The organism is Nocardioides sp. WJ219 (assembly GCF_058559815.1).
In genome coordinates, this window is the sequence record NZ_JBZUJV010000002.1 from 280602 (window position 1) to 394484 (window position 113883).

Genomic DNA, 113883 nt, shown 5'->3' on the forward strand with positions numbered 1-113883 from the left:
CGCTCCTCGACGGGACGTCGGGTCGCGACCTCGCGCGGGGTCCTGAGGAACCCCTTGGGGTCAGCCATGCAACGCCTCCATCATCTTGTTCGCGATCTCGTGCTCGGCGAGCCCGTCGGCCTCGGCCTTCGCCTTCGCCTCCAGCACGATCCGGTAGTCACGGGGCATCACCTCGGTGAAGCGGGTCAGCGAGGTCTCCCAGTCGGCGAGCAGCGCCTCGGCGACCGGCGAGCCGGTCTCCTCGAGGTGGCCGCGCACCATCGACTCCAGCTCCCGGGCGGCGTCCCCCACGACCGGACCGAGCTCGACGAGCTCGTGGTTGACCCGGAAGTCCTTGAGGTCGAGCACCCAGGCGATGCCGCCCGACATGCCGGCCGCGAAGTTGCGCCCGGTCTTGCCGAGGACGGCGACCCGGCCGCCGGTCATGTACTCGCAGCCGTGGTCGCCCACGCCCTCGGTGACCAGCCACGCGCCGGAGTTGCGGACCGCGAACCGCTCCCCCACGCCGCCGCGCAGGAAGACCTGGCCCGACGTGGCGCCGTAGGCGATCGTGTTGCCGGCGATGATCTGCTCGGCGCTGTCGAACGTCGCCGCGCGGTCGGGGCGGACCACGATCCGCCCGCCCGAGAGCCCCTTGCCGACGTAGTCGTTGGCGTCGCCCTCGAGCCGCAGCGTGATGCCCCGGGGCAGGAACGCGCCGAACGACTGACCGGCGGAGCCGATCAGGGTGAGGTCGATCGTGCCGTCGGGCAGGCCCTCGCCGCCGTGGCGCTTGGTCACCTCGTGGCCGAGGATCGTGCCGACGGTGCGGTTGACGTTGCGGATCGAGACCTGGGCCCGCACCGGCTCGCCCCGCTCGAGGGCCGGCTCGGCCAGCGGGACCAGCTCGGTGCGGTCGAGCGACTTGGCCAGCCCGTGGTCCTGGCTCTTGGTACGACGCCGGTCCTGGTCGGGGAAGTGGCTGGCGTCGATCTCGTGCAGGATCGGGGAGAGGTCGAGACCCCCCGCCTTCCAGTGGTTGACGGCCTCGACCGTGTCGAGAGCGGAGACCTGGCCCACGGCCTCCTCGAGGCTGCGGAACCCGAGCTCGGCGAGGATCTCGCGGACCTCCTGGGCGACGTACTCGAAGAAGGTCACCACGTAGTCGGCCTTGCCGCTGTAGCGCTCGCGCAGGACGGGGTTCTGGGTGGCGACGCCGACCGGGCAGGTGTCGAGGTGGCAGACCCGCATCAGGATGCAGCCCGAGACGACGAGCGGCGCGGTGGCGAAGCCGTACTCCTCGGCGCCGAGCAGCGCGGCGACCACGACGTCGCGGCCGGTCTTGAGCTGCCCGTCGGCCTGGACGACGATCCGGTCGCGCAGGCCGTTGAGCAGCAGGGTCTGCTGGGTCTCGGCCAGGCCGAGCTCCCACGGACCACCGGCGTGCTTGAGCGAGGTCAGCGGCGAGGCGCCGGTGCCGCCGTCGTGCCCGGAGATCAGGACGACGTCGGCGTGCGCCTTGGAGACGCCCGCCGCGACCGTGCCGACGCCCATCTCGCTGACCAGCTTGACGTGCACCCGCGCCTGCGGGTTGGCGTTCTTGAGGTCGTGGATGAGCTGGGCGAGGTCCTCGATCGAGTAGATGTCGTGGTGCGGCGGCGGGCTGATCAGCCCGACGCCCGGCGTGGAGTGCCGGGTCTTGCCGATCCACGGGTAGACCTTGTTGCCGGGCAGCTGCCCGCCCTCGCCGGGCTTGGCGCCCTGGGCCATCTTGATCTGGATGTCGTCGGCGTTGGTGAGGTACTCCGACGTCACGCCGAACCGGCCCGAGGCGACCTGCTTGATCGAGCTGCGCCGCTCGGGGTCGTGGAGCCGCTCGGCGTCCTCGCCGCCCTCACCGGTGTTGGACTTCGCGCCCAGCCGGTTCATCGCGATCGCGAGGGTCTCGTGCGCCTCCTGGGAGATCGAGCCGTAGGACATCGCGCCGGTGGAGAACCGCTTGACGATCTCGCTGACCGGCTCGACCTCCTCGATCGGGACCGGGTCGCGCCCGGTCACGTGCGCGCCCTTGAAGCGGAACAGCCCGCGCAGCGTCATCAGCTGCGACGCCTGCTCGTCGACGGCCTGCGTGTACTGCTTGAAGACGTCGTAGCGCTGGGTCCGCGTGGAGTGCTGGAGGCGGAAGACCGTCTCGGGGTTGAACAGGTGCGGCTCGCCGCCGCGGCGCCACTGGTACTCGCCGCCGATCTCGAGGTCGCGGTGGGTGGGCAGCACGCCGCCGCGGGGGTACGCCGTGGCGTGCCGGCGGGCGACCTCCTCGGCGATCACGTCGAGCCCGATGCCGCCGAGCTTGGACGTCGTACCGGTGAAGTAGGCGTCGACGACCTCCTGGTTGATGCCGACGGCCTCGAAGATCTGGGCGCCGGTGTAGGAGGCGACGGTGGAGACGCCCATCTTGGACATCACCTTGAGCACGCCCTTGCCGAGCCCCTTGACCAGGTTGGCGACGGCCTTCTCGGGCTCGACGTTGACGTAGAAGCCCTCGCGGGCGAGGTCCTCGACCGACTCCATCGCCAGGTAGGGGTTGACCGCGGCGGCGCCGTAGCCGACGAGCAGCGCGACGTGGTGCACCTCGCGGACGTCGCCGGCCTCGACGAGCAGGCCGACCTGGGTGCGGGCCTTCTCGCGGACCAGGTGGTGGTGGACCGCGCCGGTGAGGAGCAGCGACGGGATCGGCGCCTGGTCGGCGTCGGCGTGGCGGTCGGAGAGCACGATGATCCGCGCGCCACCGGCGATCGCCTCGCTCACCTCGGCGCAGATCGCGTCGATGCGCTCGGCCATCGCCCGGCCGCCGCCGGCGACGTCGTACAGGCCGCGGGCGACGTGGGTGATGAAGCCGGGCATGTCGCCGTCGCGGTTGATGTGCCGGATCTTGGCCAGGTCGTCGTTGGAGATGACCGGGAACGGCAGCACGACCTGGCGGCACGACGCCGGCTGCGGCTCGAGCAGGTTGGACTCGGGGCCGATGGTGCCGTTGAGCGAGGTGACGAGCTCCTCGCGGATGGCGTCGAGCGGCGGGTTGGTGACCTGTGCGAACAGCTGGGTGAAGTAGTCGAACAGCAGCCGCGGCTTGTCGCTCAGCGCCGCGATCGGGGTGTCGGTGCCCATCGAGCCGAGCGCCTCGCCGCCGGTGTTGGCCATCGGCGTGAGCAGGACGCGCAGCTCCTCCTCGGTGTAGCCGAAGATCTGCTGGCGGCGGGTGACCGAGGCGTGGGTGTGCACGATGTGCTCGCGCGCCGGGACGTCGTCGAGGTGGATCAGCCCGGCGTGCAGCCACTCGCCGTAGGGGAGCTCGGCGGCGAGCTCGGCCTTGATCTCGTCGTCCTCGACGATGCGGTGCTCGTCGGTGTCGACCAGGAACATCTTGCCGGGCTGCAGCCGGCCCTTGCGCACGATCGTGGCCGGGTCGAGGTCGAGGACGCCGACCTCGGAGGCCAGCACGACCAGGCCGTCGTCGGTGACCCAGTAGCGCGAGGGGCGCAGCCCGTTGCGGTCGAGGACCGCCCCGATCTGCGAGCCGTCGGTGAACACGACGCACGCGGGGCCGTCCCACGGCTCCATCATCGAGGAGTGGAAGGAGTAGAACTCCCGCCGCTTCTGGTCGAGCTCGGTGTGGTTCTCCCACGCCTCCGGGATCATCATCAGCACGGCGTGGGGCAGCGACCGGCCGCCCATGTGCAGCAGCTCGAGCACCTCGTCGAACGACGCCGAGTCGGACGCGCCGGGCGTGCAGATCGGGAACAGCCGGTCGAGGTCGCCGGGGATCACGTCGGAGGCCAGCAGCGCCTCGCGGGCGCGCATCCAGTTGCGGTTGCCCATCACGGTGTTGATCTCGCCGTTGTGGGCGATGAACCGGAACGGGTGGGCCAGCGGCCAGCTCGGGAACGTGTTGGTCGAGAACCGCGAGTGCACGACCGCCAGCGCCGAGGCGATCCGCTCGTCGCGCAGGTCGGGGAAGACGTGGTCGAGCTGGTCGGTGGTCAGCATCCCCTTGTAGGCCAGGGTGCGTGAGGACAGCGACGGGAAGTAGACGTCGGTCTCGCGCTCGGCGCGCTTGCGCAGGCAGTAGGCGAGCCGCTCGAGCGCCATGCCGGTGAGGCGGCGTCCGGACGCGGCCACGAAGAGCTGGGTGAACCTTGGCATCACCGAGAGCGCCATGCTGCCCAGGCTCGACGGGTCGACGGGGACCTCGCGCCAGCCCAGGACCGTGAGGCCCTCCTCCTCGGCGATCTCCTCGATCCGGCTGCGGGTCTTGGCGACGTCGTCGTCGCCGCCCGGCAGGAACGCCGTGCCGACGGCGTACGACGCGGGGCCGGGGAGCTCGAAGCCGGCCTCGGCGGTGACCTCGCGCAGGAAGGCGTCGGGCACCTGGATCAGGATCCCGGCGCCGTCGCCGGAGTTGACCTCGGCGCCGGCGGCGCCTCGGTGGTCGAGGTTGCGCAGCGCCGTGAGCGCCTTGACGACGATGTCGTGGCTGGCCTCACCGGTCAGGGTGGCCACGAAGGCGACGCCGCAGGCGTCGTGCTCGTGGACCGGGTCGTAGAGCCCCTGAGCGGGCCGGTGCGGCGGGAACGCGTGGTGGTAGGGCACGAAGTGTCCTCCCGTCGGCGGGACAGCGACCACCGCGGCGAGCGCGATGGAGGGTGCTGTCGTGGTGGAGTCGCAGGGACGACGTCGGCCCACGCGGCGGAGCCCTCAGATTACTACAGCGTTACGGCGGCGTGCCCGGAACCGCTCACGGCGAGACGACCGCCGCGCGGACAGTTCTTCCCGGCCCTGCGCGAGGGTCCCGAGACGGGCCTGGCGGCCCTCCTCGACCGGCGCCGGTGCGGGGTCTCGACTCGGGCTCGTTCCTCGCCCGGCTCGACCACCGTCAGGACCCACCGCCGTCACGGCGACGGGTCTCGAGACGACCGGCGCCACCCCACGGTGGTCGAGCCGCCCGAGCGCCAGCGAGGGCGAGTCGAGACCCCCGCAGCGGACGCACCCGGCGGCACCGGTCAGCGGGCGTCGGGCTTCTCGAGGTCGACGTGGGAGTCGGCTTCGGAGTCCGCGTCCGCGTCGCCGTCGTCGTCGTCGAGGACCTTGTCGTCGGCGGGCTCGAGGTGACCGTCGCGGTAGACCGACTCCTCGCGGCCCGGCCAGCGCTTGAGGCTCCACACGAAGTAGGCGAGTGCGGCCAGGAACAGCACGATCGAGGTCCACACGTTGAACCGCAGCCCCAGCACGTCGTCGAGCTGCACCGAGTCGATGCGGAGGTACTCGATCCAGCCGCGGCCCAGGGTGTAGCCCATCACGTAGAGCGCGAAGACCCGGCCGTGGCCCAGGCGGTAGCGGCGCTCGGCCCAGATGAGCACCGCGAAGACGGCGAGGTTCCACAAGAACTCGTAGAGGAACGTCGGGTGGAAGGTGGTGCCGGCGGCGAAGCTCAGCCCGTCGGGGTAGTGCAGCGGGTCGATCTCGAGGCCCCACGGCAGGTCGGTGGGCTCGCCGTACAGCTCCTGGTTGAACCAGTTGCCCCACCGGCCGATGGCCTGGGCCACGATCACGGCGGGCGCGAGGGTGTCGAGCACGGGCGCGATCCGGACGTTCGCGCGGCGGGCCCACAGGCCCGCCCCCACGGCGCCGAGCGCGACGGCGCCCCAGATCCCCAGGCCGCCCTTCCAGATGTAGAGGGCGGTGACGGGGTTCTCGCCGTCGCCGAAGTAGCGCTCCCAGTCGGTCGCCACGTGGTACAGCCGGGCCCCGACCACCCCGAACGGCACGGCCCACACCGCGAGGTCCTGGACCTCGCCGGGCCGCCCGCCCCGCGCCCGCCAGCGGCGCTCGCCGAGCCAGATCGCGGCGACGATGCCGGCGATGATGCTCAGCGCGTAGCCGCGCAGCGGGATCGGACCGAGGTCCCACACGCCGTCGGCCGGGCTCGGGATCGACCACGTGATGAGGTCTGGGATCACGTCAGGACTCCTCGAGCAGCGTGTGGATGTCGTCGGCGAACTCGGCCGGGCTGGTCTCGGCACCCCAGTAGACGGGAGACTCGTCGCTGCTGTCGATCCCCATCACCTGGGTCGTGTGGCCCCCCGGGTCGGCGCGGTCGATGCCGACGGCGAGGTCGCGGCCGACCGCGGCGACGGTGTCGAAGTCGCCGTCGAGACCGACGAACGACGGGTCGAACCGGTCGAGGTAGGTGCGCAGCGACTCGGGGGTGTCGTTGACGGGGTCGCTGGTGACCAGGACGACCTCGACCTTCTCCCGGTCGGAGTCGTCGAGCCGGGTGAGCGCGGAGGCGAGGTGGTTGAGCACCGCGGGGCAGACGTCGACGCAGTTGACGTAGCCGAAGAACACCAGCGTCAGCGGCTTGTCGGTGTCGGCGGCGAGCGAGAACGGCTCACCGTCGGTGTCGGTGAGGGGGGTGTCCGGCACGGTGTAGGGGTTGCCGAGCACCTCGCCGGCGAACGGTCGTGGCTCGTCGTCGCCGCCGCAGCCGGTGAGGAGCAGCGCCCCCGCCAGCGCCGCCGCGGCCCACGCCCTAGCGCCCACGACGTACTCCCTCGGCGAGGTCGGCGGTCAGCGCCGTCAGCGCCCGCAGCCCGGCCGCGCGGTCGTGCGCGTGGTCGAGCAGCACCCGCACGAACGCCGAGCCGACGATCACGCCGTCGGCGTACGACGCCACCTCGGCGGCCTGGTCGCCGGTGCTGACGCCCAGCCCGACGCCGACCGGCAGGTCGGTGGCCGCGCGGGTGCGGCTCACGAGCGGCCCGGCGAGGTCGCTGGTGGTGGTCCGGGCGCCGGTGACGCCCATCACCGCGGTGGCGTAGACGAAGCCGCGGCACGCGGCCGTGGTCATCGCGATGCGCTCGTCGGTGGAGGAGGGGGCGACCAGGAAGACCTTGTCGAGGTCGCGGGCGTCGGCGGCGGCGATCCACTCGGGCGCGAAGTCGGGGGTGAGGTCGGGGGTGATCAACCCCGCTCCCCCGGCGCTGGCCAGGTCGGCGGCGAACTTCTCGACGCCGTAGCGCTCGACGGGGTTCCAGTAGGTCATCACCACGGTCGGGGTGCCCGTGGCCGCGACGGCCTCGACGGTGCGCAGCACGTCGGTGGTGCGCACGCCGAGCTCGAGCGCCTGCTGCGCCGCGGCCTGGATCGTGGGCCCGTCCATCACCGGGTCGCTGTAGGGCAGGCCGACCTCGATCACGTCGCAGCCGGCGTCGACCATGGCGCGCAGGCCGTCGATGCCGCCCTCGACGTCGGGGAACCCGGCCGGGAGGTAGCCCACGAGGGCGGCCCGGCCGTCGGCGCGGGCCTGCTCGAAGGCGGTGGAGACGCTCATCTGTTCCTTACTGCTGCTCGGGGGTGGCGTCCTGCGGGTCCTCGACGGGCGCCGCCTGGCCGAGTCCGAAGTACTCCAGGGCCGTGGCCATGTCCTTGTCGCCGCGGCCGGACAGGTTGACCAGCAGCGTCTGGCCCGGGCGTTCCTGGGCCAGGGCGACGGTACCGGCGATCGCGTGTGCGGACTCGATGGCCGGGATGATGCCCTCGGTGCGCGAGAGCAGCGCCATCGCCTCCATCGCCTCCCGGTCGGTCACCGGCCGGTAGGTGGCCCGGCCCTCGGCGGACAGGAAGGCGTGCTGCGGGCCGACGCCCGGGTAGTCGAGGCCGGCGGAGATCGAGTGGGACTCGACGGTCTGGCCGTCGTCGTCCTGCAGCACGAACGTGCGTGCCCCGTGCAGGACGCCGACCGCGCCGGCGCTGATGGTGGCAGCGTGGCGCCCGGTGTCGACGCCGTCGCCGCCGGGCTCGAAGCCGAAGATCGCGACGCCGGGGTCGTCGAGGAACCCGGCGAACAGGCCGATCGCGTTGGACCCGCCGCCGACGCACGCCGTGACGGCGTCGGGCAGCGCGCCGGTGAGGTCGAGGCACTGGCGGCGCGCCTCGTCGCCGATGCCGCGCACGAAGCTGAGCACCAGGCTCGGGAACGGGTGGGGCCCGGCGGCGGTGCCGAAGAGGTAGGCGGTGTGGTCGACGCTGGCGACCCAGTCGCGCAGCGCCTCGTTGATCGCGTCCTTGAGGGTGCGCGACCCGCTCGTGACCGGGATGACCTCGGCGCCGAGGAGCTGCATCCGGGCGACGTTGAGCGCCTGCCGCTCGGTGTCGACCTCGCCCATGTAGACCGTGCAGTCCAGACCGAGGTACGCCGCGGCGGTGGCGGAGGCGACGCCGTGCTGGCCGGCACCGGTCTCGGCGATGACCCGCTTCTTGCCCATCCGCTTGGTCAGCAGCGCCTGCCCGAGCACGTTGCGGATCTTGTGGGCGCCGGTGTGGTTGAGGTCCTCGCGCTTGAGCAGGATCCGCGCACCGGCGCGGTCGCTGAGGCGGTGGGCCTCGTAGAGCGGGCTCGGCACGTTGGCGTAGTTCTGCAGCAGGTGGTCGAACTCGTGGCTGAAGGCCGGGTCGACCATCGCCTTCTGCCAGGCGGCGTCGAGCTCGTCGAGCGCCGCGATCAGGGCCTCCGGCATGAACCGGCCGCCCCAGCCACCGGCGGGTCCGCCGAACCAACCCTGGGCGTCGGCGGCGTAGGCCGTCATCTCGGGGTCCCCGCGGCGTCGTTCGACGGAGGAGCGAAGCGGGGGAAGCGAAGGACGTCGTGGGGTGAGCTCATGACTCGATTCCTGTCAGCTTGGTGACGGCGCCGCGCGGGTCGCCGTCCTTGACCAGGGCCTCGCCCACCAGCACGGCGCGCGCCCCCTCGGCGACGTAGCGTGCGACGTCGCGCTCGTCGGTGATGCCGGACTCGGCGACCAGCACCCGGTCGGCGGGCACCAGGGGCGCCAGCCGGCCGAAGACATCGGGGTCGACCTCGAGGGTCTTGAGGTTGCGGGCGTTGACGCCGACCAGCTCGGCGCCCAGCGCGACGGCGCGCTCGGTCTCGGCCTCGTCGTGCACCTCGACCAGCACGCTCAGCCCCAGCCCCCGCGCCTCGTCGTGCAGGCGCCGCAGCGTGTCGTCGTCGAGCGCCGCCACGATCAGCAGCGCCAGGTCGGCGCCGGCCGCGCGGGCCTCGACCAGCTGGTAGGTCTCGACGATGAAGTCCTTGCGCAGCAGCGGGACGTCGACCGCCGCGCGGACGGCCCGCAGGTCGTCGAGGCTGCCACCGAAGCGGCGCTCCTCGGTCAGCACGCTGATCGCGGCCGCGCCGCCCGCCGCGTAGTCGACGGCCAGCGAGGCGGGGTCGGGGATCTCGGCCAGGTGCCCCTTGCTGGGGCTGCGCCGCTTCACCTCGGCGATCACGCTCGAGCCGGGTGCCCGGAGGTGGGGCATCGGGTCGCGCGGAGCAGGGGCGTCGGCCGCCGCGGCCCGCACCTCTGCGAGCGGCAGCCGCGCCTCGCGCCGGGCCAGGTCGAGGCGGGCGCCCGCGACCAGGTCGTCGAGCACGGACATCGCCAGTTCCTCCGGTGCTGAATACATGGGGTGTTCTCGTCGAAGTCTGGCACGGCAACCCTTAGGGTCAGCCGCGACCCCTTGGACCCTCCAAGGCCCACTGGAAGGACAACCCCATGAGCTACGGCGCACCCCCGCCCTCCAATCCCTACGGCGGCGGCAGCCCCTACGGCGGCCAGCCGGCCGGCCCGCCCCCCAACAACAACCTGGTGTGGGCGATCCTGAGCACCGTGCTGTGCTGCCTGCCGCTCGGCGTCGTCTCGATCGTCTTCGCCGCCCAGGTCAACGGCAAGTGGGCCTCCGGTGACGCCCACGGCGCCCAGGAGTCGGCCCGCAAGGCCAAGCAGTTCGCGATCTGGAGCGCGGTCGCCGGTCTCGTCGTCGGCATCCTCTACATCATCCTGTTCGTCGCCATCGGCGTCAGCGGCAACGACTGAGCCGACCGGTGAGCACCTCGGGAGCCACGGCCCCCGACACGGAGCCCGCGCCGCCGCCGACCCACCGGGGTCGGCGCGCGGTCGCGGGCTTCGCCGTGACGACGGCGGGTGCCCTCGGGGGCGCCGCCGTGCTGTTCGCGCTCGACCCGAACGAACCCGGTCACTACCCGACCTGCCCCTTCCTCGCGGTCACCGGCGCCTACTGCCCGGGCTGCGGCTCGTTGCGCGCCGGGCACGCGCTCCTGCACGGCGACCCGGTCGGGGCGCTGCAGCGCAACCCGCTGGTCCTGGCGGCCGTGGTGGCCCTCGGCGTCACCTGGGTCTGCTGGGGGCTGCGGCTGCTGGGCCGCGACGCACCCCACCCCACCCGCATCCCGGCCGGCTGGATCTGGGCGCTGCTGGCGGCCGTGCTCACCTACTGGGCGCTGCGCAACGTGCCCGGGTGGACCTGGCTCTCGCCGGCCTGAGGCCCCGCCGGCCCGCCCCGCCCCGACCGGGTTGACCGGTCAGGCCGCGAGGTAGCCGAACGGCGGCAGGTTGCGCAGCACGGTGAACGTCACCAGCACCACGGCGGCCATCACGAGCAGCGGCGTCGTGAGGGCCGAGGCGGGCCGCTCGGTGCCGCGCCACGCGTCGTGGGCCCACCGGGCGAGGAGCGCGACGAGGACCGGGATCGCGGCGACGAGGAACAGGTTGCTCGACGCGGCGTCGAGCACCCGTGCGTGGGCGAGGTCGTTGACGGCGCGCAGGCCGCCGCAGCCGGGACAGTCGAAGCCCAGCGCCGCGCTGGGGCACAGGCCCCACGACCCCTTCTGGTGCGGGTCACGCAGGGCCAGCGCCACGGTCGCCGCTCCGAGGCCCACGATCGTCGCACCCGGCGCGAGCACCCGGCGGGCACGGCCGTGCCGCGCCCGGAGCGCCGGGGCGGTCACGGGGTCAGTGGCTCGACTCGTGCAGACCCATCTTGCCCATCACCACGTAGAGCACCCCGGCGAGGACGTTGAGCCCGACCCCCACCCAGAAGACGGGGAAGCTGATCGGGTCGAGCATCAGCCCCACGGCGCCGACGACGAAGCCGACCAGCGCGACCGCGACAGCGGTCCAGGCGGCCGGGGTGTTGCCGTGGTTGTCGGACATGCGGGGCTCCTCGGGGCTGCGGACGACGGTGTGGCAGGTACGCCGCCAGTCTACGGGCGGGGCCCCTCCGTCGGGTCGCGACCCTCGTCGAGCGCCTTCCACAGGTCGAGGCTGCTCTGCTCCTCGGGCGACGCGTCGGGCGCGGGCGCCGCGCCGCCGTCGGGGGCGTCGTAGCGGCGCCCCATCTCGGGCCACCGGCCGACGCCGCGGACCGCCAGGAGCGCGGTCGCCACGGCGACCACGCCGGCCAGCACCCCGAGGTGGGCCCAGACCGAGCGACCGACCTCGACGTCGAGGTTGGCGAGGTCGTCGGCGACGTCGCCGGGGAGCCGCAGCCAGGCGGCGACCGCGAACCCGAGGACGGCGACCGCCGCCACCAAACCGAGCCAGGCGACCCCGCGTCGTACCCGCCCCCGCGTGACGAGCAGCACGCCCCACGAGGCGAGCAGCACCAGTGCCGTCGCCGTGACCGGCGGGGCCGTCAGGTCGCCGCCGATCGACACCGTCGAGGCGAACGCGCCGTCGCCGTTGCCGCCGTCGTCGATGCGCACCCAGTCGCGGTTGCCGATCACGGCAGCGGCGACGCCCGCCGCGAGCCCGCCGACGACGGTGGGCCCGAAGGTGGAACGCCGCGAGGCCTCAGCCATCCAGGAGGCCCTCGTCGAAGCAGGTGCGGGCGCCGGTGTGGCAGGCCGCGCCGGTCTGGTCGACCGCGAGCAGGACGGTGTCGCCGTCGCAGTCGAGGCGGACCTGCCGGACCTGCTGCACGTGGCCCGACGTGTCGCCCTTGACCCAGTACTCCTGCCGCGACCGGCTCCAGTACGTCGCCCGGCCCGTGGTGAGCGTGCGGTGCAGCGCCTCGTCGTCCATCCAGCCGAGCATCAGCACCTCACCGGTGTCGTGCTGCTGGGCGATCGCCGCGACCAGGCCCCGGCCGTCACCCCCGGGCGTGGGGTCCGGGGTGCGCTTGAGGCGGTCGGCGATGGCGGGGTCGAGACTCACGTCGTCCATTCAACAGGGCGCCCGACGTCCGGGTGACTGCCCCACACCAGCCCCGGGGATCTCGAGACGCGTCGCACACCCGGTCGCTGCGCTCCCCGGTGTGCCGAGCGCTCCTCAATCTGCGGCGCTGGTCGGGACCTCGGCTCGCGAGCTCGCCGGGCTCCCGGAGCCCTGTTGCGAGACCCAGCTGCGGTGCAGCCCGGCGTAGACCGAGCCCTCCTGGGCGACCAGCTCGGCGTGCGGGCCGCGCTGCACCACCCGCCCGTCGTCGACGACCACGACCTCGTCGGAGTTCTCGGCGGTGGAGAGGCGGTGGGCGATGGTGACGCTGGTGCGGCCCGACATCAGGCGCTCCAGCGCCCGGCCGATGCGCATCTCCAGGCGCGGGTCGACCGCGCTGGTGGCCTCGTCGAGGACCAGCAGGTCGGGGTCGGCCAGGTGGGCCCGCAGCAGCGCCACCAGCTGCCGCTCCCCCGCCGACAGCGACTCGCCGCGCTGGCCGACGCGGGTCTCGAGACCGTCGGGCAGGCCGGCCAGCCAGTCGCCGAGACCGAGCTCGTCGGCGCTGGCGCGGATCTCGGCCTCGGTGGCGTGGAGCCGGCCGTAGCGGACGTTGGCGGTGATCGTGTCGTCGAAGAGGAAGCCCTCCTGCGGCACCAGCACGACCCCGGACCGCAGCGAGCCGGCGGCGATGTCGCGCACGTCGATGCCGTCGAGGAGCACGGCGCCGCTGCTGGGGTCCATCAGGCGGGTGAGCAGCTTGGCGAACGTCGACTTGCCCGACCCGGTCTCGCCGACGATCGCGACGCGGCGTCCGGCGTCGATGGCCAGGTCGACGTCACGCAGCACGGGTGGGCCGCCGGGGTAGGCGAAGTCGACGTGCTCGAAGCGGACGTCGATCGGCCCACGCGGCAGCTCGTGGCCGTCGGCGCCGGGGTCGACGAGGTCGGCGGGGGTGTCGAGGATGCCGATCACGCGGCGCCAGCCGGCGATCGCACTCTGCGCGTCGGTGAGGATCTGGGTGCCCATCTGCACGGGCCCGACGAACAGGGTCACCAGGAACGCGAACGCCAGCACCGTGCCGGCGCTGATGTCGCCGTCGAAGCCGAGCCAGATGCCGACGATGATGACGCCGGCGTTGGCCAGGCCCGCCGAGAGGCCGCCGAGGGAGAACGAGACCGCGGTGAAGCCCTGGGCGCGGGTGCTGGCGCGCTGGTGGATCGCGACGGCCTCGTCGATGCGCGCCTGGGTGCGGGCCTCGACCGCGTAGGCCTTGACGACCGACGCCCCGACGACGGGCTCGGAGATCGCCGAGAGCATCGAGCCGACCTGGCGACGCACGACGCCGTAGGCCTCGGACAGCTTGCGCTGGAAGAACCGCAAGGAGAGGAACAGCGGCGCGAAGCAGAGCCAGACCACCACGGTCAGCTGCCAGGAGTAGACGAGCATCACGACGGTCGCGATCAGCACCTGACCGACGCTGACCACGAAGATCAGCCCGCCGAAGACCAGGAACTGGCTGACCTGGTCGACGTCGCTGGTGACCCGGGAGACCAGGGACCCGCGCTGCTCGGTGTTCTGGGTGAGCAGCGGGAGGTCGTGGACGTGGCGGAACGCCTTGGTGCGCAGCGTCGCCAGCCCGCGCTCGGCGGTGCGGAACAGTCGACTGGTCATGCCGTAGCTGGCCACGCTGGTCAGCAGCACCGCCACCCCCGCCACGGAGGCCATCAGCACGGTGAAGGAGGTGTCGGGCCCGTCCGGCCCGGCGAGGCCGCGGTCGAGGGTCTGCTGGACGGCGACCGGCACCACGACCTGGCCGGCCGAGGCGAGGACGGCGAGCAGCAGGGTGACGCCGAACCCCTCCTTGAGCTCGGGCGAGTGGTGGATGCCGCGGCGGATGGTCTCGATCGCGCCGAGCTCCTCCCCCGTGGTCATCGCGGTGCCGGAGTGGGAGGCGGCACGCTCGGGCTGCACGGCCGTCACGACGGGACCTCCTCGGGCTCGTGCTCCTGCTCGTAGGCGTTGACCAGCCGCGCGTACGCCGTCGAGCGCGCCAGCAGCTCGGCGTGGGTGCCGCGGTCGGCGACGCGGCCGTCGGCGAGGTGGAGCACCTCGTCGGCCAGGCCGATGGTCGCCTTGCGGTAGGCCACCACGACCAGGGTGCTGTCGTGGCCGCCCTCGCGGAGCGCGGCCAGGATCCGGGCCTCGACCTCGGGGTCGACGGCCGAGGTGGCGTCGTCGAGCACCAGCAGTCGCGGCCGGCGCACGAGGGCGCGGGCCAGCGAGATGCGCTGGCGCTGCCCGCCGGACAACGAGGTGCCGCGCTCGCCGAGGCGGGTGGACAGGCCCTCGGGGAGCGCGGCGACGAAGCCGTCTGCCTGCGCGGTGCGCAGCGCCGCCCACACCTCCTCGTCGGGGACGTCGAGGCCGAGGGTGACGTTGCCGCGGACGGTGTCGTCGAAGAGGAACGGCGTCTGCGGCACGATCGAGACGACGCGGGCGAGCTCGCCGCGGGCGAGGTCGCGGACGTCGACCCCGTCGACCCGCACCGTGCCGGCATCGGGGTCGACGAGGCGGGTCAGCAGGGTGGTCAGGGTGCTCTTGCCCGACGCCGTCGCCCCCACCAGGGCGACCGTGCGCCCGGGCTCGACGACGAAGGACAGGTCGTGCAGCAGCGGCTGGCCGGGCACGTAGCCGAAGTGGAGGGCGTCGACCTCGAGCCGGGCACCCCCGGTGGCCGACGGCGCCTCGGCGACGCCGTAGGGCATCTCGCCGGTGCTGCGCAGCACCCGGTCGACGCGCTCGTAGCCGACGACGCTGCGCGGGAACTCACCCAGCACCCAACCGATCGAGCGGATCGGGAAGCTGACGATGGTCAGCAGGTAGGCGACGGTCACGACGTCGCCGGGCGCCGCCGCGCCGCTGGTCACCCGGGAGACCCCCACCCCCAGGACGACGAGCACCCCGAGGCTGGGCAGCGCGGCCAGGGTGGGGTCGAACGCCGCACGGATGCGGCCGACCCGCACGTTGACGTCGCGCAGCTCATGGGCCTTGCGGGCGAAGCGCTCGGCCTCCTCGCCCTCGCGACCCAGGGTCTTGACGACCATGGCGCCGTCGAAGGACTCGTGGGCGATCTCGCTGACCTCGGCGCGCAGCTGCTGCGCGCGGGTCACCCAGCCCTGGGAGTAGCGCTGGTAGACGACGTTGGCGGCGATCACCGCCGGGAAGACCATCAGCCCGACCAGCGCCAGCACCAGGTCGGCGGCGAACATCTGCGCGACCGCGATGACCATCATGGCCACGGTGCCGACGGCCATCGGCAGCGGCATGATCGGCGCCCACGCGGCCTCGACGTCGGCGTTGGCGTTGGAGAGCAGCTGGCCGGTGGGGTGCCGCTGGTGCCACTCGAGCGGTAGCGCGAGGTAGCGGCGGGTGACGGCGCGGCGGTGGTGGGCCTGCAGCCGGAAGTACATGATCCCGCCGCCGACCCGGCGGGCGACGATGCCGACGGCGCGCAGGATCGCCACCCCGACGAACAGCCCGAGCACCGCCCACAGCAGGCTCGCCTCGACCTCGCCGGTCTCGAACGCCGGCAGCACGACCTCGTCGGTGGCCCAGCCGAGCACCCAGGCGTCGGCCACGGTGAGGGCGCCGAACAGCAGGCTGCCGAGCGTGGCCAGGGTGAAGACCACGGGCTCGCGCCGGATGCCGACCCACAGCACCTTGAACCCCGCGCCGGTCGACCCGCGCCCCAGGTCGCTGACGCCGTCGCCGTCGCCGTCGTGGTCGACGTCGGCGCCGGGGTCGTCGACGACGTCGTCGGTGTCGACGTGCTGGACGGTGTCGGTCACGGTGCTCCTGGCTCGGGGGTCCCGGGCGGCAACCCGCCGCCCCGGGCAGGCTATTCCCGGGGACCGACGGTCGCGGTCACCCGGGCGGGGCCCGCAGCGCCAGTCAACGACCTCAGGTGCACTCGAGGTCAAGTCGGCGCGGGTCAGCGCACCGGGTGCCCCGCCGTGACCAGCGCGTCCTTGACGTCGCGGATGCGCAGGGTGCCGAAGTGGAAGACGGTGGCGGCCAGGACCGCGTCGGCACCGGCGTCGACGGCCGGCGCGAAGTGGTCGGCGCGGCCGGCGCCGCCGGAGGCGATGACCGGGATCGAGACCGCCTCGCGCACCAGGCGCAGGAGGTCGAGGTCGAAGCCGTCCTGGGTGCCGTCGGCGTCCATGGCGTTGAGCAGGATCTCCCCCGCCCCCAGCTCGGCGGCGCGCGCGGCCCACTCGACCGCGTCGAGGCCGGCGGACCTGCGGCCGCCGTGGGTGGTGACCTCGAAGCCGGACGCCGTCCGCGCGGGTCCGGCGACCCGGCGCGCGTCGACCGAGAGCACCAGCACCTGGTTGCCGTAGCGGTCGGCGATCTCGGCGACCAGCTCGGGCCGGTGGATGGCGGCGGTGTTGACCGCGACCTTGTCGGCGCCGGCGCGCAGCAGGCGGTCGACGTCGTCGACGCTGCTCACGCCGCCACCGACGGTGAGCGGGATGAACACCTCCTCGGCGCAGCGGGACACGATCTCCATCGTGGTCGCGCGACCCTCGTGCGAGGCCGAGATGTCGAGGAAGGTGAGCTCGTCGGCACCCTCGGCGTCGTAGCTGCGGGCGAGCTCGACCGGGTCGCCGGCGTCGCGCAGGTCGAGGAAGTTGATGCCCTTGACCACCCGCCCGGCGTCGACGTCGAGGCAGGGGATGACGCGGACGGCGAGGCTCACGACGTGCCCCGGGTGAGGGCGAGCGCGTCCTCGAGGGTGAACCGGCCCTCGTAGAGCGCGGTGCCGGCGATCGCGCCCTCGACGCCGTCGTCGACCAGGCCCATCAGGGCCTCGATGTCGGCGAGCGTCGTGACGCCGCCCGAGGCGATCACCGGGCGGTCGGTGGCGGCGCAGACGTCCCGCAGGAGCTGCAGGTTGGGGCCCTGCAGCATGCCGTCCTTGTTGACGTCGGTGACGACGTAGCGCTCGCAGCCCTCGGCGTCGAGGCGCGCCAGCACCTCGTAGAGGTCGCCGCCCTCGCGGGTCCAGCCGCGGGCGGCCAGCGTGCGGCCACGGACGTCGAGGCCGATCGCGACCCGGTCGCCGTGCTCGGCGATCACCCGGGCGCACCACTCCGGCGACTCCAGCGCGGCGGTGCCGATGTTGACCCGCCGGCAGCCGGTGGCGAGCGCCGCCTCGAGCGACTCGTCGTCGCGGATGCCGCCGCTCATCTCGACGTCGATGTCGAGGGCGCCCACGATCTCGGCCTGCAGCTCGCGGTTGGTGCCGCGCCCGAAGGCCGCGTCGAGGTCGACGAGGTGGAGCCACTCGGCGCCGGCGTCCTGCCACCGGCGCGCGGCGGCGACCGGGTCGCCGTAGGCCCTCTCGGAGCCGGCGACGCCCTGGGTGAGCTGGACGGCCCGGCCCTCGGTGATGTCGACGGCGGGCAGCAGCTGGAGGTGGCTCACGCGGGGCTCATTTCCGGGTCAGGAGGTGGATGACGATGGGGGTGAGGAGGAGCGACAGGAGCAGGAAGAACACCCGGGCCGGCCAGTCGGTGGTGCCGAGCCACACCAGCACGTTGACGGCGGCGACCATCGCGAGCGCCAGGCCGGTCTGCTGGCGGCGGCGGGCGGCGAGGGTGCCGGCCTGGCCCGACGACCGCGGCAGCCACCCCGTCAGGCGCGAACGCCGGGCGGCCCGGCGGGCCTCCCGCTCGGCGTCGGCGAGGCGCGCGGTCTCGGCCTGCGCGACCTCGCGCTCGCGCTCGGCCCGACGGCGGGCGCGTTCCCCGGCGGCCACGGCTCAGAGTCCGCCGACCCAGTTGCGCAGGAGCGCGGCCCCGGCGTCGCCCGACTTCTCGGGGTGGAACTGGGTGGCGCAGAGCGGGCCGTTCTCGACGGCGGCCACGAACCGGTCGCCACCGTGCTCGGCCCAGGTGACCAGCGGCTCCTGGGTGCGGCCGGTGGTGACGAGGTCCCAGGAGCGTGCGGCATAGGAGTGGACGAAGTAGAAGCGCTCGTCGGCGATGCCGGCGAACAGGCCGGTCCCTCCCGGCGCCTGGACGGTGTTCCAACCCATGTGCGGGACGACGTCGGCCTGCAGCCGGGAGACGGTGCCCGGCCACTCCGCGCAGCCCTCGCTGGTGACGCCGTGCTCGACGCCGTGCTCGAAGAGCACCTGCATGCCCACGCAGATGCCGAGCACCGGACGGCCGCCGGCGAGGCGGCGTCCGATCAGCCGGTCGCCCTTGACCTCGCGGAGCCCGGCCATGCACGCGGCGTAGGCGCCGACGCCGGGGACGACGAGACCGTCGGCGTCGAGCCCGGCCTGGAAGTCCGAGGTCAGGGTCACGTCGGCTCCCGCGCGCTCGACGGCGCGGACGACCGAGCGGAGGTTGCCCGAGCCGTAGTCGAGGACGACGACGGATGGATTCACAGTGCGCCCTTGGTGGAGGGGATGCCCGTCTCGCGGGGGTCGAGCGCGATCGCGTCGCGGAACGCCCGGGCCACGGCCTTGAACTGCGTCTCGACCAGGTGGTGCGGCTCGCGCCCGGCGAGCACCCGCACGTGCAGGGCGAGGTGGCCGTGGAAGGCCAGCGTCTCGAAGACGTGCCGGGTCAGGGAGCCGAGGTAGGACACGCCGGAGCCGCCGAGGGCGACGTACTGCTGGCCCTCGGGCTCGCCGGTGTGCACGCAGTAGGGGCGGCCGGAGACGTCGACGACGGCCTGGACCAGCGCCTCGTCGAGGGGCACCGTGGCGTCGCCGAAGCGGCGGATGCCGGCCTTGTCGCCGAGTGCCTGGCGCAGCGCCTGACCGAGCGCGATGGCGGTGTCCTCGACCGTGTGGTGGGCGTCGATGTGGACGTCGCCCGCGGTCTGCACGGTCAGGTCGACCAGCGAGTGCCGCGAGAACGCGGTGAGCATGTGGTCGTAGAAGCCGACGCCGGTGGAGATGTCGTGGCGCCCCGAGCCGTCGAGGTCGACCTCGACCAGCACCTTGGACTCGGACGTCTGGCGCTCGACACGGGCGGTGCGGGTCATCGTTGCTCCTTCATCGTGCGGGCATCGTGCGGGCCATGGTGGACGTCAGGGCGTCGCGGAACACGGTCATCTCCTCGGCGGTGCCGATCGAGACGCGCAGCCAGCCGTCGGGGCCAGTCTCGCGGATCAGGACGCCCTGATCGAGCAGGTTCTGCCACACGTGGTGGCGGTCGGCAAAGGTGCCGAAGAGCACGAAGTTGGCGTCGGAGTCGGCGACCTCGAGCCCCTGGGCGCGCAGCCAGGTCACCGTCGCGTCGCGCTCGGCCCGCAGGTCGTCGACCCGCGAGAGCAGCTCGGGGGCGTGCCGGAGGGCGGCCAGGGCGGCGGCCTGGGTGACGGCGGAGAGGTGGTAGGGCAGCCGGACGACGCGGATCGCGTCGCAGATGGCCGGGTCGGCGGCGAGGTAGCCCAGGCGCAGGCCGGCGGCGGCGAACGCCTTGCTCATGGTGCGGGTGACCACGAGGTTGCGCCGCCCCGGCAGCAGCTCGAGCGCCGACGGCGTCCCGGTACGGCGGAACTCGCCGTAGGCCTCGTCGACCACGACGATCCCGGTGTCGCCGACGGCCTCGCACAGCGTGGTGACCGCCTCGGGCGGCAGCGCGGTGCCGGTGGGGTTGTTGGGCGAGGGCAGCAGCACCACCGAGGGTCGCTCGGCCTCGACCAGGGCGCGCGCGGCGTCGAGGTCGAGGCTGAAGTCGTCCTCGCGCCGGCCGGTGACCCAGCGGGTGCTGGTGTCGCGGGCGTACTCGGGATACATCGAGTACGTCGGCGCGAAGCTGACCGCCGTGCGGCCCGGGCCGCCGAAGGCCTGGAGCAGCTGCAGCATCACCTCGTTGGAGCCGTTGGCGGCCCACACCTGCTCGGGCCGGACGTCGTGCCCGAGGTAGGCCGCCAGGGCCGTGCGCAGCTCGGTGAGCTCGCGGTCGGGGTAGCGGTTGAGGGTCGTCGCCGCGTGCGCGACCGACGTCGCGATGTCGGCGACGACGGCCACCGACGGCGCGTAGGGGTTCTCGTTGACGTTGAGCTGGACGGGCACGTCCAGCTGGGGGGCGCCGTACGGCTCGATGCCGCGCAGCTCCTCCCGCAGGGGCGGGAAGGTCATCTCAGGCCTCGAACCGGACCCGGACCGCGGCCCCGTGACCCGGCAGGTCCTCGGCCTCGGCCAGCGTGACCACGTGGTCGGCGACCTCGGCGAGCGCCTCGCGGGTGTAGTCGACGACGTGGATGGAGCGCAGGAACGCCCGCACCGACAGGCCCGAGGAGTGGCAGGCGCAGCCACCGGTGGGCAGCACGTGGTTGGAGCCGGCGCAGTAGTCACCGAGGCTGACCGGGGCGTGCGGGCCGACGAAGATCGCGCCGGCGTTGCGGACCCGGGCGGCCCACGCCGCGGCGTCGGCGGTCTGGATCTCGAGGTGCTCGGCGGCGTAGGCGTTGACGACCGCGAGGCCCTGCTCGAGGTCGTCGACCAGGACGACGCCCGACTGCGCCCCGGTGAGCGAGGTGCGGATGCGCTCGGTGTGCTTGGTGGCGGGGACCTGCTTGTCGAGCTCGACCTCCACCTCGTCGGCGAGCCGCTCGGACGGCGTCACGAGGACGGCGGCCGCGAGCGGGTCGTGCTCGGCCTGGCTGACCAGGTCGGCGGCGACGTGGGCCGCCTCGGCGGTGTCGTCGGCCAGGACGGCGATCTCGGTGGGGCCGGCCTCGGAGTCGATGCCGACCAGACCCTTGAGCAGCCGCTTGGCGGTGACGACGTAGATGTTGCCGGGGCCGGTGACGAGGTCGACCTTGCGGCACGGGCCGGTGCCGTAGGCGAACATCGCGATCGCCTGCGCCCCGCCGACGGCGTACACCTCCTCGACGCCGAGCAGCGCGCACGCGGCGAGGATGGTGGGGTGCGGCAGGCCGCCGAAGTCGCGCTGCGGCGGGCTGGCCAGCGCGATGGAGCCGACGCCCGCGGTCTGGGCCGGGACGACGTTCATCAGGACGCTGGAGACCAGCGGGGCCAGGCCGCCGGGCACGTAGAGGCCGACGCGGTCGACCGGGACCTTGCGGTGGGTGACGACGGCGCCCGGGCCGAGCTCGGTGACCGCGTCGGTCTCGAGCTCCTCGGCGCAGGTCAGCCGCAGCCGGCGGATCGACTCGTCGAGGCCCGCCCGGATGGCCGGGTCGAGCTCCTCGAGCGCTGCGGCGAGGGCGGCCGGGGGCACCCGGACGTCGTCGCCGGCGGTGCCGCCGTCGAAGCGGGCGTTGTACTCCAGGATCGCGTCGAGGCCGCGCACCCGGACCGCCTCGCAGATCTCGTGGACCGCCGGGACCGCCGCCTCGACGTCGAAGTCGGCGCGGGGGACGACGGACCGGTAGTCGTCGGGCGACGACAGGGTCCGACCGCGCAGGTCGATTCGGCGGATCATGGCTCGATTCTAGGGAAGGTCGCCTCACCCCTCCGACCCGGCAGCGCCGGGTGGGACGGGGCTCACTACCGTGACGCGGTGATCAGCCCCCCGAGTGCCGCCGTCCGCGCCGAGGCCGAGGAGCGACTGGCGTCGCTGGCCACCCCCGCGGGGGCGCTCGGGCGGCTCGGCGACCTCGCCACCTGGTGGGCCGCGACGCAGGGCGCGTGCCCTCCTCCGGCGCTGGAACGGGTGCGGGCCGTCGTGGTCGCGGGCGACCACGGCGTCGCCGCCCACGGCGTCTCCGCCTACCCCGCCGAGGTCACGCCGGCGATGGTCGGGCTGATGGCGGAGCGCCGCGCGGTGGCCTCCGCTCTCGGCGCTGCGCACGACGTCACCGTGCGGGTGCTCGACATGTCGGTGGGCCGACCGAGCGGCGCCATCCACCACGAGGACGCGGTGACCCCCGAGGAGGCGCGGGCCGCGCTCGCGCTCGGTGAGCGGGTCGCGGCCGAGGAGGTCGACGCCGGCGCCCAGCTGCTGGTCGTCGGCGAGGTCGGCATCGGCAACACCACCGCGGCCGCCGCCCTGGTCGCCGCCCTGCTGGGCCTCCCGGCCGCGGAGGTGACCGGGCGCGGCACCGGGGTCGACGACGCCGGGCTCGCCCGCAAGGTCGCCGTGGTCGGCGCGGCCGTCGAGCGCGCGGGTGGCCGGGTCGCCGACCCCGTCGAGGCGCTGGCCGCCCTCGGCGGGGCCGACCTCGCCGCGATGACCGGGTACGTCGTCGGCGCGGCGCGCCGCGGCGTACCGGTGCTGCTCGACGGGGTCGTCACGCTCGCTGCGGCGCTGGTCGCCGAGCGGCTCGAACCCGGCGTCTCGGCCTGGTGCGCCGCCGGGCACCGTTCGACCGAGCCCGCCCAGGTCGCCGCGCTCGACGCGCTGGGTCTCGAGCCGCTGCTCGACCTGGGGATGCGCCTGGGCGAGGGCAGCGGCGCGCTCGTCGCCGTCCCCCTCGTGCGGTCGGCCGCGGTGCTGCTGCGCGACGTCGCCCTGCTCGCCGAGGTGCTGTCGTGAGGGCGCTGGAGGTGCTGCGGTTCTCGGTCGGCACGCTGACCGCGATCCCGGTCACTCCCCCACGCTCGTTCGGCCGCGACGTCACGGTGCCCGGCATCGTGCTCGCGCCGGTCTTCGTCGCGCCGCTCGGCGCGCTGGTCGCCGTGCTCCTGTGGGGCGGGCGCGAGCTCGGCCTCGCCCCGGTCGCGGTGGCGGCGCTCGCGGTCGCGGCGCTGGCCCTGGGCAGCCGGGCCTTCCACCTCGACGGCCTGGCCGACACCGTCGACGGGCTCACCAGCGGCTACGACGCCGAGCGCTCGCTGGCGGTGATGAAGCAGGGCGACGCCGGGCCGGCCGGGGCGGCCGCCCTGGTGCTGGTGCTCGGCATCCAGGTCGGCGCCTGCGCCGCGCTGCTGTCGCTGCCGTGGGGACCGCTCGTCGCCGGCGTCCTGGTCTGCGTGGCACGCGGTGCGGCGACGGTGATGTCGGCGCGCGGCATCCCCGCGACCCGCTCGACCGGCCTCGCCGCGACGTACGTCGGCGCGGTGCCGCCGTGGGTCGTCGTGCTGGCCTGGACCGTGCTGACCGGGGTGGTGACGGCCGTGCTCGTCGTCGCCGACCTGCCGTGGTGGCGCGGCCCGCTCTGCGTGCTGCCGGCCCTGGCGGCGACCGCCTGGCTGGTCCGGCGCGCCGTACGTCGGCTCGGCGGCGTGGCCGGCGACGTGTTCGGCGCCTCGATCGAGGTGTCGCTGGCGCTGATGCTGCTGGCGGCGACCTGACGCGTGCCGAGCATCACGGCGCGGGCCGTCGTGCGTCGCCCTTCGGGGTGACGGGGCGCGTATAGGTTGACGGCGTGACCCTCGAGCTGCCGATGTTCCCCCTGAACTCGGTGCTGTTCCCCGGCCTCACGGTGCCGCTGCGGATCTTCGAGGACCGCTACCGGGCGATGGTCCACCACCTGCTGCGCATCGACGACCCCACCGAGCGGGTCTTCGGGTCGGTCGGCATCCGCGAGGGCTACGAGATCGGTGACCACGGGGCGCAGTCGCTGTTCCGGGTCGGCTGCAAGGCGCTGCTCACCGAGGTCGAGTCCCACCCCGACGGCACCTTCGACGTGGTCGCGGTCGGCCTGGGCCGGATCCAGCTCGACCGGCTCGACACGACCGGGCTGTTCCCCGTCGGTCACGTGGTCGACAAGCCCGAGCCCGAGGCCACCGTCGACCCCGACGTGCTCGACCGGGCGCGCGCGACGTTCACCGCCTACCGCCAGGCCCTCTCGGAGATCCGGTCCGACCCCTACGAGGGCGCCCTCCCCCGCGACCCCGGGTACCTGTCCTGGACCCTCGCCGCCTGCGCCCCCCTGCCCCTCCCCGAGCGCCAGGCGCTCCTCGAGGCCGACGACGCCGAGGAGCGGCTCGTGCTGGTCACCGACCTGCTGCGCACCGAGCTGCGCGCGATGAACGTGATCGCCTCGCTGCCGGCCACCGAGGTCGCCCGCACCCGCTGGAACCCGAACTGAGCGAGCAGACACCCTGCGAAGCCGTGCGGGCGCGTCGAGACCCGGTGCGGGTCCGGGCAACGCCGACCCAGACCCGGTAGACAAAGACCCGTGGCCAAGAAGACCAAGCCCCACGGCGGCACCCCCGCCACCGTCGCCCTCAGCCAGGCCGGCATCGGGTTCACCCCCCGCGAGTACACCCACGACCCGCGCGCCACGTCGTACGGGCTGGAGGCGGCGGAGGCCCTCGGGGTCGATCCGGCCCGGGTGCTCAAGACCCTGCTGGCCGACGTCGACGGCCGACTGGTCGTGGGCGTCGTCCCGGTCACCGGCCAGCTCGACCTCAAGGCCCTGGCCCGGGCGGTCGGGGGCCGCAAGGCGCAGATGGCCGACCCGGCGGCCGCCGAGCGCGCCACCGGGTACGTCGTGGGCGGGATCTCGCCGGTCGGCCAGAAGCGCGCGCACCCCACGGTCGTCGACGTCAGCGCCCTCGACCACCCGACCGTCCTGGTGTCGGGTGGGCGCCGCGGCCTCGACCTCGAGCTCGCCCCCGCCGACCTGGTCTCGGTCACCGGCGCCACCACCGCCCCGATCGCCCGCCCCTGACGCGGCGGCCGGGGTCGGCCACCCGTCAGTCGGTCGTCAGCCGCATCACGCTGTGCGAGACGTCGTCGCTGTCGGTCCAGGCCGAGATGCCGAAGGCGCGGAGCGGAGCGATGTTCTCGAGCACCTCCTCGCCGGCGTCCTCGGCCTCGACGGCGCGCTGGAGCCAGTCGCCGGTCTCGAAGTTGACGTAGACCACCGCGGCGGCCTCGTCGGACCTGCGCACGACGTCGCGGTAGGCGCTGGTCTCGCCGAGGTCACCGCCCTCGAGGAGCTGGTCGCTCCACTCCTCGGAGAAGCCGGCGACCACGTGCTCGTCGTCGGACTGGTAGGCGAAGGTGTCCTTGACCTCGTCGCCGACCTCGGGGTTCTCCAGGAGCCGGTCGATGACGTCGGTGATCGCGCCGGGGTCGCCCTTGACCTTGAGGCCGAGCGGCTGGCCGGTCGGGTCGTCCTCGAGCGCCTCGGGGTCGAAGTCGCCGCTGATGGCGAGCGCGGCCGACTCGCCGGTCAGGGTCTCGGCGTCCTCGGGCAGCTCGAGCCCGGTCTCCGCCTCGAGCGTCGCGATGGCCTCCTCGACGTCGAGCATGTCGCCGCCCAGGGTCTCGACGTAGTCGGTCACGGCGGTGAACCAACCCTCCTCGAAGCCCATGCCCACCGCGATCGCGGTGTCGTCGGGCAGCGAGGCGACGACGTCGTCGCCCCCGTCGGTGTCGTAGATCTTGTCGAGGCCGAGGAAGTCGACGCTGGACGCCGACTCGACCTCGACGCCGCCGTCGTCGAAGCGGACGGTGAGCGCGGCGCCCTCGAAGTCGGCGAACATCTCCTTGAGCGCCTGGTCCGACTCGTCCTCACCCGACTCGTCGCTGGACGCGCCGTCGCCGCAGGAGGCCTCGAAGTCGTACTCCTCGTCACCGTAGGTCGGCTCGTCGGCCGGGCCGTCGCTGGGGAGGGTGGGCGACGCCGCGCAGACCTCGTCGTCGCCGAAGAAGGGGCTCTCGACGGCCCGGGCGATCAGCTCGCCGGCCTCCGGCGCGACGTAGGCGGTGAGGATGCCGGCGTCGCCGGCGGCCTCGGTCCACTTCTCGAAGTCGCCGTCGTCGGCGAGCGGTGCCTCGTCGGCGGCGTCGGTCACCGCGGTGGCGATGTCGTCGTCCTCGGCGATGATCACCCAGTCGCCCTGCACCGACCAGCCGAACGGGTCGGAGGGCTCGTCCTCCTCCTCGCTGGCGCCGTCGGTGGACGTGTCGTCCTCGTCCACGACGCACGACCTGGCCTTCTCCAGGCCCTCCTCGGCCGCGTCACCGTCCTCGACCTGGAGCACGAAGACGGGCGCGATCCCGTCGTCGTTGCCGGCGACCTCCTTGCCGACGTCGACCGCCGCGAACCCGAACCGGTTGCCGAGCCAGGGCTCGACCTCGTCGTCCCAGGACAGGTCGCCGCAGGCGCCGGACTCGTCCTGGACGTACTCGAAGAGCACCTGGCGCAGGTCGTCGTCGCTGCTGACGTCGACGTTCTCCGCGAACGCAGGGAACTTCTCCAGGGTGTCGAGCGCCTCCAGCTTCTGCTTGCCGCTGGGGTCGAGGTCGACGCTGACGTAGGCGATCGTCGAGTCCGGCAGCGCCTCGGCGGGCTGCGGACCGGTGGCGAAGACCACCTGGTAGACCGCGAACGCCCCGCCGGCGACGGCCAGCGCCCCCACCACACCGCCGCCGACGAGCAGGCCCTTGCGCCTGCCGCCGCCCGAGGACGCACCCCCGGGCTGGTGGGGCGGCACGTGGCCGCCCGCGCCGCTGTCGAGGAACTCGGGCGGGCCGGACGGCGGCAGGCCGGACGGCGGGGGGCCGGACGGCGGGGGGCCGGACGGCGGGGGGCCCGACGGCGGGGGGCCCGACGGCGGGGGGCCCGACGGCGGTGGGCTGCTCGGAGGTCCTGTGGGTGGGAGGTTGCTGGACATCGCAGTAACCCGCTTTCGGCTGGGAGCGGCCAGGACGCGCGACCGCGGTGGAGGGGAACAGGGGTACGACGCCCGTCTACCCGTCCCGGTTCCGGGGCAACCACGTCGTGGCAGCAGTCTGCTCGACCTGACCGGCCTTCGTGGTGAGTTCGGGTGCTCAGTCGTCGGGGGTCGTGCGGCGCGGGTCGTCGAAGGGGCGAGCCGCGTCGATGCCGGCGCCGGCCGAGCCGGTGACCAGGTAGGTGGTGGCGAGGCCGACGAGGCCCCCGACCGACCAGGCCACGAACGGGGACCGGCCGTCGACCCCGATGGTGCCCGGCAGCTCGGTGCCGTCGGCCAGGCCGGGGGCGAGCCCGCGCAGGTCGAGCGGGCTCCTGGCGAGGCCGACCCGGTAGGCCAGGTAGGCGGCGAGGGCGCTGCCGGCGGCCACGGCCAGCAGGGTCACCAGCTCGGACGCCCGGCAGGTGAAGGCGGCGACGACCCCCAGCAGCAGACCGGCGAGGGCGCCGATGACGACGTACAGACCGGTCGCGGAGAACTCCCCCTCGATCTCGGCCAGGCTGGAGTAGAGCCAGGTGCCGTCCTGGACGGCCCCGCGCGGCGGGTCCCACAGCTCGAACCAGCACCAGCCGGCCGAGGCACCGACCACGGCGAAGACCACGACCACCGCGACCGCCTCGATCGCGGGACGTCGCCAGGCCCGCGGGGCGGACCACCGGCGGCGGGTCGCGGACGGCACCGCGCTCGTGGGCAGGTCGGTGGTCACCCCGTCAGACAACCCGGTCCGAGCAGCTGCTTCAAGTCGGCGAAGAGCGCGGGGGTCGGGGTCACCCGCAGCCGGTCGTCGAGGCGCATCACCTTCGTCGACTGCCGCGAGAGCAGCCGCAGCCGCACCTCGGTCAGCCCGGGGTGGGTGCCCAGGACGTCCTTGAGCTGCTCGATGACCGGTGCGGTGCAGCGGGTCGAGGGCAGGCTGATCGTCACGGGGCCCGTCGAGCCCTCGGAGATGTCGGGCATCGACACCTCCTGCCCGCGCAGCTCGGGCTGGTCCTTGTCGCGGGAGAGCTGACCCTTGACCCGCAGGATCGCGTCCTCCTGCAGGAACGGCGCCGCGAGCTGGTAGGAGCTGGGGAACAGCAGCACCTCGATGGCGCCGTCGAGGTCCTCCAGGGTGATCGTGGCCCAGGCGTCGCCCCGCTTGGTGATCCGCCGGTTGACCGAGGTGACCAGGCCGCTGATGGTCAGGGTGCTGCCGTGGGGGCGGTCCTCGTCGAGCATCAGCTGGCCGATGGTGCAGTCGGTGCCCACCGAGAGCACGTGCTCGAGGCCCAGCAGCGGGTGGTCGGAGACGTAGAGGCCGAGCATGTCGCGCTCGTGGCCGAGCAGCGTCATCTTGTCCCACTCGTCGATGTCGGGGATCGCGACGCTGACGCCGAACCCGCCGTCGTCGGCGTCGTCGAGCGCGGCGAACAGGGAGTCCTGGCCGATCGCCTCGTTGCGCTTGATGTCGACGTACTGGTCGACGGCGGTCTCGTGGATCGCGACCAGGGCACGGCGCCGCAGCTTCATGTCGTCGAACGCGCCGGCCTTGATCAGCGACTCGATGACCCGCTTGTTGCAGACCAGGACGGGGACCTTGGACATGAAGTCGCCGAAGTCGGCGAAGCGCCCCTTCTCGGTGCGGGCGGCGACGACCTGGTCGACGACGTTGGAGCCGACGTTGCGGATGGCGGTGAGGCCGAAGCGGATGTCGCGCCCGACCGGGGTGAAGTCGGCTGCGGACTCGTTGACGTCGGGCGGGAGCACCTGGATCTTCATCCGGCGGCACTCGTTGAGGTAGATCGCCGACTTGTCCTTGTCGTCGCGCATCGAGGTGAGCAACGCCGCCATGTACTCGGCCGGGTAGTTGGCCTTGAGGTAGGCGGTCCAGTAGGACACGACGCCGTAGGCCGCGGAGTGGGCCTTGTTGAAGGCGTAGTCGGAGAAGGGGAGGAGGACCTCCCACAGCGTGGAGATCGCCTCCTGGGAGAAGCCGCGCTCGAGCATCCCGCCCTGGAAGCCGGCGTACTGCTTGTCGAGCTCCTCCTTCTTCTTCTTGCCCATCGCGCGCCGCAGGTTGTCGGCCTGGCCCAGGCTGAAGCCGGCCAGCGCCTGGGCGATCGCCATCACCTGCTCCTGGTAGACGATCAGGCCGTAGGTCTCCCCCAGCACCGGCTCGAGGGCTTCCTCCAGCTCGGGGTGGATCGGGTCGATCGGCTCGCGGCCGTTCTTGCGGCGGGCGTACTTGTTGTGGGAGTCGGCGCCCATCGGGCCGGGGCGGTAGAGCGCGCCGACGGCGGAGATGTCCTCGAACTTGTCGGGACGCATCGAGCGCAGCAGCGAGCGCATCGGCCCGCCGTCGAGCTGGAAGACACCGAGGGTGTCGCCGCGCGCGAGCAGCTCGTAGGTGGGCTGGTCGTCGAACGTCAGCTCCTCGAGCACGACGTCGATGTCGCGGTTGGCCTTGATGTTGCGCACCGCGTCGTCGAGGACGGTGAGGTTGCGCAGCCCCAGGAAGTCCATCTTGACCAGCCCGAGCGCCTCGCACATCGGGTAGTCGAACTGGGTGATGATCGCGCCGTCCTGCTCGCGCTTCATGATCGGCACGATGTCGACGAGCGGCTCGCTGGACATGATCACGCCGGCCGCGTGCACGCCCCACTGGCGGATCTGGCCCTCGAGCCCCAGCCCGGTCTTGTAGATGGTGCGGACGTCGTGGTCGGAGTCGTGGAGCTGGCGGAACTCGCCGCCCTCGCCGTAGCGCTTGTGCTTGTCGTTGAACAGCTCCTTGAGCGGCACGCCCTTGCCCATCACGTCGGCCGGCAGGGCCTTGGTGATGCGGTCGCTGATCGCGAAGCCGTGGTCGAGCACGCGGGCGGCGTCCTTGATCGCCTGCTTGGCCTTGATCCGGCCGAAGGTGGCGATGTAGGCGACCCGGTCGCTGCCGTACTTCTGGGTGACGTACTGGATCACCTCGACGCGCCGGCGCTCGTCGAAGTCGATGTCGAAGTCGGGCATCGAGGGGCGCTCGGGGTTGAGGAACCGCTCGAAGATGAGGCCGTGCTCGAGGGGGCACAGGTCGGTGATGCTCAACGCGTAGGCCGCGATGGACCCCGCGCCGGAGCCGCGACCGGGACCGACCCGGATGCCGTTGCGCTTGGCCCACTGGATGAAGTCGGCGACCACGAGGTAGTAGCCGCAGTAGCCCTTGGCGGCCACGACGCTGAGCTCCATGTCGACGCGGTCCTTGACGTCGGCGGTGAGCTTGTCGCCGGGGTAGCGGTGCTCGATCCCCCGCCACACCTCCTTGACGAACCAGGACTCCTCGGTCTCGCCGGCCGGGATGTCGGCGCGCGCCATGTAGCCACCGGTGGACTCGGTGAACTCGACGTCGCAGCGCTCGGCGATCGCCAGGGTGTTGTCGCAGGCCTCGGGCATGCCGAACCGGTCGGCCCACAGCTCGCGCATCTCGGCGGCCGACTTGATGTAGTAGCCGCCGCCGTCGAACTTGAGCCGGTTGGTGTCGGAGAGCCGCCGGCCCGAGGCGACGCAGATGAGGGCGTCCTGCGCCTCGGCGTCCTCGGGGTTGTTGTAGTGGGAGTCGTTGGTGGCGACCGGCGGGATGCCGAGCTGCTTGCCCAGGCGCAGCAGGTCGTCGCGGACCCGCTTCTCGATGTCGATGTCGTGGTCCATCAGCTCGAGGAAGAAGCTGTCCTTGCCGAAGATGTCCTGGAACTCGGCGGCGGACTTGACGGCCTCGTCGTACTGGCCGAGGCGCAGACGGGTCTGGATCTCCCCCGACGGGCACCCGGTGGTGGCGATCAGGCCGTCGGAGAGCTCGTGGAGCAGCTCACGGTCGGCGCGCGGCTTGTAGTAGTAGCCCTCGAGGCTCGAGCGCGACGAGAGCCGGAACAGGTTGTGCATCCCCTTGGTGTTCTCGGCCCACATCGTCATGTGGGTGTAGGCGCCGCCACCCGCGACGTCGTTGCCGCCCTCCTCGGCGGGCCCGCCGGTGCCCCACCGGACCCGGCGGCGCTCGCTGCGGTGGGTCTGCGGGGTGAGGTAGGCCTCGATCCCGATGATCGGCCGGACGCCGTGCTTGCGGGCCTTGGACCAGAAGTCGTAGGCGCCGTGCAGGTTGCCGTGGTCGGTCATCGCGATCGACGACATGCCGAGCTGGTTGACCCGCTCGAAGAGCCCGTCGAGCAGGGACGCGCCGTCGAGCATCGAGTACTCGGTGTGGACGTGCAGGTGGGCGAAGTCCGCGCTGGCACCGGGGCCGGTCGACATCGGGTGGGGCGCTCCTCGGGTCGTGGTCGGGCGGGCTGCGGGCAGGCTCACGCCGTACTGCGGCGGGGGGCCGGAGCGCTGGGTGAGTCCGGGACGGCGGGGGAAGCGCGTCGGTCCCGAGGGAAGGACATCAGCCTACGCGAGCCGTCGCGACGATCCTGACAGGAACCACCGACAAGCCCGCAGTCGACCGCGAGGAACGAGCGGCCGGCGTGGGCGGGCGCAGGTCGAGCAAGCCCGCAGCCGCGTGCGAGGCACGAGCACGCGGCGTCGCGGGCGCAGGTTGAGCAAGCGCGCGACCGAGGAACGAGGTCGCGACCGCGCGTCGAAACCCCCGCAGCGGGCCTTCGGCCCGCACCACCGACCCGGCAGGAAATCGACCGGCGCAGGTCTCGAGACGGCCGTGGCCGGCCTCCTCGACCAGCGTCGGTGACGGCAGGTGCCCACGCTGCGGGGGTCTCGACTCGCGGAGACTTCGTCCCCGCGGCTCGACCACCGTCGGTGATCGGCCGTCGTACGACGCTCCGTCGGTGGCCGGACGTCGTACGACGACGCTGGTCGAGCCGGGCGAGCGCCAGCGAGCCCGAGTCGAGACCCGGCGAGGTGCCCGCCTGCGGTGGTCTCGAGACGGCCGTGGCCGGCCTCCTCGACCAGCGTCGGTGCTGGTGGGTGCCCACGCTGCGGGGGTCTCGACTCGCGGAGACTTCGTCCCCGCGGCTCGACCACCGTCGGGGGCCCACGCTGGTCGAGCCGGGCGAGCGCCAGCGAGCCCGAGTCGAGACCCGGCGAGGTGCCCGCCGGCGGTGGTCTCGAGACGGCCGTGGCCGGCCTCCTCGACCAGCGTCGGTGCTGGCGGGTGCCCACGCTGCGGGGGTCTCGACTCGCAGAGACTTCGTCCCCGCGGCTCGACCACCGTCGGTGACCCACGCTGGTCGAGCCGGGCGAGCGCCAGCGAGCCCGAGTCGAGACCCGGCGAGGTGCCCGCCTGCGGTGGTCTCGAGACGGCCGTGGCCGGCCTCCTCGACCAGCGTCGGGAACGGCGGGTGCCCACGCTGCGGGGGTCTCGACTCGCGGAGACTTCGTCCCCGCGGCTCGACCACCGTCGGTGATCGGCCGTCGTACGACGACGCTGGTCTCGGGGTCAGCGGCCGTCCCAGCTCATCCGGAGGTCGGGGGCCCGCTCCTCGTTGGCGCTGCCGTCGGTGTGCTCGCGCTCGACGAGGCCGTGGCGGGTGTAGAAGGCCCGGGCGGGGGTGTTGGACGTGAAGACCCACAGGGAGAAGCCCCGGGGGCGGCGGGCCTTGGCCAGGTCCAGCAGCGCCGAGCCGATGCCCTGTCCGGCGTGGGACGGCAGCACGTAGAGGTCGTCGAGCCAGGTGGCGGTCATCCGCAGGTAGGCGACGACCTGGCCGTCGGCCTCGGCGACCCAGGTCTCGTCCTCGGCCAGCCGAGCGGCCAGCCAGGCGTGGACCTCGAGGTCGGTGTGCACGCCCGGGGGCATGGGGGCGGCCCGGCGGGCCGCCAGGTGGACCGCGGCCACGGCCGTCACGTCGTCGGGCCCGGCCGGGCGGAGGACGACCTCGGCAGCGTCAGTCGGCGGCACGGACGACGTCGAGGGCGCGGGCGAGGTCGTCGGGGTACGGCGACTCGTACTCGACGTACGCGCCGGTGTCGGGGTGCACGAAGCCGAGCTTGACGGCGTGCAGCCACTGCCGCGTCACGCCGAACCGGCTGGCGAGGGTGGGGTCGGCGCCGTAGGTGAGGTCACCGACGCAGGGGTGCTTCAGGGCCGACATGTGCACCCGGATCTGGTGGGTGCGCCCGGTCTCGAGGTGCACCTCGAGCAGGCTGGCGAAGCGGTGGGCCTCGAGGGTGGAGTAGTGGGTGACGCTCGGCCGGCCGCCGTCGAGCACCGCGAAGCGGTGGTCGGCGCCGGGGTGCCGGGCGATCGGGGCGTCGATGGTGCCCTCGTGCGGGTCGGGGTGGCCCTGCACCAGCGCGTGGTAGGTCTTGTCGACGGTCCGGTGCCGGAAGGCGTTCTTGAGCACCGAGTAGGCGTGCTCGGACTTGCAGATCACCATCACGCCCGACGTGCCGACGTCGAGGCGCTGCACGATGCCCTGCCGCTCGGAGGCGCCCGACGTCGCGATCCGGAAGCCGGCCCCGGCGAGGTGTCCGACCACGGTGGGACCCGACCAGCCGGGCGAGGGGTGCACGGCGACCCCGACGGGCTTGTCGATCACCACGATGGACTCGTCGTCGTGGATGATGCCGATCCCGTCGACGACCTCGGGCACGATCTCGAGCGGGTCGGCCTCGACCGGGATCTCCACGTCGAGCTGGACGCCGGGCAGCACCCGGTCGCTCTTGCTCACCGCCGCGCCGTCGACCAGGACCAGCCCGCGGGCGATGAGCTCGGCGGACCGGGTGCGGGAGAGCCCGAACAGCTGCGCCATCGCCGAGTCGACGCGCTCCCCGGCGAGGGAGTCGGGGACCCGGAGGCTGCGGAGGTCGGAGGAGGTCATTCGGCGCGCTCCTGGACGGCGTCGCCGGCGCGGTCGTCATCGGTGGTGTCGGGCTCGTCGTCGCCGCGGGTGCCGTCGACGTGGACGCCCCGGAAGGCCTGCAGCACGATCAGCCCGGCGGCGACGTTGATGCAGATGTCGGCGACGTTGAAGACCGGCCAGCTCGGCAGCTCGAGGAAGTCGACCACGTGTCCCCGCAGCGGCCCGGGGTCGCGCAGGAGCCGGTCGGTGAGGTTGCCGGTGATGCCGGCCAGCAGCAGCCCGAGCGCCACGGCCCAGAGCGGGCTGCGGACCTTACGGGCGTACCACAGCACCGCCAGCGTGGCGAGGATGGCGACCACGCTGATCAGCGGGGTCAGGCCGGTGCCGGTGCTGAACGCCGCACCGGGGTTGTAGGTCAGCGTCAGCTGCAGCACGTCACCCAGGACGCGGACGTCGGCGCGGTCCTCGAGGTGCCGGACGGCCAGGATCTTGGAGACCTGGTCGACGGCGTACGCCGTGAGGGCGACTGCTCCGAAGGCCAGGCGGAGCCGGGTCGGGGCAGGGCCTACCGGCGTTCCTCGCGCTGCTTGCATGTCATGCACAGTGTGGCACGCGGGAATGCCATCAACCGATTCTTCCCGATGGGGTTCCCGCAGGACTCGCAGACCCCGTAGGTGCCGTCGTCGATGCGCGCCAGGGCCCGCTCGATCTGGGCGAGCTTGTCGCGCTCGTTGCTCAGCACGGTCAGCTCGTGGTCGCGCTCGAAGCTGGAGGCGCCGAGGTCGGCCTGGTCCTGGCCGGCGCCGTCCCCGGAGTCGCGCAGCAGCCCGGCGAGCTCGGTCTCCATCGCCGTCACGATCTCCTCGCTGTGGGTGGTCTGCTCGTGCAGCTCGTCGAGAACCTCCTTCAGCTCGGCCCGGGTCCAGGCCGACTCCCCCGCCTGGACGACGAGGGCACCCGGCGCCGACTTCTTCGCGGGCGCGGTCTTCTTCGCCGGCGCCGCCTTCGTCTCGGGTGCCGCCTTCTTCGTTGCAGCCGCCTTCGTCGCGGGCGCCGCCTTCGTCGCGGGTGCGGTCTTCGTCGCGGGCGCCGCCTTCTTCGTCGCGGCCGCAGTCTTCTTCGCCGGCGCGGTCTTCGGCGCGGGCGCCGCCTTCTTCGCCGCGGGCGCCGCCTTCTTCGCCACGGGGGTCTTCGTCGCGACCGACTTCGTGGCCGGCGCCGCCTTCGTGGTGGTCGCCTTCGTGGCGGGCGCCTTCTTGGCAGGCGCCTTCTTGGTGGGCGCGGCCTTCTTCGCCGTGGGCGCCTTGTCGACCCGGGCGGCCTTCTTCGCAGCCGGCGCCTTCTTCGCAGCCGGCGTCGCCTTCTTCACCGGCGCCGCCTTCTTCACCGGCGTCGCCTTCTTGGCCGGCGCCGCCTTCTTCGCCGAGGACGTCTTCTTGGCGGGTGCCGCCTTCCGGGAGGCGGGGACGGCGGCCCCGGCCGCGGCGGCCGCCGACTTGGTGGTCCGGGTCAGCGCCTTGCGGGCGACCTGCGTGAGCTTGCGTGCGCTGCGAACCATCGGGACCTCGGTCCTTCCCTGGCCGTGGCCGCTGCGGGGTGCCACGGGCGGCACGAACGGTAGCGGCTGGTGACGAGGGTCTCAACGACCGGCTCCGCGGTTCGTCCACCGGAAGTGACGGACTCCCCCTCCACACACCGAGAGAGCCACCCCGCGGACGGGGTGGCTCTCTCGGTGGTGCTGGTGTCGTCGCTCGGACGATCAGGTGGGCCTCAGCCCTCCTCCTCGCCGAGGATCGAGCGGAGCCGCTTGGGGGCGGGCGCCTCCTCGGGCGGCTCGGTGCTGCCGCCGGCGACGAGCGCCTCGAGCTGCTGGGTGAAGTAGCTCTTGAGCCGCGACCGGTACTCGCGCTCGAACGAGCGCAGGTTCTCGACCTCGATGCTGAGCTTGTCGCGCTCCTTCTCGAGGTCGCCGAAGAGCTGCGTGCGCCGCTCGGCGGTCTCGGCGTCGAGCATCTGCGCGCGGGTGCGGGCGTCGGACTCCAGGCGGTCGGCGCGACCCTTGGACTCCACGTCGAGCCGCTCGGCCTTGGTGCGGGCCTCGCCGATGATCTTGTCGGCCTCGTTCTTGGCGTCGTCGACGAGCTCGTCGGCGTTGCGGGTGGCGATCTCGAGCAGCCGGGCCGCGGCGTTGGACGCCTCGGGGACCGTCTCGACGCGGATCGTCTTGATCTCGGTCGTCGCGGGCGCAGCGGCCGGCGGCGGCGTCGGGGCGGCGACGGGGGCCGGCGGCTCGGGCGCCTTCTCGAAGGTCATCGGCGGCGGCTCCGGCGCTGCCTGCTGCTGCGGGGCGGGGGCCCCGGACTGGGCGGCGGAGAGCTTGGCGCGCAGGTCGTCGTTCTCGCGGGTGAGCCGGGCGAGCTCGGCCTCGACCTCGTCGAGGAACTGGTCGACCTCGCCCATGTCGTAGCCCTCACGGAGCCGGACGGGCGTGAATCGCTTGTTGCTCACGTCCTCAGGCGTCAGCGGCATGACTTCGCTCGATTCTTGTCGGTGGTGCAGGTCGTGGTGCGGGAACCGGGCGCAGGCGTCCCGGGTGCATCCCGAGAACCCTAGCGCCTGGTTGGTGCAGGTGTGACCCGGTGTGCCGGACGGGACGAGGTGGTGGCCCCGGCGCCGATCCCTACAGCAGGAAGCTGCGGACCAGCTGGTGGGCGACGTAGGCCCCGATGAAGACGATCAGGAAGCTCAGGTCGAGGGCGAAGTTGCCCAGCCGCAACGGCGGGATCACCCGGCGCAGCGCCTTGATCGGCGGGTCGGTGACGGAGTAGGTGAACTCCAGGACCACGAGCAGGATCCCGTGCGGGCTCCACGAGCGGGCGAAGACCTGCACCCAGTCGACGATGAAGCGGACCCACATGCAGCCGATGAACACCCAGATCAGTCCGTAGAGGACCTGCGCGGCGATCACGGGTGGAGTGTCCTAGCTGTCGGAGGGCGGGGCGTCGGCGAGCCTAGCGGCCGGACCCCAAGGTCTCGGCGGCCGGGCGCCGCGCGGTGCGGAGCGCGTGGAACGACGACGGGCGGGGGGGCACCGCCCGCCTGTCGCCCGCTGGGTCAGGACTGGTTGAAGAACCCGCTGCTGCCGTCGGCGATCCGCTGCTTGTCCTCGGCCGCCACCGACACGTTGGCCGGGGACAGCAGGAAGACCTTGTTGGTGATCCGCTCGATCGTGCCGCGGGTGGCGAAGACCAGCCCGGCGGCGAAGTCGACGAGGCGCTTGGCGTCGTTGTCGTCCATCTCGGTGAGGTTCATGATCACCGGCGTGCCGTCGCGGAAGTTCTCACCGATCACCCGGGCCTCGTTGTAGGTGCGCGGGTGCAGCGTGATGATGCGCGAGAGCTCGGCGACCGACGGGGCCGGCGCCACCACGGGCGCGACGACCGGCGACGTACGGCGGCGCTCGGCGAGGTCGGCGACCGGAGCGGGGTGGGACCCGGTGCGCTCGACACGCTCGACGCGCTCGGGCCGCTCCTGGCGGCGCTCGGCCCGGGTGGGACGCGCGGCCTGGACCGGCTCGGTCTCCTGGGTCTGGTCGTCGTACTGGTCGTAGTCGTCGTAGCGACCGGTGTCCTCGAGCAGGCCGAGGTACTCACCGATCCTGCGCATCGCGCCGCTCATACCACTTCACTCGTTTCGCTCGACTGACTGCTGGAAGCCTCTTCGGACACTACTTCACCGGGGGCCTCGAACCGAGGACCGCGGACCCGACGCGCACGTGTGTCGCACCGACCCGGACGGCCTCCTCGAGGTCACCGCTCATCCCGGCCGACAGGAGCGTCGCGCCGGGGTGGTCGGCCACGAGCCCGCGGTGCACCTCGGCCAGCCGTGCGAACGCCGCGGCGGGTTCCTCGTCGCGGGGGGCGACGGCCATCAGCCCCCGCAGCCGGAGGTTCGGCGCCTGCGTCACGGCCGTCGCGAGCGCGGCGAGGTCGGCCGGGTCGGCACCGCTGCGCCCCTCGGCGCCGGGCGCGTCGAGGCTGGCCTGCAGGAGGACGTCGACGTCGTGCGAGCGCTCCTCGGCCCCCCGCTGGAGACCCGCGACGAGCTTGGCGCGGTCGACCGACTCGATGACGTCGGCGTAGGCGGCCACGGCGGCGGCCTTGTTGCTCTGCAGCCCGCCGATGAAGTGCCAGGTGAGGCCGAGGTCGGCGCACTCGGCGGACTTGGCCTGCGCCTCCTGGTGGCGGTTCTCGCCCACGTGGGCCACCCCGAGGTCGGCGAGCAGCCGTACGTCGGAGGCGGGGAAGAACTTGGTGACGACCACGACCGTGACCTCCGCGGGGTCGCGGCCGCTGTCGGCGCACGCGGCCTCGATCCGGCGGCGTACGCCGGCCAGCCCGGCGGCGACCTCGTCGCTGCGGGCGGTCATCGGGCGGTCGTCCGGATCAGGCCGGCGAGGCGCCCGGAGCCGGCGCCGTCACGCCGGTGGGAGAACAGGTCGGGCGACTCGAGGGTGCAGGCGGACACGTCGACCACGGTGACATCCTCGGCCTCGAGCTGGGCGCGCACCCCGGCGCCGAGGTCGAGCGACGGCGTGCCCCACGAGGTGGTGGCCCGCGTCGCGGGGACGAGCGCCGCGACCTCGGCCTGGAGGTCGGGCGGGACCTCGTAGCAGGCGCCGCACACGTGGGGGCCGATCCACGCGGTCAGGTCGCGGGCCCCGAGGTCGCGCAGCGCCGCGACCGTGTGCGGGACCACCCCGGCCGCGACCCCGGCGCGCCCGGCGTGGGCGGCCCCGACGACGCCGGCGACCGGGTCGGCCAGCAGCACCGGCACGCAGTCGGCGGCGCGGACCAGCAGGACGACGTCGGCCTCGTTGGTGACGACCCCGTCGGCGCTGGGCCGCGGCCCGCCCGGGACGGCCGGCACGACGTCGGCCCCGTGGACCTGGCTCAGGTCGGCCAGCCGCGCGGTGCCGCAGCCCGGGGCGAAGTCGTCGAGCACCAGGTCGAGGTTGCGTGCGGTCGCCGTGCGGTCGCCGTCCTCGTGGAAGGCCAGGTTGAGCGAGTCGAACGGCACGCCACTGACCCCGCCGTGCCGGTCGGTGAAGGCCAGCTCGACGGGGCCGAGGGTGGTGCGGAAGAAGTACAGCGCGACCTACTTCAGGAAGTCGGGGATGTCGAGGTCGTCGTCGGTGTAGACCGGCTGGGACGGCGGACGCGGGGCCGCCGGCGCCTGCTGCTGCGGGGCTTCGGCGCGCTGCTCGACCGGCTCGGGCCGGGGCTCGGGGCGCGCGGCGACGGCCGCGACCTCGGGCTGGGCCACGGGGGCTGCCGGCTGGGACTGGCGCAGGGTGCTGCCCTCGGCGCGGCGCTTGGGCGTGCCCCCGTCGAACCCGGCGGCGATCACGGTGACCCGGACCTCGTCGCCGAGGGCGTCGTCGATGGTGGCGCCGAAGATGATGTTGGCCTCGGGGTGCACCGCGTCGGCGACCAGGGCCGCGGCGGTGTTGATCTCGAACAGGCCGAGGTCGGAACCGCCGGCGATCGAGAGCAGGACGCCGTGGGCGCCGTCGATGCTGGCCTCGAGCAGCGGGCTGGAGACCGCCATCTCGGCGGCGGCGACCGCACGGTCCTCGCCCCGGGCCGAGCCGATGCCCATCAGGGCGGAGCCGGCGTTGGCCATCACCGACTTCACGTCGGCGAAGTCGAGGTTGATCAGGCCCGGCGTGGTGATCAGGTCGGTGATGCCCGAGACGCCCTGGAGCAGCACCTGGTCGGCCTGCTTGAACGCGTCGAGCACCGAGACGTTGCGGTCGCTGATCGACAGGAGCCGGTCGTTGGGGATGACGATGAGGGTGTCGACCTCCTCGCGCAGCTGGGCGATGCCCTCGTCGGCCGAGCCCATCCGGCGGCGTCCCTCGAAGGCGAACGGCCGGGTGACGACGCCGATGGTGAGCGCCCCGAGCGAGCGGGCGATGCGGGCCACGACGGGCGCGCCGCCGGTGCCGGTGCCGCCGCCCTCGCCTGCGGTGACGAAGACCATGTCGGCACCCTTCATCACCTCCTCGATCTCGTCGGCGTGGTCCTCGGCCGCCTGGCCGCCGACCAGGGGGTTGGCGCCGGCACCGAGGCCGCGGGTGAGCTCGCGGCCGATGTCGAGCTTGACGTCGGCGTCGCTCATCAGCAGCGCCTGGGCGTCGGTGTTGATCGCGATGAACTCGACGCCCTTGAGGCCGACCTCGATCATCCGGTTGACGGCGTTGACGCCACCACCGCCGATGCCCACGACCTTGATGATCGCCAGGTAGTTCTGTGCAGCAGCCACGACGGCTTCACCTCTCGAGAAGAGCTCTGTGTCGGAAACGGGCGGTGGGGAAGATGTGCCGGCGAACCGTGAACTGTGACCCTCAACCTGAGGGTTATAGTTATGTCAACCTCGCCGTGGTCAGAACAGTAGGCACGGCGCCGCCCGGTTCGGCGCAGACACGCCGACGGGTCCGGCGGCGCGTGGGCCGACGGCCGGCGGCGTCCGGCGTCAGCTGGTGGTGGGCGCCCCGGGCACCGAGACGTCGTAGACCCGGGCGTCGCGCTGGAGCAGGGCGAGCAGGACGTCGGCCTTCTGCTCCGAGGACTCCGCGCTCCCCCAGTGCACGAGCCGGTCGCCGCGCAGCGCCAGGTCGATCTGGTCGATGCTGCCGACCTCGAGGTGGTCCACGAGCGCCGCGACCTCGCGCGGCAGGGCGGCCGCCACGGTCACCGCCTCCCGCAGCACGTCGGGGTCGGTGATGACCGAGCTGTCGGGCGCCTCGATCCGGGGGAGGCCCGTGGGGGCGCGCTGGTAGGACCCGAAGACCGCGCCCTCGGCGTCGACGGCGCTGAACTGGCCGCCGCGCTCGATGACCGCCACCGGGTCGCGCTCCTGGATGGTGACCAGCACGCTGTCGGGCCACTGGCGGGTGACCTCGACGGAGCGGACCACCGCGAGCTTGGCGGCCACCCGCCGCTCGATCGCGACCAGGTCGAGGCGGGCCAGCGGCCCGCCGGTGGGGACGTCGGCGGCGTCCTCGACCTCGGCGGCCGAGATCGTGCGGGCCCCGACCACCTCGACCTCGTGCACCGACAGGGCGTCGGAGAAGTAGACGGCGTAGATGCCGCCGACCAGGAGCACCACCGCGACCACGGCGCCGACGACGTAGCGCAGGGTCAGCCAGCGCCGCGCCCACTGCCGTCGGGCGAACCGGCGGCGGCTGCGCTCCTCGACCGCGCGCCTAGCCACCGGCGCCGCGCAGCAGGTCGAGGACGCGCGGCCCCACCTGGGTCACGGTGCCCGCGCCGAGCGTCAGCACGAGGTCGCCGGGCCGCGCCCGCCCGACCAGGGCCGCGGCGGCGTCGTCGAGGGAGGCGCGGGCCACGCGCCCGGCGGGCAGCGGTACGGCGTCGGCGACCAGCGCCGAGGTGACGGCGGGATCGGCGGCCTCGCGGGCGAGGTAGAGGTCGAGGACGACGACCTCGTCGGCGGCGCCCAGCGCCCGGCCCATCGCGGCGCCGAAGATCCGGGTGCGCGAGACCAGGTGGGGCTGGAACGCGACGACCAGCCGCCCCTCCCCCGCGAGCTCGCGCGCCGACTGCAGGTCGCCGTCGATCTCGGTGGGGTGGTGGGCGTAGCTGTCGTAGACCCGGACGCCGGCGGCCTCGCCCTTGCGCTCCATCCGCCGGCGGGTGCCGGTGTAGGAGGCGATCCCCCGCACCAGGTCGGCGCGGCCGTGGCCGAGCGCCTCGCCGGCCGCGAGCGCCGCCAGCGCGTCGGCGCGGTAGTGGTCGCCCGGCGCCCAGAGCGTGACGCCGTCGAGAGCCGTGGCGTCGGCGGCCGAGACGGTGAGGACCCGCCGGCCCGCCGCACGCTGCCGCTCGGCCAGCGCGGCCGCCCCGGCGTCGTCGACGCAGCACACCAGGAACCCCTCGGGGTCGATCCGGTCGGCGAACTCGTCGAACGCGGCGGCGTAGGCCTCGGGCGTGCCCCACTGGTCGAGGTGGTCGGCGTCGACGTTGGTGACGATCGCCGCGTGGACGTCGTAGACCAGGAACGCGCCGTCGCTCTCGTCGGCCTCGGCCACGAACACCTCGCCGGCGCCCACGGCGGCGTTGACGCCGGTGGCGGCGAGGTCGCCGCCGATGGCGTACGACGGGTCGGCGCCGGCGGCCTGGAGCGCGACGGTGAGCAGCGAGGTGGTGGTGGTCTTGCCGTGGGTGCCGGCGACCGCGACCACGCGCCGGTCGGCCATCACGGCGGCGAGCGCGGCCGAGCGCGGCAGCACGGTCAGCCCGCGGCGCACGGACTCGACGTACTCGGGGTTGTCGTCGCCGATCGCGGTGGAGACCACGACGGTGTCGGCGTCGCGGACGTGGGCGGCGTCGTGGCCGAGGTGGACGGTGGCGCCGAGCCCGCGGAGCGTCTCGAGGGTCGGTGAGTCGGTGCCGTCGCTGCCGCTGACGGCGACCCCGCGGGCGAGCATGATCCGGGCGATGCCGGACAGCGCGGCGCCCCCGATGCCGACGAAGTGCACCCGTCCAAGCTGGTCGACGGGCTGGATCGTCTCGGGGACCGGCACCCTCACCGGCGCGACTCCTCGGCGATGATCGCGGCCAGCCGGTCGTCGGCGTCACGCGGGACCAGCCCGGCCGCCGCGGCGCCCATCGCGGCCAGGCGGTCGGCGTCGGTGGCCAGGGCCGGCACGGTGGCAGCGACCCACGCGCTGGTGAGGTCGGCGTCGTCGACCAGCAGCGCCCCGCCCGCCTCGACGACCGACGCGGCGTTGCGCCGCTGCTCGCCGTTGCCGATCGGCAGCGGCACGAAGATCGCGGGGATGCCCGACGACGCGGCCTCGACGACGCTGCTGGCCCCCGCGCGGCAGACCATCAGGTCGGCGGCGGCGAGCGCGTAGTCCATCCGGTCGACGTAGGGGACGACGACGTAGGGCGTGCCGGTGGGCTCCGGGGAGGCCTCCCCCTTGGGCCCGACGACGTGCAGCACCTGGACGCCGGCGTCGCCGAGCGCCCGGGCGGCGCCGGACACCGCCTGGTTGAGCCGTCGCGCGCCCTGGGAGCCGCCGGTGACCACGAGCGTGGGCCGGTCGGCGTCGAGGCCGAAGAAGTCGAGCGCCTCGGCGCGCAGCGCGGCCCGGTCGAGCTGGGAGATCATCCGGCGGATCGGCAGGCCGACGTACTCGGCCCGGGGCAGCCTGGTGTCGGGGAAGCTCACCGCCACGCGGGACGCGACCCGGGCGCCGGCCTTGTTGGCGAGCCCGGGCACGGTGTTCTGCTCGTGGACGACGAGCGGGATCCGGCGGCGGCGGGCGGCGACGTACGCCGGCATCGAGACGTAGCCGCCGTAGCCGACGACGACGTCGGGACGCACCCGGTCGAGGACCGCGAGGGTCTCGTTGACCGCCCCGCGCAACCGCCCGGGCACCCGGAAGAAGTCGGCGTTGGGCTTGCGGGGCAGGGGCACCGGCGCGATCAGCTCGAGCGGGTAGCCGGCCTCGGGCACGACGCGCGTCTCGACGCCGCGCGGCGTGCCGAGGCAGGTGATCGCGACGTCGGGGTCGAGCCGGCGCAGGGCGTCGGCGGTGGCGAGCAGGGGCGAGGTGTGGCCGGCGGTGCCGCCGCCGGCGAGAAGGACGCGCATGAGGGAGCCGACGTTACCGGCGGGCGGACAGGCCCGCGGACCGGAGTCGCTTGCGCTGCGCCAGCGCCCGGGCCGCCGCGGGCTCGCGTCGGGCGAACCCGACGAGCAGGCCGAGCGCGGCGAGGGTGGGCAGCAGGCTCGAGCCGCCGTAGGAGATCAGCGGCAGCGGGATGCCGATGACGGGCAGCAGGGCCAGCACCATGCCGACGTTGATCATCATCTGGCCGATCAGCCACACGACGATGCCGAAGGAGGCGTAGCGGACGAACGGGTCGTCGGTGTGCCGGGCGATCCGCAGCGCCGAGAAGGCGATGGTGAGGAACAGCGAGATCACCAGCAGGGTGCCGACCAGGCCGAGCTCCTCGCCGAGCACGGCGAAGATGAAGTCGGTGTGGGCCTCGGGCAGCGCACCCCACTTCTGCTGGCTGGCGCCGATGCCCTGGCCGAACACGCCGCCCGACGACATCGCGTAGAGGCCGTGGGCCGGCTGCCAGCCGGTGCCGTGGAAGTCCTGGAAGGGGTCGACGAACGTGGTGATGCGGGCCAGCCGCTCGGTGTCGGTGGCGGCCAGGGCGAGGGCGATGACGCCGAGGACCATCGAGGCGATCACGAACAGCCGGGCCGGTGCCCCGACCACCCACAGCATCCCGACGAGGATGGCGGCGAGCACGAGCGCCGTCCCGAGGTCGCGCCCGACGACCACCAGGGTCACGGCCAGGAACAGGCCCGGCACCACCGGCACCACGATGTGGTGCAGCCGGTGGAGCCGCCGCTCCTTGTTGGCGTAGATGTTGGCCGCCCACACGATCATCGACAGCTTGGCGATCTCGGAGGGCTGGATCTGGACGGGGCCGAGCGCGAGCCAGTTCTGGTTGCCGTTGACCTCGACGCCGAGGACGGCCGTCGCGGCGAGCAGCACGAGCGAGAGGGCGAACGCCGGGTAGGCCAGGCCGCGGACCCATCGGGTGCTCACCCGGCTGGCGGCGAACGCGCCGGCGAGACCGACCACGACCCACAGCAGCTGGCGCCGCACGATCGTGTAGGAGTCGCCGGTGGCGCGGAACGAGAAGACGCTCGACGAGCTGAGCACCATCACCAGCCCGATGGTGAGCAGCAGTCCCGCCGAGCTGAGCAGCAGGTAGTACGTCGTGAGCGGGCGGTCGAGCGCCTCGCGCACCGAGGCGACCCAGGAGCCCGGCCGGGCGACGGTCGTGGACGGGCGGAGCCGCGTGAGCCGGGGCGGCCGTGGGAGCCGGAGGGAGCGTTCGGGGGTAGCAGTCGTCACCCGGGTACTCCTCGGCGGCTCGGTGCTAGGGGGAAGAGGTGCCGCGCACCGCTGCGGCGAACAGGTCTCCCCGTGCGGCGTAGTCGGTGAACTGGTCCTGCGAGGCGCACCCGGGGGCCAGGAGCACCGTGTCGCCGGCGACGGCCAGCGCTGCGGCCGCCTCGACGACCCGGCGCATCAGGTCGGGTCCGCCCTCGATCGTTGAAGCAGACCCAGTGTCGGGCGCGTCGATCACGATCACCGGCACATCGGGCGCGTGTCGCGAAAGCGCCTCGGCGAGGACCGCCCGGTCGCGTCCCAGGAGGACGACGCCGCGCAGCCGCGAGGCGACCGACCGCACCAGCTCGTCGAACGCCGCGCCCTTGGCCAGGCCGCCGGCGACCCAGACGACCGGGTCGTAGGCCTGCAGCGACGACTGGGCGGCGTGCGGGTTGGTGGCCTTGGAGTCGTCGACCCAGGTGACGCCGTCGCGGGACGCCACGACCGCGATCCGGTGACCGTCGAGCCGGAACCCGAGCAGGCCGTCGCGCACCGCCGCCTGGCTCACGCCGTGCGCCCGGGCGAGGGCGGCCGCGGCGAGGGCGTTGGCGACCACGTGGGGAGCCGGCTCCCCGCCGTCGGGGGCGAGGTCGGCGAGCGTGCAGAGCTCGGCCGCGCTGGTGGCGCGCTCCTCGATGAACGCGCGGTCGACGAGGAGGTCCTCGACCACGCCGAGCATCCCGACCCCCGGCATGCCGAGGGTGAAGCCGACCGCGCGGGCGCCCTCGACCACGTCCGCCTCGCGCACGAGCGCCTCGGTGGCCGGGTCGGCGGCGTTGTAGACGCAGGCGCGCTGGACCTGCTGGTAGACCCGGCCCTTGTCGGCGGCGTACGCCGCCATGCCGGAGTCGTGCCCGGCGCGCTCGACCCACTCCCCGGCGTACCAGTCGAGGTGGTCCTCGGCGAGGTTGAGCACCACGGCGGCCTGCGGGCTCGTGCTGCGCGTGTAGTGCAGCTGGAAGCTGGACAGCTCGACCGCGAAGACGTCGTACGGCGCCGGGTCCATCACGGCCTCGACGATCGGCAGGCCGACGTTGCCGGCCGCCACGCTGCGCAGGCCCGCGGCACGCAGGATGGCGTCGAGCATCTGGGTGGTCGTGGTCTTGCCGTTGGTGCCCGTGATGCACAGCCACGGCGCGGGCCGGCCGTCGGGACCCGGCGCGCGGAGCCGCCAGGCCAGCTCGACCTCACCCCACACCGGGACGCCGCGCGCCTCGGCCTGGGCCAGCAGCGGGCTGTCGGGCCGGAAGCCCGGGGAGGTGATCACGAGGTCGACGTCGTCGGGCAGCACCTGCGTGGCGCCCTCGTGGATGTCGACCCGCGCGCCCAGCACCTCGAGCAGCTCGGCCTTCTCCAGCTGCGCCGCGGTGGCCCGGTCGGCCAGCGCGGTCACGCTGGCGCCGAGGTGGGTGAGGTTGTCGGCCGCCGCGAACCCGCTGACCCCGAACCCGAGCACCGTCGCCCGGACGCCGTCCCAGGGCGTCTCGCGGCCGAGGGTGCTGATGTCGGGGGTGCTCATGTGCGGGTTGCCGTTGTCGCGCGATCGCGCGGGAACGACAGATCTGCGGTCCCAGGAACTGCCATTGCCGTTCGATCGCGCGGGAACGACACATCCGCCGACCCCCGACCTGCCATTGCCGTTCGATCGCGCGGGAACGACACATCCGCCGGCCCAGGAACTGCCATTGCCGTTCGATCGCGCGGGAACGACAACCCCGACAGCACCACCGCGCCGCTCACAGGCGGGCCACCCACTCGGCGTAGAAGACGCCCAGGCCGGTGGCGACGAAGAGGCCGGTGATGATCCAGAAGCGGATGACCACGGTGACCTGCTCCCAGCCGAGCATCTCGAAGTGGTGGTGGAGGGGCGCCATCCGGAAGACGCGGTGCCGCGGTTGGACCCGGAAGACGGTGCGGAACAGCGCGCTGCTGCGGCTGGCCTTGAAGACGGTCGTCTGGATCATCGACGACAGCGTGATGACGACGAACAGCCCGCCCAGGATGATCAGCAGCAGCTCGGTGCGGGTGAGCACCGCGAAGCCGGCCAGGGCGCCGCCGAGACCGAGCGAGCCGGTGTCGCCCATGAAGATCGCGGCCGGGGAGGCGTTCCACCACAGGAAGCCGAAGCAGGCGCCGGTCAGCGCCGCGGCGATGATGGCCAGGTCGAGGGGGTCGCGGACGTCGTAGCACTGCGGGCCGGGGCTGTTCTGGCACGACTGCGAGCTCTGCCAGATGTTCACCAGCATGTAGGCGCCGAAGACCATCACGCAGGCGCCGGTGGCCAGCCCGTCGAGGCCGTCGGAGAGGTTGACCGCGTTGCTGGTGCCGGTGACGATCAGCCAGATCAGCACCACCGCCACGACGGCCGGCAGGGCGAGCCAGTCGATCTCACGCAGGAACGAGATCTTCTGGCTGCCCGGGGTGCGGCCGCTCTCGTCCTCGAGCCACGGCAGCAGCGCCAGGACGCCGAACGTGACCGCGACCAGCGTCTGGCCGACGATCTTGGCCTTGCTGCGCAGGCCCAGGCTGCGCTGCTTGTAGATCTTGATGAAGTCGTCGAGGAAGCCGACCAGGCCGCAGCCGACCAGCAGGAAGATCAGCAGCAGGCCCGAGGCCGACGGGGCGGTGAAGGTGATCAGCTTGGCGGCGAAGTAGCCGGCGACCGTCGCGCCGATGATCGCGACCCCGCCCATGGTCGGGGTGCCCCGCTTGGTGTGGTGGGACGTCGGCCCGTCGTCGCGGATCTCCTGGCCGTAGCCGAGCTTGGTGAACTGCCGGATCGCGACGCGGGTGCCGAGCAACGAGAGGAGGAGGGCGAGGCCGCCACCGAGCAGGATCGCTCTCATCGCAGCTCGTCTCCTTCCGCGGGTGGTTCGAGCAGGGCGGTGGCCAGCACCTCGAGCCCGGCGGCGCGGGAGGCCTTGACGAGGACGACGTCCCCGGCGAGCGCATTCTTCCGCACGTGGTCCAGCGCCTCGTCGCGCCCCGCCGTGACGACCACGTCGGCGATGCCTGCGGCCCGCGCGCCGTCGGCGATGCCGCGGGCGGCCTCACCGACGACCACGACGACGTCGACCCCGCCGTCGGTAGCGGTCGCCTCGCCGACCTCGCGGTGGCCGGCGTCGTGCTCGGGGCCGAGCTCGCGCATCTCGCCGAGCACCGCGATGGTGCGGCCGGGCCGGTCGCGGCCGAGGGCGCGGACGGCGTCGAGCGCGGCGTGCATCGAGGCGGGGTTGGCGTTGTAGGCGTCGTTGAGGACGAGCAGCCCGTCGTCGCGCTCGTGCAGCTCCATCCGCCACGGCGAGGCGGCCTCGGCGGTCGCGAGGCGCCCGGCGGCCCCCTCGAGGGGGACGCCGACCGCGAGGGCCATGGCCGTCGCGGCCGCGGCGTTGGCGACCTGGTGCGCCCCGGTCTGCCGCAGCGTGACCCCGACCCACGACCCGGCGTGGCCCAGCGCGAACGACGGCCGGCCGAGGGCGTCGAGGGACAGGTCGCGCCAGCGCACGTCGCCCTCGACCCCGAAGGTGAGCACCCGGCCGCGGGTGCGGGTCGACATCGCCGCGACCCGGGGGTCGTCGGCGTTGAGCACGGCGGTGCCGTGGTCGTCGAGGGCCTCGACGAGCTCGCCCTTGGCCGCCGCGATGGCCTCGACACCGCCGAACTCGCCGACGTGCGCCGTGCCGACGTTGAGCACGGCCGACACGGTGGGCGGCGCGATCTCGCACAGGTAGGCCAGGTGGCCGACGCCGCGGGCACCCATCTCGAGCACCAGGTGGGTCGTCGAGGCGTCGGCGCGCAGCACGGTGAGGGGGACGCCGAGCTCGTTGTTGTTGTTGGCGCGGGTGGCCACGGCGGTCGGGCCGAGCAGGTGCGCCAGCAGGTCCTTGGTACCGGTCTTGCCCTGCGAGCCGGTCACCGCGAGGACCGGGATCCCGAGCCGGTCGACGACGGTGCGCGCCAGGCGCCCCAGCGCGACGGTCGCGTCGTCGACGACCACGGTCGGGGCGTCGGTGGGGCGGGTGCCGAGGACGGCGTGCGCGCCGGCGGCGTACCGGTGCCCGTCGACGTGCTCGCCCGCGATCGCGACGAACAGCCCGCCGGGCACGGGGGTCCGGCTGTCGACGTAGGCCGACCCGTCGACGGACACGTCGTCACCGTGCAGCTCCCCGCCGAGCAGGGCGGCGATCTCGCTCAGACGCAGGTCGATCACCGACGGGCCTCCAGGACCTCTCGGACGACGACCCGGTCGTCGAAGTCGTGCACGACGCCGTGCACCTCCTGGCCGGTCTCGTGGCCCTTGCCGGCGACCAGCACGACGTCACCGCTTCGCGCGAGGCCGAGGGCGTGCTCGAGGGCGGCGCGCCGGCCGCCCACCTCGACCGCCTCGCCGTCGACGACGCCCGCGAGCACGGCGGCGCGGATGGCGGCGGGGTCCTCTGAGCGGGGGTTGTCGTCGGTGACGACGAGCAGGTCGGCGAGCCGGGCGGCGATCTCGCCCATGATCGGGCGCTTGCCGGGGTCGCGCTCGCCGCCGGCACCCAGGACGACGACCAGCCGGCCGCCGGCCGCGTCCGCGAGCGGGCGCAGGGTCGTGAGCGCGGCCTCGACCGCGTCGGGCTTGTGGGCGTAGTCGACGACGACGAGGAAGTCCTGGCCGGCCTCGACCCGCTCGAGCCGCCCGGGCACCCCGGACGACGCAGCGAGCGCCGCCGCCACGGCGCCGGGGTCGAACCCCGCCTCGGCGGCCGACGCGACGGCGGCCAGCGCGTTGGCGACGTTGAAGTCACCCGGGAGCGGTACGCCGGCCGCCACCCGCACCCCGCCGGGCCCGGTGACGGTGAAGCGCGACCCCTCGCGCTCGAGCCGCACGTCGACCGCCCGCCAGTCGGCGTCGGGGTCGTGCAGCGCAAAGGTCCGCACCGGCAGGGTCGTCTCCCCCGCGAGCCGGCGACCGTGCTCGTCGTCGAGGTTGACCAGGGCGAGGCGGGCCCGCGCCGGCGTGAACAGCGAGGCCTTGGCGCGGTAGTAGTCCTCGACGTCGTCGTGGAAGTCGAGGTGGTCGCGCCCGAGGTTGAGGAACACCGCGACGTCGAACACCACGCCGTCGACCCGGCCCATCACCAGCGCGTGGCTGGAGACCTCCATCGCGCAGGCCTCGATCCGCTGCTCGCGCATGACGGCGAACAGCGCGTGCAGGTCGGGGGCCTCCGGCGTGGTCAGCGAGGTCGCGACGTCGACCCCCGCGATCCGGGTGCCGACGGTGCCGACCACGGCCGCGCGGGTGCCCGAGCCCTGCAGCCCGGCCTCGGCCAGCCGGGTCGTGGTGGTCTTGCCCTGGGTGCCGGTGACGCCGATCATCCGCATGGAGGTCGCGGGGTCGCCGTGCACGCGTGCCGCCAGGTCACCGAGGACCCACCGCGGCTCGGCGACCACCACCACCGGCACGCCGAGCCCGGCGGGGTCGCCGATCCGCTCGAGGCCCGCCTCGTCGGTGAGCACCGCGACGGCGCCCGCTGCGACGGCCGCGTCGGCGTAGGCGGCACCGTGGGCGCGGGCGCCGGGGAGCGCGGCGTACAGGTCGCCGGGCTCGACCCGCTGCGACGACAGGCTGACGCCGGTGACCACGACCCCCGTGGCGTCCCCCACCGTGCGGGCACGCGGCAACAGCCCCGCCAGGTCGGGCAGGGGCGTGGCGGCCGGGGCGGTCGGGCGGGCGGTGGGAGGGGTGCTCATCGGCGCCCCATCCTGGTCCATCACCACGTGATGGGCAGCCGCGAGGGTGGGGTGCCGGTCGGCGGGACGGCGTAGCGACGCAGGGCGTAGCCCATCACCTTGGAGAACGCCGGGCCGGCCACCGAGCCGCCGCCGCCGCCGTTGCGCGGGTTGTGCACCACGACGTACGCCGTGAAGCGCGGGTCGTCGGCCGGGGCGAACCCGGCGAAGGAGACCGAGAACGACCCGTCGTAGACCCCGTCGACGGCCCGCTGGGCGGTGCCGGTCTTGCCGGCGACCCGGTAGCCGGGCACCGCGGCGCCCGGCGCGACGCCGGCGTCGGGGTCGATCACCCGCTCCATCATCTCCGCGGTCTGGCGGGCGGCGTCCTCGCTGACGACGCGACGTCGGGTGGCGACGTCGGTACCGACCTCGGTGCCGTCGTCGAGGGTGGCGGTCCCGCGCACCAGGCTGGGGTCGACGCGCTCGCCGCCGTTGGCGATCGTGTTGATCGCCGCGGCCATCTGGAGGGCGTTGACCGAGACGGCCTGGCCGAAGGCGATGCGGTCGGCCGTCTGGCTGGTCCACATGCTGCCGTCGGGCAGGATGCCGGCACTCTCGCCGCCGAGGCCGACGTCGGTGCGCGACCCCAGCCCGAACTCGGTGAGGTAGGAGCGCAGCTCGCCGGGCTCGAACTGGTCGGCGGCCATCACGGTGCCGATGTTGGACGACTTGGACAGGATCCCGGCCAGGGTCAGTCGCAGCGTGGGGTGCTCGAAGTAGTCGTGGATCGGCCGGTCCTGGCGCAGCAGCACCGGGGGCACCTCGAACTTGGTGCGGGTCGTCACCTCGCCGGCGTCGATCAGCGCGGCCATCGTGAGGGCCTTCTGGACCGACCCCGGCTCGTAGGGGTCGGTCAGGGCGCGGGAGGCGTAGAGGCTCTCGGGCGACAGGTCGGGGCGGGCGGCGTCGTACGTCGGGTAGTCGGCCATGCACAGCACCTCGCCGGTGCGGCTGTCCATCACGGTCGCGACCCCCGAGTCGCCGCGCGCCTTGCGCACGGTGTCCTCCAGGACCTGCTGGCAGTACCACTGCAGGTCGCGGTCGAGCGTGGTGGTCAAGGTGGCGCCGTCGCGGGCCTCGTCGACGGTGTTGTCGCCGAGCGGGATCTGGCTGCCGCCCATGCCCACCTGGTAGCGGGCCTCGCCGTCGTGCCCGGAGAGGTAGGAGTCGAACGCCGTCTCGAGGCCGGCGAGCGGGCGGGCCTTGCCACTCTTGCGCGGGGTGCCGAGGAACCCGACGACGTTGGCGCCGAGCTCGCGCGAGGGGTAGACCCGCACCGGGTCGTCACGGGTGAAGAGACCGACGTAGCCGCGCTCCTTGGCCCCGTCGACGACCTCGCGGGCCCGGGCGGCCGGCACCTGGCGGTCGATGAACTGGAAGCGGCTGTCGGGCATCCGCAGCCGGCGCAGGGTGGTGAAGTAGTCGAGGTCGAGCTGCCGGGACAGGTAGCCCGCCAGGTCGGGGGCGTCCTCGGCGGTCAGCTGCGGGTCGGCGACGACCATCAGCCCGTCGATCGAGTCGGCGAGCGGCTCGCCGTTGCGGTCGAGGATGTCGCCGCGCTCGGCGGGTAGCACCACGCTGACCTCGCCCTCGGCGGCCGCCATCGCGGCGTACCGGTTGGGGTCGACGCCCTGCAGCTGCACCAGCCGGGCCGCGAACAGCGAGATCACCATCGCGATGACGACGAACCCGATGTTGAGCCGGACCGCCGCCGCGCCGCGGCGCGCCGTCGGCCGCCGGGTGGGGCGGGCAGGGCGGGCAGGGCGGGTGCTGCGGGTGGTGCGCGTCGTACGGCGGGTCTGCCGCTGCGCCGGGCGCCGGGTGGGGCGGCGGGCGGGGTGCCGGGTGGCCACTACCGGGTGGCCTTCGACTGCCCCGGCGCGGGCGCGGTGCACGTGCCCGGCGTACCCGGCTCGGCGGCGCTGGGCTTGCCGGAGAGGGCGCCGGTGGCGAGGTCGACGAACGCCGCGGGCGGGCCGACGACCATGCCCAGGTCGCAGGCCTCCTTCGCGATCCGGGTCGGGTTGCGAAGCTCCTCGATCTCGGTGCGCAGCGCCTGCTCGCGGGCGGTGAGGGTGGCGGCCTCGTCCTCGAGGCGGGCGGCGGTGAACGACGCCTGCTGCATCGAGGTGTTGAACAGCAGCAGCCCGACGACGCCGGCGAGCAGCAGCAGGCTGATCAGCATCACGAACGGCACGCGGGGTGCCCGGCTGCGCAGGCGCGGGACCACGGCGAGCCGGGCCCGGCCCACGGCGGCGCTGGTGAGGTGGGGCGCGAGCCGCGTGCGGCGCTGGGGGGCGGTGCTGCTCATCAGGCGGCTCCTCGTCCGGGTCGGTGGTGGGTGGGTCGGTCACGGGGACGGGTGCGCTCGAGGGCCCGCAGGCGGACCGAGGCGGCGCGGGGGTTGAGGGCGGCCTCGGCAGCGTCGGCCTTCTCGGCGCCGCGGGTGACCAGGCGGAGGGCGGGCTCGCTGCCCTCGGGCACGAACGGCAGGTCGGGCGGCACGTCGCTGGTCGTCGCGGCCACGAAGGCCTGCTTGACCAACCGGTCCTCGAGGGAGTGGTAGGACTCCACGACCACGCGACCGCCCACCGAGATCGCGTCGATCGCGGCCGGCAGCGCCCGGCGCAGCACGGCGAGCTCGTCGTTGACCTCCATCCGCAGGGCCTGGAAGGTGCGCTTGGCCGGGTGGCCGCCGGTGCGGCGCGCCGGCGCCGGGATCTCGGCGTACAGCAGCTCGACGAGGGGCCCGCTGGTCGTGAACGGCGTGGTCTCGCGGCGGCGGACGACCGCGCCGGCGATCTTGCGGGCGAACTTCTCCTCGCCGTAGTCGCGCAGCACGCGGGTCAGCTCGGCGGCGCTGTAGGTGTTGAGGACGTCGGCGGCGGTCGGCCCGTCGCCGGCGCCGCCGTCCATGCGCATGTCGAGCGGCGCGTCGACGGAGTAGGCGAACCCCCGGTCGGGCACGTCGAGCTGCATCGAGGACACCCCGAGGTCGAACAGCACCCCGTCGACCTCGGCCAGGCCGAGGTCGACCAGCACGTCGGGCAGCTCGTCGTAGACGGCCTGCACGCCGGTGAACCGGTCGCCGTACGGCGCCAGCCGCTCGCGCGCCAGGTCGAGCGCCTGCGGGTCGCGGTCGATCCCGACGACGCGCGCCAGCCCGCACCGGGCGAGCAGGGCCTCGGCGTGGCCGCCGAGGCCGAGGGTGGCGTCGACCAGGACGGCGCCGTCCCGGTCGAGCGCGGGCCGCAGGAGGGCCACGACCCGGTCGAGGAGCACCGGGTCGTGCTGGGGGCGGCTCACCTCAGCGTCCCAGCCCGGCCAGCAGCAGGAAGGCCGCCGCGAGCAGCAGGGACGTCCCGAGCGAGAACGACATCAGCACCGCGGCGTCGCGGGCCTGGTGACGGACCCGGCGCGGGCCGGGCGTCACCACGCTGTCGCGGGCGGTGGGTGCGGTGCTCATCGGTTCGACCCCAGATGTGTGATGACGGTGGTGGGACGTGGAGGTGCTGCTGGTGGTGCCGGTGGTGCTGGTGGATCCGCAGGGCCAGGTCTCCCCCGCTCCCGCCACCTCCGAGGAGGGCTTGGGGAAGCGCGGCCTTCTGGAACCGGGGAAGGTGCCCCAGACGGCTGCGTGCAGGAGCGGGTGGAGACCTCGTCCTACGGATCCGGTGTGCAGTTGTGGTGGAGCGGGGTGGGGCGGCTGGTGGGGCGGGGTGGAGCGGGCGGTCAGTCGCCCTCGTCGAGGGCGGCGTACTTCTGGATCTCGGCGGCCTGGTAGGCCTCCCAGGCGGTGGGGTTCCAGATCTCGAGGCGGTTGCGGACGCCGATGACCACGACGTCCTTCTCGAGCCCGGCGTAGTCGCGCAGCGCCGCCGCGATGGAGACCCGGCCCTGCTTGTCGGGCACCACCTCGTCACCGCCTGCGAAGAACATCCGCTGGTAGCCGCGGGCGGCCTTGTCGGTCATCGACCGCTCGGCGGCCTTGTCGGCCTCCACGTCGAAGACCTCGGGCGGCCAGACGTAGAGGCAGTTCTCCTGCCCCTGGGTCACCACGACCCCCTCGGCGAGGCGCTCGCGGAACTTGGCCGGCAGGAAGAGGCGGCCCTTCTCGTCGAGCTTGGGTCGGAAGGTGCCCATGAAACGCATCGGGCACCTCCTGTCTCCGCCGACCCGGCCACTTCAGCCATTCCGCCCCACCGCACCGCTCGCTTGCTCCACTTTCCTCCACAGTACGCCACTTTCCCCCACCGTCAACCACATTCGCTCCCGATCCCCCACCTGGGCTCCCCGGCCGGCGTCGTTGCGGCGCGATCGAACGGGAACGGCAGATCGGCGTCCGGCAGAGGTGTCGTTGCCGTTCGATCGCGCGGCAACGGCAGGCCGAGCGACTCGGAGCCGGCCGCGCGGCGGCGAATGTTGCGGCCACGCTTTACGGTTAGGAGCGCAGCAGGTGCACGCCGGTGCACATCGGGTCAGGAAGGACCTCGAAGACGTGGAGACAGCGAGCGCCGGAGCGGCCGACCTCGAGACCGTGGCGCGGGTGGTGGGAGCGGTCCGCCACAACATCGAGAAGGTGATCGAGGGCAAGCCCGACGTCGTCCAGGCCGCGCTCGTGGTGCTGCTGGCCGAGGGACACCTGCTCATCGAGGACGTCCCGGGCGTCGGCAAGACCATGCTGAGCAAGGCGCTGGCGCGCAGCATCGACTGCTCGGTGCGCCGCATCCAGTTCACGCCCGACCTGCTGCCGTCCGACGTGACCGGGGTCTCGGTGTTCAACCAGAACACCCGCGAGTTCGAGTTCCGCCCCGGCGGTGTGTTCGCCAACATCGTCGTCGGCGACGAGATCAACCGCGCCTCGCCCAAGACGCAGTCGGCGCTGCTGGAGTGCATGGAGGAGCGGCAGGTCACCGTCGACAACACGACGTACCAGCTCGAGACGCCGTTCATGGTGATCGCCACCCAGAACCCGATCGAGATGGAGGGCACCTACGCCCTGCCCGAGGCCCAGCGCGACCGCTTCATGGCGCGGGTCTCGGTCGGCTACCCCGTCGAGGCGGCCGAGATCGCGATGCTCAACAGCCACACCTACGCCCGACCGCTCGACGACCTCGAGGCCGTCACCGACGCCGGCGAGATCCGCAAGCTCAGCAGCATCGTCAACCAGGTCTACGTCTCCCCCGCCATCCAGCAGTACGTCGTCGCGCTCACCGGCGCGACCCGGCGCAGCGACGACCTCGTCCTCGGCGCCTCCCCGCGCGCCACCCTCCACCTGGTCCGCGCCGCCAAGGCGCACGCCGCGATCGAGGGCCGCGACTACGTCGTGCCCGACGACGTCCAGCTGCTCGCCACCTCCGTGCTGGCGCACCGGCTGCTGCCGAGCGTGGAGGCGACGATGAGCGGGCGGACCACGGCCTCGGTCCTCGAGTCGATCCTGGCCGGCGTCCCGGTGCCGAGCCCGCCCCGCTCGGCCACCCCGCCCGCCCCTGCCGGGCCGACGGGCCCGGCGGGCCCGGCAGGCCTGGCCGACCCGCAGCACCGTGCGTGAGGCACTCGCCGGACTGACCGTCCGCGGACGGGCGTTCCTGGCCGCTGGGATCACCGCGATCGTGTGCGCGGTGCTGCTCGGGCAGCCTGCGCTGACCCGGGTCGGCGTGCTGGTCGTCGTCCTCCCGCTGGCCACCGCCCTGGTGCTCGGGCGGTCCCGCTACCGCCTCGCGCTGGTGCGCACCGTGACCCCGCAGCTGGTCACCGCCGGGCAGCCCGCCCGGGTCAACCTCGCGCTCACCAACGAGGGCCGCACGCCCAGCGGCGTGCTGCTGCTCGAGGACCACGTGCCCTACGTGCTCGGCACCCGGCCGCGGTTCGTGCTAGACGGCATCGGCCACGGATGGCGCCGACAGGTGTCCTACCAGGTCCGCTCCGACGTGCGCGGCCGCTTCGAGATCGGCCCGATGACCGTGCGGGTCGGCGACGCCTTCGGGCTGGTCGAGCTCGGTCGCGCGTTCCGGATGACGGTGCCCATGATCGTCACCCCGCGCACCGTGCCGCTGTCGCCGATCCCGCTCGGCGGGGGCTGGACCGGCTCGGGCGACAACCGTCCGCGCGCCTTCGCGATGGGGTCGGCCGAGGACGTCACCGTCCGCGACTACCGCCAGGGCGACGACCTCCGCCGCGTCCACTGGCCCAGCTCGGCCCGTACCGGTGAGCTGATGGTCCGCCGCGAGGAGCAGCCGTGGCAGTCGCGCGCCACGATCCTGCTCGACAACCGGATGCGGGTGCACCGCGGCCAGGGCATCGCGTCGTCGCTCGAGGCGGCCGTCTCGGCCGCGGCGTCGGTGGCGGTGCACCTGAGCCACCGCGGCTTCCAGGTGCGGTTGGTCACCGCCTCCGGGGAGGACGGCGCCAGCGGCGGCGGCAACGGCCAGTGGCACCTGCGCGACTCCGACCTCAACGTCCGCGCGCTGCTCGAGGCCCTGGCCGTCGTCCAGCTCGACACCCGCGACCGGCTCGACACGTCCTGGATGGGCGAGCAGGCCCAGGGCGGCCTCACCGTCGCGGTCCTCGGCTCGGTCGAGCCGGCCGACGCCCCGGCGCTGCGGCGGATCGTGCACCACACCTCCGCCGCGATGGCGATCGCGCTCGACGTCGACGCCTGGACCGGTCCGCACGCCGGCACCGGCGGCAGCGCGCCGTTCCTGGCCCGGTCGGGGTGGCGGGCGGTGAGCCTCGGACCGCGCGACCGGCTCGAGTCGGTCTGGGAGGACCTCGGCCGCGCGTCGTCGCGTCGCGGCTCCGGCGGCCCGGCCGTCGTACCCGCGAGCAACGGTGCCGGAGACCCGCGACCCCCGGCGGTGGCCCGATGACGACCCAGCGGCGCGACGACCGGGGCGGGCTCCCGGCCCACCTGCGGTTCTCGATGTGCGCGGCGGCGACGGCGTGGGCCGCCCTGTGGTCCTGGCGCGGGTTCACGCTGGTGCCCTCGCAGTACCTCGCCGCCCTGCTGATGATCGGCGTGGTCGTCGCGGCCACCGGCGCGTTCGCGCGCTGGCGCCGGCTCCCCGGGGTCGTGGTGGTCGCGGCCCAGCTGCTCATCGGCGGCGTCGTCGTCTGCCAGGTCATCGGCGACCGGCCCTACCCCGGCAGCGGGTTCTGGGACGCGCTGTCGGCGGCGGGTGACGCCGCCAACGAGTACGCCGCCCCCGTGCCGTCGACCGAGGCCGTCTCCGTGCAGCCGCTGCTGGTGCTGGGCGGGTTCCTCGCCATCGTCGTCATCGACCTGTTCGCCGCGACCCTGCGTCGGGTCCCGCTCGCCGGGCTCCCCCTGCTCACCGTCTACAGCGTGCCGATCAGCCTCATCGACCGCGGGCTGTCGTGGTGGGTCTTCGCCGCCACCGCCACCGGGTTCCTGCTGCTGCTGTTCCTGCAGGAGCAGGAGCACCTCTCGCGGTGGGGCCGCTCCCTCGACGGCAACACCGCACCCGTCCGCCGGCTCAGCGACTCGGTGCGCACCAGCGCCATCGTGGTCGGCACGATCGCCACCGCCGCCGCGATCGTGCTGCCGCTCGCGGTGCCGACGTTCAGCCTCTCGGTCTTCGACGTCGGCCCGGGCGGGGACGGCGACGGCGACATCGAGGTCACCAACCCGATGGTCGACCTGCGCCAGGACCTGGTGCGGGGCGAGAACGTCGACCTGATCACGCTGCGCACCGACGACCCCCGGCCCGACCACCTGCGCATCTCGGTGCTCAACCGGTTCAACGACAACGCGTGGAGCGCGGGCGACCGCAGCGTGCCGACGTCCAACCTCGCCCAGGGGCCGGTGCCGGCGCCGGTGGGCGTCGACCCGGCGCTGGTCGACCTCGAGGAGGTCCTCTACGAGGTCGACGTCGAGGACGAGTTCCGGTCGCGCTGGCTCCCCACCCAGGCGCCGATCACCGAGATCGTGGCCCAGGGCGACTGGCGCTTCGACGAGGCCACGATGGACTTCCTGGCCAGCGACGACGGCCTGACGACCGCCGGGCTCGAGTACCGGATGACGGCCGCCCTCCCGTCGTACGACCAGGAGGGGCTGCTCCGGCTGGACACCGCGCCGTCCGCGGCGCCCGAGGAGCTGACCGAGCTGCCCGACGACCTGCCGCCGATCATCGAGCAGACGGCCCGGGAGGCGACCGAGGCCGCCACCACCGACTTCGAGGCGGCGGTGCTGCTCAACCAGTTCTTCCGCGAGACGGGCGGGTTCACCTACGCCCTCCCCGACGAGCTGAACGACGAGGTCGGGTCCGGCGACCTGGCCGACTTCCTCGACCCCGACGCCGAGAACGGGCGCACCGGCTACTGCGAGCAGTACGCCGCGGCGATGGGCGTGATGGCTCGCCAGCTCGGCATCCCCGCCCGGGTGGCCGTCGGGTTCCTCGCGCCCAGCGAGTCCGACGGCGACGTCCACGTCTACAAGGCCCACGACCTGCACGCCTGGGTCGAGCTCTACTTCCCCCAGGCCGGCTGGGTGCTCTTCGACCCGACGCCGTCCGACGGCGAGCGTGCCGACCCGCAACCCGGCTACGCCGGCGCCGAGATCGCCGGCCCGGACCCCACGTCTGCCCCGACATCGGTCCCGACGCTGGAGCCGCGCCCCACCAACCGCCCGGACCCCGCCGTCCCGTCCGCCGCGCCCGAGGCCCCCGAGGAGACCGCCGGCGCCGGCACCGAGGGCTCCGGCTTCCCGTGGCTCACCGTGCTCGCGGTGGTCGGCGTCCTGGTCCTGCTGGTGCTGCTGGTGCTGCTCCCCCGCACCCTGCGACGCCGCCAGCGCGAGCGCCGCCTCGCCGGCGGACCCGAGTCAGCGTGGGAGGAGCTGCGGGCGACCGCGGTCGACCTCCGCCTGGCCTGGCCCGAGGGCCGGTCGCCGCGCGAGACCCGCGACGTCGTGGCCGGCTGGTTCGGCCGGATCGGCGACGACGACCTGCGCCCCGCCCGGGGTCCCGACCAGGCCCCGGAGGCCGCCGCCGCGCTCGACCGGATCACCGGTCACGTCGAGCGGCTCCGCTTCGCGCGCCGCCACGTCGTCGCACCCGGAGCCCTGCGCGACGACGTCCTGCTCTGCGTCGCGGCCCTCTCGGCGGGCGCGACCCCCCGCCTGCGACGCCGCGCCACCTGGCTCCCCGTCTCGGCCTTCTGGCGCCGCCGCGTCACCGACCTCGACGACGACCGCCCCGACACCCCCGAGCCCGAGCTCGTCGGCACCCGCTCCGAGGTCCTCTGACCCGCCGTCCACGCTGACCCGTCGCCACGATGCGACGGGTCAGCATTGATTCCGCGGTGACCCGTCGCCACGATGCGACGGGTCGGCGTCGATTCCGCGGTGACCCGTCGCCACGATGCGACGGGTCAGCGTTGATTCCGCGGTGACCCGTCGTACATGTGCGACGGGTCGGCGTGGGAGACGAACGACCCGTCGTCCGGAGGGGACGACGGGTCGGGGGTGGTGCGGGATCGGGGGGCCGGAGCCGGGCCGGGAGGGGTGGGGCTCAGTAGCCGTTCTCGCGGCGGCGACGCCAGCGGGTCTCCATGCGCTCCATGAACGGGGCGCGGGGGCCGGAGGAGCGGCCGCGGGAGCGGCGGGTGCGTCGGCCGCCGTCGATGGAGGTCAGGCCCGAGGGGTGGGCAGTGGCACCACCGCGGGGGTCGGCGCCGGCGGCCTGGCGGCTGCGGACGGTGCTGAGCCCGAGGGTGGCGGAGGCCAGCATCAGCACGAAGCCGGCGATGCCGACCCACCAGACGGTGAGCACGCCGACGAAGAGCAGGGTGATGCCGACGGCGAAGACGAAGCCCGCCAGGATCGCGCGCCGGCGGGCCGTGGTGCGCAACGTGGTGCCGCGCAGGGTGGAGGCGAACTTGGGGTCCTCCTCGACGAGGGCGCGCTCCATCTGCTCGAGCAGTCGCAGCTCCTCTTCGGAGAGTGGCACCGGTCCTCCTGGTGTGTCCACGGGTGTCGTCACGACGTGTGCGCCAAGTCTAGGCAGCCCGTCCCCGTCATGGTAGGCGGGATCGGAAAATTCCCCAGGGGCTCATCGGTCGAGCAGGGACGCCGGACGCACGGCGGCCTTCCCGAAACGGCGGGTCGCCCGGTCGACGGCGCGGTCGGCGTCGGACCAGCCGTGGTCGCGCTCGCCCAGCACGCCCTGGCGCTGCACCCCCGCGCGCGGGACCAGTCCCTCGACGCGGACGCCGACGAGCCGGATGCGGGCGCGCTGCAGCCCGAGGGCGTCGTAGAGGCCGACGGCGGCGGCGTACACCTCCTGGGTGACGTCGGTGGCCTCGGGCAGGGTGCGGCTGCGGGTGATCGTGGTGAAGTCGGCGAACCGGACCGTGAGGGTCACGGTGCGCCCGGCGACCTCGCCCGTGCGCAGGCGGGCGGCGACCTTGGCGGTCAGCTTCAGGACCTCGCGCAGGACGACCTCGCGGTCGTCGGTGTCGCGGCCGAAGGTCTCCTGGGCGCCCATGGAGCGGTCGGGCTCGCCGTCGCCGTGCCCGAAGACCCCCGCGCGTCCGGGGCTGACCTCCCGGGTGTCGGTGCCCCAGGCGAGGTGGTGCAGGTGGGCGCCCAGGTGGCTGCCGACCGCCCGCCTCAGGGTGGGCACGGGGGTGTGCGCGACGTCGCCGACGGTCACGAGCCCGAGGCGGTGCAGCATCGCCCGGGTCTTCTCGCCGACGCCGTAGAGCTCGCCGACGTCGAGGGGGTGCAGGAACGTGGTGACCTCCTCGGGCGGGACGACCAGCAGGCCGTCGGGCTTGGCGCGGCGGCTGGCCAGCTTGGCCACCGAGATCGACACCGAGACCCCGACCGAGCAGGTGATGCGCTGCTCGTCGTGCACGGCCGCCCGCAGCCGCTCGCCGATCTCGGCGGGACCGCCCCACCCGCGCGCGGCCCCCCGCACGTCGAGGAACGCCTCGTCGAGCGAGACCGACTCGACCAGCGGCGTGACGCGCCGGAACAGCGCCATCACCGACCGCGAGACGGTGGTGAACAGGTCGTAGTCGGGCTGCAGCACCACGGCGTGCGGGCACAGCCGCCGGGCGCGGGTGCCGGTCATGGCCGAGCGGACGCCGTACTCGCGGGCGGGGTAGTTGGCCGCGAGCACCACGCCGCGGTGGCCGCCGCCGACGATGACGGGCCGGTCGTGCAGCTCGGGCCGGTCGCGCAGCAGCACCGAGGCGTAGAACGCGTCCATGTCGACGTGCAGGATCGGGGTGGGCGTCACGGCGCACCCCGACGTGCCCTAGGTGGCGAGCAGGTGCACCTGGGTCGCGAGCGGGAGGTACTCCGGGCGCTCGGCGACCGCGCGCTCGAGCTCGACGAGGGCAGCGCCGGCGCCGGGCTCGAGGTCGAGCAGCGAGCCCGGCACCAGGTCGACGAACACGCGGACGCCATGGGTCGAGACGACGGAGAAGCCGGCGTCGACCAGGAGCCCGGTGGCCTCGGCGCCGGTGTAGCGGCGCCCGGTGCGGCTGCCGGCGACCGGCGGCTCGGTGCCGTCGAGGAGCGCGGCGGCCTGGGCGAAGTGGCCGGCCATCGCGCGGGCCACGACCGCGGCGTGCCGCTGCGCGACCAGCAGCGACAGGTGGCCGCCGGGGCGGAGCACCTCGCGGATCGCGGCGAGCGCCGCGGCGGGGTCGGCGACGACCTCCAGGACGCCGTGGCACAGCACGACGTCGGCGCTGGCGGGACCCACGAGGGCCGGCAGGTCGGACAGGTCGCCCTGGCGGCCGACCACGTCGACCCCCTGCTCGCGGGCGCGCCGGTCGAGGGAGGCGAGGGCGTCGGGGCTGGGGTCGACCACGGTGACCCGGTGACCGAGGCCTGCGGCGCGGACGGCGGACCCTCCGGTGCCGCCGCCGATGTCGACGACGTCGAGGGGGCCGGTGGCCAGGACCGGGTCGAGCACGTCCCACACCACCGCGGTGCGGGGGGCGGCACGGCGTTCGCTCGCGGACATGGTCCGAACCCTAGGGCAGGCAGGCCCGTCATCCCGGACTCCCCGGGCTGCGGTGCCACAGCGACCGGGCGGGCGCGGGCGGCACGGGCCGGCCGGGCAGTGGAGGCGCGGCGAGGAGGTCGAGCACGTGCTGGGTGCCGTGCTGCTGCCACCGGGCGTGCAGGTCGGACAGCTCCCAGGCGCCGGTGGCCCGGACCGACACGCCGCGGTGGCCGGTACGCCGCAGCACCCCGCGCACGACGAGCATCCAGGCGCCGAACACGGTGGCGGCGTAGGCGCCCTGGGCGTCGTCGAAGAACGTCGCATCGACCGGACCGGTGGCGTCGTCGAGGGTGAGGAACACGACGCGGCGCCCGGAGCGGACCGGCGGCGTCTGGGTCGCGACCTTGACGCCGGCGACCAGCAGCTCGGCGCCGCTGCGCCGCCGGAGCAGGTCGCGGCTGCGGGTCACCTCGAGCGCGTCGAGGAGCGCGGCGTAGCCGTCGAGGACGTGCCGGGTGACGTCGAGCCCGAGGATCTCGAGCTCGGCGGCCGTCGACTCGGCCGGCGTCAGCTCGGGCAGCCCGGAGACCCGGCCCTCCCGGGGCGCGTCGCCGAGGTCGAGCGTCAGCTGCACCGACTCGACCGGCGTCGGCGGCGCGGTGGCCCGGCCCTGGGCCGACGCCCTGGCCCACACGCCGGCGGCGCGCAGCGGGTGCCGCTCGGGGTCGGCGGTGGCCGCGCGGGCGGCGGGGTCGGTGCTGTTGCGCGCCGCGGAGTCGTCCGCGCGCTCGACCGCCGGGCGCGCCACGCGACGTCCGGCCAGGCCCCTCCCCCGGCCGGCGCGCTCGACGGCGCGCCCGAAGTGGTCGAGCTCGGCGACCTGCAGCAGCAGGTCGCGCCGGGTGACCCGGCCGCGCGGCGACAGCCCACCGCGGGTGTCGAGGCCGTAGACGCGGTCGAACGCGCCGGTGAGGACCAGCCGCTCGACCGTGGGCCGCGAGACCCGGGCCCGCTGCCAGAAGTCGGTCAGCGAGGCGTAGGGCCGCGCGGCGACGACGCGCTCGACCTCGGCAGCCGTGATGCCCTTGACCTCGGCCAGCGCCACGCGGACGGCGTACCGGCCCTCGACTGCGATGTCGGCGTCGGTGTCGGCGTCGGTGTCGAGGCGCTCGACGGTGAACGTGCGCCCGGAGCGGTCGACGTCGAGGCCGCGCACCTCGATGCCGAGGCGGCGCACGTCGTCGAGGATCAGCCGCTTGGGGTACATGCCGGGGTCGTGGGTGAGGACGCCGGCCAGGTAGTGCGCAGGCCAGTGCGTCTTGAGCCACGCCGACTGGTAGGTCGGCAGCGCGAACGCCGCGGCGTGCGCCTTGCAGAACCCGAACGCCGCGAACGCCGCCACCACCTCCCAGACCCGCTCGACGGTGGCCCGGGCGTAGCCGCGGCCGAGCGCGCGAGGGACGAACCACGCCCGGGTCTCGGCGACCCCGTCGCGGTCGCCCAGGGCGCGCCGGCGTACGTCGCCCTCGGCCAGCGAGCAGCCGGTGAGGATCGAGACGATCTCGATGACCTGCTCGTGGAAGACCACGACCCCGCGGGTCTGCTCGAGCACCGGCCGCAGGTCGTCGTGCAGGTAGCGCGCCGGCGCCCAGCCGTGCTTGACGTCGAGGTAGGGCGTGATCATGTCGCTCTGCACCGGCCCGGGCCGGAACAGCGAGATGTCGGTGATGATCTCGCCGAAGTCGTCGATGCCGGACTTGCCGATGAGCTCGCGCTGGCCGGGTGACTCGATCTGGAAGACGCCGAGGGTGTGCGCGCTGCTGATCAGCGTGTACGTCGCCGGGTCGTCGTGCGGGACCTGCGCCTGGTCGTCGAGGTCGAGGTCGACGCCGTCGGTGCGGCGTACCTCGGCGACGGCGTGGGCCATCGCCGACTGCATCCGGATGCCCAGCACGTCGAGCTTGAGCAGGCCGAGGTGCTCGACGTCGTCCTTGTCGAACTGGCTCATCGGGAAGCCGGCGAAGCTGGCCTCGACCGGCGTGCGGTCGAGCAGCGTCCGGTCGGAGAGCAGGACGCCGCACGGGTGCATCGCGACGTGGCGGGGCAGCCCGTCGAGGCGCTCGACGAGGTCGAGGAAGAGGTCGAGGCCGTGCTCGCCGGCCAGGTGGCCGAGCCCGGCCGAGCGCACCTCGGGCAGGTCGCGCAGCGCGGCGCGGGCGTCGCGGGCCCGGACGTGCGGGAACGCCTTGGCGATCGCGTCGATCTCGCCCGGCGGCAATCCGAGGGCGCCGCCGACGTCGCGCACCGCGTGGCGCACGCGGTAGGTCTCCATCATCGAGACGGTCACGCAGCGCTCGCCGCTGTAGCGGTCGAGGATCGCCTCGTAGACCTCCAGCCGACGCTCGGACTCGACGTCGAGGTCGATGTCGGGCAGCGCCCGGCGCAGCGGCGAGAGGAACCGCTCCATCAGCAGCCCGTGGCGGATCGGGTCGACACCCGAGACGCCGAGCAGGTGGTTGACAAGGCTCCCGGCTCCGGAGCCGCGGGCCGCGCAGCGCACGCCCATGCCGCGCACCACGTCGGTCACGTCGGCCACCGTGAGGAAGTAGGACGCGTAGCCCAGGCCGCGGATCACCTCGAGCTCGTCGTCGAGGCGCTTCCAGATGCGTTGGCGCGGGGCGTCGCCGTAGCGGTCGCCGATCGCCGACTCGCAGCGCCGGCGCAGGACGTCGTCGGGACGGCGTCCGGCGTGGCCGGAGGGCGCGAGGTCGGGGAAGTGCACCTCGTCGAGGCCGAGGTCGGTCCAGGGGTCGAGCACGCAGCGGTCGGCGACGGACCGGGTGCGGGCGAGCAGGTCGTGGGCGCCCCGCTCACCGAGGCCGGCCGCGCGGGCGACCTCGTCGGCGACGGCGTCCATCTCCTTGCCCGACTTGAGGTAGCCCTCGGCGTTGCGGCGCTCGACGTGCCGCAGGTCGAGCGCGACCAGGCGGCGGGCGGCGTCGAGGACGTCGACCGTGACGGCGTCGCGGCGCTCGGCGTAGCGCACCGCGTTGGTGAGGACGGCGCCGAGCCCGGCCCGGCGCGCCAGGCCGGCCATCCGCGCCGCGTGGGGCGTGCTGCCGGGGCCCCAGTCCTGGCGGGCGCGCCCGGATCCGGGGAGCCGGTGGTCGACCACCTCGACGACCAGGTGGGTGCGGGGCACGAGCGCCCGCCACGGCTCCAGGGCGGCCAGCGCCCGGTCGTCGCGGCGACGGGTGGCGGCCAGGCCGAGCTCGGAGGATGGCCCGAGCAGCACCAGGAGGTCGCCGCCGGCGAGCAGGGCGCCGACGCCGGCGTCGTGGACGAGCGCGGGGTCGGCGAGGTCGAGCACCGGGCTGCCGCGCTCACCGGCGAGGTGGACCGCCGAGACGAGGCGGCACAGGGCGGCCCAGCCGGCGCGGCCGCCGTGGGTGTCGCCCGTGGCCAGCACGGTCACCCGCGGGAGGCCGCCGCGCTCGGGCGGCAGGTCGCGGTGGGTGCCGCCCCGCACCGGGCCGCGGGTCCCCCGTGCTGCCGGTCCGGGCGCCGTCGTGCGGTAGGCGAGGTCGACGCCGAGCACCGGTCGGACGCCGGCCACGATGCACGCCCGCACGAACCGGACGGCGCCGTAGACCCCGTCGCGGTCGGTCAGCGCCAGTGTGTCCATCCCGTGCTCGGCGGCGCGCGCCACCAGGTCGCGGGGGTGGGTGGCGCCGTACTGCAGCGAGAACCCGGAGGCGACGTGCAGGTGGACGAACGGGTCGGTCACGAGGGCCTCCGGCTGGCTCGACCCCTGCGCGGATCGATCGAACAAGTGTTCGACCAGGTTCGATGCTAGGGCACGGCGAGGTCGTCGCGCGAGCCCGGGTGGAGGTGCCGGGCGAGCTCGTCGAGCACGTCGGCGAACACCGTCGGCGGGCCGCTCTCCCCGAGGCGGGACGCCGTCACGTCGCGGCCGGCGGGCAGCGCACGGAGCGCCTGTGCACCGGCGCGCAGCTCGGCCGCCAGCGCCGCGGCGGCCTCGTCGTCCACGTCGTGGTCGCGGCGGGCGCGGCCCACCGCGGCGGCGGAGACGTCGAACGCGTCGAGCCCGCAGCAGGCCGCGACGCACCAGGTCTCGAGCGACCGCCACAGCCACTCGGCGTCGGGAACGAGGGCGTCGATGCTGCTGGTCGCCACGGCGACCAGTCCACCACGCGGTTGGTCAGGACACGCGGCGTACCAGCTGCTCGCGGACCGGGGCGTGGGGCACGAGCCCCAGGGACTGCTCGACGACGGCGAGGAACCGGTCGGCGTCGCGGACGAGGTCGTCGGCCTCGCGCTCGGAGACCGACCGGGTCGAGCCGGCCTCGGCGGCGGCGCGCTTGGCCGCGCCGCCGGCGAAGAAGGTGGCCCACTCGGTGAGCTCGGGTGCGACCTCGGCGAGGAGCACCCACGCGTTCTTCTGCGGACGCCGGCGGGTGGGCGCGGGCCGGGCCCGGGCAGCCAGCAGCGCGGCAGCCGCGCGCAGGGCGGCGACGTGGGCGCAGGCGTAGCGGGTGGTCACCTCGGTGGCGGCGGTGGCCTCGGCCAGCGACTCGGCGGAGCGGGCGAGGTAGGAGTGGGTGGTGGCCGGCAGCATCATCACGGTCACCTCAGTCCTCGCACCCGACGAGCTGCCAGGAGCCGTCGGCGCTGTCGAAGGAGAGGTCGAAGACGCCGTCGCCCTCGAGCCCGCCACGGCCCGCGCGGACCCGCCAGAGCTCGCGCTCACCGAGCAGGTCGCGCACCGGCGCCAGCACCGCGCCGTCGACGGGCCGCTCGGCGTCGTCGGCCTGCCACCAGGCGCCGGTCTCGACCCAGTGGGCGAGGACGGCGCGCACCTTCCACAGCCGCCCGCGCCACAGGAACTGCTCGGGCTCGGGGCCGTTCTCCGGCGCACTGCGCCGGACCTCCACGGGATCGTCGTAACGTCGCACACCGGCCTCCTCACCGAACGGGGTTCCGACGGGGCCGGGGGTCGAGGTCGGCCCCGCCGGAGATCGAACACGTGTTCGAACAAGGAGAACGCTACAACCGACCACCGACAGTGCCAAGGGACCTGCCCGGTCGAGGGCGACCGGCGCCGGTCGAGGAGCGCGGCGACGACCGCCTCGAGGCGGGCGAGGCTGCTTCCGCTGTGGTGGTTTCGAGACGGTTGCTAGCGCAACCTCCTCAACCACCGCCGGGTGACGCCTGGCGCACCCGGTGACCCACGCTGGTCGAGGAGGTCGGCCACGACCGTCTCGAGACCCGGCGAGGAAGCCTCCGCTGTGGTGGTTTCGAGACGGTTGCCAGCGCAACCTCCTCAACCACCGTGGGCGACGGCTGCTGGCGCAACCTCCTCAACCACCGTGGGCGACGGTTGCTGGCGCAACCTCCTCAACCACAGTCGGGGACGGTTGCTCAGCCGGCGTCGGTGGCGGTCTCGACGCGCGTGGGCTCCGCGTCGGCGGCTCGGGCGGAGGCGGGGGGGTGGGGGGCGACGGCGGTGGCCATGCCCGGGCGGTAGAGCAGGACCAGGAGCAGCAGGGCGAGGAGCAGCCAGCAGAGCGAGAGCACGGTGAACGGGACGGGCGGGCCGGTGCGCAGCACGGCCACGGCCGAGATCGCCAGCAGGGCGAAGGTGACGCCCAGGCTGTGCCGGGCCCAGTTGTGCCCGCCGAGCAGGAAGGCGAGCAGCACCAGCACCAGGGCCGTGACGACGACGTCGAGGACCACGATGACCGGGGTGAACGACGGCGCCGACCGGGCGCTGTCGGCGGTGGCGCCGACGGCGTCGTAGCTGCGCAGGATCTCGTCGTCGAGGACCGCGGAGAGGACCGTCAGCACCGCCCCGAGAAGCACGAGCGCCCAGACGAGCCACACCACGCGGGTCACCGCGACCGGCCGGTCCCTGCCCTCCACGCGCGTACCGCCTCTCCTCGTCGTCAACTCCGTCGTGCTCGGCCCGCCCGAGCCTCTAGGGTCGGCCCATGTCGAGCACCGGCGACCCCACCGAGCCCTCCGAGCACCCCAGCATCGCCCGCTTCCGGACCGAGCACACGCGGCTCGGCGGCACCGGCGAGATCGTCATTCTGCCCGACTCCGTGCACACCGCGGTCCTCGCCGCCCAGGCCCTGGGCTGCGAGCCCGGCGCGATCGCCAACAGCCTGCTCTTCGACGCGGGCGGGAACCCGGTGCTGATCCTCACCTCCGGCGCCCACCGGGTCGACACCGCCAAGGCCGCGGCGGCGATCGGCGTCGACCGGCTGCGCCGCGCCACGCCCGACTTCGTCCGCGCGCACACCGGCCAGGTGATCGGCGGCGTGTCGCCGATCGGGCACCCGGCGCCGGTGGCGACGTACCTCGACCCGTGGCTCGAGCAGCACCCCGTCCTGTGGGCGGCTGCGGGGCACCCGGCGGCGGTCTTCTCCACGACGTACGACGAGCTGGCCCGGCTCACCGGTGCCACCGTCGTGGACGTCGGGTAGGCGGGAGGCGTGGAGTCGCTCGCGCTGTCGTTCTCCAGCGGGTGGGCCAGCGGCGTCAACGCCTACCTGGTGGTGCTCGTGCTCGGGCTGTCCGAGCGCTTCGGTGGCGCCGACGTGCCCGAGGTGCTCGGCCGCTGGGACGTGCTCGCCGTGGCCGGCTTCCTCTACTCCTTCGAGTTCGTCGCCGACAAGATCCCCTACATCGACTCGACCTGGGACGCGGTCTCCACGTTCATCCGGCCCACCGCGGGCGCGGTCGTGGGCCTGCTGCTCGCCGGCGACGCCGACTCCCTCACCCAGGCGATCAACGCGTCGGTCGGCGGCACCACGGCCCTGGCCTCCCACGCGGTCAAGGCCGGCAGCCGGCTGGCCATCAACTCCTCCCCCGAGCCGGTCACCAACATCGCCGCCAGCGTCGTCGAGGACGTCGTGGTGCTGGCCCTGGTGGCGTTCGCGATCACCCACCCGGAGGCCGCCGCGGCGATCGCAGCGGTGCTGCTGGTGATCGGGCTGGTGGTGCTGTGGTTCGCGCTCAAGCTCGTCAAGCGGGGCTGGCGGCGGTTCCGCGCGCACCGCTCCCGTCGTACGACGGACGCCGCGGCAGGAGCGCCGCCGTGGACCTGAGCGACGACACCGTCCGGGCCGCCGTGACCGCCCGCCTCGGCGAGCTGTACGCCGGTCGCCCGGTCGTGCTCGGGCCCGGGATCCTGGCGGGCCTGGCGCCGTTCGTCGAGCGGTTCCGGGCCCTCGGCTGCCCGGTCCTGGTGCTCTCCACGGGCACCGGCGCCGGTCCGGTGCCCGAGCCGGGCTCGTGCACCGTCGTCGACGTGGAGCTGCCGCCCACCGCGTCGATGACCGAGGAGGTCCGCTTGCTCGACCGGGTGACGCGGACGCTGCCACCCCACGTGGTCGCGGCGATCGAGGCCTTCGACCCCGAGCGCCGGGCGTGGTGGCGGACCATGCCGTTCGTGACCACCGACGAGCCGGTCCTGGGACGACCGGTGACGGGTGGACGCCCGGCCGCCTGGATCGCGCTGGAGGACAAGGTGCTCGCCGACGCCGTGTGGGACGCCGCTGGCGTCGAGCGGGCGCCGTACGCCGTCTGCGACGTCGACGCGGCCGCCCTGGAGCGGGCCGGTGCCGCCCTGGCGGGCCCCCTCGGCGTCGTGTGGAGCGGCGACGCCCGCGACGGCGTCAACGGCGGTGGCAACTTCGTGCGCTGGGTGGTCGACGACGGCGACCGGGCGGCGGCGTACGCGTTCTTCGCACCGCGCTGCGACCGGGTGCGGGTGATGCCGTTCCTCGACGGCGTGCCGTGCTCGATCCACGGGTTCGTGCTGCCCGACGGCACCGCGGCGCTGCGCCCGGTCGAGATGGCCATCCTGCGCCGGCCCGCGACCCGCACGTTCGTCTACGGCGGGCTCTCGACGTGGTGGGACCCGCCCGCCGCCGATCGCGAGGCGATGCGCGCGGTCGCGCGCCGCGTGGGCGACCACCTGGCGGCCGCGCACGGCTACCGGGGTGCGTTCGGCATCGACGGCGTGCTCACCGCCGACGGCTTCCGGCCCACCGAGCTCAACACCCGGATGTCGGCCGGCGTCAGCACCCTGGCCCGCGTCGACCGCGACTTCCTCACGCTGCTCCAGGACCACCTGGTGGCCGGGCTCGACCCCGGCGTGACCGTCGCCGACCTCGAGTCGCTGGTGCCGCTGATGGACGCCGACCGCACGGGTCGGCCGTCGGCCGTCGGCCAGGGCGTCCGGCTCGGCGCGACGGTCGAGTACGACGTCACCTGGGACGGCACGCTGGTCCGCTCGGCCGAGCCGACCGGCACCACGCTCGCCGCTGCCGACACCCCCGTCGGGTTCTTCGCCAAGCTCGAGCCGTGCGCGCTCCTCGCGCCGGGCGACCGGCTGGCCCCGCTCAACGTCGCCCTGCTCGCCCACCTCGATGCGGCGCACGGCACCAACTTCGGCGAGCTCGAGGCCGCGCCCGACCTCCGCCGCTGAGCCTCGTAGGGTGCGCGCATGGCGCGGGTGGTGGTGGTCGGCGGCGGGTACGGCGGGCTGGCCGCGGCCGCCCGGCTGGCCAAGCTCGGCCACGACGTCACCCTGCTCGAGGCGTCGGGCTCGCTCGGCGGCGCGCTGACCACGGTCGAGTCCGACGGGTTCACCTGGGACGCCGGCCCGACCTACCTGCACGTCCCCGCCGTCGTCCGCGACCTGTTCCGCAAGAGCGGCCGGCCGCTGGAGGCCGAGCTCGGGGTCGAGCCGGGGCAGGAGCTGGAGCCGCTGTCGGTCGTGCGCGAGCACCGCTTCGTCGACCGGACGGCGGTCCGCCTGCCGGCCGGGTCGCGGCACGACCAGGTGACGGCGTTCGACGAGCTCGGGCCGGGCCTCGGCGCGGCGTGGGACGCCCACGTGTCGTCGTACGCCGCGGTGTGGGACGTGCTGCGGCGGCACTACTTCGAGGAGCCGTGGACGCCGGCGGCCCTGCCGCGCGAGGTGGCCGCAGTGCTCGACAGCCGCGAGCACCTGCACAAGCGGCTGCGCAAGGCGTTCCGCGACGACCGTCCTGCGATGGTGGCCGGGCACCTGTTCGTCGCCGACGGCCACGACCTGCGCAACGTGCCGGCCTGGGCCGGCGTGGCGACGTACCTCGAGCAGCTCTTCGGTGCCTGGACCCTGCCCGGCGGCCTGCACCGGCTGCGCGACCTGCTCGCCGCCCGACTGGCGACGCGGGGCGTCACGGTGGTCCTCGACACCCCGGTCCGCGACCTCGTGGTGCGCGAGGGCCGGGTGGCGGCGGTGGTGACCGAGGTGGGCGAGGTGGCCGCCGACGTGGTGGTGTGCGCCGTCGACCCGCGCCGGCTGCCGACGCTCGCGCCGCACGTCGAGCGGACCACGCCGGCCATGCCGCCGGTGATCACCCACCTCGGGCTCGAGGGGCCGAGCGACCTCGAGCACGAGACCGTCCTGCACGGCGACCCGATGGTCGTGCTCCGCCCGGGCGGCACCGCGCCCGCCGGGCACAGCGCCTGGACCGTGCACGGCCGCGGCCGGCTGTCGGAGGACCTGCTGACCGTGCTCGCGCGCGCCGGCGTCGACGTCCGCGACCGGGTCGTGGCCCGCGTCGACCGCAGCCCGCTCCAGACCGTGCAGGCGTGGGGCGGGTCGCCGTACGGCGTCCTGTGGCAGGGCCGCGGCACCGTGCGGCAGCGCCTGGGGCCGACCACCCCGGTGCCCGGCGTGTACGCCGTCGGGGCGCACGCGACGCCCGGCTCGGGCCTGGCCTACGTCGGCCTCGGCGCGGCGCTGGTGGCGGGCGTGGTGGGCCCGGCCTGAGCCGCGACGCTCAGCCGAGCTCGAAGGTGACGGTCACCGAGGCGGCGACGTCGGCGACACCGCCCTCGAACCCGACCCCGGTCTTGGCGGAGTCGAAGACGTGCGCGCCCAGCAGGCGGTCGACGCCGAACGCCCCCTCGGTCACCGACACGACCGCGCCGAGCGTGGAGCCGGCGAGCCCGGCGAGGTGCTCGGCGCGCCGGCGGGCGTCGGCGTACGCTGCCTCGCGGGCGGCCGCGAGGTGCTCGGCGCTCGGGGTGGCAGTGAGCTGCACGTCGTCGACGGCGAGCCGGTCGCCGACCTCGTCGGCCAGGGCCTGCAGCAGCGCGGCGGCGACGTCGATGCCGCCGCACCGGATGCGCAGCGCGTGGCGCGCCTCGAAGCCGCCCTCCTCACCGTGCCGGTCGTAGCGGGGGCCGGTGCTGAGGCCCTCGGTCGCGACGGCGGCGGTCTCGACGTGCCTGCGGGCGGCCTCGACCACCGCGGCGCGCGCCGACTCCGCCCCCGACAGGGCGGCCGACAGCGTGGCGGCGCCGTGCACCGCCGCCACGCGCAGCACCGCGCTGTCGCGGGGCACCGCGACGGCGCCGTGACCGGTGGTGGTGACCGTGCGCGAAGCGAGCATGGCCCCGACCGTAGCCGCCAGGCTCAGGCGGTGATGCGGAGCCGGTCGAAGATCTCGAGCGTGGCCCGCGACCGGTTGAGGGTGTAGAAGTGCAGGCCCGGGGCGCCGCCGTCGAGCAGCTCCTCGCACAGCTCGGCCGAGATGGCGATGCCCTCGGCCCTGATGGCGACCGGGTCGGTGTGCCGCGAGATCCGCTCGACCAGCTCGTCGGGCACCGACGTGCCGATCAGCTCGCCCTGGCGCTGGAGGGCGTTGACGTTGAGGATCGGCATGATGCCCGGGAGGATCGGGATGTCGACGCCGCGCTCGCGCACGCGGGCGACGAGGTCGAAGTAGTCGGCGGCCCGGAAGAACATCTGGGTGACGGCGTACTCGGCCCCGGCCTGGGCCTTGGCGACCAGGATGTCGGCGTCGTGGTCGCGCGACTCGGCGTTGGGGTGGCCCTCGGGGAACGCCGCCACCCCGATCCGGAAGTCACCGCGCGAGCGGGCCAGCTCGACCAGGTCGAGGGCGTAGGTCAGCCCGCCCTCGGTGGGCGTCCACTCCGCCCGCGGGCCGTCGGGCGGGTCGCCGCGCAGCGCCATCAGGTGGTGGACGCCGGCCTCGACGTAGGTGTCCAGGATCCGCTCGAGCTCCGCGCGGGTGTGGCCCACGCAGGTCAGGTGGGCGACCGGCGTCAGCGAGGTCTCGCGGGCGATGCGACCGGTGATCTCGACCGTGGTGTCACGGGTGGCGCCGCCGGCGCCGTAGGTCACCGAGACGAACGTCGGGGCGTAGGGCTCGAGGTCCTGGATCGCCTTCCAGAGCTGGGCCGTGCCGGCCTCGTCCTTGGGCGGGAAGAACTCGAAGGAGATCGACCGCTCGCCCTCGGCGATGACCTCGGTCATGCTGCGTCCGCGACCCGTTGCCATGGCGGGAAGGGTAGAGCCCTAGGGTCGGAAGGTGGTCATCGGCGACGGCACCTGGGACGACGTCGGCTTCCGCGCCGACCTCGACGCGACGCTGACGGCGTTCCTCGACGCCCAGGGCGTCCTGCTCGCCCCGCTCGGCCCCGACGCCGACCGCCTGGTGGCCGAGGCCCGTACCTCCGTCGCCGGCGGCAAGAAGTTCCGGGCGGCGTTCTGCCACTGGGGCTTCCGCGCGCTGCAGCCCTCGGCCACCGACCGCGACCACGCCGCGCTGCTGCGGGCCTGCGGCGCCCTGGAGCTGCTGCACGCGAGCGCGCTCGCCCACGACGACCTGATGGACGCCTCCGACACCCGCCGCGGACGCCCGTCGGCCCACCGCGCCCTGGAGTCCGAGCACCGCGCCGCGGGGTGGCGCGGCGACGCCGAGCAGTACGGCGCCGCCGGGGCGATCCTGCTCGGCGACCTGCTCCTCACCTGGTCCGACGAGCTGCTGCGCACCTGCGGCCTCGCCTGGGACCGCGTCGGGCCGGCGCTCGACGTCTTCGACCTGTGCCGCACCGAGGTGATCGCCGGGCAGTTCCTCGACATCTCCGTCCAGGCCCGCGCCCACGCCGACGTCGACGGCGCGATGACCGTGCTGCGCTACAAGTCGGCGAAGTACTCGATCGAGCGCCCCCTCCACGTCGGCGCCGCGCTCGCCGGCGCCGGACCCGACGAGCTGGCCGCCCTGACGGCGTTCGGCCTCCCCCTCGGCGAGGCGTTCCAGCTGCGCGACGACCTCCTCGGCGTGTACGGCGACCCCGCCACCACCGGCAAGCCCGCCGGCGACGACCTGGTCGAGGGCAAGCGCACCGTCCTGGTCGCCCACGCCCTCGACGCCGCCCCCGGCCCCGACGCCGCGCTCCTCGACCGCTCGCTCGGCACGGCCCTGGGCGACGCCGACGTCGCCCGGTTGCGCGACGTCATCACCGCCAGCGGCGCCCAGGACCGGGTGGAGGCGATGATCAGCGACCTCGCGTCCACGGCGGTCGCCGCGCTCGACGCCGCCGGCCTCGACGCGCAGGCCACCGCCGTGCTGCGGGGGCTCGCCGCCGCCGTCACGCAGCGGGTGGTCTGAGGCGGTCGCACCAGCTCCCCCAGGCGTGTGCGACGACCCCTAGTCCAGCTCCGGCAGCCCCGTCTCGGGCCCGTCGCCGCGCAGCAGCACGCTGACCCGCTCCCCCAGCACCTCCACCGCGATCGCGAAGACCCGCGGCTCGGCCCGGGCCAGGGCCGACCAGGCGTCCCAGAGCAGCACGGTGCCGTCGGGCACGTCGCGCAGGCAGTCGACGAGGGCGTCGAGGTTGGCGCCGTACCAGTCGGGGAAGCCGAGCGCCGCGGCCAGCGCCGCGTGCATCTCGGCCGCCGACCCGACCCGCACGCCGTCGACGTGGGCGAAGGGCCGGCCCGCGAGCTCGACGGTGTGCCGCACGTCGGCGACGTCGTGGGCCGCCCGCCAGCGGTAGGCGCCCGGGGGCGTCCGGCCCGCGAGCAGGCCAGCGAGCCCGCTCACCGCGAGATCCGCTCGAACGACCCGTAGTGGTCGGCGGTCCAGTAGAGCTCGCCCTCGTCGCCGCCCACGATCCGGCGGGCACCCCGGTCGTCCGAGCCGGGCGTCTCGACGGTGTACTCGGCGTAGTAGCCGCGCTCGCGGTCGGGCAGCAGGCCCTCGCGGTTCTCGAAGGTCTCGCCGTCCTCGGCGTAGGGGAACGGCCCGCCCGCGTCGATCAGGTCGACGGTGGACGACGCCTCGGGAGGCAGGTCGGCGAGCGCCACGAACGGCAGGCCGCTGACCGGGTCGACGCTCCGTCCACTCGGCCCGCTCCCCTCGTTCGGCAGGACCTCCCGGGTCGCCGACGTCGACTCCTCCGGCTGGCCCGGGCCGGTCGACGTACCGGGGTCGCGGCCGCTGAGCAGCCAGACGCCGACGGCCACCGCCACCACGAGCAGGATCGCGACGGCGCTCGAGGTGCGCGGCGGCGACCCGTCCTCGGGTGGCGGCAGCCGGGTGACCACCGGCTAGAACCCGAGCGCCTGCGCGCGCCGCTTGACCTCGGTGCCGCGGTTCTCGCGCAGGGCGTCGATGGCCCGGCCGGGGAAGTCCTGGTCGAGGAACAGCCAGGCGATGCACTCGCGGTCGTCGTAGCCGTTGTCGTGCATCACGGTCAGCAGGCCCGGGAGCCCCTTGACCGGCATCGCGTCCTGGATCAGGTCGGCCGGCACCTGCTGGCCCGCGCCCGGCGTCGGCACGGCGGCCGCGAGCTCGTGGTCGCGGATCATCGTGCGGACCTTGGCGACGGTGACCTCGAGCCGGCGCGCGGCCTCGGCCCAGTCGATCCAGTCCGGCACGAGCGCGGCCAGGTCGGCCTCGGCGAGGGTGGGCTCGGGGCGGGGCTCGCTGCTCATGACGGCAGTTTTGCACGCGCCACGCCGGACCCGCAGGCGCGGCCCGGTGACCCGTGGGCCCGTACCATGGGGCCGTTCCGGTCCCTTCCCCGACCGGGCAGGAGGGTCGATCGTGCCGAGTCACGCGAGCGCTGCGGACGCCGTCCGCGGCCGGCTGCTCGACGGCCGCTACCGCATCGGGCCCCGGATCGCCCGCGGCGGCATGGCGAGCGTGCACGAGGCCCTCGACGAGCGCCTCGACCGGGTGGTCGCGGTCAAGATCATGCACGCGGGCCTGTCCGACTCCGACAGCGACCGCGACTTCGCCGACCGGTTCGTCCGCGAGGCCCGCGCCGCCGCGCGGCTCTCCCACCCGAACGTCGTGGCCGTGCACGACCAGGGCGACGACGACGGCACCGTGTTCCTGGTGATGGAGCTCGTCAGCGGCCACACCCTGCGCGACACCATCACCAAGGAGAGCCCGATGCCGCCGGCGCGGGCCCTCGCGCTGATCGAGCCCGTGCTCTCCGCCCTCGCCGCCGCCCACCGCGCCGGACTGATCCACCGCGACGTCAAGCCCGAGAACGTCCTGATCGCCGACGACGGACGGGTCAAGGTCGCCGACTTCGGCCTCGCCAAGGCGATCAGCGCCGACACCCAGCACACCGCCACCCAGGGCGTGCTCATCGGCACCGTGTCCTACCTCGCCCCCGAGCTGGTGGTCGACGGCCGCGCCGACGAGCGTGCCGACGTCTACGCCGTGGGCGTGCTGCTCTACGAGCTGCTCACCGGCGAGAAGCCGCACGAGGGCGAGACCCCGATCGCGGTCGCCTACAAGCACGTGCACCACGACGTGCCGCCACCGTCGGAGCGCGTGCCGGGCCTGCCGGCGTACGTCGACGCGCTGGTCGCCCGCGCCACCGCCCGCGACCGCGGCACCCGGCCGGCCGACGCCTCGGTGCTGCTCCACCAGGTCCACCGGGTCAGCCAGGCGCTGGCCGACGGCGTGCCCGAGGACCCCGAGCTGACCCAGGACCTCTCGCCGTTCCTGGCGGGCCGCACCAGTGCGCTGCCGCCGTGGGAGCCGGCCGACCTGCGCGAGCCGACGACGGCGCTGCCGCTCTTCGACGACCACGCGGTCGACGTCCGGCCGTCCCCGCCGGTGCCGCCGGTCCTGCCGCGACGCCAGCCCTCGCCGCCGCAGCAGCCCCCTCGCCAGCAGGCGCCGCGACGACGTCGCCGGGGCGTGGTCCTGCTCGTCCTCGCCCTGGTCCTCGCGCTCGGCGTCGGCGGCGGTGCGTTCTGGTACGGCTGGGCGCGCTACTCCGCCGCTCCCACCGTCGTCGGCGACACCCGCGCCGACGCCGTGCAGTCGCTGCGGGGCGCGGGCCTCGACGTCGTCTTCGCCGACCCCGTCTACGACCCCGACCTCCCCCAGGGCTCGGTCGTCGAGGCCGAGCCCGGCGGGGGTGCGCGCGTCCTGGACGGCGACAAGGTCACCCTCACCCTCTCGCTCGGCGAGCTGCTGGTGCCCGGGGTCCGCGGCCTCGACGAGGACGCCGCCCAGGACGCCCTGCTCGAGCGCCAGCTCGACTTCGGCGAGAGCATCCAGCGCTACTCCGAGAAGCTGCCCGCGGGCACCGTCCTGTCCAGCCAGCCCAAGGCCGGCACCGAGCTCGAACCCGGCGCGACGGTCGACCTCACGGTCTCGATGGGCCCGAAGCCGATCAGGGTCGGCGACTGGGTCGGCGACGACTACGACGAGGCTGCCGCCACGCTCGAGAGACGCGGCCTGGTCCCCGAGGTCGCCGAGGAGGTCTTCGACGACGAGGTCCCCGCGGGCGTCGTGATCGACCACGAGCGCCTTGGCGGCGAGCTGCCCCGCGGCCGGACCGTCTCCTTCGTGGTCTCCAAGGGCCCCGAGCTGGTCGACGTGCCCGACGTCTACCTCTTCGGCGTCGAGGCCGCCGAGGAGGCGATGCGCGACGCCGGCTTCGAGGTCGAGGTCGAGGAGGACGACGGCGGGTTCGGCCTCGGCTACGTCGTCCGCGCCGAGCCCGGCTGGGGCGGCTCGGCCCCCAAGGGCGCCACGATCACCCTCTTCGTCGTCTGATCCCGAGGGGCCCGGGCCGGGCCCCGTCTCCCCGCCGCCGGGATGGTCCACACCCACACCCAGGCCCAGGAGCCCCCGTTGCCGTCCGGTACGACGACCCGCCGCACGACCGTGCTGGCGCTGCTCGCGCTGCTGGCGATGGCGCTGGTGTGGGGCTCGACGTTCGTGCTGATCAAGGACCTCCTCGACCGGGTGCCGACGCTCGACTTCCTGGCCGTGCGGTTCCTCATCGCGGGCGTGGTGATGGTCGTCGTGGCGCCCCGGGCCCTGGCCCGGCTGTCCGCCGCTGCCCGCCGGCAGGCCGTCGTCCTCGGGGCCCTCTACGGGCTCGCGCAGATCCTGCAGACCGCGGGCCTGGCCCACACGCCGGCGAGCGTGTCGGGCTTCGTCACCGGGCTGTACGTCGTCGCCACGCCGCTGCTCGCCGCGCTGCTGCTGCGCGCGCGGCTGACGGCGTACACCTGGAGCGCGGTGGTGCTCGCGACCGCCGGGCTCGGGGTGCTGACCCTCGACGGGCTCTCGGTCGGCTACGGCGAGGCGATCACGCTGGTCGCAGCGGTGCTCTACGCGCTGCACATCGTGGCGCTGGGCGCGTGGGCGAGGAGCGAGGACGCCCTGGGGCTCTCGATCCTGCAGCTGCTGGTGATCGCGGTCATCTGTCTGGTCGCCACCGCACCCGACGGCGTCGTGCTGCCGGCGACCACCGCCGACTGGGTCTCGGTGGTCTACATGGCCGTGATCGCGGGCGCGGCCGCCCTGGTCGCGCAGACCTGGGCGCAGGCCCACGTCGCGCCGACGCGGGCGGCGATCGTGATGAGCATGGAACCGGTCTTCGCGGCCACGTTCGCCGTCGGGTTCGGCGGGGAGTCGGTGACCTGGAGACTGCTGGGCGGCGGGGCGATGGTGCTGACGGCGATGCTCGTCGTCGAGGCCGGGCCGCGCCGGGAGAGCGAGGGTCCCGACCCCGGCGAGGTGCAGCATCTCGCGGTGTGAGCCAGGATCGGCGGTCCGCCGGACGGCGGTCTAGAGTCCTCTCCGTGGCGCCGACCTATTTCTTCGCACACCTGCCGGGAGTCCCCGTGCAGGCTGTGTCCTAGACGCGCCCGCACCCACCAGACGCCCCGGCCACCGGCCCGGGGCGTTCGTCGCGCCAGGACCGGCAACCGGGGCCCCACACGGAACAGAGGAATCACCATGGTCGTCGTCATGTCGCCGGACGCCACCGACGAGGACGTCGCGCACGTCGTCGAGAAGGTCGAGTCGGTCGGCGGGGAGGCCTTCGTCAGCAAGGGCGTGGTCCGCACCATCATCGGGCTGGTCGGCGACCTCGAGTCGTTCCACCACCTCAACCTGCGCACCCTGCGGGGCGTCGCCGACGTCCACCGGATCTCCGACCCCTACAAGCTCGTCAGTCGGCAGCACCACTCCGGCCGCTCGACGGTGTGGGTCGGCCGCGGCGAGCGCCGCGTGCCGATCGGGCCGGACACGTTCACCTTCATGGCCGGGCCGTGCGCGGTCGAGTCGCCCGAGCAGACGCTCGAGGCGGCGCAGATGGCACAGGCGGCCGGCGCCACGATCCTGCGCGGCGGTGCGTTCAAGCCGCGCACGTCGCCGTACGCCTTCCAGGGCCTGGGTGTCCGGGGCCTGGAGATCCTCGCCGACGTGCGCGAGGCCACCGGGCTGCCCGTGGTCACCGAGGTCGTCGACGCCCGCGACGTGCCGGTGGTCGCCGAGCTGGCCGACATGCTCCAGATCGGCACCCGCAACATGGCCAACTTCGGCCTCCTGCAGGCGGCCGGCGACGCCGGCAAGCCGGTGCTGCTCAAGCGCGGCATGACCGCGACGATCGAGGAGTGGCTGATGGCGGCGGAGTACATCGCCCAGCGCGGCAACCTCGACGTCGTCCTGTGCGAGCGGGGCATCCGCACGTTCGAGCCGGCCACCCGCAACACCCTCGACATCTCGGCGGTGCCGGTCGTGCAGGCCACCAGCCACCTGCCGATCATCGTCGACCCGTCCCACGCTGCCGGGCGCAAGGACATCATCGTCCCGCTCTCGCGCGCGGCGATCGCCGTGAGTGCCGACGGGATCATCGTCGACGTCCACCCCGACCCCGAGACGGCGCTCTGCGACGGGCCGCAGGCCCTGCTCGGCAACGACCTGCGCGAGCTCGCCCAGGCCGTACGCCGGCTGCCCGAGCTGGTCGGCCGCGTGGGCTCCCAGGAGCGCATGGGTCGCGGCTGACCCTCGTCCGGGGCGCTGGTTAGGGTGTCCCCGACCCCAGCCAGGAGGAACCGACCGATGGACCAGTGCGCCCGCTGCGGCCACGACCTGGGCGTCGGCCGCTTCTGCGTCGGCTGCGGACACCCGCGGGGCGACGACGACGCCGTCACCAGCACCGCCGAGCGCGGGGCGGTGCCGGGCCCGCCCGGCTCCCTGGCCCCACCGACCGTCGGCGCCGCGACCGTGGAGTCGCCGTGGGGTCCCGCGGCCCCGCCACCGGCCTACCAGACCCCGCCGCGGGCGCGCTACCCCATGTACGCCGACGAGCCGGCGCCCGCCGGGCCCGCCAGGCCCGACACCTGGTCCACGCCCGCCGTGGCCGACGCCGGTGGCCCCGCGGGCGGCGGGCGGCGCCGGGTGCTGCCGTGGCTGCTCGCTGCCGTGGTGCTGGTGCTGGTCGCCGCCACCGGCGTCTTCCTGCTGCTCGACGGGGACGACGGCGGCGGCGACCGCTCCGCCGCGACCGACCGGCCGACCGGCGACGCCGGGTCACCCGGCTCCGCACCGCCCTCCACGGCGCCGTCGACCCCACCCTCGACCGCGCCGGAGTCGTCGGAGCCGCCCCGCGGCGACCCCACCGACGTCACACCGCTGGCGACGGTCACCGCGCCGAGCACCGCACCCCCGGGACGCGACGTCGACGGCGAGGTCGTGCGCTACGACGCGTCGAACATGGTCGACGGGAAGCCCGACACCACGTGGCGCACCCCCGGCGACGCCGCCGGCCAGGCGATCATCCTCACCCTCGACGAGAAGGTGGGCCTGTCGTCGGTGGGGTTGCTCAACGGCTACGCCAAGACCGATCCCGGCTACGACGGCTACACCGCCAACCGCCGGGTGCTGGCCGTCGCGTGGACGTTCTCCGACGGCACGGTCGTCAGCCAGACGCTCGGCGACTCGCGCCGGGTGCAGTCGGTGCCGGTCGACGTGGTCACCGAGAGCGTCGAGCTGCGCATCCTCGAGGTCAGCCGCCCCGGCCGCGGACCGGCCGGCCGTGACTTCACCGCCATCAGCGAGGTCTCCCTGGTCGGCGCCCCCGACTGAGGCGGGTCTGCCCCGGCCCAGGTCGGGGTCACCGGACGAGCTGGACCACGCCGTACGCCGCCCCGAACGTCGAGAGCAGCACCAGCAGCACGAGCAGCGTCGCGACGACCGGGCCCGGTCCGGTGCGTCCCGGCTCAGCCGGTGACTCAGCCGGTGGCTCGGCCGGTGGGTCCGTGGCGGGGACGGGCTCGACCGGGTCGACGGGAGTGACCGGCGGGGACGACGTCCGCACCACCGTGGGTGGCGACGCCGACGCCGACGCGGCGACAGGACGGGCGACGGCGTCGTCGGGCAGGGCGGCGGCCAGCGCGTCGGCGAACGAGCCGACGTCGGGCCAGCGCTCCTCCGGGCGCGGGTGGACGGCGCGCAGCAGCACGTCGTCGACGGCCCGGGGCACCTCGACGAGCGCCGACGGCGGCACCGGCGGGCGGCCGCCGACCAGCTCGGCGAAGCCGCCGTCACGCAGCAGCCGCCCGGTGAGCAGGTGGTAGGCGACGGCGGCGAGCGCGTGCACGTCGGCGCGGGTGTCGAGCCCCTCGCCGGTGACCTGCTCGGGTGCCATGTAGGCAGGGGTGCCGACGACCTGGGTGAGCCCGCTGGCGTGCAGCATCGCCTTGGCGACCCCGAGGTCGGCGACCATCAGCCGGCAGGCCGCGAGCACGGCCGGGGTCGGCGGCGCGTCGGCGACCGGCGCCCCGTCGCTGCGCAGCAGGAGGTTCTGCGGCTTGACGTCACGGTGCACGATGCCGCGCTCGTGCAGGACGGCGAGGCCCCGGGCGGCCTGCTCCACCAGCGGCACGACGTGCCGCGGCGCCCACGGCTCGCCGGTGAGGCCGACGTCGAGGGAGCCGCGGTCGGCGTAGGTCATCACGAACCACGGCGTGCCGTCGGTCTCGCCGAGGTCGTGCACGCGCACCAGGTGGTCGGAGTCGGCCGCGCGCAGGATGCGCGCCTCCTCGAGGAACCGCTCCCGGATGTCGAACCGCTGCGCCCAGTTGTCGGCGAGCGCCTTGACGGCGACGTCGCTGCGCAGGTCTTCGTCGCGGTAGAGCCAGACCGTCGCGAATCCGCCCGCCCCGAGCTGGCGGACCCGGTGGAGCCGGCCGAGCCGTTCGGGGAGGGACACGGCGGTTATCGTGCCAGAGCCCCTCCCCGCCGAGACCACCGCTGGAGCACCCGTGAGCCCCGTGACCGAAGCCGCCGACACCGCCGAGGGGGCCGACGCGCTCGACGCGCTGGCGCTCACCGCAGCGGCGGGCGACCGCGACGCCCTCGAGCGGGTCCTCGCGGTCGTCGCCCCCCGGGTCCAGCGCATCTGCGGCTCCATGCTCCTGCACCCCCAGGACGCCGAGGAGGCGGCCCAGGACGCGCTGCTGCTGGTCGCGACCAGGATCGGACAGTTCCAGGGGCGCAGCCGGTTCACCACGTGGGTGCACGTGGTGGCCTCCAACAGCGCCCGGTCGACGTACCGCTCCCTCAAGCGGCGCTCGGCCGAGCAGTCCACCGACCAGATGCCGCTGCACGTCGACCCGCGCACCACCAGCGTCATCGCCGGCAGTCGCCTCGACCTGCTCGAGGCGCTCGAGGTGGTCGGGCGCGAGCACCCCGAGTACGTCGAGCCGCTGGTGCTGCGCGACGTGCAGCAGCTCGACTACGCCGAGATCGCCCGCGTGCTCGACCTGCCGCTCGGCACCGTCAAGGCGCGCATCCACCACGCCCGCAAGGCCGTGCGGCCGTTGCTCGCCGTGGTCGAGTAGCGGTGACCGCGGCGCTCAGGTGGTGGTGCCGAGGACCGCGGTCTCCGCAGGGTCGTCGAAGCGGGCCAGCCCCTCGCACCCGGTGCTGCTGCAGGCCGAGATGACCGTGCCGTCGCCGTAGAGGTTCTTGGCCCCGAGCACGAGCACCAGGTCGTCGCGCAGGTAGACCCCCTCGAGGGACGCGTCGGGCAGCGAGATCTCCGCGGGCTGCGACGTGCCGCTGGTCGCCAGCGGGCGCAGGACGCCGGGGCCAAAGCCGTCGGTCTCCCAGGGCAGGGCGAGCACGGCGCTGCTGTCGTCCTTGAACGACGGCACGCCGGAGAACTTGCTGCCGCAGTCGATCACGGCCTCCGCCGGGGAGTCCGCAGGAGCGACCACGGGGGCGACGACCGCGCACGACGCGAACCCCGTCTCGGCGTCCTTGCCGGTGCGCGACACCCCGGCGTACCAGCGGCCGTCCGGCGAGATCGCCCACTGCCCGCCGACGTCCTCGGAGACCACCGCCATCTCGTAGGTCTCGTCGTACTCCTCCGAGGTCGGGGCGGACGCCAGCCGGCCCAGGAGCACGACCGTGCGGCTCTGGTCGTCGGTCCAGGTCGAGGCGACCGAGTCGTCGCCCACGAACTGCGCGCCGCCCACGGCGTACTGGTCAGGGGAGATGCCGCTCTTGATCGTGTCGACCTCCTCGCCCGTCTCGATGTCCCAGACGCCGTAGGCGAAGCCCCTCTCCTTCATCGCCACGTAGCGCGTGCCGTCGGGGCTGACGTCGCCGTCGCCGAACGTGTCGGCGAGGAGCGTCACGGACCCGTCGGGCCGCACGACCGACACCTCGTACGACGGCTCCTGCGGGCTGGTCCTCGTGGCCACCACCCAGGAGTCGGCGGCCCGCTCGAGGGAGGCCGGCTCGTCGATCAGCTGGATCCGGACGGACTGGTCGCCGTCGACCAGCTGGCGCTGGGTCGCCCAGAACACCTCGCCCGCCTCACCGGGGGCGATCGAGCCGGCGGCGTCCTCGGTCGGCTCGGCGCCGGACGTGGTCGTCGGTGCGCTCGTCGTGGTCCTCGCCGGTGCGGGCGTGGGTCCGCTCGACGTGACGGTGCTGCCCGCGCTCGCGGCGCCGCCGTCCTCCCGGTCCGCGTCGCCGCCGCCGCCGGCGAGGGTGGTGGCGGCCACGGTGCCGCCGGTCGCTCCGACGACGGCGGCGACGGCGAGCAGCATGGTGAGCGTGCGGTTCATGGCGGGTCCTCGGGGCTGGGAGCTGGTGTCGCGGGGTCCGACGCCCGCGGCGGCCGAAAGGTTACGACCCGGGGGTGACGACCTGGGCCAGGGCGCTCGCCGCCCGCTCGGCGTCGGCCCGGGTCACGCCGAGATGGGTGACCATCCGCACCGTCGTCGGGCCGACCGGCGCGACGCGGACCCCGGCCGCGGCGGCCGCCTCGACGAAGGCGGCGGCGTCGGAGCGCTCGACGACGACGATGTTGGTCTCGACGCCGGCCGGGTCGACCCCACAGGCCTCGGCGAGCAGCCGGGCGTGGGCGTGGTCGTCGGCGAGACGCTCGAGGTGGTGGTCGAGGGCGTGCAGCATCGCGGCCGCGAGCACGCCCACCTGCCGCAGCCCGCCGCCCATCCGCTTGCGCCAGACCCGGGCCTCGGCCACGGTGTCGGCGGTGCCGACCAGGACCGACCCCACGGGCGCCCCGAGCCCCTTGGACATGCAGACCGACAGCACGTCGGCGACGGCGCCGTAGTCGGCCAGCGGCGTACCGGTGGCGACGTGGGCGTTCCAGATCCGTGCCCCGTCGAGGTGGACGCCGACCCCGACGCCCGTCGCCCACTCGCGCAGGTCGCGCAGCAGGTCGAGCGGCAGCACCGTCCCGCCGGCGAAGTTGTGGGTGTTCTCCACCGAGACCGCCGCCGTCCGCACGAAGAACGGGCCCATGTCGGGGGCGTGCAGCCCGCGGATCGCGTCGAGGTCGGCGTGCCCGCGCGGGTGGGTCCAGGTCCGCATCGTGACGCCGCTGTAGGCGCCGTGCGCCCCCAGCTCGGCGCGCGCGATGTGGGCCGAGCTCTCGCACAGCACCTCCTGGCCCGGCTGCACCAGCGACCGCACCGCCAGCACGTTCGACATCGACCCGGTCGGCATGAACAACGCCGCCTCGTGCCCGAACATCTCGGCGACCCGCTCCTGCAGCGCCAGCACCGTCGGGTCCTCGCCGTACACGTCGTCCCCGACCTCCGCCCCCGCCATCGCCGCCCGCATCGCCTCGGTCGGGGTGGTCAGGGTGTCGCTGCGCAGGTCGATCACCCACCCATCAAACCCGGTGACCCGTCGCATCGTGGCGACGGGTCGGCGTGCCGTGCCGCGCGATCGAACGGGAACGACAGATCGACGCACCCAGAACTTGCCGTTGCCGTTCGATCGCGCGGGAACGACAGATCGACGCACCCAGGACCTGCCGTTGCCGTTCGATCGCGCGGGAACGACAGATCGACGCACCCAGGACCTGCCGTTGCCGTTCGATCGCGCGGGAACGACAATTCTGCGCTCAGGTCGAGCGGGCTCGGAGCATCTCGGCGACGAGGAAGGCGAGCTCGAGGGACTGGACGCGGTTGAGGCGGGGGTCGCAGACGGACTCGTAGCGGTCGCCGAGGTCGGCCTCGAGGAGCTCCTCACCGCCACCGACGCACTCGGTGACGTCGTCGCCGGTGAGCTCGACGTGGACGCCGCCGGGCCAGGTGCCGAGCTGGCGGTGGACGTCGAAGAAGCCCTGCACCTCGGCGATGACGTCGTCGAAGGCCCGCGTCTTGTAGCCGGACGACGCTTCGAAGGTGTTGCCGTGCATCGGGTCGCAGACCCAGGCGACGGCGAGTCCCTCGCTCTGCACCTTCTCCACCAGCGCCGGCAGCCCGTCGCGGATCCGGCCGTGGCCGAAACGGGTGATGAAGGTCAGCCGGCCCGGGATGTTGTCGGGGTTGAGCCGCGCTGCGAGGGCGATGGCGTCGTCGGGCGACGTGGTGGGCCCGAGCTTGACGCCGATCGGGTTGCGGACGTGGCTGAGCAGCTCGACGTGGGCGCCGTCGAGCTGGCGGGTGCGCTCGCCGATCCAGACGAAGTGCCCCGACAGGTCGTACGTCCCGCCCGTGCCGGAGTCGATGCGCGTCATCGCGTGCTCGTACTCCAGCACCAGCGCCTCGTGGCTGATGTGGAAGTCGACGCGGTGGAACTCGTCGGGGTCGGCGCCGATGGCCTCCATGAACGCCATCGCCCGGTCGATCTCGTTGGCCACCGCCTCGTAGCGCTGGCCGGCCACCGAGTCGACGACGAAGTCGGTGTTCCAGGTGTGCACCTTGCGCAGGTCGGCGTACCCACCGGCGATGAAGGCGCGGATCATGCTCAGCGTCGCGGCCGAGGTGCGGTGCACCTCGAGCAGGCGCGCCGGGTCGGGCACCCGCGACTTGGGGGTGAAGTCGTAGCCGTTGACGGCGTCGCCGCGGTACGCCGGCAGCGTGATGCTCTGCCCGTCGACGGTCCGGGTCTCGAGGTCGGACGAGCGGGGCTTGGCGTACTGGCCGGCGAGCCGGCCGAGCTTGACCACCGGGACCGAGGCGGCGTAGGTCAGCACGACCGCCATCTGCAGCAGCACCCGCAGCTTGTTGCGGGTGTTGTCGGCGGTCACGCCGGCGAACGTCTCGGCGCAGTCGCCGCCCTGCAGCAGGAAGGCCTCGCCGCGGGCGACGGCCGCGAGCTTGTCGGTCAGCTCGTCGCACTCGTGGGCGTAGACCAGCGGGCGCAGGTCGCGCAGGCGGTCGACGGTGGCGTCGACGGCGCCCCGGTCGGGGTACGACGGCTGCTGGGCCGGATGCAGCGCATGCAGGCTCGCGAGGTCGGGAAGGGTGCTGCTCACCGTTCCAGCCTACGGCGGTGCCGGACTCGGTCCCGACACGGCCGCAGCCGGCGGACGGCTCGCCCCGGTCACTCCTCGAGCGACTCCACGTCGCGGAACCCGGTGCGCTGACCGCGGGCACCGCGGTTGATCAGCCAGGTGATCGCCCACAGGACCACACCGATGGCCAGGAGCGCACCGGCGATGCGGTACTGGATCCAGTCCTCACGCACCCGGGCCCAGGGACCGACCAGGTAGGCGCACAGGACCGCGCCGAGCCACGGCGTCCACACGGGGGCGGAGAAGGAGCCATTCGCCCCACGACGGCGCAGCACCAGGCAGCACACGTGGACCACCGCGAAGACCCCTAGCAGCAGGAGACCGGTGGTGCCTGCGAGCGAGCCGACGACGTCGCCCTCGGGGTCGCTGCGCACGTAGGCGATCAGGCCGAAGGCCATCAGCGTCGTGAACACGATCGCCACCCACGGCGAGCGGCGGCCGGGCAGCACCCGGGCGAGCGGGCGGGGCAGCACGTCCTGCTTGGCGAGGCCGTAGAGCAGCCGGCTGGCCATCAACATGTTGATCAGCGCCGTGTTGGCGACCGCGAACACCGTGAGGAACGGGAAGATCTTGTCGATCGGGACGTCGGGCGCGCCCACCCGCACGACGTCGAGCAGGATGCCGGCGTCGGGGTTGACCGGCTTCAGGACGTCGCCGGGCGGGATGACGATCACCACCGAGATGGCCACCAGGACGTAGAGCAGGGCGCAGATCCCCAGGCCGGTCAGCATCACCCGGGGGAAGATGCGGTCGGGCTCGCGCACCTCCTCGACCATGTTGATGGAGTCCTCGAAGCCGACCATCGCGAAGAACGCGATCGTGGTGCCGATGGTCACCGCGGCGAACAGCGAGCGGTCGGTGGAGGACTCGAAGACCACGATCCGGCCCGCGTCGCCGTCGCCGTTGACCATGGCCCAGGCGCCGATGGCGATGATCACGACGAGGGCCGCGATCACCACGAGCGTCAGGACGACGTTGAACTTCACGCTCTCGCCGACCCCGCGCAGGTTGATCAGGGCCAGGATCGAGATGAACACCAGCGCGGTCACCAGGGTGGCGGTGTTGCCGGTCGGCATGCCGTCGACGAACTGCTCGATTCCGATCAGCAGGTTCTCCGCCACCAGGCCCGACGACGTCGAGGCGCTGGTGATGCCCGAGCAGACCACCGCGAAGGCCACGATGAAGGTGAGGAAGTGGACGCCGAACGCCTTGTGCACGAAGAGCGCGGCACCGGCGGCCTGGGCGTGCTTGCTGACCAGCTCGAGGTAGGACAACGCCGTGAGGGCAGCGATGGCGAAGGCGACGAGGAACGGCAGCCACGCCACGCCGCCGACCTGGGCCGCCACCTTGCCCGTGATCGCAAAGATGCCGGCGCCGATGATGTCGCCGACGATGAAGAGCAGCAGGAGCTTGGGCCCCATCACCCGCTTGAGGCCCTGGTCGCCGTCCTGGGCGCCGTCAGCGATGTCGGTGGCGCCGTCCTGGTCGTGCTTGTCGTGCGTGGTCATGTCCGGGGCACCTCCGCGTTGAAGGACGGTGTGCCTACCCAACACCCCGCACGGGCCGTCTGTCTGCCCCCCGCTCCGGACGGTACGCCGCCGGATTGAGACATCAGTGTCTCGTGTGAGACATTCATGTCTCACACCTGCGATCGGAGCACCACCATGGCCACCCGCGACGAGGTCCTCGCCGCCGCCCAGCGCCACCTCAACGTCGACCCGCGCGCCTCGATGGCGGTCATCGCGGCCGCCGCCGGCGTCGGGCGAGCCACGCTGCACCGGCACTTCGCCTCGCGCGACGACCTCCTGCACGAGCTCGGCACGCGCTCGCACGACCGCTGGGAGGAGAGCCTCGACGCCGTCGACGCCGCCGGCGCGGCGCGGTCGGGCGACGCCGCGCGCATCGAGGCCTGCCTGCGCGACCTGTTCTCGCGCTACCTCGCCGACTCCGACGACTTCGGCTTCGCGCTGACCGACGGCTACCTCACCTCCGCCCCCGACCTGCTGACCCGCTCCGACCGGTTGGCCGCGCGCGAGGTCGACCTGCTGGCCGCCGGGCAGGCGGCCGGGGTGCTGCGCGACGACGTACCGGCGCGCTGGCTGGGGCACGCCGTCTACGGCCTCCTGGTGGCCGCCCGCGAGGCCGTGCGCGAGGGCGACGTCGCCCGGCGCGACCTCGACGAGACGGTCCTGTCGACGTTCCTCACCGGCGGAGGTGCGCGATGAGCCTCGCGACGCCCAGCACGCAGCAGGCCCCCGCCGACCGCCGTCGGTGGGCCGGACTCGCCGTCCTGGCGATGAGCCTGCTCGTCGTGGTGATGGACATGACGATCCTCAACGTCGCCCTCCCCGACCTCACCGCCGACCTGCGACCCTCGGCCGTCGCCCAGCTGTGGATCGTCGACGCCTACGCCCTCGTGCTCGCCGGGCTGCTGGTGCCGCTGTCGGCGCTCGCCGACCGCTGGGGACGTCGTCGGATGCTGCTGAGCGGTTTCACGATCTTCGGCGCCGCGTCCCTGCTGGTGCTGCTGGCCGACTCCCCCGCCGCCGTGATCGGCGTCCGGGCTCTGCTCGGCGTCGGTGGCGCGATGATCATGCCGGCGACGCTCTCCCTGATCCGGGTGCTGTTCGCCGACCAGCGCGAGCGGGCGCTGGCGCTGGGCATCTGGGCCGCGATGGCGTCGGTCGGCGCCGCCGTGGGCCCCATCGTCGGGGGCGCGCTGCTCGAGGTGTTCAGCTGGCACGCGGCGTTCCTGGTCAACGTGCCGCTGATGGTCGTGGCGGTCCTGGCCGGCCTGCGGTTCCTCCCCGAGAGCCACTCCGACCGGCCCGGACGCATCGACGCCACCGGCGTCGTGCTGTCGGTGAGCGGCATGGTCGCCACCGTGTACGCCGTCAAGCAGCTCGGCAAGCACGGCGTCGACGTACCGGCCGTCGCCGTGCTGGTGCTCGGCGTCCTGCTCGTGACCGCGTTCGTCCGCCGGTGCCTGCGCCAGGACGACCCGATGCTGGCCGTGTCGCTCTTCGCCGACCGGGTCTTCCGGGCCGGCGTGCTCACGGCGCTCGCCAGCAGCACCGTGATGATGGCGCTGCTCCTCGTCGCGTCGCAGTGGCTCCAGCTCGTGCAGGGCTGGGGCCCGCTGCTCGCCGGCACCGCGCTGCTGCCCCTGGCCGTCGGGGGTCTGGTCGGCTCGCCCTTCGCGCCCGCCCTGGCCGCGCGCATCGGCGTCCGCACGGTGCTGGTGGCCGGCCTCATGGCCACCGCGGCCGGCCTCGCCGCGGTCGCCCTCCTCCCCCACCCGCTGCCGTACGCCGGCCTGGCGCTGGCGTTCCTCGTGGTCGGCCTCGGCACGGCCGCCCTGGGCGTGGGCTCCGCCCTGATCATGGGCCGGGCGCCGGCGCACCAGTCCGGCTCGGCCGCGGCGATGGAGGAGATGTCCTACGAGCTCGGCGCCGTGCTCGGTGTCGCGGTGCTCGGCAGCCTGGCCGGCGCGGTCTACCGCGCCGGACTCCCCGCCTCGGCCGGCCCCGCCACCGTCGAGTCCCTGGCCGGCGCCCGCGGCACCCCCGAGCTCGCGGCCGCCACGGCGTCGTTCACCGAGGCCTTCGCCGTCGTCGGGCTCACCGGCTCGGTGCTCGCGCTGCTCGCTGCCGGTGTGGTGTGGCGGTGGCTCCCGCGCGACCTCGACCTGGCCGACCTGCAGCACTGACGACCGATACCTCGACCTCTGGTCGACCTCGCGCAGCCCGCGGAGGTCGACCAGGAGTCGAGGTATCCCGGCTCAGCCGAAGAACACCGCCGCCTCGGCGTACTCCTCGGGGGAGACGAGCTTGAGCTCGGCGGTGCCCTCGGCGAGGGGGACGCGGACGATGCGGGTGCCGCGCAGGGCCATCATGGTGCCGAAGTCGCCATCGGCGACGGCGTCGATCGCCTGCAGGCCGAAGCGGGTGGCGAGCCAGCGGTCGAACGCCGTGGGGGTGCCGCCGCGCTGCACGTGGCCGAGCACGACGGCGCGGGCCTCCTTGCCGGTGCGCTGCTCGATCTCGGCGGCCAGCCGGTCGCCGATGCCGCCGAGGCGGACGTGGCCGAACGCGTCGACCTCGCCGGAGACCATCGTCATCTCGCCGCCCTCGACGGGCACCGCGCCCTCGGAGACCACGATGATCGGGGCGTACTGGGTCTGGAAGCGGGTCTCGACGAGCGCGCACACCTTCTCGATGTCGAAGGGCTGCTCGGGGATCAGCACGGCGGACGCGCCGCCGGCGATGCCGGCATGCAGGGCGATCCAGCCGGCGTGGCGGCCCATCACCTCCACGACGAGGACGCGGTGGTGCGACTCGGCGGTGGTGTGCAGTCGGTCGATGGCCTCGGTCGCGATGTTGACCGCGGTGTCGAAGCCGAAGGTGAAGTCGGTGCCGGAGAGGTCGTTGTCGATGGTCTTGGGCACCCCCACGACGGACACACCGAGGTCGGCGAGCTTGGTCGCGACGCCGAGGGTGTCCTCGCCGCCGATGGCGACCAGGGCGTCGACGCCGGCCGCGGCGAGGTTGTCCTGGATCTGCTCCACACCGCGGTCGATCTTGAACGGGTTGGTGCGCGAGGACCCGAGGATGGTCCCGCCGCGCGGCAGGATGCCGCGGCACTGCTCCACCCCGAGCGGCATGGTGAGGCCCTCGAGCGGCCCCTTCCACCCGTCCCGGTAGCCCACGAACTCGAACCCGTGCGAGCGCACGCCCTTGCGGACCACCGCCCGGATCACCGCGTTGAGTCCTGGGCAGTCGCCGCCTCCGGTGAGCACTCCGACGCGCATCCGTGTCCTCCTGATGTTGGATCGATCCAAGCCTGTCGGGGACACTCAACCACCTCCGCCGTCAGGCGACGAGGGTCGCGACGCAGGCCGATACGGCGAGCCCCACGGCCCCGCCGGCCACGAACGCCACCAGCAGGCCGGCGTACCCACCGACCACAGTGCGGTCGGTCGGCAGCCGCTCGGCCGCCCAGCGCGGGTCGGCGTCGACCTCGACCAGCCGCTGCGTCGTCACCCGGTCGTCGAGGACCGCGGCGTCGCGGTGCCGGGGATGCACCAGCAGCACGGCGGGCACGCCCTTGCCGTGCAGCCCGAGCTCGGCGGGCACGGCCGCCGCGACCCGCCGCGCCGGCCCGTCGCCCACGACCGTGAGCACGGTCAGCGCGGCCTGGCCGCGTCCCGCGCCGCGGCCGGGCACCCACGACGGCAGGTCGACCACGCGCCGTCGTACGACGCGGCCCAGCGCGGCCACCGGGTCGACCGCGCCCGACGCGATCTCCGAGGTCGCCTCGACGACCCGGGCGCGGAACCGCCGCTCGCCCCGGAGCAGCACGGCCGGCCACACCAGGACCAGCAGCACCTCCACCCCGAGCCCGGCCAGCAGCATCGCCAGCGCCAGCCCGGTCGAGGCGTCGACCACGGGACCGCCCAGCATCAGTCCGACCGACGCGCCGAACCCGGCGACCAGCAGGCGGGTGGGCCAGGCGATGTCGTTGAGCACGGGTGCCACCCTGCCCGCCGGTCGGCGGTTCACACGGTCGAGGACTCCGGCGCCGGCTCCTCGGCCTCGTTGGTCACCCGGGTCGCCGCCCGCGGCAGCACCCGCGGCAGCCGCAGCACGCACACCGCCCAGACCGCGCACAGCGCCAGGGGCCCGGCCCACGCGGCCGCGCCCCGCGGTCGAGCAGCGCGGCGTGCAGGAGCGGGGCCACCGGCTCGACAGGTTCCAGCCCAGCTGGACCAGGCCGATCATCACGGTGTCGACCACGAAGACGACACCCGGCACCCAGCCCGGCAGCCCGAGCAGGTCGGCGAAGTAGATGGGCATCGTGATGTTGAGCGTCATCTCGGTCGAGCGGCCGCCGTGGGCTCGCGCAGGTTGAGCGAGCGCGACCGAGGAACGAGGTCGCGCCAGCGAGTCGAGACCCGGCGGTGCGGACAGCACCGGGCCCCCCAGGACTGCCGTCGGACCTGACTACGCTCGCCGCATGACGTTCTCGATCGTGGCCCGCTCCGACGACGGCGAGTCGTGGGGGGTGGCGGTGGCGTCGAAGTTCCTCGCGGTCGGGTCGGTCGTGCCGGCCGCGGTCGCGCAGGTCGGCGCCCTGGCCACCCAGGCGAGCGCCAACGTGGCCTACAAGGGGCTCGCGCTGTCGCACCTCGACGAGGGCGCCACCGCCGCGATCGCGCTGCAGCGACTCCTCGAGGAGGACGACGGCCGCGACCACCGCCAGGTCGGCATCGTCGACGTCGACGGCGGCGCGGCGTCCCACACCGGCAGCGCGTGCATCGACTGGGCCGGGGGCAGCGTCGGCGACGGGTTCGCGGTGCAGGGCAACTGCCTGGCCGGCCCCGAGGTCGTCGAGGCGATGCGTCGGTCGTGGGAGGACGGGTCCGGTACGCCGTTCGCGCGCCGCCTGCTCGACGCGCTCGCCGCCGGCGACGACGCCGGTGGCGACAAGCGCGGACGCCAGTCGGCGGCGATCCTGGTCGTGCGCGACGGGGCCGGCTACGACGGCGGCGACGACATCGACGTCGACCTGCGCATCGACGACCACGCGGCCCCGGTGGGCGAGCTGGCCCGGCTCCTCGAGCTCAACGACCTCTACCTGGTCGCCTCGACCGAGGAGGAGAAGGTGGCCGTCGACGACGCGCTGCGCGCCGAGCTCGAGACGTTCGCCACCCGCGAGGGACACCCCGACTTCTCCACCTGGGTCGGCACCGAGAACTACGAGATGCGCGTCGCCGACGACCTCGCCTGGATCGACGAGCGGGTGCTCGACATCGTGCGGGGCACGTCGGCTTGAGCCTGCTGGCGCTCGCGGCCGGCCGCACCCGCGTCACCGCCCTGGTCGCCGACGAGCGCGGCGGCGTCGTGGCGTCCGCCCGGCGTCCGCTCCCCCTGCTGGAGCCGCGACCCGGCTGGATCGAGCACGTCCCCGAACAGCTGTGGCAGGCCACGCTCGAGGCCGCCCGCGAGGCGCTCACACAGGTCGGGCCCGACGCCGTCCGCGGCATCGGGGTGACCGCCCGGCACGGGACGCTGGTGCTCTGGGACCGCGACACCCTCGGGTCACCGCGCCCGGCGATCGCCTCCGGCGACCGGCGTACGACGCGGGGAGGCGTGGCCGCGTCGCTCGGCTGGGTGGCCGAGCACGAGCCGCACACCTGGGCGCTGGTCGAGGCCGACCGCTACGCCGTCGGCGGGGTCGAGTCCTACCTGCTGGCGCGGATGACCCGCGGCCTCGAGCACGCCACCGACGTCGCCAGCGCCGGGCGCACCGGGCTGCTCGACCTCGCCACCGGTGCCTGGAGCGCGGAGGCCTGCGCCCGGCACGGCGTGCCGGCCGAGGCGCTGCCCGAGCTGGTGCCGACCTGGGGGTCGCTGGCCGCCACCGAGCCGAGCACCTTCCTCGGCCTCGCGCTGCCGGTGACCGGCCTCGTCGACGACGCGGCGGCCGCGCTGGTCGGGCTGGGTTGCGTCGAGCCCGGCGACGCGCGGTGCCACCTCGGCGGGACGACGACGTACGACGCGCACACCGGGACGACGCCAGGCTTGCCGGCCTGGCGCTCCCCCGCGGGCCTGACGACGTACCTGCGTCGGGGGCCGCTCGAGCCCGGTCGGCTGCCGGCCGTGCTGCGCGTCGACGGCGCCGGGGCGGGCGACGACCGGTCGTGCCAGGCGCTGGCCGACCGGATCGGGGTCCGGGTGGAGCGGCCACGGGTCCTGGCGACCGGCGCGCTCGGGGCGGCCTGGCTGGCCGGCCTGGGCGCCGGGGTGTGGGAGTCCCCCGCCGACCTGAGGCACCTGGTGCGGGTGGAGCGGGCGTTCGTCCCCGGCGCCGGTTGGCAGGAGTAGGGACGGCTAGAGGCGGGCGAGAGCCTCGGCGGCCTCGTCACGCTGGTGAACCGCCTCGTCGAGGGTCTCCTTGGCCTCCTCGCGCACCGACTCGGCGTCGCCGAGCTCGTCGTCGACGTCGTCGTAGCGGTCCTCGAGCGCCGCGATCTTGCGCTTGAGCTCGTCGATCTCGGCCTCGATCTGCAGCTGCCGGGCGCGGAGCTCCTCGACCTCGCCGGCGGCCTCGTCGTACGCCGCGCGCGCCTCCTCGACCTCCGTGTCGGCCTCCTGCAGCCGCTCCTCGGCGGCCGCGCGGGCCTTGGCGTCGGCGTCCGGGTCGGGCACCACGGTCAGCGTGGGCGGCCCCGAGGGCCCCGAGGGCCCTGCGTCGCCGGCGTCGGCCGCCCGCGGCGTGGCGGTGAAGCCGAGCGCCTCCGGCACCGCGACGGCGGCCTCCACGTCGACGTCGTCGACGCCCGTGGTGGCGAGCGCCGCGACGAGGAGGCCGCTGCGCACCGCCGCGCCGCAGCGCTCGGAGATCATCGCGGCGGTCAGGGTGGCCTCCACCTGGTCGGCCACGGCCGGGGTCACCTTGACGCCCTCCTCGCGGGCGAGGGCGCGCGCCTGGGTGGTGATCGCCGCCGTGAGCTGGCGCCGCTGCTTGGTGAGCTCGCGCAGCTCGGCCCCGGACATGCCGGCCTGCGCCTCGCGCAGCGCGGCGCCGACCGAGAGCACCTGCTCGACCTGGGGGGCGTCCCGGCGGACGAACAGGTTGACGACCCACGCGGCCAGGGACGGCTTCTTGAGTGCCTTGACCGGCGCCGCGAGGTCGGTGCCCTTGAGCGCCTTGGCCCGGGCGTCCCGCGCCGGGGTGAAGTCGCCGAGCGGCAGCGCGTAGAGCTCGTCGGCGACCTCCAGCAGGTCGGGGTCGTCGCTCATGGCCGGTACGCCGTCGTCACGGCCACGACCCTAGGCCGTCGCGGGCGACGGGACGGAGCGCCGTAGGCTCTCGCGGTGCCCGAGGCCCCGCCCCTCCCCGACCTCACCGACGCCGACGTGCCGTCGGCCCTGCGCCTGCTCACGGCGTCGTCGGAGTCGCTGCGGCGCGATCCCGACGGGAGCCTGGCCTCACTGCGCCGTGACGTGCTCGCGGAGGTCGCCACGGCCGGCACCGACGAGCTGGGCGCGGCCCTCGCGGTCTGGCGGCGCCTCCTCGACGTCCTGGTGACGCCCGAGCACGCCGCGGCCCTCCCCGTGGCGCCGTTCCGCGGGCCCGACGGCGGGCCGTGGCACAGCGGCGCGCTGGGACTGCTGCCGACACGGGTGCTGGCCGCCGGGGACGCCCCGCTCCGCGAGGCCCTGGCCGGCGGCGCGCCCGTGGTGCCCGACATCGCCCAGCCGGTCGGCTGGTTCACCACCGAGACGGTGGGCGTGGTGGCCGCCGCCTGGGTCGAGCGGACCGTCGGCGGCCGCCGGTCGCGCCGGGACCTCGAGGCGCTCCTGCCCACGCTCGACGCGCGGCAGCGCATCGCGACGTGGTGGGGCCCGCTCCCGCTCGGCGAGGAGTGGCGGGTCGACATCGGCTGGTCGCCGCTGGTCGCCCTCGGGATGGACGACGACCGCCAGATCGAGCTCTTCGCCGCGGTCGGCTCACCGCTGTCCTACACGGCGCGCTACTCCTCCGCGCCCGTGGGCAGCCGCTCGCGCACCGTGGGCAGCACGAGCCGCAAGGGCCTCCGGGCGCAGCTGGTCCGGTCGCTGTGGCTCGGTGGGCTCGAGGGCGTGCTCCAGACCTGGACCGACCAGCTCGGCCACGACGTGGGTGGGCTGCCGGGCCCGCCCGAGGAGCGGCCGACGCTCGCCGTACCCCCGCAGCGCCTGACCGACCAGCCCCTCGCGACCGTGTCGCTGCGCCTGCGCTCGGGCCTGCGGCTCGGCGGCCTGCGCGGCGGGCGCGACCCGCTGCCCCGCGCGGGCAGCCCGCTGGTGACCGCCGAGGCCGACGCCGTCTCCCGCTCCGCACGCGTCGGCGACCACGTCCGGGTCGACGTCGACCTGCCGGCCAAGGACCTGCCCCCGATGGAGGACACCGTCGCCGGGGTGCTGCGGGTCTTCGCGCACCGTGTGCTCACCGACGTCCCCGACCTCACCGCGCACGCCCGGACGGTGCTCACCGCGTGGCGCGACCGCGGACCGGGTGCGTGGGGGACGCCGTCGTCGACGCTGGCGCAGGACGTCGACGACGCCGTCCGGTTCGCCCGGCAGCAGGGTCTCGAGCTCGAGGCCTGAGGTCGGGCGGGCGGGTCAGTCCTCGTCGAGCCCGCGCTCGATGGCGTAGCGGGTCAGCTCGACGCGGTTGTGCATCTGCAGCTTGCGCAGCGTGTTCTGCACGTGGTTCTGCACGGTGCGGTGGGAGAGCACGAGGCGCTCGGCGATCTGCTTGTACGACATCCCCTTGGCGACCATCTTGAGCACCTCGGTCTCGCGATCGGTGAGCTCGGGGTTGCCGGTGATCGCGGCGCCACCGCCGGGCTCGGAGAGCCGCCGGAACTCCCCCAGCACCAGCCCCGCCAGGCCGGGGGTGAAGACCGAGTCGCCGCGGGCGACGCGGCGCACGGCGTCGACCAGCTCGGCGCCGGAGGCCGACTTGACGAGGTAGCCGGTGGCCCCGGCCTTGACGGCCTCGAGGACGTCGTCCTGCTCCCCCGAGGCCGAGAGGATCAGCACCCGGGCGCCGGGGTCCTGCTGCAGGACCCGCTGGGTGACCTCGACGCCGTTGGGGCCGGGGATCTGCAGGTCGAGGACCACCACCTGGGGTCGAGCGGCCGGGAAGCGGGCGAGCGCCTGGTCGCCGTCGGCGGCCACGGCCACGACGTCGAGACCGGCGGCCTGGAGGTCGCGCTCGACGGCGTCGCGCCACATCGGGTGGTCGTCGACCACCATCACCCGGATCGGCTGCTCCGCGTCAGTCACCGGGCGACCCTAGCCGCAGGTAGCGGCCGCGGCGGTGGATCAGCGGGTCGTCGTCGTCGCCGACCCCGAGGTCGGTGACGCGTCCGGTCAGCAGCAGCGACCAGCCGACCTCGACGGCCGACTCGACCTCCACCGCGGCGTAGGACGTGGCGTCGGTCAGCCGCGGGCCGTCCGGCGTGGCCACGAAGTCGCCGAGCCGGAACGGACCGCCGGGCGCGGGGGTGACGCCGGCGAAGGCGTCGGCGAGGTCGCGGTGGCGCCACGACAGCAGGTGGACCACGGCGCGGCCGGTGGTCTCGACGACCTCGGCGAGGTCGGAGTCGGGGTCGACGAGCGCCAGCAGCCGGCCGGGCTCGCCGTGCGCCAGCAGCACCGAGCTCACCGTCAGCCCGGCCCACCCGCGCGGGCCGTCGCCCTCACCTGCGGTCCAGAGCGTGACGGCGCCGCCGAGCCGCCCGCGGAGGCGGCGTACGGGGTCGTCGTCGGTGGGGAACGGGTGCCCGGAGTGGATGGTCATCGTGGCACCACGATCTCCCACTCCGTGCCCAGCCCGCCCGTGGACAGCGTGGCGGTGCCGCCGAGGTCGGCGACCCGGCCCCGGATCGACTCCGCGACGCCGAGCCGGCCCTGCGCCGTGGCCTCCTCGAGGCGGCCCGCGGGGATGCCGGGACCGTCGTCGCGCACCGAGACCTCGACCCGGTCGGCGAACGCCTCGAGCAGCACCCAGGCGGGGGCGCCCTCGCCGACGTGGCGGGTGACGTTGTCGAGGCACGCCTCGACGACGGCGACGACCTCCGACGCGGTCGCGGCCGGCAGGTCGACCGTGCCGCCGGGGACGGCCACGTCGACGCCCGGGCGCTCGCGCAGCCGGGCGAGCGCGTCGGCCAGGTCGGCGCTGCCGCTGGCGGCGTCGTCGCGGATGGCGTCCTGGGACCGGATCAGCGTGCGCAGCCGTGACTCCTGCTGGCCGGCCAGGCGGGCCAGCTCCGCGCCGTCGCCGCCCAGCTCGGCGCCGCGGCGCTGCACGAGCGCCAGCACCTGAAGGACGCCGTCGTGGACGACCCGGCCCAGCCGGACCCGCTCGGCAGCGGCCGACGCCGCACGCTGGGCTTCGTCGCGCTCGGCGGCCATCTGCTGGAGCGAGCCGCACATGAACCCGACGATGGGCCCACCGATCATCAGCAGGAAGAAGTTGCCGTAGTTGGTCTGGGTGACCGGCTCGCGCAGGAACAGGTCGAGGCCGCCGATGAGGAGGGCGGCCACGAAGCCGCCCGGCGCGCGGAACCGGATGGCCCACGCGAGGAGCGCGCCCATCACCCAGAACCCCGGGACCGTGGCGTCGAACCACTCGCCCTTGACGACCGGCGTCAGGGCCAGCAGCGCCAGCACCAGCGCCAGGTCGGCGACCAGCAGGGCGACGCCGCGGCGTCCGGAGTCGGCGTAGGCCCAGGTGACGAACGCGGTCCAGGCGACCATCGCGGCGAGCATCAGGTAGCCCGCGGTGGGGTGGTCGAAGTTGTCGACCCCGCGGTAGAGCGCGAGGGCGACGGCGTTGACCAGGACCACCAGCCGCAGCACCGCCAGGGCCCGGAACAACCGGTCCTCGACGGCGACCGCCGCGCGGACCCCGCTCGCGCCGTAGCGGCTCAGGACGCCTTCTTCTGCTCGCTCGCCGACTCGGCCTTCGCCTTGGCCTCCGCCTCCGCCTCCAGGCGCTTGGACTCCTCCTTGGCCTGGTTGGCGTACTTGTCGACGTACTCCTGCCCGGAGAGCCGCATGATCTCGTACATGATCTCGTCGGTGATGGAGCGCAGGATGTAGCGGTCGTTCTCCATGCCCTCGTAGCGGGAGAAGTCCAGCGGCCGGCCGAAGCGCACCACCGGTCGGGTCAGCGACCCGAACGTCTTGCCCGGCGGCGCCACGATGTCGGTGCCGATGACCGCGCAGGGCACGACGGGCACGCCGGTCTCGAGGGCGAGCCGGGCCACCCCGGTCTTGCCGCGGTAGAGGCGGCCGTCGTGGGAGCGGGTGCCCTCGGGGTAGATGCCGAACAGGTGGCCCTCGCCGAGCACCTTCTTCGCCGACAGCAGCGCGCCGGAGGCAGCGTCACCGCTCGACCGGTCGATCGGCACCTGCCCGGCGCCGGAGAAGAACTGCTTCTGCAACCAGCCCTTGATGCCGGGGGTGGTGAAGTACTCCGCCTTGGCCACGAACGTGACCCGGCGCGGCAGCGTGAGCGGCATGAACAGCCAGTCGGCGTAGGAGAGGTGGTTGCAGGCGAGGATCGCCGGCCCCTCCTCGGGCACGTGCTCGACCCCGTCGGTCTGCGGACGGAACACCAGCTTCAGCAGCGGCCCGAGCGCGATCAGCTTGAGGAACCAGTAGAACAACGTGACACCTTCCACCGCACGACCGCACCGACGCTGTGCAGCGTAGTGCCTGCGGGCGCTCGCTCCTGAGTATCGATGCTCGATCTCACCGCACGAGGCCCGACCCGGCCACCGTGGCCCACCGACGGTGGTCGAGCCGCGGGGACGAAGTCACCGCGAGTCGAGACCCCCGCAGGGTGCATACCTTTCCGGGGTCTCGACTCGGGCTCGCTGGCGCTCGCCCGGCTCGACCACCGTTACCCACCATCGTCTTACGACGCCGCCGCCGTACGCCATGATCGGCGCCATGACGACCGACGACGCCCGCGAGCCCCTCAGCATCGAGGCCCGGCCCGGGCTGACCGGCGGGCGGCGGGTGGGGGTGCTGCTGACCCACGGGTTCACCGGCTCGCCGGTGTCGATCCGGCCGTGGGGCGAGGCGCTCGGCGCGCGGGGGTACGGCGTGGCGGTGCCGCGGCTGCCGGGGCACGGCACCGACTGGAAGGACCTCAACACCCGCCGCTGGGACGACTGGTACGGCGAGGTCGCCCGCACCTTCGACGGGCTCTGCCTCGAGCACGACGCGGTCGTCGTGGGCGGGCTGTCCATGGGTGGCTCGCTGGCGCTGCGCCTCGCCGAGGACCACCCCGACCGGGTCGCCGGCCTGGTGATGGTCAACCCCGCGCTCTCCTCCACGCGGCGCGACGTCAGGCTGCTGCCGGTGCTCAAGCACCTCGTGCCGTCGTTCCCGGCGATCGCCAACGACATCAAGAAGCCCGGGGTCGAGGAGGGCGCCTACCCCCGCACCCCGCTCAAGGCGATCCACTCCTTCATGCAGGCGTGGCCGACGCTGGTCGCCGACCTCGGACGGGTCACGTGCCCGGTGCTGCTGTTCCGCTCGGCCGAGGACCACGTCGTCGACCCCAGCACCGCGCCGATCCTCCTCGGCGGGATCTCCTCGACCGACGTCACCGACGTCACGCTCCACGACAGCTTCCACGTCGCCACGCTCGACCACGACGCCCCGGTGATCTTCGAGCAGAGCGCCGGTTTCGTGGCCCGGGTGACCGCGTCCGGGTTCGGTGCCTGACCCACCCCGGATTACGCTCGGTCCCGTGGCCACGGACGACGACGACACCTGGCGTGCGATCGTCGACAACTACGGCGACCGGGCCCAGCTCGACCCCGACGACGAGCCCACCGCGCCGCCCGCGCCGACCGCGCCGACCGTCCAGGCCCCCGAGTCCGACCCCGAGCCCGACGTGTGGACCGTCCGCCCCCAGCCGAGCTGGGACGACGCCTACCCCGACGCCGACTGGGAGTCCGACCGGTTCGTGCCGCCGCCCCCGCCGCCGCTGCCGACGACGACGCCCGACCGGATGGCCGCCTGGGCGGGCGTGTTCGGCTCGCCGGCGGTGCTCCTGGTCTGCCTGGTCCTCGGCATCGGCCTGCCCGAGCTGGTCGCCTACGCGCTCGTGCTGGCCTTCGTGGGCGGCTTCGTCTACCTGGTCTTCACGATGACCCGCGAGCCCCGCGACCCTGACGACGACGGCGCGGTGCTCTGACGCCTGCCCGGTAGTCGCCGGCCACCGCCCCCGCCCGCGGGGGTACGACGCCGCGCGCGGTCAGGGCGGCGCGGGCCGATCCCGACCACCGGGCCGCCCGGGCCAGCAGCGCGGCCCCGACGATCCCGGCCTCCGGGCCGAGCCGCGCGGCGACCAGGCGCGGGTGCCGGCGGTGCGCCGACCCGACCACGGTCCGCTCCAGGGCCGCGCGCGCCGGGTCGAGCAGCCGGTCGCCCGCCGCGGAGACACCGCCGCCGACCACCACGAGCTCCGGGTCGAGCGCCGAGGTCAGCGCCCCGACCCCGATGCCGAGCCAGTCGCCCACCGAGGCATAGGCCTGGCGCGCCACCAGGTCGCCCGCGTCGGCTGCGCTGGTGACCATCGGCCCGGTCAGCAGCTCGGGCCGGCCCGCGCACATGTCGGTGAGCATGGTCGGCTCGACGCCCATCCGCGACCGCGCGAGCCGGACCAGCGCGTTGCCCGAGCAGTACTGCTCCCAGCACCCCTGCATGCCGCACTCGCAGGTGCGGCCGTCGGGCACCAGCCGCATGTGCCCGAACTCCCCCGCCATGCCCTGCGCCCCGCGGACCACCTCCCCGCCGAGCACGTAGGCCCCGCCGATGCCGGTCCCGAGGGTGAGCACCAGGGCCGACGTCGCCCCGCGGGCGGCGCCGTAGACCGTCTCGGCGACGGCCGCGCAGTTGGCGTCGTTGTCGAGGGCCACCGGCGCCTCCCAGCGCCGGCTGAGCCGGTCGCGGACCTGGTCGCCGACCCACGGCAGGTGCGGGGCGAACATCACCCGCTCGCCGGTCGCGTCGACGAAGCCCGCCGCGGCCAGCCCGACGCCCGCGATCCGGCGTCCGGCGGCGACCTCGAGGACCGCCTCGGTCAGGGCGTCCTCGACGAGCCCCACGCTGACCCGGCGACCGGGCGTGGTGCGGCGGGCAGTGCGGACGACGGTGCCGGCGCGGGTGACCTCGCCGGCCAGCACCTTGGTCCCGCCGACGTCGACGCCGACGTACAGGACCATCTCAGCGGCGGGCCAGGTCGGCCGCGCCGATCACGCCCGCCCGGTTGCCGAGGGAGGCCGTGCGGATCTCGAGCACGGGCCGGTGGCCGCGGCCGGTCAGCTGCTGCAGGAACGCCGCGCGCACCGGGTCGAGGAGCAGGTCGCCAGCCTCGCTGACGCCGCCGCCGATGACGACGACCGCCGGGTCGAGCACCGCGGTCAGCGAGGCGATCGCCTCGCCGAGCCAGGTGCCGAGCTCGGCGACCCGGGCCGCCGCGAACGCGTCGCCCTCCGCCGCGGCGCGGGTGATCATCGGACCGTCGATGGCGGCGGCATCGCCGCCGGCGCGCTCGAGGAGCGCGGCGGCCTCCGGCGTGTGCGCCAGGGCACGGGTCTCGCGGACCAGGGCCGAGCCGCTGCCGTACTGCTCGAGGCACCCGAGGTTGCCGCAGCCGCACTGGCGCCCGCCCGGCACGACCCGGAGGTGCCCGATCTCGGCGGCCGCCCCGAACGCGCCGCGGAACAGGGCGCCGTCGCTGACGATGCCGCCACCGACGCCGGTGCCGACGGTGACCATGAGCATGTCGTCGGCGTCCATGGCGGCGCCGAAGGCGAACTCGCCCCACGCGGCAGCGTTGGCGTCGTTCTCGACCACGACCGGCAGGTCGACGCGGGCCTGGATCTCGGTGCGGAGGTCCTCGTCGCGCCAGGCGATGTTGGGCGCGAACATCACCCGTGCCCGGTCGGCGTCGACGTAGCCCGCGGCGCCGATGCCGACGGCGGTGAGCTCGTGCCGCGCGGCGAGGTCGGTCACCAGCTGCGCGATCGCGTCCTCGACGGCGTCGGCGTCGGCGGCCGGCGACACGACGCGGTGCTCGTCGACGACGGTCCCGTCGACGTCGACGACCGCGCCGGCGATCTTCGTGCCGCCGACGTCGATCCCGCAGGTCAGTCCTCCGGCGGAGGCCTCAGTCATCGTCGTCCCCTTCGAGGTCGATCTTCTGTACGTGGGTGGACGCGGCGTCCGGCCGTCCGCCACCGCTGCCCGGGGGCGGCACCGTGGCCAGCACCGCTGCGACGGCCTGGAGCAAGGACGACGCCGCGCTGGCCAGGTGGGCCTTGACCTCGGGGTTGGCCGAGCGGACGGCGTGGACGGTACGGCAGACCGGGCACCAGGTGCACTCGGGCGTCCCGGTGGCGAGACGCTCCTCGCTGCCGTGCAGTGCGTCCGCGGCGTGGCCGGCGAGCCCGGACAGGCCGGCACCGAGCCCGGCACCGAGCCCGGCGCCCATCCCGGCGCCCGGTCCCGCCCCGGTCTCGTCGCCGGTGTCGCGCGCCCACTCCGACAGGGCGCCCAGCAGCTTGGCGGCCTCCTCGCCGACGCTGCCGACCCCGCCGACCCCGCCGACGTCGCCGGCGGCGCCGTCAGCCGGACCGCCGCCGGGTGCGTCGTCGGGTGCGGGCTCGTGCGGGTCGTGGGGCTCGGTCATCTCATCGCTCCTGTCCTGCGGTCGCCGGGGCGGCCTCATCGGCCGGGTCGTGGAACCGCACCCGCAGCCACCCGTCGCGCACCGCGGCGCCCGCCACGGCCAACCTGAGGAACCCGGTGGGCAGCGTCAGCAGCCGACGGTAGGACCCCACCGTGATCACCAGCTCGTCGTGGTGCCGCGCGAGGTCGACCTCGGCCCGGCGCGCGTGGGGCAGCGCGAGGTGCAGCTCGGCACCCGCGGTGGTGCGGACGACCCGGAACGGCCCGGGGCCGGTCGGTGCCGCGAGCGGGTCGCTGCCGGCGTACAGGTCGCCGGCGAGGGCGGCCAGGGCGTCGACGCCGACCGGCTCGACGGCGCGGTACTCCGAGCGCCACACCGGCAGGCCGGCGAAGGACTCCTGCACCTCGGTGAGCACGGCGTCCTGGGCCACCACCCAACGGGCGCGCCAGGCGTCGGCGTCGTCGGCGGGGAAGATCCGGTTGGCCACGACGCCGTCGACGCGGTAGCCGAAGAGCGACAGGCTCGTGTAGCTGCGGCGGGCCTCGGCGAGGACGACCTGCTCGGGCGTCAGCACGATCCGCACGCTGGCGTCGGGACCCGACAGCAGGGCGTGCACCTCGCCGAGCTCGGCGTGCAGCCGCTCGACGGCCTCGAAGACGCTGCCGCCGGGCATCGGGACACCGGCTGCGCGCGACAGCACCGGCCGCAGCGCCTTGACCACTCGCTGCTGGGTCGGGAAGACGCGCTGCATGTACCAGCCCAGCGCCTCGGGGAGGGCGAGCAGCCGCAGGGTCTCGGCGGTCGGGGCGCAGTCGACGACGATCACGTCCCACTCCCCCGACAGCGCGTGCAGCCGCAGCTCGAGCAGTGCCAGCACCTCCTCGGCGCCCGGGATGACGGTGAGCTCCTCGGCCGCGACGGGGTCGACCCCGGCGACGTCGAGCACCGAGAGCAGGTAGCCCTGGACCTCCGCCCACGACTGCTCGAACCGCAGCTGGGCGTCGACCTGCTGCACGAACAGCCGCGGCGCGACCTCGGTCGGCTCGGACCCGACCGTCATCCCGAAGGCGTCGCCGAGGGAGTGCGCCGCGTCGGTCGACAGCACGAGGGTGCGGTGGCCGGCGGCCGCGGCGAGCGACGCCGTACCGGCGGCCACGGTGGACTTGCCGACGCCCCCCTTGCCGGTGAACAGGACGATGCGCACGGGACGGCAGGGCTCGGAGGTGGGGTGGGCGGTCAGGACAACGACTCGACGCGCTGCTTGAGGCCCTTCAGCGCGGTGTCGATGAGGATCTTCTCGCCCTTGCGCTTGATCATCCCGATCATCGGGATCGAGACGTCGAGGGCCAGCCGGTAGGTGACCTCGGTGCGGCTGGCGCCCAGGTCCTGGAGCACGTATGCGCCGTCGAGGGCCTTGAGCATCTTGCCCTCGGCGAGGGTCCAGGTGACCTGGCGGTCGCCGTCCCACTGGTAGGCCAGCGTGTACTCGTCCTTGACCGGCGAGACGTCGAGGGCGAAGAACACCTCGCGGGCCCGGCCCTCCTGCTCCTTGCCGAAGGAGGAGCGCACCTCGGCCACCTTCACGCCCTTGGCCCAGACCGGGTAGGCGGCGAAGTCGGCGATGACGTCCATCACCGCGGCGGGGGCCGCGTCGACCACGATCGACGAGGTGGTCTGCTCGGGCATGGTGACCTCTCTCGCGTGGGACCGGGGCTCGCTGGAGGCTACTAGATGGGCTCGCCGACGGGCTGCGGCGGCCGCCGGGTCCCGCGTCCGCCGAGGGCTGCGCGCGGACCGGTCGAGGGGACGGCGGTAGCGTTCCACGGGTGCGTGAGTACTCGACACCGCTGACGGTCGACCTGCCCACCACCGGCAACCTCACCGACGACGTCGTCCGCAACGCCGCCGAGGCACCCGACACAGTCGTGCTGTCGCGCCGTACGTCGGACGCCGGCGGGTGGGACGACGTCACGGCCGCGGCGTTCCTGGCCGAGGTCCGCGCGGCGGCCAGGGGGCTGGTGGCGGCCGGGATCGAGCCCGGCGACCGCGTCGCCCTGGTGTCGCGGACCCGGTGGGAGTGGACGCTGCTCGACTACGCGATCTGGTTCGCGGGCGCCGTCACCGTGCCGGTCTACGAGAGCTCCTCGACCGAGCAGGTCGAGTGGATCCTGCGCGACTCCGGCGCCACCGCCGTCGTCGCCGAGACCCGCGACCACCTCGCCCGGATCTCCACCGTGCGCTCGGGGCTCGACGACCTCCACCACGTGTGGGTCATCGACGACAACGCCGTCGACGTGCTCGGCCGGCTGGGGGCCGACGTCGCCGACGACCTGCTCGAGCAGCGTCGTACGGCGGTCGGCCCGGGCGACCTGGCCACCCTGATCTACACCTCCGGCACCACCGGCCGCCCCAAGGGCTGCATGCTCACCCACGGCAACTTCATGGCCGAGCTCGGCGTCGCGGTCCACGAGCTCGACGCCCTGTTCGCCGCCGGCGAGGACGGCCGGCAGCCCTCGACCGTGCTGTTCCTCCCGCTGGCCCACGTGTTCGCGCGGATCATCCAGATCGGCGCGATCAAGGCGCGGGTGCGGCTCGGCCACACCTCCGACATGCGCCACCTGGTGCCCGCGCTGCAGGAGTTCTCCCCCACGTTCGTGCTGGCGGTGCCGCGCGTGTTCGAGAAGGTCTTCAACACCGCCTCGCAGCGGGCCACCGCCGACGGGCGCGGCCGGATCTTCGACCGGGCCGCCGACACCGCCATCGCGTGGTCGCGCGGCCTCGACGGCCCCAAGGGCCGCGCCTCGCTCGCCGTCCGCACCCGGCACGCGGTGTTCGACCGGCTCGTCTACGGCCAGCTGCGCGAGGCCCTCGGCGGGTCCTGCACGTACGCCGTCTCGGGAGGCGCGCCACTCGGCGAGCGCCTCGGGCACTTCTTCCGCGGGGTCGGCGTCGTCGTCCTCGAGGGCTACGGCCTCACCGAGACCACGGCGGCGCTCACGGTCAACCTGCCGGACGCCCACCGGGTCGGCACCGTCGGTCGCCCGCTGCCCGGCACGGCGGTCCGCGTCGCCGACGACGGCGAGCTGCTGTTCCGCGGCCGCCAGGTCTTCGGCGGCTACTGGCACGACGAGGACGCCACCGCCGAGGCGCTCGCCGACGGCTGGTTCCACAGCGGCGACGTCGGCGAGGTCGACGACGAGGGCTTCGTCCGGGTCACCGGACGCAAGAAGGAGATCCTGGTGACCGCCGGCGGCAAGAACGTCGCCCCGGCCGTGCTGGAGGACCGTCTCCGGGCGCACGCGCTGGTCAGCCAGGCCCTCGTGGTCGGCGACCGGCAGCCGTTCATCGCGGCCCTGGTCACCCTCGACGCCGACGCCCTGCCGCTGTGGGCCGAGGCGCACGGCAAGACGACCAGGAGCGGGCGCGGTGGCCGGGGCGACCTGATCTCCGAGCTCGCCACCGACCCCGACCTCCTCGCCGCGATCCAGGACGCGGTCGACGAGGCCAACACCGCCGTGTCCAAGGCCGAGTCGATCCGCAAGTTCCGGGTGCTGACGACCGACTGGACCGAGGAGGACGGGCAGCTCACCCCGAGCCTGAAGCTCCGCCGCAACGTCGTGCTGCGCCAGCACAAGGACGAGATCGCCGCGCTCTACCTGTAGTCACCCGTCGTCGCCGGTGGTCAGCGGCACGGAACGGGGCACCGGGCTCGCGAGTTGTCGCCATTCGCTACCCACGAGCCGCACGGGGCCTATGGTGAGCCTGAGACTTGACCGACCGAGGGATCAGTGGCGCCCGCGGCACGAAGGAGGCCCCGGCTGTGGACCGACGCAAGATCCTGCTGGTGGTGGCCGTCCTGGTGGCCGCGCTGGGGGCCGCCCTGGTCTTCGTCTACGCCGAGGGCGCCGCCGACCGGGCGGACGACGTGCGCAGCGAGCGGCGGCTGGTCGCCACCCAGCTGATCCTGCCCGGCGAGTCGGCGGCCGACGCCGCCGCCTCCGGCAAGCTGCTGTCCGAGGAGATCCCCGAGGACCAGGTCCTCGAGGACTCCACCAACGCCGGCGAGGACTTCACCGACACCGTGGCCCTGACCACCATCTACCCCGGCGAGCAGCTCCTCACCTCCAAGTTCGGCACCATCGCCGACATCGAGGGCCGCCCCACGCTGCCGATCCCCGACGGCAAGGGCGCGGTCACGTTCGAGCTGACCGAGGAGCAGAAGGTCGGCTCGTTCGCCCAGCCCGGCTCCCACGTCGCGGTGTACATCACGCAGCCGTTCGACGAGAGCCTGCTCAGCCCCGAGGAACAGGAGCTCGGCAAGCAGACCGGGGTCGTCTACGCCGCGCCGGCGTGCCTGGTCGAGGACGACCTGCTCGTGCTCGGCGTCGGATCCACCTCGGTCAGCAACCCCCCGCCGACGTCGGAGGGCGAGTCCGCCAACGCCCAGGGCGAGATCGTGGAGACCACGCTGATGACGGTGGCCGTCGACGCCAAGCAGGCCGCCGCGCTGATCGGCCTCAGCGACGCGCGCAACGAGGACGGCGAGGAGACCAGCCTGCGTTTCGTGCTGCGCAACGACGAGTCGCGGCTGCGCCCGACCCAGGTCTGCGCCGCCAAGCTCGACCGCTTCACGGCCGGCCTCGAGCTCGCGGGCGGCGACGGCGCGAACGAGGAAACGAACGGCTGACCCGATGCCCGTCCTCGTCGAACCCGACCCCCCCACCGTCGCCGCGCTCCTCCAGGCGATGCCGCCCGGTTCCCACGGCGTCCACACCCCCGACCGGATGATGGCCTGGGTCGACCAGCACCCCGGCGAGTACGTCGCCGTGCTCGGTCCCGGCCTCGCGCTCGAGACGGCCCTGCGCATCTGCGAGGACCTGCGGACCTCGCGGCCGACGGTGAGCGTGGTGCTGGTGGTCCAGGCCCTCGACACCCCGCTGCTGGCCCGCGCCATGAAGGCGGGGGCCCGCGACGTCGTCCAGGCCGACGACACCGGGGCCATCGGTGCCGCCGTCCGGCAGGCGCACGAGCTGTTCGAGGCGCTGCGCGGCCCCGGCGGCGCCAAGCAGGTCGGCCGGGTCGTCACCGTGTTCTCGCCCAAGGGCGGCGTCGGCAAGACGACGATGGCAGTCAACCTGGCCCTCGCCCTGACCGACGGCGGCGCCCGCAAGGTGTGCCTGGTCGACCTCGACCTCGCGTTCGGCGACGTCGCCATCACGATGCAGCTCTTCCCCACCCACTCCATCGAGCAGGCCATCGGCTCGGAGGACACCCTCGACGGGCCCATGCTCGACGGACTCCTGACCCGGCACCAGGACTCCCTGATGGTCCTGGCCGCGCCGCCGCACCCCGACGTCCGCGACCGGGTGACGCCGGTCCTCATCTCGCGCGTCCTGCGCACCCTGCGGGAGGGCTTCGACTACGTCGTGGTCGACACCGCGCCGAGCTTCGACGACCAGGTGCTCACCGCGCTCGACGAGACCGACGAGTGCATCATCATCGCGACGCTCGACGTCCCGACGCTCAAGAACGTCAAGGTGGCCCTGGAGACGCTGGAGATGCTGAACATCGCCTCGGGGCACCGCCACCTGTTGCTCAACCGGGCCGACGACGCGGTCGGCATCAGCGCCGACAAGGTCGAGGCCATCCTCGGCATGACGGTGACCACGAAGGTCGCCACCTCGGTCGACGTGGCGGCGGCGACCAACGCCGGCACCCCGATCGTCGCCCACGCCCCGCGGCACGCCTCCAGCAGCGCGATCCGCTCGCTCGCCGCCGTGCTCACCGGTCAACCGGTCCCGCCGCCGCTGCCGGTCAACGGTGAGCGCGTCGCCGCGGCGTCCGGCCAGGACACCCGGCAGCGCGGGCTCTTCGGCCGCAGGAAGGGCGCCGGCCGGTGAGCACGCTCTCGGAGCGGCTCGCCGCCGCGCGGCGGGCGGCCGACCGGCCCGACTCCCCCGACAGCGCCACCGACGGCGGCCCCGACGGCGGCCCCGAGCCCTCGTCTCCCCCGGCGAACGGCGCCGCCGTCCCGGACCCGCTCACCGACCCGCTCACCGGCCCGCTCCCCGGCACCCCCACCGCGGCGGAGCCCGCAGGAACCCCGGCGTCTACGTCGCCCCCACCGGCCTCCGCGGCGAGTGCGTCGGCCCAGGCGCAGGCGGCCCTGCTGACCAAGGCCCCGTCGTCGCGGACGTCGGGGCCGGCCCGGGCCGAGGGCGGCCGTCGTACCTTCGCCGCGGGGCAGAGCGACCGCCTGGAAGAGCTCAAGAGCAGCGTCCACGTCGAGCTGCTCAAGCAGCTCGGGCCCCACCTCTACGACGCCGACATGGACCAGAACGAGCTCGACCAGCGGGTCCGTGGCGTGCTCTCCGACGTCCTGGGGTCGCAGGACCGGCCGCTGAGCACCAGCGACCGGGCGCGGGTCACCCAGGAGATCAGCGACGACATCCTCGGCTACGGCCCCATCGAGCCCTACCTGCGCGACCCCGAGGTCTCCGAGGTGATGGTCAACAGCCACGCCCGGATCTACCTGGAGAAGCAGGGCCGGCTCGTCCCGGCCGACGCCCAGTTCACCGACGAGGCCCACCTGCGGCGGATCATCGACAAGATCGTGTCCCGCATCGGCCGCCGGGTCGACGAGTCCAGCCCGATGGTCGACGCGCGCCTGCCCGACGGCAGCCGGGTCAACGCCGTGGTGCCGCCGCTGGCGATCGACGGGTCCTCGCTGACGATCCGCAAGTTCTCCGCCGACCCGCTCACCGTCAACGACCTGATCAACTTCGGGTCGCTGACCCCGCAGACGGCCGACTTCCTCGAGGCCTGCGTCCGCGGCCGCCTCAACATCATCGTCTCCGGCGGCACCGGCTCCGGGAAGACGACCACCCTCAACGTGCTGTCGTCCTACATCCCCTCCGACGAGCGGATCGTGACGATCGAGGACGCCGCCGAGCTGCAGCTCAAGCAGGACCACGTCGTCCGGCTCGAGTCCCGCCCGGCCAACATCGAGGGCAAGGGCGCGGTCACGATCCGCGACCTGGTCCGCAACAGCCTCCGCATGCGCCCCGACCGGATCATCGTCGGCGAGGTCCGCGACGCCTCGGCGCTCGACATGCTGCAGGCGATGAACACCGGCCACGACGGGTCGATCTGCACCCTGCACTCCAACAGCCCCCGCGACACGCTCGCCCGCATGGAGACGATGGTGCTGATGGCCGGCATGGACCTGCCGATGCGCGCCATCCGCGAGCAGGTCGCCTCGGCCGTCGACCTCGTCGTCCACCAGACGCGGTTCAAGGACGGGTCGCGCCGCGTCACCCACCTCACCGAGGTGGAGCGGATGGAGGGCGACCGCATCGCCCTGCAGGACGTCTTCGTCCTCGACAGCAGCGCCGGCTTCGACGCCGACGGGCACCACCTGGGTCGGCTGCGCTCGACCGGCCTGCGACCGAAGTTCCTGGAGAAGATGGCGCGCGCCAACGTGCGCGTGGACCCGATCCTCTTCGCCGCGGACCGGATCTGATGACGTCCCTCGTCCGACGCGGGTTCGCCCTCGCCGCCGTCGCGACGATGGTCGTGCTCGGCACGGCCACCAGCGCGTCGGCCGTCGACGGTGTGATCGTCAACGTCGAGCGCGGCGGGCCGGGCCTGCAGGTCTCGGTCGACGTCCCGGCCGACGTCGAGGTCGACCTGGAGGGCGTCACCGCCGCCGTCGACGGCGAGGACCGCCCGGCGACGGCCGACCGGATCACCGACAGCTCGCGCGTGGAGCGCACGACGGTGCTCGCGATCGACACGAGCAACTCGATGGCCGGCGCCCGGTTCGCGGCGGCCCAGCTCGCCGCCACCACGTTCCTGCAGACCGTGCCCGACGACGTCGCCGTCGGCATCCTCACCTTTGACTCCGACGTCACCGTCGAGCTCGAGCCGACCACCGACCGCGATGCGGCCCGCGAGGTCGTCGCCGACCTCGAGCTGAGCCGGGAGACGCTGCTCTACGACGGCGTCGTCGAGGCCGTCGACCTGGCCGGCACCGAGGGACAACGATCGGTGCTGGTGCTGTCGGACGGTGCCGACACCAGCGACACGTCGCTGACCGACGTCACCGCCGCGATCGACGCCTCCGAGGGGGTCGTCGTCGACGTGGTGGCGCTCGAGCAGGGCGGGGAGGCCCTCGCGGCCCTGACCACGATCGCCGGCGAGACCGGGGAGGTCATCCCCTCCGACAGCGGCGCCCTGGCCGGCATCTTCTCCGCCGAGGCCGAGGTGCTGGCGCGCCAGGTGGCGGTGAGCGTCGAGGTCCCCTCCGACGTCGCCGCGCGTCAGCTCTCCCTCACGGTCACCCTGCCGTCGTCGGTCGGCGACATCGTGGCCGAGACGACGGTCACCGCGGTCCAGAGCACCGACTCCGGGGACGACGCGCTCGGCGCCATCCCCGGCACCGACGCCCCCGACGCGAGCGGCGGCGCGCCCGGGTGGCTCATCTACGCCGGCGTGGCCGTCTTCGGGGTGGGGCTCCTGCTCGCCCTCCTGCTGCTCGTGCCGGCCGGGCCGGTGGCCATGAGCGCCGAGCAGCGTGTCAGCACCTACACCGCCGCCACCTTCAGCGGCAGCCCCGCGGCCAAGGAGGTACCCGACACCCCGCTGACCCAGCAGGCCAGCGACGTCCTCGCCGGCGTCCTGAAGCACAACCAGGACTTCGACGACCGCGTCGCCCGACGGCTGGAGGCCGCGGGCAGTGAGCTGAGGTCGGCCGAGTGGCTGCTCGTCCACGCCGCCGTGTTCGTGGGGGTCACCGTCGTCGGTCTGCTGCTCGGCCGCGGCGACGTCGTCGTCGGCCTGATCTTCATGGTGCTGGGCGTGGTCGGCCCCTGGATCTACCTGGGGCTGCGCGCGAGCCGGCGGCGCAAGGCGTTCGACGCCGGCCTCCCCGAGACGCTGCAGCTGATGTCGGGCTCGCTGTCGGCCGGCCTGTCACTGATGCAGTCGGTCGACACGGTCGCCCGCGAGGGCACCGACCCGGTGGCCTCGGCGTTCTCGCGCGTCCTGGTCGAGACCCGGATCGGCGTGTCGCTCGAGGACGCGCTCGACAGCGTCGCCGACCGCTTCGACAGCCGTGACTTCCGCTGGGTCGTGATGGCGATCCGGATCCAGCGCCAGGTGGGCGGCAACCTCGCCGAGCTGCTCAACACCGTCGCCGACACCATGCGCGAGCGGGAGTACGTGCGGCGTCAGGTCGCGGCCCTCGCCGCCGAGGGGAAGCTGTCCGCCATCATCCTGGGCGCGCTGCCGCCGGTGTTCCTGCTCTACCTGCTGGTCGGGCAGGGCGACTACGTCGAGCCGCTGTTCACCGACCCCCGAGGCATCATCATGATCACCGCTGCCACCCTGTGGCTCGGGGTCGGCGTCTTCTGGATGAGCAAGCTGGTCAAGGTGG

General features: G+C 74.2%; 107 protein-coding genes (2 of these 107 running past the window's edge). 31 read left to right on the forward strand and 76 right to left on the reverse strand.

The annotated features are described in order from the left end of the window. The 7 genes from AC4MBH_RS05395 to trpC form a co-directional block, all read right to left on the reverse strand. Positions 1 to 68, reverse strand: partial view of a glutamate synthase subunit beta gene (locus tag AC4MBH_RS05395; protein ID WP_491793320.1) — the 5' end (the start) only. Its footprint begins 1408 nt before the window's first position; only the first 68 of its 1476 coding nucleotides appear in the window; the start codon lies at positions 66 to 68; the stop codon falls past the left edge of the window. Continuing rightward, positions 61 to 4629, reverse strand: a complete 4569-nt coding sequence (gltB, locus tag AC4MBH_RS05400) for a glutamate synthase large subunit (RefSeq protein WP_491793321.1) — start codon at positions 4627 to 4629, stop codon at positions 61 to 63. Before gltB ends, AC4MBH_RS05395 begins: the two co-directional genes overlap by 8 nt. Before the next feature lie 410 nt (positions 4630 to 5039). Further along, positions 5040 to 5996: a prolipoprotein diacylglyceryl transferase gene (lgt, locus tag AC4MBH_RS05405; protein WP_491793322.1), complete on the reverse strand. Its 957-nt coding sequence runs from the start codon at positions 5994 to 5996 to the stop codon at positions 5040 to 5042. A 1-nt stretch (position 5997) separates the two neighbouring features. Beyond that, a complete protein-coding gene (locus tag AC4MBH_RS05410) occupies positions 5998 to 6579 on the reverse strand; it encodes an SCO family protein (protein ID WP_491793323.1) in 582 nt (193 codons plus the stop codon). Continuing rightward, complete coding sequence (gene trpA / locus AC4MBH_RS05415) at positions 6569 to 7369, reverse strand: tryptophan synthase subunit alpha (protein ID WP_491793324.1); 801 nt, start codon at positions 7367 to 7369, stop codon at positions 6569 to 6571. Before trpA ends, AC4MBH_RS05410 begins: the two co-directional genes overlap by 11 nt. A 7-nt stretch (positions 7370 to 7376) precedes the next feature. Then, positions 7377 to 8624 carry a tryptophan synthase subunit beta gene (gene trpB / locus AC4MBH_RS05420; RefSeq protein WP_491793325.1) on the reverse strand — a complete coding sequence of 416 codons (1248 nt, stop codon included), beginning with the start codon at positions 8622 to 8624 and terminating at the stop codon, positions 7377 to 7379. Positions 8625 to 8694: 70 nt separating this feature from the next. Continuing rightward, positions 8695 to 9477: an indole-3-glycerol phosphate synthase TrpC gene (gene trpC, locus AC4MBH_RS05425; protein ID WP_491793326.1), complete on the reverse strand. Its 783-nt coding sequence runs from the start codon at positions 9475 to 9477 to the stop codon at positions 8695 to 8697. 116 nt (positions 9478 to 9593) lie between these two features. Between trpC and AC4MBH_RS05430 the strand changes: the two genes are divergently transcribed. Next, a complete protein-coding gene (locus tag AC4MBH_RS05430; protein ID WP_491793327.1) occupies positions 9594 to 9914 on the forward strand; it encodes a CD225/dispanin family protein in 321 nt (106 codons plus the stop codon). An 8-nt stretch (positions 9915 to 9922) separates the two neighbouring features. Continuing rightward, a complete protein-coding gene (locus AC4MBH_RS05435; RefSeq protein ID WP_491793328.1) occupies positions 9923 to 10381 on the forward strand; it encodes a DUF2752 domain-containing protein in 459 nt (152 codons plus the stop codon). 39 nt (positions 10382 to 10420) lie between these two features. On the opposite strand, the gene AC4MBH_RS05440 is transcribed toward AC4MBH_RS05435, so the two are convergent. The 13 genes from AC4MBH_RS05440 to hisD form a co-directional block, all read right to left on the reverse strand. Continuing rightward, on the reverse strand, positions 10421 to 10846 hold the full coding sequence (locus tag AC4MBH_RS05440) for a DUF2752 domain-containing protein (protein WP_491793329.1): 426 nt from the start codon (positions 10844 to 10846) through the stop codon (positions 10421 to 10423). Positions 10847 to 10850: 4 nt separating this feature from the next. After that, a complete protein-coding gene (locus AC4MBH_RS05445) occupies positions 10851 to 11051 on the reverse strand; it encodes an HGxxPAAW family protein (protein WP_491793330.1) in 201 nt (66 codons plus the stop codon). A 50-nt stretch (positions 11052 to 11101) separates the two neighbouring features. Beyond that, on the reverse strand, positions 11102 to 11698 hold the full coding sequence (locus AC4MBH_RS05450) for a Trp biosynthesis-associated membrane protein (protein WP_491793331.1): 597 nt from the start codon (positions 11696 to 11698) through the stop codon (positions 11102 to 11104). After that, the gene (hisI, locus tag AC4MBH_RS05455) at positions 11691 to 12062 is read right to left on the reverse strand and encodes a phosphoribosyl-AMP cyclohydrolase (RefSeq protein ID WP_491793332.1); all 372 of its coding nucleotides are present in this window, start codon (positions 12060 to 12062) and stop codon (positions 11691 to 11693) included. Before hisI ends, AC4MBH_RS05450 begins: the two co-directional genes overlap by 8 nt. Before the next feature lie 105 nt (positions 12063 to 12167). After that, positions 12168 to 14036 (reverse strand): ABC transporter ATP-binding protein, encoded by a 1869-nt coding sequence (locus AC4MBH_RS05460; RefSeq protein ID WP_491793333.1) that lies wholly within the window; start codon positions 14034 to 14036, stop codon positions 12168 to 12170. Next, entirely contained in the window at positions 14033 to 15904 is a 1872-nt protein-coding gene (locus tag AC4MBH_RS05465) for an ABC transporter ATP-binding protein (protein ID WP_491793334.1), read from the reverse strand. The genes AC4MBH_RS05460 and AC4MBH_RS05465 overlap by 4 nt, the downstream gene beginning before the upstream one ends. A 143-nt stretch (positions 15905 to 16047) precedes the next feature. After that, a complete protein-coding gene (gene hisF, locus AC4MBH_RS05470; RefSeq protein WP_491793335.1) occupies positions 16048 to 16818 on the reverse strand; it encodes an imidazole glycerol phosphate synthase subunit HisF in 771 nt (256 codons plus the stop codon). Further along, positions 16815 to 17546: a bifunctional 1-(5-phosphoribosyl)-5-((5-phosphoribosylamino)methylideneamino)imidazole-4-carboxamide isomerase/phosphoribosylanthranilate isomerase PriA gene (priA, locus tag AC4MBH_RS05475; protein WP_491793336.1), complete on the reverse strand. Its 732-nt coding sequence runs from the start codon at positions 17544 to 17546 to the stop codon at positions 16815 to 16817. Before priA ends, hisF begins: the two co-directional genes overlap by 4 nt. A 7-nt stretch (positions 17547 to 17553) precedes the next feature. Beyond that, a complete protein-coding gene (locus AC4MBH_RS05480) occupies positions 17554 to 17880 on the reverse strand; it encodes a hypothetical protein (RefSeq protein ID WP_491793337.1) in 327 nt (108 codons plus the stop codon). A gap of 3 nt (positions 17881 to 17883) precedes the next feature. Then, the gene (hisH, locus tag AC4MBH_RS05485) at positions 17884 to 18516 is read right to left on the reverse strand and encodes an imidazole glycerol phosphate synthase subunit HisH (protein WP_491793338.1); all 633 of its coding nucleotides are present in this window, start codon (positions 18514 to 18516) and stop codon (positions 17884 to 17886) included. Then, positions 18513 to 19121: an imidazoleglycerol-phosphate dehydratase HisB gene (gene hisB, locus AC4MBH_RS05490; RefSeq protein WP_491793339.1), complete on the reverse strand. Its 609-nt coding sequence runs from the start codon at positions 19119 to 19121 to the stop codon at positions 18513 to 18515. The genes hisH and hisB overlap by 4 nt, the downstream gene beginning before the upstream one ends. A 10-nt stretch (positions 19122 to 19131) precedes the next feature. Further along, complete coding sequence (locus tag AC4MBH_RS05495) at positions 19132 to 20223, reverse strand: histidinol-phosphate transaminase (protein WP_491793340.1); 1092 nt, start codon at positions 20221 to 20223, stop codon at positions 19132 to 19134. Position 20224: 1 nt separating this feature from the next. Further along, the gene (hisD, locus tag AC4MBH_RS05500) at positions 20225 to 21532 is read right to left on the reverse strand and encodes a histidinol dehydrogenase (protein WP_491793341.1); all 1308 of its coding nucleotides are present in this window, start codon (positions 21530 to 21532) and stop codon (positions 20225 to 20227) included. Positions 21533 to 21610: 78 nt separating this feature from the next. Between hisD and cobT the strand changes: the two genes are divergently transcribed. The 4 genes from cobT to ybaK all read left to right on the forward strand — a co-directional run bounded on the left by cobT (position 21611) and on the right by ybaK (position 24668). Continuing rightward, positions 21611 to 22585: a nicotinate-nucleotide--dimethylbenzimidazole phosphoribosyltransferase gene (cobT, locus tag AC4MBH_RS05505; RefSeq protein WP_491793342.1), complete on the forward strand. Its 975-nt coding sequence runs from the start codon at positions 21611 to 21613 to the stop codon at positions 22583 to 22585. Next, positions 22582 to 23343: an adenosylcobinamide-GDP ribazoletransferase gene (locus AC4MBH_RS05510; protein WP_491793343.1), complete on the forward strand. Its 762-nt coding sequence runs from the start codon at positions 22582 to 22584 to the stop codon at positions 23341 to 23343. Before cobT ends, AC4MBH_RS05510 begins: the two co-directional genes overlap by 4 nt. 74 nt (positions 23344 to 23417) lie before the next feature. Then, positions 23418 to 24083 (forward strand): LON peptidase substrate-binding domain-containing protein, encoded by a 666-nt coding sequence (locus tag AC4MBH_RS05515; protein WP_491793344.1) that lies wholly within the window; start codon positions 23418 to 23420, stop codon positions 24081 to 24083. Positions 24084 to 24173: 90 nt separating this feature from the next. Then, positions 24174 to 24668: a Cys-tRNA(Pro) deacylase gene (gene ybaK, locus AC4MBH_RS05520; protein ID WP_491793345.1), complete on the forward strand. Its 495-nt coding sequence runs from the start codon at positions 24174 to 24176 to the stop codon at positions 24666 to 24668. A 25-nt stretch (positions 24669 to 24693) separates the two neighbouring features. On the opposite strand, the gene AC4MBH_RS05525 is transcribed toward ybaK, so the two are convergent. The 26 genes from AC4MBH_RS05525 to mraZ form a co-directional block, all read right to left on the reverse strand. Then, positions 24694 to 26622: a DUF3352 domain-containing protein gene (locus AC4MBH_RS05525; protein ID WP_491793346.1), complete on the reverse strand. Its 1929-nt coding sequence runs from the start codon at positions 26620 to 26622 to the stop codon at positions 24694 to 24696. A gap of 157 nt (positions 26623 to 26779) precedes the next feature. Next, positions 26780 to 27388, reverse strand: a complete 609-nt coding sequence (locus AC4MBH_RS05530; protein WP_491793347.1) for a hypothetical protein — start codon at positions 27386 to 27388, stop codon at positions 26780 to 26782. Further along, positions 27385 to 30951 carry a DNA polymerase III subunit alpha gene (gene dnaE / locus AC4MBH_RS05535; protein WP_491793348.1) on the reverse strand — a complete coding sequence of 1189 codons (3567 nt, stop codon included), beginning with the start codon at positions 30949 to 30951 and terminating at the stop codon, positions 27385 to 27387. Before dnaE ends, AC4MBH_RS05530 begins: the two co-directional genes overlap by 4 nt. A gap of 1141 nt (positions 30952 to 32092) precedes the next feature. Continuing rightward, positions 32093 to 32554, reverse strand: a complete 462-nt coding sequence (locus tag AC4MBH_RS05540; RefSeq protein ID WP_491793349.1) for a GNAT family N-acetyltransferase — start codon at positions 32552 to 32554, stop codon at positions 32093 to 32095. Then, positions 32541 to 33476, reverse strand: a complete 936-nt coding sequence (locus AC4MBH_RS05545) for an RluA family pseudouridine synthase (protein ID WP_491793350.1) — start codon at positions 33474 to 33476, stop codon at positions 32541 to 32543. The genes AC4MBH_RS05540 and AC4MBH_RS05545 overlap by 14 nt, the downstream gene beginning before the upstream one ends. Next, complete coding sequence (gene lspA, locus AC4MBH_RS05550) at positions 33473 to 34051, reverse strand: signal peptidase II (RefSeq protein ID WP_491793351.1); 579 nt, start codon at positions 34049 to 34051, stop codon at positions 33473 to 33475. Before lspA ends, AC4MBH_RS05545 begins: the two co-directional genes overlap by 4 nt. Further along, positions 34024 to 35016 carry a TraR/DksA family transcriptional regulator gene (locus AC4MBH_RS05555; RefSeq protein ID WP_491793352.1) on the reverse strand — a complete coding sequence of 331 codons (993 nt, stop codon included), beginning with the start codon at positions 35014 to 35016 and terminating at the stop codon, positions 34024 to 34026. The genes lspA and AC4MBH_RS05555 overlap by 28 nt, the downstream gene beginning before the upstream one ends. A 212-nt stretch (positions 35017 to 35228) precedes the next feature. After that, on the reverse strand, positions 35229 to 35987 hold the full coding sequence (locus AC4MBH_RS05560) for a DivIVA domain-containing protein (RefSeq protein WP_491793353.1): 759 nt from the start codon (positions 35985 to 35987) through the stop codon (positions 35229 to 35231). A gap of 151 nt (positions 35988 to 36138) precedes the next feature. Next, positions 36139 to 36426 (reverse strand): YggT family protein, encoded by a 288-nt coding sequence (locus tag AC4MBH_RS05565; RefSeq protein ID WP_491793354.1) that lies wholly within the window; start codon positions 36424 to 36426, stop codon positions 36139 to 36141. A gap of 146 nt (positions 36427 to 36572) precedes the next feature. Then, a complete protein-coding gene (locus AC4MBH_RS05570; RefSeq protein ID WP_491793355.1) occupies positions 36573 to 37136 on the reverse strand; it encodes a cell division protein SepF in 564 nt (187 codons plus the stop codon). Between the two features lie 49 nt (positions 37137 to 37185). Then, positions 37186 to 37887 carry a YggS family pyridoxal phosphate-dependent enzyme gene (locus tag AC4MBH_RS05575; protein ID WP_491793356.1) on the reverse strand — a complete coding sequence of 234 codons (702 nt, stop codon included), beginning with the start codon at positions 37885 to 37887 and terminating at the stop codon, positions 37186 to 37188. After that, the gene (locus tag AC4MBH_RS05580; RefSeq protein WP_491794124.1) at positions 37884 to 38609 is read right to left on the reverse strand and encodes a purine nucleoside phosphorylase YfiH/LACC1 family protein; all 726 of its coding nucleotides are present in this window, start codon (positions 38607 to 38609) and stop codon (positions 37884 to 37886) included. Before AC4MBH_RS05580 ends, AC4MBH_RS05575 begins: the two co-directional genes overlap by 4 nt. Before the next feature lie 6 nt (positions 38610 to 38615). Next, a complete protein-coding gene (gene ftsZ, locus AC4MBH_RS05585; protein ID WP_491793357.1) occupies positions 38616 to 39785 on the reverse strand; it encodes a cell division protein FtsZ in 1170 nt (389 codons plus the stop codon). 210 nt (positions 39786 to 39995) lie between these two features. Continuing rightward, on the reverse strand, positions 39996 to 40736 hold the full coding sequence (locus tag AC4MBH_RS05590) for a cell division protein FtsQ/DivIB (RefSeq protein ID WP_491793358.1): 741 nt from the start codon (positions 40734 to 40736) through the stop codon (positions 39996 to 39998). Further along, entirely contained in the window at positions 40729 to 42075 is a 1347-nt protein-coding gene (gene murC, locus AC4MBH_RS05595) for a UDP-N-acetylmuramate--L-alanine ligase (protein WP_491793359.1), read from the reverse strand. The genes AC4MBH_RS05590 and murC overlap by 8 nt, the downstream gene beginning before the upstream one ends. After that, on the reverse strand, positions 42072 to 43145 hold the full coding sequence (murG, locus tag AC4MBH_RS05600; protein ID WP_491793360.1) for an undecaprenyldiphospho-muramoylpentapeptide beta-N-acetylglucosaminyltransferase: 1074 nt from the start codon (positions 43143 to 43145) through the stop codon (positions 42072 to 42074). The genes murC and murG overlap by 4 nt, the downstream gene beginning before the upstream one ends. A 13-nt stretch (positions 43146 to 43158) precedes the next feature. Next, positions 43159 to 44430 carry a putative lipid II flippase FtsW gene (gene ftsW / locus AC4MBH_RS05605; RefSeq protein WP_491793361.1) on the reverse strand — a complete coding sequence of 424 codons (1272 nt, stop codon included), beginning with the start codon at positions 44428 to 44430 and terminating at the stop codon, positions 43159 to 43161. A 25-nt stretch (positions 44431 to 44455) separates the two neighbouring features. Next, positions 44456 to 45988 carry a UDP-N-acetylmuramoyl-L-alanine--D-glutamate ligase gene (gene murD / locus AC4MBH_RS05610; RefSeq protein WP_491793362.1) on the reverse strand — a complete coding sequence of 511 codons (1533 nt, stop codon included), beginning with the start codon at positions 45986 to 45988 and terminating at the stop codon, positions 44456 to 44458. 217 nt (positions 45989 to 46205) lie between these two features. After that, positions 46206 to 47315 (reverse strand): phospho-N-acetylmuramoyl-pentapeptide-transferase, encoded by a 1110-nt coding sequence (mraY, locus tag AC4MBH_RS05615; RefSeq protein WP_491793363.1) that lies wholly within the window; start codon positions 47313 to 47315, stop codon positions 46206 to 46208. Then, the gene (locus tag AC4MBH_RS05620) at positions 47312 to 48679 is read right to left on the reverse strand and encodes a UDP-N-acetylmuramoyl-tripeptide--D-alanyl-D-alanine ligase (RefSeq protein WP_491793364.1); all 1368 of its coding nucleotides are present in this window, start codon (positions 48677 to 48679) and stop codon (positions 47312 to 47314) included. The genes mraY and AC4MBH_RS05620 overlap by 4 nt, the downstream gene beginning before the upstream one ends. Continuing rightward, positions 48676 to 50202: a UDP-N-acetylmuramoyl-L-alanyl-D-glutamate--2,6-diaminopimelate ligase gene (locus AC4MBH_RS05625; protein ID WP_491793365.1), complete on the reverse strand. Its 1527-nt coding sequence runs from the start codon at positions 50200 to 50202 to the stop codon at positions 48676 to 48678. The genes AC4MBH_RS05620 and AC4MBH_RS05625 overlap by 4 nt, the downstream gene beginning before the upstream one ends. A 20-nt stretch (positions 50203 to 50222) precedes the next feature. Beyond that, on the reverse strand, positions 50223 to 52097 hold the full coding sequence (locus AC4MBH_RS05630; RefSeq protein ID WP_491793366.1) for a peptidoglycan D,D-transpeptidase FtsI family protein: 1875 nt from the start codon (positions 52095 to 52097) through the stop codon (positions 50223 to 50225). Continuing rightward, positions 52097 to 52555: a cell division protein FtsL gene (ftsL, locus tag AC4MBH_RS05635; protein WP_491793367.1), complete on the reverse strand. Its 459-nt coding sequence runs from the start codon at positions 52553 to 52555 to the stop codon at positions 52097 to 52099. Before ftsL ends, AC4MBH_RS05630 begins: the two co-directional genes overlap by 1 nt. Further along, complete coding sequence (gene rsmH, locus AC4MBH_RS05640) at positions 52555 to 53550, reverse strand: 16S rRNA (cytosine(1402)-N(4))-methyltransferase RsmH (RefSeq protein ID WP_491793368.1); 996 nt, start codon at positions 53548 to 53550, stop codon at positions 52555 to 52557. Before rsmH ends, ftsL begins: the two co-directional genes overlap by 1 nt. A 1-nt stretch (position 53551) precedes the next feature. Beyond that, positions 53552 to 53710, reverse strand: coding sequence for a hypothetical protein (locus tag AC4MBH_RS05645; RefSeq protein ID WP_491793369.1), 159 nt, complete (start codon positions 53708 to 53710; stop codon positions 53552 to 53554). Between the two features lie 266 nt (positions 53711 to 53976). Beyond that, on the reverse strand, positions 53977 to 54396 hold the full coding sequence (mraZ, locus tag AC4MBH_RS05650; protein ID WP_491793370.1) for a division/cell wall cluster transcriptional repressor MraZ: 420 nt from the start codon (positions 54394 to 54396) through the stop codon (positions 53977 to 53979). 346 nt (positions 54397 to 54742) lie between these two features. On the opposite strand from mraZ, the gene AC4MBH_RS05655 reads away from it, so the two are divergent. Genes AC4MBH_RS05655 through AC4MBH_RS05665 form a run of 3 tightly spaced genes read left to right on the forward strand, consistent with a single transcriptional unit; the run spans position 54743 to position 59509 of the window. Then, positions 54743 to 55795 (forward strand): AAA family ATPase, encoded by a 1053-nt coding sequence (locus AC4MBH_RS05655; RefSeq protein ID WP_491793371.1) that lies wholly within the window; start codon positions 54743 to 54745, stop codon positions 55793 to 55795. Next, positions 55788 to 57113, forward strand: a complete 1326-nt coding sequence (locus AC4MBH_RS05660; RefSeq protein WP_491793372.1) for a DUF58 domain-containing protein — start codon at positions 55788 to 55790, stop codon at positions 57111 to 57113. The genes AC4MBH_RS05655 and AC4MBH_RS05660 overlap by 8 nt, the downstream gene beginning before the upstream one ends. Continuing rightward, entirely contained in the window at positions 57110 to 59509 is a 2400-nt protein-coding gene (locus AC4MBH_RS05665; RefSeq protein WP_491793373.1) for a transglutaminase TgpA family protein, read from the forward strand. The genes AC4MBH_RS05660 and AC4MBH_RS05665 overlap by 4 nt, the downstream gene beginning before the upstream one ends. 265 nt (positions 59510 to 59774) lie before the next feature. Here AC4MBH_RS05665 and AC4MBH_RS05670 read toward each other — a convergent pair whose 3' ends face one another. From AC4MBH_RS05670 to AC4MBH_RS05705, 8 genes are all read right to left on the reverse strand, one after another. Continuing rightward, positions 59775 to 60212, reverse strand: a complete 438-nt coding sequence (locus tag AC4MBH_RS05670; protein WP_491793374.1) for an SCO2097 family morphological protein — start codon at positions 60210 to 60212, stop codon at positions 59775 to 59777. Between the two features lie 102 nt (positions 60213 to 60314). Continuing rightward, positions 60315 to 61508 carry a DNA polymerase IV gene (gene dinB / locus AC4MBH_RS05675; protein WP_491793375.1) on the reverse strand — a complete coding sequence of 398 codons (1194 nt, stop codon included), beginning with the start codon at positions 61506 to 61508 and terminating at the stop codon, positions 60315 to 60317. A gap of 18 nt (positions 61509 to 61526) precedes the next feature. Next, positions 61527 to 62243: a class I SAM-dependent methyltransferase gene (locus AC4MBH_RS05680; protein WP_491793376.1), complete on the reverse strand. Its 717-nt coding sequence runs from the start codon at positions 62241 to 62243 to the stop codon at positions 61527 to 61529. A gap of 28 nt (positions 62244 to 62271) precedes the next feature. Further along, entirely contained in the window at positions 62272 to 66012 is a 3741-nt protein-coding gene (locus tag AC4MBH_RS05685) for a DNA polymerase III subunit alpha (RefSeq protein WP_491793377.1), read from the reverse strand. A gap of 65 nt (positions 66013 to 66077) precedes the next feature. Further along, entirely contained in the window at positions 66078 to 66422 is a 345-nt protein-coding gene (locus tag AC4MBH_RS05690) for a DUF6331 family protein (protein ID WP_491793378.1), read from the reverse strand. Between the two features lie 25 nt (positions 66423 to 66447). Further along, positions 66448 to 66867, reverse strand: a complete 420-nt coding sequence (locus tag AC4MBH_RS05695; protein WP_491794125.1) for an SAV_6107 family HEPN domain-containing protein — start codon at positions 66865 to 66867, stop codon at positions 66448 to 66450. A gap of 10 nt (positions 66868 to 66877) precedes the next feature. Continuing rightward, a complete protein-coding gene (locus tag AC4MBH_RS05700; protein ID WP_491793379.1) occupies positions 66878 to 67201 on the reverse strand; it encodes a DUF6504 family protein in 324 nt (107 codons plus the stop codon). Between the two features lie 466 nt (positions 67202 to 67667). After that, positions 67668 to 68168 carry a hypothetical protein gene (locus tag AC4MBH_RS05705; RefSeq protein WP_491793380.1) on the reverse strand — a complete coding sequence of 167 codons (501 nt, stop codon included), beginning with the start codon at positions 68166 to 68168 and terminating at the stop codon, positions 67668 to 67670. Positions 68169 to 68236: 68 nt separating this feature from the next. Between AC4MBH_RS05705 and AC4MBH_RS05710 the strand changes: the two genes are divergently transcribed. From AC4MBH_RS05710 to AC4MBH_RS05725, 4 genes are read left to right on the forward strand one after another with little or no spacing between them, the layout of a single operon-like run. Continuing rightward, positions 68237 to 68734 (forward strand): YbaK/EbsC family protein, encoded by a 498-nt coding sequence (locus AC4MBH_RS05710; RefSeq protein ID WP_491793381.1) that lies wholly within the window; start codon positions 68237 to 68239, stop codon positions 68732 to 68734. Between the two features lie 9 nt (positions 68735 to 68743). Beyond that, positions 68744 to 69358: a DUF4126 domain-containing protein gene (locus AC4MBH_RS05715; protein ID WP_491793382.1), complete on the forward strand. Its 615-nt coding sequence runs from the start codon at positions 68744 to 68746 to the stop codon at positions 69356 to 69358. Then, the gene (locus AC4MBH_RS05720; protein WP_491793383.1) at positions 69349 to 70743 is read left to right on the forward strand and encodes a hypothetical protein; all 1395 of its coding nucleotides are present in this window, start codon (positions 69349 to 69351) and stop codon (positions 70741 to 70743) included. The genes AC4MBH_RS05715 and AC4MBH_RS05720 overlap by 10 nt, the downstream gene beginning before the upstream one ends. An 18-nt stretch (positions 70744 to 70761) precedes the next feature. Then, positions 70762 to 72078 (forward strand): phytoene desaturase family protein, encoded by a 1317-nt coding sequence (locus tag AC4MBH_RS05725; protein WP_491793384.1) that lies wholly within the window; start codon positions 70762 to 70764, stop codon positions 72076 to 72078. A gap of 10 nt (positions 72079 to 72088) precedes the next feature. Here the strand turns inward: AC4MBH_RS05725 and AC4MBH_RS05730 are convergent, their stop codons facing one another. Both AC4MBH_RS05730 and metF read right to left on the reverse strand, forming a co-directional pair. Further along, positions 72089 to 72703, reverse strand: coding sequence for an SIMPL domain-containing protein (locus tag AC4MBH_RS05730; RefSeq protein WP_491793385.1), 615 nt, complete (start codon positions 72701 to 72703; stop codon positions 72089 to 72091). Between the two features lie 23 nt (positions 72704 to 72726). Then, entirely contained in the window at positions 72727 to 73614 is an 888-nt protein-coding gene (metF, locus tag AC4MBH_RS05735; RefSeq protein ID WP_491793386.1) for a methylenetetrahydrofolate reductase [NAD(P)H], read from the reverse strand. 31 nt (positions 73615 to 73645) lie between these two features. Between metF and AC4MBH_RS05740 the strand changes: the two genes are divergently transcribed. Next, positions 73646 to 74728: a polyprenyl synthetase family protein gene (locus AC4MBH_RS05740; RefSeq protein ID WP_491793387.1), complete on the forward strand. Its 1083-nt coding sequence runs from the start codon at positions 73646 to 73648 to the stop codon at positions 74726 to 74728. A gap of 39 nt (positions 74729 to 74767) precedes the next feature. Here the strand turns inward: AC4MBH_RS05740 and AC4MBH_RS05745 are convergent, their stop codons facing one another. From AC4MBH_RS05745 to AC4MBH_RS05755, 3 genes are read right to left on the reverse strand one after another with little or no spacing between them, the layout of a single operon-like run. Continuing rightward, a complete protein-coding gene (locus AC4MBH_RS05745) occupies positions 74768 to 75163 on the reverse strand; it encodes a barstar family protein (RefSeq protein ID WP_491793388.1) in 396 nt (131 codons plus the stop codon). Beyond that, entirely contained in the window at positions 75160 to 75666 is a 507-nt protein-coding gene (locus AC4MBH_RS05750) for a guanyl-specific ribonuclease (protein ID WP_491793389.1), read from the reverse strand. The genes AC4MBH_RS05745 and AC4MBH_RS05750 overlap by 4 nt, the downstream gene beginning before the upstream one ends. Positions 75667 to 75669: 3 nt before the next feature. Beyond that, complete coding sequence (locus AC4MBH_RS05755) at positions 75670 to 76056, reverse strand: Rv2175c family DNA-binding protein (RefSeq protein WP_491793390.1); 387 nt, start codon at positions 76054 to 76056, stop codon at positions 75670 to 75672. A 112-nt stretch (positions 76057 to 76168) separates the two neighbouring features. Between AC4MBH_RS05755 and pknB the strand changes: the two genes are divergently transcribed. From pknB to AC4MBH_RS05775, 4 genes are all read left to right on the forward strand, one after another. Next, positions 76169 to 78148 carry a Stk1 family PASTA domain-containing Ser/Thr kinase gene (gene pknB / locus AC4MBH_RS05760; protein WP_491793391.1) on the forward strand — a complete coding sequence of 660 codons (1980 nt, stop codon included), beginning with the start codon at positions 76169 to 76171 and terminating at the stop codon, positions 78146 to 78148. Positions 78149 to 78190: 42 nt separating this feature from the next. After that, positions 78191 to 79141 carry a DMT family transporter gene (locus AC4MBH_RS05765; RefSeq protein ID WP_491793392.1) on the forward strand — a complete coding sequence of 317 codons (951 nt, stop codon included), beginning with the start codon at positions 78191 to 78193 and terminating at the stop codon, positions 79139 to 79141. Positions 79142 to 79342: 201 nt separating this feature from the next. Further along, positions 79343 to 80392, forward strand: coding sequence for a 3-deoxy-7-phosphoheptulonate synthase (gene aroF, locus AC4MBH_RS05770; protein WP_491793393.1), 1050 nt, complete (start codon positions 79343 to 79345; stop codon positions 80390 to 80392). 57 nt (positions 80393 to 80449) lie between these two features. Continuing rightward, on the forward strand, positions 80450 to 81475 hold the full coding sequence (locus AC4MBH_RS05775) for an NADase-type glycan-binding domain-containing protein (protein WP_491793394.1): 1026 nt from the start codon (positions 80450 to 80452) through the stop codon (positions 81473 to 81475). 28 nt (positions 81476 to 81503) lie between these two features. Here the strand turns inward: AC4MBH_RS05775 and AC4MBH_RS05780 are convergent, their stop codons facing one another. After that, a complete protein-coding gene (locus AC4MBH_RS05780) occupies positions 81504 to 82601 on the reverse strand; it encodes a serine/threonine-protein kinase (protein WP_491793395.1) in 1098 nt (365 codons plus the stop codon). A 52-nt stretch (positions 82602 to 82653) separates the two neighbouring features. Between AC4MBH_RS05780 and AC4MBH_RS05785 the strand changes: the two genes are divergently transcribed. Then, the gene (locus tag AC4MBH_RS05785; RefSeq protein WP_491793396.1) at positions 82654 to 83232 is read left to right on the forward strand and encodes an RNA polymerase sigma factor; all 579 of its coding nucleotides are present in this window, start codon (positions 82654 to 82656) and stop codon (positions 83230 to 83232) included. Positions 83233 to 83247: 15 nt separating this feature from the next. Here AC4MBH_RS05785 and AC4MBH_RS05790 read toward each other — a convergent pair whose 3' ends face one another. The 4 genes from AC4MBH_RS05790 to AC4MBH_RS05805 all read right to left on the reverse strand — a co-directional run bounded on the left by AC4MBH_RS05790 (position 83248) and on the right by AC4MBH_RS05805 (position 88684). Then, the gene (locus AC4MBH_RS05790) at positions 83248 to 84468 is read right to left on the reverse strand and encodes a hypothetical protein (protein ID WP_491793397.1); all 1221 of its coding nucleotides are present in this window, start codon (positions 84466 to 84468) and stop codon (positions 83248 to 83250) included. A 61-nt stretch (positions 84469 to 84529) separates the two neighbouring features. After that, the gene (locus AC4MBH_RS05795) at positions 84530 to 85537 is read right to left on the reverse strand and encodes a threonine aldolase family protein (RefSeq protein WP_491793398.1); all 1008 of its coding nucleotides are present in this window, start codon (positions 85535 to 85537) and stop codon (positions 84530 to 84532) included. A gap of 241 nt (positions 85538 to 85778) precedes the next feature. Beyond that, complete coding sequence (locus AC4MBH_RS05800) at positions 85779 to 87137, reverse strand: class II 3-deoxy-7-phosphoheptulonate synthase (RefSeq protein ID WP_491793399.1); 1359 nt, start codon at positions 87135 to 87137, stop codon at positions 85779 to 85781. 68 nt (positions 87138 to 87205) lie between these two features. After that, positions 87206 to 88684 (reverse strand): APC family permease, encoded by a 1479-nt coding sequence (locus tag AC4MBH_RS05805; protein WP_491793400.1) that lies wholly within the window; start codon positions 88682 to 88684, stop codon positions 87206 to 87208. A gap of 156 nt (positions 88685 to 88840) precedes the next feature. On the opposite strand from AC4MBH_RS05805, the gene AC4MBH_RS05810 reads away from it, so the two are divergent. Together AC4MBH_RS05810 and AC4MBH_RS05815 are read left to right on the forward strand one after the other, a co-directional pair. Further along, on the forward strand, positions 88841 to 89401 hold the full coding sequence (locus AC4MBH_RS05810) for a TetR/AcrR family transcriptional regulator (protein ID WP_491793401.1): 561 nt from the start codon (positions 88841 to 88843) through the stop codon (positions 89399 to 89401). Further along, complete coding sequence (locus tag AC4MBH_RS05815) at positions 89398 to 90885, forward strand: MFS transporter (protein WP_491793402.1); 1488 nt, start codon at positions 89398 to 89400, stop codon at positions 90883 to 90885. Before AC4MBH_RS05810 ends, AC4MBH_RS05815 begins: the two co-directional genes overlap by 4 nt. Before the next feature lie 72 nt (positions 90886 to 90957). Here the strand turns inward: AC4MBH_RS05815 and AC4MBH_RS05820 are convergent, their stop codons facing one another. Both AC4MBH_RS05820 and AC4MBH_RS05825 read right to left on the reverse strand, forming a co-directional pair. Further along, complete coding sequence (locus AC4MBH_RS05820) at positions 90958 to 91986, reverse strand: 6-phosphofructokinase (RefSeq protein WP_491793403.1); 1029 nt, start codon at positions 91984 to 91986, stop codon at positions 90958 to 90960. Between the two features lie 61 nt (positions 91987 to 92047). Continuing rightward, positions 92048 to 92704: a hypothetical protein gene (locus tag AC4MBH_RS05825; protein ID WP_491793404.1), complete on the reverse strand. Its 657-nt coding sequence runs from the start codon at positions 92702 to 92704 to the stop codon at positions 92048 to 92050. A gap of 487 nt (positions 92705 to 93191) precedes the next feature. Between AC4MBH_RS05825 and AC4MBH_RS05830 the strand changes: the two genes are divergently transcribed. Both AC4MBH_RS05830 and AC4MBH_RS05835 read left to right on the forward strand, forming a co-directional pair. Then, positions 93192 to 94010, forward strand: coding sequence for a DUF1028 domain-containing protein (locus tag AC4MBH_RS05830; RefSeq protein WP_491793405.1), 819 nt, complete (start codon positions 93192 to 93194; stop codon positions 94008 to 94010). Next, entirely contained in the window at positions 94007 to 95062 is a 1056-nt protein-coding gene (locus tag AC4MBH_RS05835; RefSeq protein WP_491793406.1) for an FGGY family carbohydrate kinase, read from the forward strand. The genes AC4MBH_RS05830 and AC4MBH_RS05835 overlap by 4 nt, the downstream gene beginning before the upstream one ends. A 6-nt stretch (positions 95063 to 95068) precedes the next feature. Here AC4MBH_RS05835 and AC4MBH_RS05840 read toward each other — a convergent pair whose 3' ends face one another. Beyond that, complete coding sequence (locus AC4MBH_RS05840; protein ID WP_491793407.1) at positions 95069 to 95980, reverse strand: hypothetical protein; 912 nt, start codon at positions 95978 to 95980, stop codon at positions 95069 to 95071. Positions 95981 to 96055: 75 nt separating this feature from the next. On the opposite strand from AC4MBH_RS05840, the gene AC4MBH_RS05845 reads away from it, so the two are divergent. Next, positions 96056 to 97330 (forward strand): hypothetical protein, encoded by a 1275-nt coding sequence (locus AC4MBH_RS05845; RefSeq protein WP_491793408.1) that lies wholly within the window; start codon positions 96056 to 96058, stop codon positions 97328 to 97330. 15 nt (positions 97331 to 97345) lie between these two features. On the opposite strand, the gene AC4MBH_RS05850 is transcribed toward AC4MBH_RS05845, so the two are convergent. Genes AC4MBH_RS05850 through AC4MBH_RS05865 form a run of 4 tightly spaced genes read right to left on the reverse strand, consistent with a single transcriptional unit; the run spans position 97346 to position 100419 of the window. Further along, positions 97346 to 97984 (reverse strand): response regulator, encoded by a 639-nt coding sequence (locus tag AC4MBH_RS05850; RefSeq protein WP_491794127.1) that lies wholly within the window; start codon positions 97982 to 97984, stop codon positions 97346 to 97348. A 22-nt stretch (positions 97985 to 98006) separates the two neighbouring features. Further along, positions 98007 to 98531 carry a flavin reductase family protein gene (locus tag AC4MBH_RS05855; RefSeq protein WP_491793409.1) on the reverse strand — a complete coding sequence of 175 codons (525 nt, stop codon included), beginning with the start codon at positions 98529 to 98531 and terminating at the stop codon, positions 98007 to 98009. Further along, positions 98528 to 99610, reverse strand: coding sequence for a MacS family sensor histidine kinase (gene macS, locus AC4MBH_RS05860; RefSeq protein WP_491793410.1), 1083 nt, complete (start codon positions 99608 to 99610; stop codon positions 98528 to 98530). The genes AC4MBH_RS05855 and macS overlap by 4 nt, the downstream gene beginning before the upstream one ends. 50 nt (positions 99611 to 99660) lie before the next feature. Then, entirely contained in the window at positions 99661 to 100419 is a 759-nt protein-coding gene (locus AC4MBH_RS05865; RefSeq protein WP_491793411.1) for a lysophospholipid acyltransferase family protein, read from the reverse strand. Between the two features lie 271 nt (positions 100420 to 100690). Here AC4MBH_RS05865 and AC4MBH_RS05870 point away from each other — a divergent pair, with 271 nt between their 5' ends. Continuing rightward, positions 100691 to 101473 (forward strand): alpha/beta hydrolase, encoded by a 783-nt coding sequence (locus AC4MBH_RS05870; protein WP_491793412.1) that lies wholly within the window; start codon positions 100691 to 100693, stop codon positions 101471 to 101473. A gap of 25 nt (positions 101474 to 101498) precedes the next feature. Continuing rightward, complete coding sequence (locus AC4MBH_RS05875) at positions 101499 to 101948, forward strand: hypothetical protein (protein WP_491793413.1); 450 nt, start codon at positions 101499 to 101501, stop codon at positions 101946 to 101948. On the opposite strand, the gene AC4MBH_RS05880 is transcribed toward AC4MBH_RS05875, so the two are convergent. Genes AC4MBH_RS05880 through AC4MBH_RS05900 form a run of 5 tightly spaced genes read right to left on the reverse strand, consistent with a single transcriptional unit; the run spans position 101896 to position 106133 of the window. After that, positions 101896 to 102978: an ROK family protein gene (locus tag AC4MBH_RS05880; protein ID WP_491793414.1), complete on the reverse strand. Its 1083-nt coding sequence runs from the start codon at positions 102976 to 102978 to the stop codon at positions 101896 to 101898. The genes AC4MBH_RS05875 and AC4MBH_RS05880 overlap by 53 nt on opposite strands. A gap of 1 nt (position 102979) precedes the next feature. Beyond that, a complete protein-coding gene (locus tag AC4MBH_RS05885) occupies positions 102980 to 103933 on the reverse strand; it encodes an ROK family glucokinase (RefSeq protein ID WP_491793416.1) in 954 nt (317 codons plus the stop codon). Next, complete coding sequence (locus AC4MBH_RS05890) at positions 103926 to 104447, reverse strand: hypothetical protein (protein WP_491793418.1); 522 nt, start codon at positions 104445 to 104447, stop codon at positions 103926 to 103928. Before AC4MBH_RS05890 ends, AC4MBH_RS05885 begins: the two co-directional genes overlap by 8 nt. 1 nt (position 104448) lies before the next feature. Further along, on the reverse strand, positions 104449 to 105651 hold the full coding sequence (locus AC4MBH_RS05895; RefSeq protein ID WP_491793420.1) for an ArsA family ATPase: 1203 nt from the start codon (positions 105649 to 105651) through the stop codon (positions 104449 to 104451). A gap of 32 nt (positions 105652 to 105683) precedes the next feature. Next, on the reverse strand, positions 105684 to 106133 hold the full coding sequence (locus AC4MBH_RS05900; protein WP_491793422.1) for an SRPBCC family protein: 450 nt from the start codon (positions 106131 to 106133) through the stop codon (positions 105684 to 105686). A 140-nt stretch (positions 106134 to 106273) separates the two neighbouring features. Between AC4MBH_RS05900 and AC4MBH_RS05905 the strand changes: the two genes are divergently transcribed. From AC4MBH_RS05905 to AC4MBH_RS05925, 5 genes are all read left to right on the forward strand, one after another. After that, a complete protein-coding gene (locus tag AC4MBH_RS05905; RefSeq protein WP_491793424.1) occupies positions 106274 to 108109 on the forward strand; it encodes an AMP-dependent synthetase/ligase in 1836 nt (611 codons plus the stop codon). A gap of 158 nt (positions 108110 to 108267) precedes the next feature. Further along, the gene (locus AC4MBH_RS05910; protein ID WP_491793426.1) at positions 108268 to 109134 is read left to right on the forward strand and encodes an RcpC/CpaB family pilus assembly protein; all 867 of its coding nucleotides are present in this window, start codon (positions 108268 to 108270) and stop codon (positions 109132 to 109134) included. Between the two features lie 4 nt (positions 109135 to 109138). Beyond that, positions 109139 to 110347 (forward strand): CpaE/TadZ family protein, encoded by a 1209-nt coding sequence (locus tag AC4MBH_RS05915; RefSeq protein WP_491793428.1) that lies wholly within the window; start codon positions 109139 to 109141, stop codon positions 110345 to 110347. Then, a complete protein-coding gene (locus AC4MBH_RS05920; RefSeq protein ID WP_491793430.1) occupies positions 110344 to 111969 on the forward strand; it encodes a TadA family conjugal transfer-associated ATPase in 1626 nt (541 codons plus the stop codon). The genes AC4MBH_RS05915 and AC4MBH_RS05920 overlap by 4 nt, the downstream gene beginning before the upstream one ends. Then, a protein-coding gene (locus tag AC4MBH_RS05925) for a type II secretion system F family protein (protein WP_491793432.1) crosses the window boundary here: on the forward strand, positions 111969 to 113883 show its 5' portion. The gene runs 8 nt beyond the window's last position; 1915 of the gene's 1923 nt are visible here — the first part of the coding sequence; its start codon is at positions 111969 to 111971; its stop codon lies beyond the right edge, outside the window. The genes AC4MBH_RS05920 and AC4MBH_RS05925 overlap by 1 nt, the downstream gene beginning before the upstream one ends.

Coding starts and splice junctions, on each gene's coding strand:
- trpA (WP_491793324.1), bottom strand. CDS start 7,369: ATGAGCGTCTCCACCGCCTTCGAGCAGGCCCGCGCCGACGGCCGGGCC.
- trpB (WP_491793325.1), bottom strand. CDS start 8,624: ATGACGGCCTACGCCGCCGACGCCCAGGGTTGGTTCGGCGGACCCGCC.
- trpC (WP_491793326.1), bottom strand. CDS start 9,477: ATGTCCGTGCTCGACGACCTGGTCGCGGGCGCCCGCCTCGACCTGGCC.
- AC4MBH_RS05430 (WP_491793327.1), top strand. CDS start 9,594: ATGAGCTACGGCGCACCCCCGCCCTCCAATCCCTACGGCGGCGGCAGC.
- AC4MBH_RS05445 (WP_491793330.1), bottom strand. CDS start 11,051: ATGTCCGACAACCACGGCAACACCCCGGCCGCCTGGACCGCTGTCGCG.
- AC4MBH_RS05450 (WP_491793331.1), bottom strand. CDS start 11,698: ATGGCTGAGGCCTCGCGGCGTTCCACCTTCGGGCCCACCGTCGTCGGC.
- hisI (WP_491793332.1), bottom strand. CDS start 12,062: ATGGACGACGTGAGTCTCGACCCCGCCATCGCCGACCGCCTCAAGCGC.
- hisB (WP_491793339.1), bottom strand. CDS start 19,121: ATGACCCGCACCGCCCGTGTCGAGCGCCAGACGTCCGAGTCCAAGGTG.
- AC4MBH_RS05495 (WP_491793340.1), bottom strand. CDS start 20,223: ATGACCTTCCCGCCCCTGCGGGAGGAGCTGCGCGGCATCGAGCCGTAC.
- hisD (WP_491793341.1), bottom strand. CDS start 21,532: ATGATCCGCCGAATCGACCTGCGCGGTCGGACCCTGTCGTCGCCCGAC.
- AC4MBH_RS05525 (WP_491793346.1), bottom strand. CDS start 26,622: ATGTCCAGCAACCTCCCACCCACAGGACCTCCGAGCAGCCCACCGCCG.
- dnaE (WP_491793348.1), bottom strand. CDS start 30,951: ATGTCGACCGGCCCCGGTGCCAGCGCGGACTTCGCCCACCTGCACGTC.
- AC4MBH_RS05545 (WP_491793350.1), bottom strand. CDS start 33,476: ATGACCTCCTCCGACCTCCGCAGCCTCCGGGTCCCCGACTCCCTCGCC.
- lspA (WP_491793351.1), bottom strand. CDS start 34,051: ATGCAAGCAGCGCGAGGAACGCCGGTAGGCCCTGCCCCGACCCGGCTC.
- AC4MBH_RS05555 (WP_491793352.1), bottom strand. CDS start 35,016: ATGGTTCGCAGCGCACGCAAGCTCACGCAGGTCGCCCGCAAGGCGCTG.
- AC4MBH_RS05560 (WP_491793353.1), bottom strand. CDS start 35,987: ATGCCGCTGACGCCTGAGGACGTGAGCAACAAGCGATTCACGCCCGTC.
- AC4MBH_RS05570 (WP_491793355.1), bottom strand. CDS start 37,136: ATGAGCGGCGCGATGCGCAGGATCGGTGAGTACCTCGGCCTGCTCGAG.
- AC4MBH_RS05575 (WP_491793356.1), bottom strand. CDS start 37,887: ATGACCGCCCGCAGCGACGAGGTCGCCGCCGGGCTGGCCGGCGTACGC.
- murG (WP_491793360.1), bottom strand. CDS start 43,145: ATGCGCGTCCTTCTCGCCGGCGGCGGCACCGCCGGCCACACCTCGCCC.
- murD (WP_491793362.1), bottom strand. CDS start 45,988: ATGAGCACCCCCGACATCAGCACCCTCGGCCGCGAGACGCCCTGGGAC.
- mraY (WP_491793363.1), bottom strand. CDS start 47,315: ATGAGAGCGATCCTGCTCGGTGGCGGCCTCGCCCTCCTCCTCTCGTTG.
- AC4MBH_RS05625 (WP_491793365.1), bottom strand. CDS start 50,202: ATGAGCACCCCTCCCACCGCCCGCCCGACCGCCCCGGCCGCCACGCCC.
- ftsL (WP_491793367.1), bottom strand. CDS start 52,555: ATGAGCAGCACCGCCCCCCAGCGCCGCACGCGGCTCGCGCCCCACCTC.
- AC4MBH_RS05645 (WP_491793369.1), bottom strand. CDS start 53,710: ATGAGCACCGCACCCACCGCCCGCGACAGCGTGGTGACGCCCGGCCCG.
- mraZ (WP_491793370.1), bottom strand. CDS start 54,396: ATGCGTTTCATGGGCACCTTCCGACCCAAGCTCGACGAGAAGGGCCGC.
- AC4MBH_RS05665 (WP_491793373.1), top strand. CDS start 57,110: ATGACGACCCAGCGGCGCGACGACCGGGGCGGGCTCCCGGCCCACCTG.
- AC4MBH_RS05680 (WP_491793376.1), bottom strand. CDS start 62,243: ATGTCCGCGAGCGAACGCCGTGCCGCCCCCCGCACCGCGGTGGTGTGG.
- AC4MBH_RS05695 (WP_491794125.1), bottom strand. CDS start 66,867: ATGATGCTGCCGGCCACCACCCACTCCTACCTCGCCCGCTCCGCCGAG.
- AC4MBH_RS05710 (WP_491793381.1), top strand. CDS start 68,237: ATGTCGAGCACCGGCGACCCCACCGAGCCCTCCGAGCACCCCAGCATC.
- AC4MBH_RS05725 (WP_491793384.1), top strand. CDS start 70,762: ATGGCGCGGGTGGTGGTGGTCGGCGGCGGGTACGGCGGGCTGGCCGCG.
- AC4MBH_RS05730 (WP_491793385.1), bottom strand. CDS start 72,703: ATGCTCGCTTCGCGCACGGTCACCACCACCGGTCACGGCGCCGTCGCG.
- metF (WP_491793386.1), bottom strand. CDS start 73,614: ATGGCAACGGGTCGCGGACGCAGCATGACCGAGGTCATCGCCGAGGGC.
- AC4MBH_RS05755 (WP_491793390.1), bottom strand. CDS start 76,056: ATGAGCAGCGAGCCCCGCCCCGAGCCCACCCTCGCCGAGGCCGACCTG.
- AC4MBH_RS05765 (WP_491793392.1), top strand. CDS start 78,191: ATGGTCCACACCCACACCCAGGCCCAGGAGCCCCCGTTGCCGTCCGGT.
- aroF (WP_491793393.1), top strand. CDS start 79,343: ATGGTCGTCGTCATGTCGCCGGACGCCACCGACGAGGACGTCGCGCAC.
- AC4MBH_RS05775 (WP_491793394.1), top strand. CDS start 80,450: ATGGACCAGTGCGCCCGCTGCGGCCACGACCTGGGCGTCGGCCGCTTC.
- AC4MBH_RS05790 (WP_491793397.1), bottom strand. CDS start 84,468: ATGAACCGCACGCTCACCATGCTGCTCGCCGTCGCCGCCGTCGTCGGA.
- AC4MBH_RS05805 (WP_491793400.1), bottom strand. CDS start 88,684: ATGACCACGCACGACAAGCACGACCAGGACGGCGCCACCGACATCGCT.
- AC4MBH_RS05810 (WP_491793401.1), top strand. CDS start 88,841: ATGGCCACCCGCGACGAGGTCCTCGCCGCCGCCCAGCGCCACCTCAAC.
- AC4MBH_RS05815 (WP_491793402.1), top strand. CDS start 89,398: ATGAGCCTCGCGACGCCCAGCACGCAGCAGGCCCCCGCCGACCGCCGT.
- AC4MBH_RS05820 (WP_491793403.1), bottom strand. CDS start 91,986: ATGCGCGTCGGAGTGCTCACCGGAGGCGGCGACTGCCCAGGACTCAAC.
- AC4MBH_RS05830 (WP_491793405.1), top strand. CDS start 93,192: ATGACGTTCTCGATCGTGGCCCGCTCCGACGACGGCGAGTCGTGGGGG.
- AC4MBH_RS05840 (WP_491793407.1), bottom strand. CDS start 95,980: ATGAGCGACGACCCCGACCTGCTGGAGGTCGCCGACGAGCTCTACGCG.
- AC4MBH_RS05850 (WP_491794127.1), bottom strand. CDS start 97,984: ATGGTGGTCGACGACCACCCGATGTGGCGCGACGCCGTCGAGCGCGAC.
- AC4MBH_RS05855 (WP_491793409.1), bottom strand. CDS start 98,531: ATGACCATCCACTCCGGGCACCCGTTCCCCACCGACGACGACCCCGTA.
- AC4MBH_RS05870 (WP_491793412.1), top strand. CDS start 100,691: ATGACGACCGACGACGCCCGCGAGCCCCTCAGCATCGAGGCCCGGCCC.
- AC4MBH_RS05880 (WP_491793414.1), bottom strand. CDS start 102,978: ATGGTCCTGTACGTCGGCGTCGACGTCGGCGGGACCAAGGTGCTGGCC.
- AC4MBH_RS05885 (WP_491793416.1), bottom strand. CDS start 103,933: ATGACTGAGGCCTCCGCCGGAGGACTGACCTGCGGGATCGACGTCGGC.
- AC4MBH_RS05890 (WP_491793418.1), bottom strand. CDS start 104,447: ATGACCGAGCCCCACGACCCGCACGAGCCCGCACCCGACGACGCACCC.
- AC4MBH_RS05900 (WP_491793422.1), bottom strand. CDS start 106,133: ATGCCCGAGCAGACCACCTCGTCGATCGTGGTCGACGCGGCCCCCGCC.
- AC4MBH_RS05915 (WP_491793428.1), top strand. CDS start 109,139: ATGCCCGTCCTCGTCGAACCCGACCCCCCCACCGTCGCCGCGCTCCTC.